Annotated in this window: 102 protein-coding genes, 1 tRNA gene and 1 pseudogene (2 of these 104 cut by a window edge); 62 read left to right on the plus strand and 42 right to left on the minus strand. The window is 65.1% G+C overall.

What is annotated here, in order from left to right; genetic code table 11:
• Window positions 1–836 carry the 5' portion of an MFS transporter gene (locus tag ACN0T5_RS01610; RefSeq protein WP_417766868.1) on the minus strand. The gene continues 445 nt to the left of window position 1, outside the view, so 836 of the gene's 1,281 nt are visible here — the first part of the coding sequence; it begins with the start codon at window positions 834–836; its stop codon lies beyond the left edge, outside the window.
• A 252-nt stretch (window positions 837–1,088) separates the two neighbouring features.
• On the opposite strand from ACN0T5_RS01610, the gene ACN0T5_RS01615 reads away from it, so the two are divergent.
• Window positions 1,089–2,030, plus strand: a complete 942-nt coding sequence (locus tag ACN0T5_RS01615; RefSeq protein WP_417766869.1) for a DMT family transporter — start codon at window positions 1,089–1,091, stop codon at window positions 2,028–2,030.
• Window positions 2,031–2,054: 24 nt separating this feature from the next.
• Here the strand turns inward: ACN0T5_RS01615 and ACN0T5_RS01620 are convergent, their stop codons facing one another.
• From ACN0T5_RS01620 to ACN0T5_RS01630, 3 genes are all read right to left on the minus strand, one after another.
• Window positions 2,055–4,250, minus strand: a complete 2,196-nt coding sequence (locus ACN0T5_RS01620; RefSeq protein ID WP_417766870.1) for a CHASE2 domain-containing protein — start codon at window positions 4,248–4,250, stop codon at window positions 2,055–2,057.
• Window positions 4,251–4,448: 198 nt separating this feature from the next.
• Window positions 4,449–5,354, minus strand: a complete 906-nt coding sequence (gene rpoH, locus ACN0T5_RS01625; RefSeq protein ID WP_417766871.1) for an RNA polymerase sigma factor RpoH — start codon at window positions 5,352–5,354, stop codon at window positions 4,449–4,451.
• Between the two features lie 151 nt (window positions 5,355–5,505).
• Complete coding sequence (locus tag ACN0T5_RS01630; RefSeq protein ID WP_417766872.1) at window positions 5,506–6,543, minus strand: RluA family pseudouridine synthase; 1,038 nt, start codon at window positions 6,541–6,543, stop codon at window positions 5,506–5,508.
• Here ACN0T5_RS01630 and ACN0T5_RS01635 point away from each other — a divergent pair.
• The gene (locus ACN0T5_RS01635) at window positions 6,542–6,898 is read left to right on the plus strand and encodes a hypothetical protein (protein ID WP_417766873.1); all 357 of its coding nucleotides are present in this window, start codon (window positions 6,542–6,544) and stop codon (window positions 6,896–6,898) included. The two genes, ACN0T5_RS01630 and ACN0T5_RS01635, sit on opposite strands and share 2 nt — an antisense overlap.
• A gap of 137 nt (window positions 6,899–7,035) precedes the next feature.
• Window positions 7,036–7,111 (plus strand) — tRNA-Glu (locus ACN0T5_RS01640).
• A 299-nt stretch (window positions 7,112–7,410) separates the two neighbouring features.
• Here the strand turns inward: ACN0T5_RS01640 and ACN0T5_RS01645 are convergent.
• From ACN0T5_RS01645 to ACN0T5_RS01675, 7 genes are all read right to left on the minus strand, one after another.
• The gene (locus ACN0T5_RS01645) at window positions 7,411–8,268 is read right to left on the minus strand and encodes a CheR family methyltransferase (RefSeq protein WP_417766874.1); all 858 of its coding nucleotides are present in this window, start codon (window positions 8,266–8,268) and stop codon (window positions 7,411–7,413) included.
• Window positions 8,265–9,479: a protein-glutamate methylesterase/protein-glutamine glutaminase gene (locus ACN0T5_RS01650; RefSeq protein WP_417766875.1), complete on the minus strand. Its 1,215-nt coding sequence runs from the start codon at window positions 9,477–9,479 to the stop codon at window positions 8,265–8,267. Before ACN0T5_RS01650 ends, ACN0T5_RS01645 begins: the two co-directional genes overlap by 4 nt.
• Before the next feature lie 21 nt (window positions 9,480–9,500).
• On the minus strand, window positions 9,501–9,866 hold the full coding sequence (locus ACN0T5_RS01655; protein ID WP_417766876.1) for a response regulator: 366 nt from the start codon (window positions 9,864–9,866) through the stop codon (window positions 9,501–9,503).
• A 50-nt stretch (window positions 9,867–9,916) separates the two neighbouring features.
• The gene (locus ACN0T5_RS01660; protein WP_417766877.1) at window positions 9,917–10,399 is read right to left on the minus strand and encodes a chemotaxis protein CheW; all 483 of its coding nucleotides are present in this window, start codon (window positions 10,397–10,399) and stop codon (window positions 9,917–9,919) included.
• Window positions 10,396–13,170: a hybrid sensor histidine kinase/response regulator gene (locus tag ACN0T5_RS01665; protein WP_417766878.1), complete on the minus strand. Its 2,775-nt coding sequence runs from the start codon at window positions 13,168–13,170 to the stop codon at window positions 10,396–10,398. Before ACN0T5_RS01665 ends, ACN0T5_RS01660 begins: the two co-directional genes overlap by 4 nt.
• Window positions 13,171–13,301: 131 nt before the next feature.
• On the minus strand, window positions 13,302–13,946 hold the full coding sequence (gene chpT, locus ACN0T5_RS01670) for a histidine phosphotransferase ChpT (protein ID WP_417766879.1): 645 nt from the start codon (window positions 13,944–13,946) through the stop codon (window positions 13,302–13,304).
• Between the two features lie 132 nt (window positions 13,947–14,078).
• Entirely contained in the window at window positions 14,079–14,522 is a 444-nt protein-coding gene (locus ACN0T5_RS01675) for a YHS domain-containing (seleno)protein (RefSeq protein ID WP_417766880.1), read from the minus strand.
• A gap of 254 nt (window positions 14,523–14,776) precedes the next feature.
• Between ACN0T5_RS01675 and ACN0T5_RS01680 the strand changes: the two genes are divergently transcribed.
• Both ACN0T5_RS01680 and ACN0T5_RS01685 read left to right on the plus strand, forming a co-directional pair.
• Window positions 14,777–15,397 (plus strand): DUF1134 domain-containing protein, encoded by a 621-nt coding sequence (locus ACN0T5_RS01680; RefSeq protein WP_417766881.1) that lies wholly within the window; start codon window positions 14,777–14,779, stop codon window positions 15,395–15,397.
• 202 nt (window positions 15,398–15,599) lie between these two features.
• Window positions 15,600–16,799: a hypothetical protein gene (locus ACN0T5_RS01685; RefSeq protein ID WP_417766882.1), complete on the plus strand. Its 1,200-nt coding sequence runs from the start codon at window positions 15,600–15,602 to the stop codon at window positions 16,797–16,799.
• A gap of 25 nt (window positions 16,800–16,824) precedes the next feature.
• On the opposite strand, the gene ACN0T5_RS01690 is transcribed toward ACN0T5_RS01685, so the two are convergent.
• The 6 genes from ACN0T5_RS01690 to ctrA all read right to left on the minus strand — a co-directional run bounded on the left by ACN0T5_RS01690 (window position 16,825) and on the right by ctrA (window position 23,384).
• Complete coding sequence (locus ACN0T5_RS01690; protein WP_417766883.1) at window positions 16,825–17,661, minus strand: dipeptide ABC transporter ATP-binding protein; 837 nt, start codon at window positions 17,659–17,661, stop codon at window positions 16,825–16,827.
• Entirely contained in the window at window positions 17,658–18,524 is an 867-nt protein-coding gene (locus tag ACN0T5_RS01695) for an ABC transporter ATP-binding protein (protein ID WP_417766884.1), read from the minus strand. Before ACN0T5_RS01695 ends, ACN0T5_RS01690 begins: the two co-directional genes overlap by 4 nt.
• A 4-nt stretch (window positions 18,525–18,528) precedes the next feature.
• A complete protein-coding gene (locus ACN0T5_RS01700; RefSeq protein ID WP_417766995.1) occupies window positions 18,529–19,383 on the minus strand; it encodes an ABC transporter permease subunit in 855 nt (284 codons plus the stop codon).
• 92 nt (window positions 19,384–19,475) lie between these two features.
• Window positions 19,476–20,483, minus strand: a complete 1,008-nt coding sequence (locus tag ACN0T5_RS01705) for an ABC transporter permease subunit (RefSeq protein ID WP_417766885.1) — start codon at window positions 20,481–20,483, stop codon at window positions 19,476–19,478.
• A 105-nt stretch (window positions 20,484–20,588) separates the two neighbouring features.
• Window positions 20,589–22,193, minus strand: a complete 1,605-nt coding sequence (locus tag ACN0T5_RS01710; RefSeq protein WP_417766886.1) for an ABC transporter substrate-binding protein — start codon at window positions 22,191–22,193, stop codon at window positions 20,589–20,591.
• A 501-nt stretch (window positions 22,194–22,694) separates the two neighbouring features.
• Window positions 22,695–23,384 (minus strand): response regulator transcription factor CtrA, encoded by a 690-nt coding sequence (ctrA, locus tag ACN0T5_RS01715; protein ID WP_306029058.1) that lies wholly within the window; start codon window positions 23,382–23,384, stop codon window positions 22,695–22,697.
• 385 nt (window positions 23,385–23,769) lie between these two features.
• Here ctrA and fliI point away from each other — a divergent pair, with 385 nt between their 5' ends.
• From fliI to ACN0T5_RS01730, 3 genes are all read left to right on the plus strand, one after another.
• Window positions 23,770–25,095 carry a flagellar protein export ATPase FliI gene (fliI, locus tag ACN0T5_RS01720; protein ID WP_417766887.1) on the plus strand — a complete coding sequence of 442 codons (1,326 nt, stop codon included), beginning with the start codon at window positions 23,770–23,772 and terminating at the stop codon, window positions 25,093–25,095.
• Window positions 25,096–25,124: 29 nt separating this feature from the next.
• Window positions 25,125–25,544, plus strand: coding sequence for a flagellar export protein FliJ (gene fliJ / locus ACN0T5_RS01725; protein ID WP_417766888.1), 420 nt, complete (start codon window positions 25,125–25,127; stop codon window positions 25,542–25,544).
• A gap of 225 nt (window positions 25,545–25,769) precedes the next feature.
• Window positions 25,770–26,207 (plus strand): paraquat-inducible protein A, encoded by a 438-nt coding sequence (locus ACN0T5_RS01730; protein ID WP_417766889.1) that lies wholly within the window; start codon window positions 25,770–25,772, stop codon window positions 26,205–26,207.
• Between the two features lie 39 nt (window positions 26,208–26,246).
• Here the strand turns inward: ACN0T5_RS01730 and ACN0T5_RS01735 are convergent, their stop codons facing one another.
• Window positions 26,247–27,335 carry a DUF2336 domain-containing protein gene (locus ACN0T5_RS01735; protein WP_417766890.1) on the minus strand — a complete coding sequence of 363 codons (1,089 nt, stop codon included), beginning with the start codon at window positions 27,333–27,335 and terminating at the stop codon, window positions 26,247–26,249.
• A 178-nt stretch (window positions 27,336–27,513) separates the two neighbouring features.
• Here ACN0T5_RS01735 and ACN0T5_RS01740 point away from each other — a divergent pair, with 178 nt between their 5' ends.
• The 4 genes from ACN0T5_RS01740 (at window position 27,514) to ACN0T5_RS01755 (ending at window position 33,357) form a co-directional block, all read left to right on the plus strand.
• On the plus strand, window positions 27,514–29,088 hold the full coding sequence (locus ACN0T5_RS01740) for an aldehyde dehydrogenase (NADP(+)) (RefSeq protein WP_417766891.1): 1,575 nt from the start codon (window positions 27,514–27,516) through the stop codon (window positions 29,086–29,088).
• Between the two features lie 121 nt (window positions 29,089–29,209).
• Entirely contained in the window at window positions 29,210–31,678 is a 2,469-nt protein-coding gene (locus tag ACN0T5_RS01745; protein WP_417766892.1) for a mechanosensitive ion channel domain-containing protein, read from the plus strand.
• Window positions 31,679–31,786: 108 nt separating this feature from the next.
• Window positions 31,787–32,131, plus strand: a complete 345-nt coding sequence (locus ACN0T5_RS01750; protein ID WP_417766893.1) for an ArsR/SmtB family transcription factor — start codon at window positions 31,787–31,789, stop codon at window positions 32,129–32,131.
• Entirely contained in the window at window positions 32,128–33,357 is a 1,230-nt protein-coding gene (locus ACN0T5_RS01755) for an MFS transporter (protein ID WP_417766894.1), read from the plus strand. The genes ACN0T5_RS01750 and ACN0T5_RS01755 overlap by 4 nt, the downstream gene beginning before the upstream one ends.
• An 18-nt stretch (window positions 33,358–33,375) precedes the next feature.
• On the opposite strand, the gene ACN0T5_RS01760 is transcribed toward ACN0T5_RS01755, so the two are convergent.
• A complete protein-coding gene (locus ACN0T5_RS01760) occupies window positions 33,376–34,977 on the minus strand; it encodes a DUF1963 domain-containing protein (protein ID WP_417766895.1) in 1,602 nt (533 codons plus the stop codon).
• Window positions 34,978–35,093: 116 nt separating this feature from the next.
• Entirely contained in the window at window positions 35,094–35,837 is a 744-nt protein-coding gene (locus ACN0T5_RS01765; RefSeq protein ID WP_417766896.1) for a GntR family transcriptional regulator, read from the minus strand.
• Window positions 35,838–35,978: 141 nt separating this feature from the next.
• Here ACN0T5_RS01765 and ACN0T5_RS01770 point away from each other — a divergent pair, with 141 nt between their 5' ends.
• The 5 genes from ACN0T5_RS01770 (at window position 35,979) to ACN0T5_RS01790 (ending at window position 42,994) form a co-directional block, all read left to right on the plus strand.
• The gene (locus ACN0T5_RS01770; RefSeq protein WP_417766897.1) at window positions 35,979–36,872 is read left to right on the plus strand and encodes a dihydrodipicolinate synthase family protein; all 894 of its coding nucleotides are present in this window, start codon (window positions 35,979–35,981) and stop codon (window positions 36,870–36,872) included.
• 8 nt (window positions 36,873–36,880) lie between these two features.
• Complete coding sequence (locus tag ACN0T5_RS01775) at window positions 36,881–38,125, plus strand: NAD(P)/FAD-dependent oxidoreductase (protein ID WP_417766898.1); 1,245 nt, start codon at window positions 36,881–36,883, stop codon at window positions 38,123–38,125.
• 27 nt (window positions 38,126–38,152) lie between these two features.
• A complete protein-coding gene (locus tag ACN0T5_RS01780) occupies window positions 38,153–39,184 on the plus strand; it encodes a 4-hydroxyproline epimerase (protein ID WP_417766899.1) in 1,032 nt (343 codons plus the stop codon).
• Between the two features lie 74 nt (window positions 39,185–39,258).
• Window positions 39,259–40,371, plus strand: a complete 1,113-nt coding sequence (locus ACN0T5_RS01785) for an ATP-dependent DNA helicase (protein WP_306029044.1) — start codon at window positions 39,259–39,261, stop codon at window positions 40,369–40,371.
• A gap of 121 nt (window positions 40,372–40,492) precedes the next feature.
• The gene (locus tag ACN0T5_RS01790; protein ID WP_417766900.1) at window positions 40,493–42,994 is read left to right on the plus strand and encodes a Tex family protein; all 2,502 of its coding nucleotides are present in this window, start codon (window positions 40,493–40,495) and stop codon (window positions 42,992–42,994) included.
• 55 nt (window positions 42,995–43,049) lie between these two features.
• Here ACN0T5_RS01790 and ACN0T5_RS01795 read toward each other — a convergent pair whose 3' ends face one another.
• From ACN0T5_RS01795 to bfr, 3 genes are all read right to left on the minus strand, one after another.
• Window positions 43,050–43,922 carry a 2-keto-4-pentenoate hydratase gene (locus ACN0T5_RS01795; protein ID WP_417766901.1) on the minus strand — a complete coding sequence of 291 codons (873 nt, stop codon included), beginning with the start codon at window positions 43,920–43,922 and terminating at the stop codon, window positions 43,050–43,052.
• A 77-nt stretch (window positions 43,923–43,999) separates the two neighbouring features.
• Window positions 44,000–45,172, minus strand: a complete 1,173-nt coding sequence (locus ACN0T5_RS01800) for a lipase family protein (RefSeq protein ID WP_417766902.1) — start codon at window positions 45,170–45,172, stop codon at window positions 44,000–44,002.
• Window positions 45,173–45,346: 174 nt separating this feature from the next.
• Window positions 45,347–45,832, minus strand: coding sequence for a bacterioferritin (bfr, locus tag ACN0T5_RS01805; RefSeq protein ID WP_417766903.1), 486 nt, complete (start codon window positions 45,830–45,832; stop codon window positions 45,347–45,349).
• A 277-nt stretch (window positions 45,833–46,109) separates the two neighbouring features.
• Between bfr and ACN0T5_RS01810 the strand changes: the two genes are divergently transcribed.
• Window positions 46,110–46,508: a DUF2177 family protein gene (locus ACN0T5_RS01810; RefSeq protein ID WP_417766904.1), complete on the plus strand. Its 399-nt coding sequence runs from the start codon at window positions 46,110–46,112 to the stop codon at window positions 46,506–46,508.
• A gap of 140 nt (window positions 46,509–46,648) precedes the next feature.
• Window positions 46,649–47,407 carry an SDR family oxidoreductase gene (locus tag ACN0T5_RS01815; RefSeq protein WP_417766905.1) on the plus strand — a complete coding sequence of 253 codons (759 nt, stop codon included), beginning with the start codon at window positions 46,649–46,651 and terminating at the stop codon, window positions 47,405–47,407.
• A 15-nt stretch (window positions 47,408–47,422) separates the two neighbouring features.
• Here ACN0T5_RS01815 and urtE read toward each other — a convergent pair whose 3' ends face one another.
• The 6 genes from urtE to ACN0T5_RS01845 all read right to left on the minus strand — a co-directional run bounded on the left by urtE (window position 47,423) and on the right by ACN0T5_RS01845 (window position 54,717).
• Window positions 47,423–48,118, minus strand: coding sequence for an urea ABC transporter ATP-binding subunit UrtE (gene urtE, locus ACN0T5_RS01820; RefSeq protein ID WP_417766906.1), 696 nt, complete (start codon window positions 48,116–48,118; stop codon window positions 47,423–47,425).
• Window positions 48,119–48,143: 25 nt separating this feature from the next.
• Complete coding sequence (urtD, locus tag ACN0T5_RS01825; RefSeq protein ID WP_417766907.1) at window positions 48,144–48,905, minus strand: urea ABC transporter ATP-binding protein UrtD; 762 nt, start codon at window positions 48,903–48,905, stop codon at window positions 48,144–48,146.
• 5 nt (window positions 48,906–48,910) lie between these two features.
• Window positions 48,911–50,098, minus strand: coding sequence for an urea ABC transporter permease subunit UrtC (urtC, locus tag ACN0T5_RS01830; RefSeq protein ID WP_417766908.1), 1,188 nt, complete (start codon window positions 50,096–50,098; stop codon window positions 48,911–48,913).
• 37 nt (window positions 50,099–50,135) lie between these two features.
• Window positions 50,136–51,830, minus strand: a complete 1,695-nt coding sequence (gene urtB, locus ACN0T5_RS01835; RefSeq protein ID WP_417766909.1) for an urea ABC transporter permease subunit UrtB — start codon at window positions 51,828–51,830, stop codon at window positions 50,136–50,138.
• A gap of 108 nt (window positions 51,831–51,938) precedes the next feature.
• The gene (gene urtA, locus ACN0T5_RS01840; protein ID WP_417766910.1) at window positions 51,939–53,237 is read right to left on the minus strand and encodes an urea ABC transporter substrate-binding protein; all 1,299 of its coding nucleotides are present in this window, start codon (window positions 53,235–53,237) and stop codon (window positions 51,939–51,941) included.
• A 250-nt stretch (window positions 53,238–53,487) separates the two neighbouring features.
• Complete coding sequence (locus tag ACN0T5_RS01845; RefSeq protein WP_417766911.1) at window positions 53,488–54,717, minus strand: CaiB/BaiF CoA transferase family protein; 1,230 nt, start codon at window positions 54,715–54,717, stop codon at window positions 53,488–53,490.
• A 198-nt stretch (window positions 54,718–54,915) separates the two neighbouring features.
• On the opposite strand from ACN0T5_RS01845, the gene ACN0T5_RS01850 reads away from it, so the two are divergent.
• The 9 genes from ACN0T5_RS01850 to ACN0T5_RS01890 all read left to right on the plus strand — a co-directional run bounded on the left by ACN0T5_RS01850 (window position 54,916) and on the right by ACN0T5_RS01890 (window position 65,548).
• Window positions 54,916–55,908: an MDR family oxidoreductase gene (locus ACN0T5_RS01850; RefSeq protein ID WP_417766912.1), complete on the plus strand. Its 993-nt coding sequence runs from the start codon at window positions 54,916–54,918 to the stop codon at window positions 55,906–55,908.
• Between the two features lie 182 nt (window positions 55,909–56,090).
• A complete protein-coding gene (aepX, locus tag ACN0T5_RS01855; RefSeq protein ID WP_417766913.1) occupies window positions 56,091–57,728 on the plus strand; it encodes a phosphoenolpyruvate mutase in 1,638 nt (545 codons plus the stop codon).
• A 3-nt stretch (window positions 57,729–57,731) separates the two neighbouring features.
• Complete coding sequence (gene aepY, locus ACN0T5_RS01860; protein ID WP_417766914.1) at window positions 57,732–58,874, plus strand: phosphonopyruvate decarboxylase; 1,143 nt, start codon at window positions 57,732–57,734, stop codon at window positions 58,872–58,874.
• Entirely contained in the window at window positions 58,874–59,995 is a 1,122-nt protein-coding gene (locus ACN0T5_RS01865) for a 2-aminoethylphosphonate--pyruvate transaminase (RefSeq protein ID WP_417766915.1), read from the plus strand. Before aepY ends, ACN0T5_RS01865 begins: the two co-directional genes overlap by 1 nt.
• A gap of 740 nt (window positions 59,996–60,735) precedes the next feature.
• A complete protein-coding gene (locus tag ACN0T5_RS01870) occupies window positions 60,736–61,974 on the plus strand; it encodes an aminotransferase class I/II-fold pyridoxal phosphate-dependent enzyme (protein WP_417766916.1) in 1,239 nt (412 codons plus the stop codon).
• A gap of 106 nt (window positions 61,975–62,080) precedes the next feature.
• A complete protein-coding gene (locus ACN0T5_RS01875) occupies window positions 62,081–62,701 on the plus strand; it encodes a DUF4833 domain-containing protein (protein WP_417766917.1) in 621 nt (206 codons plus the stop codon).
• Between the two features lie 134 nt (window positions 62,702–62,835).
• Window positions 62,836–63,948 (plus strand): inositol-3-phosphate synthase, encoded by a 1,113-nt coding sequence (locus ACN0T5_RS01880; protein WP_417766918.1) that lies wholly within the window; start codon window positions 62,836–62,838, stop codon window positions 63,946–63,948.
• Window positions 63,949–63,953: 5 nt separating this feature from the next.
• Window positions 63,954–64,775: an SDR family oxidoreductase gene (locus tag ACN0T5_RS01885; RefSeq protein ID WP_417766919.1), complete on the plus strand. Its 822-nt coding sequence runs from the start codon at window positions 63,954–63,956 to the stop codon at window positions 64,773–64,775.
• A 5-nt stretch (window positions 64,776–64,780) separates the two neighbouring features.
• Window positions 64,781–65,548, plus strand: a complete 768-nt coding sequence (locus ACN0T5_RS01890) for a phosphatidate cytidylyltransferase (RefSeq protein WP_417766920.1) — start codon at window positions 64,781–64,783, stop codon at window positions 65,546–65,548.
• A gap of 19 nt (window positions 65,549–65,567) precedes the next feature.
• Here ACN0T5_RS01890 and ACN0T5_RS01895 read toward each other — a convergent pair whose 3' ends face one another.
• Entirely contained in the window at window positions 65,568–66,047 is a 480-nt protein-coding gene (locus ACN0T5_RS01895; RefSeq protein WP_417766921.1) for a phosphatidylglycerophosphatase A, read from the minus strand.
• A gap of 146 nt (window positions 66,048–66,193) precedes the next feature.
• Here ACN0T5_RS01895 and ACN0T5_RS01900 point away from each other — a divergent pair, with 146 nt between their 5' ends.
• Both ACN0T5_RS01900 and ACN0T5_RS01905 read left to right on the plus strand, forming a co-directional pair.
• Complete coding sequence (locus tag ACN0T5_RS01900; protein ID WP_417766922.1) at window positions 66,194–67,444, plus strand: LptF/LptG family permease; 1,251 nt, start codon at window positions 66,194–66,196, stop codon at window positions 67,442–67,444.
• A 4-nt stretch (window positions 67,445–67,448) separates the two neighbouring features.
• Window positions 67,449–68,684 carry an LptF/LptG family permease gene (locus ACN0T5_RS01905; protein ID WP_417766923.1) on the plus strand — a complete coding sequence of 412 codons (1,236 nt, stop codon included), beginning with the start codon at window positions 67,449–67,451 and terminating at the stop codon, window positions 68,682–68,684.
• A gap of 39 nt (window positions 68,685–68,723) precedes the next feature.
• On the opposite strand, the gene ACN0T5_RS01910 is transcribed toward ACN0T5_RS01905, so the two are convergent.
• Window positions 68,724–69,476 (minus strand): NTP transferase domain-containing protein, encoded by a 753-nt coding sequence (locus ACN0T5_RS01910; protein ID WP_417766924.1) that lies wholly within the window; start codon window positions 69,474–69,476, stop codon window positions 68,724–68,726.
• Window positions 69,477–69,581: 105 nt separating this feature from the next.
• Between ACN0T5_RS01910 and ACN0T5_RS01915 the strand changes: the two genes are divergently transcribed.
• Both ACN0T5_RS01915 and ACN0T5_RS01920 read left to right on the plus strand, forming a co-directional pair.
• Entirely contained in the window at window positions 69,582–70,328 is a 747-nt protein-coding gene (locus ACN0T5_RS01915; RefSeq protein WP_417766925.1) for a hypothetical protein, read from the plus strand.
• A 26-nt stretch (window positions 70,329–70,354) separates the two neighbouring features.
• Window positions 70,355–71,458 (plus strand): glycosyltransferase family 4 protein, encoded by a 1,104-nt coding sequence (locus tag ACN0T5_RS01920; protein WP_417766996.1) that lies wholly within the window; start codon window positions 70,355–70,357, stop codon window positions 71,456–71,458.
• Here ACN0T5_RS01920 and ACN0T5_RS01925 read toward each other — a convergent pair.
• Window positions 71,428–72,462, minus strand: coding sequence for a stealth conserved region 3 domain-containing protein (locus tag ACN0T5_RS01925; protein WP_417766926.1), 1,035 nt, complete (start codon window positions 72,460–72,462; stop codon window positions 71,428–71,430). The two genes, ACN0T5_RS01920 and ACN0T5_RS01925, sit on opposite strands and share 31 nt — an antisense overlap.
• 132 nt (window positions 72,463–72,594) lie before the next feature.
• On the opposite strand from ACN0T5_RS01925, the gene ACN0T5_RS01930 reads away from it, so the two are divergent.
• Together ACN0T5_RS01930 and ACN0T5_RS01935 are read left to right on the plus strand one after the other, a co-directional pair.
• A complete protein-coding gene (locus ACN0T5_RS01930; protein ID WP_417766927.1) occupies window positions 72,595–74,205 on the plus strand; it encodes a xylulokinase in 1,611 nt (536 codons plus the stop codon).
• 29 nt (window positions 74,206–74,234) lie between these two features.
• Window positions 74,235–74,924 carry a CDP-alcohol phosphatidyltransferase family protein gene (locus ACN0T5_RS01935; RefSeq protein WP_417766928.1) on the plus strand — a complete coding sequence of 230 codons (690 nt, stop codon included), beginning with the start codon at window positions 74,235–74,237 and terminating at the stop codon, window positions 74,922–74,924.
• Here the strand turns inward: ACN0T5_RS01935 and ACN0T5_RS01940 are convergent.
• Together ACN0T5_RS01940 and ACN0T5_RS01945 are read right to left on the minus strand one after the other, a co-directional pair.
• Window positions 74,884–75,276: a rhodanese-like domain-containing protein gene (locus ACN0T5_RS01940; RefSeq protein ID WP_417766997.1), complete on the minus strand. Its 393-nt coding sequence runs from the start codon at window positions 75,274–75,276 to the stop codon at window positions 74,884–74,886. The two genes, ACN0T5_RS01935 and ACN0T5_RS01940, sit on opposite strands and share 41 nt — an antisense overlap.
• Window positions 75,265–75,642, minus strand: a pseudogene (locus tag ACN0T5_RS01945) (FKBP-type peptidyl-prolyl cis-trans isomerase); the annotation flags it as partial. The gene ACN0T5_RS01940 and the pseudogene ACN0T5_RS01945, both read right to left, overlap by 12 nt.
• Before the next feature lie 183 nt (window positions 75,643–75,825).
• On the opposite strand from ACN0T5_RS01945, the gene ACN0T5_RS01950 reads away from it, so the two are divergent.
• The 18 genes from ACN0T5_RS01950 (at window position 75,826) to ACN0T5_RS02035 (ending at window position 94,476) form a co-directional block, all read left to right on the plus strand.
• Window positions 75,826–76,644, plus strand: coding sequence for a 2-keto-4-pentenoate hydratase (locus tag ACN0T5_RS01950; RefSeq protein ID WP_417766929.1), 819 nt, complete (start codon window positions 75,826–75,828; stop codon window positions 76,642–76,644).
• Between the two features lie 133 nt (window positions 76,645–76,777).
• Complete coding sequence (locus ACN0T5_RS01955; protein ID WP_417766930.1) at window positions 76,778–78,877, plus strand: 3-hydroxyacyl-CoA dehydrogenase NAD-binding domain-containing protein; 2,100 nt, start codon at window positions 76,778–76,780, stop codon at window positions 78,875–78,877.
• Between the two features lie 465 nt (window positions 78,878–79,342).
• Entirely contained in the window at window positions 79,343–80,623 is a 1,281-nt protein-coding gene (locus ACN0T5_RS01960; protein WP_417766998.1) for an ABC transporter substrate-binding protein, read from the plus strand.
• 187 nt (window positions 80,624–80,810) lie between these two features.
• Entirely contained in the window at window positions 80,811–81,773 is a 963-nt protein-coding gene (locus ACN0T5_RS01965; RefSeq protein ID WP_417766931.1) for a carbohydrate ABC transporter permease, read from the plus strand.
• A complete protein-coding gene (locus ACN0T5_RS01970) occupies window positions 81,770–82,720 on the plus strand; it encodes a carbohydrate ABC transporter permease (RefSeq protein WP_417766932.1) in 951 nt (316 codons plus the stop codon). The genes ACN0T5_RS01965 and ACN0T5_RS01970 overlap by 4 nt, the downstream gene beginning before the upstream one ends.
• Before the next feature lie 107 nt (window positions 82,721–82,827).
• Window positions 82,828–83,025, plus strand: coding sequence for a hypothetical protein (locus tag ACN0T5_RS01975; RefSeq protein WP_417766999.1), 198 nt, complete (start codon window positions 82,828–82,830; stop codon window positions 83,023–83,025).
• Window positions 83,026–83,031: 6 nt separating this feature from the next.
• Complete coding sequence (locus ACN0T5_RS01980) at window positions 83,032–84,147, plus strand: ABC transporter ATP-binding protein (protein ID WP_417766933.1); 1,116 nt, start codon at window positions 83,032–83,034, stop codon at window positions 84,145–84,147.
• 1 nt (window position 84,148) lies between these two features.
• Window positions 84,149–85,162 (plus strand): ABC transporter ATP-binding protein, encoded by a 1,014-nt coding sequence (locus tag ACN0T5_RS01985; protein WP_417766934.1) that lies wholly within the window; start codon window positions 84,149–84,151, stop codon window positions 85,160–85,162.
• Window positions 85,163–85,771, plus strand: coding sequence for a dihydroxyacetone kinase subunit DhaL (gene dhaL / locus ACN0T5_RS01990; protein WP_417766935.1), 609 nt, complete (start codon window positions 85,163–85,165; stop codon window positions 85,769–85,771).
• Window positions 85,768–86,157 (plus strand): dihydroxyacetone kinase phosphoryl donor subunit DhaM, encoded by a 390-nt coding sequence (gene dhaM, locus ACN0T5_RS01995; RefSeq protein WP_417766936.1) that lies wholly within the window; start codon window positions 85,768–85,770, stop codon window positions 86,155–86,157. Before dhaL ends, dhaM begins: the two co-directional genes overlap by 4 nt.
• 11 nt (window positions 86,158–86,168) lie before the next feature.
• On the plus strand, window positions 86,169–86,468 hold the full coding sequence (locus ACN0T5_RS02000) for an HPr family phosphocarrier protein (RefSeq protein ID WP_417766937.1): 300 nt from the start codon (window positions 86,169–86,171) through the stop codon (window positions 86,466–86,468).
• A gap of 5 nt (window positions 86,469–86,473) precedes the next feature.
• On the plus strand, window positions 86,474–88,114 hold the full coding sequence (gene ptsP, locus ACN0T5_RS02005; protein ID WP_417766938.1) for a phosphoenolpyruvate--protein phosphotransferase: 1,641 nt from the start codon (window positions 86,474–86,476) through the stop codon (window positions 88,112–88,114).
• Window positions 88,107–88,538 (plus strand): hypothetical protein, encoded by a 432-nt coding sequence (locus ACN0T5_RS02010; RefSeq protein WP_417766939.1) that lies wholly within the window; start codon window positions 88,107–88,109, stop codon window positions 88,536–88,538. The genes ptsP and ACN0T5_RS02010 overlap by 8 nt, the downstream gene beginning before the upstream one ends.
• A 29-nt stretch (window positions 88,539–88,567) precedes the next feature.
• The gene (gene dhaK / locus ACN0T5_RS02015; RefSeq protein WP_417766940.1) at window positions 88,568–89,557 is read left to right on the plus strand and encodes a dihydroxyacetone kinase subunit DhaK; all 990 of its coding nucleotides are present in this window, start codon (window positions 88,568–88,570) and stop codon (window positions 89,555–89,557) included.
• Between the two features lie 55 nt (window positions 89,558–89,612).
• The gene (locus ACN0T5_RS02020; RefSeq protein ID WP_417766941.1) at window positions 89,613–90,668 is read left to right on the plus strand and encodes a sugar phosphate isomerase/epimerase family protein; all 1,056 of its coding nucleotides are present in this window, start codon (window positions 89,613–89,615) and stop codon (window positions 90,666–90,668) included.
• Between the two features lie 37 nt (window positions 90,669–90,705).
• On the plus strand, window positions 90,706–91,878 hold the full coding sequence (locus tag ACN0T5_RS02025; protein ID WP_417766942.1) for a Gfo/Idh/MocA family protein: 1,173 nt from the start codon (window positions 90,706–90,708) through the stop codon (window positions 91,876–91,878).
• Between the two features lie 142 nt (window positions 91,879–92,020).
• On the plus strand, window positions 92,021–93,091 hold the full coding sequence (locus tag ACN0T5_RS02030) for a metal-dependent hydrolase (protein ID WP_417766943.1): 1,071 nt from the start codon (window positions 92,021–92,023) through the stop codon (window positions 93,089–93,091).
• A gap of 140 nt (window positions 93,092–93,231) precedes the next feature.
• Window positions 93,232–94,476 (plus strand): MFS transporter, encoded by a 1,245-nt coding sequence (locus ACN0T5_RS02035; RefSeq protein ID WP_417766944.1) that lies wholly within the window; start codon window positions 93,232–93,234, stop codon window positions 94,474–94,476.
• A gap of 28 nt (window positions 94,477–94,504) precedes the next feature.
• On the opposite strand, the gene ACN0T5_RS02040 is transcribed toward ACN0T5_RS02035, so the two are convergent.
• From ACN0T5_RS02040 to ACN0T5_RS02050, 3 genes are read right to left on the minus strand one after another with little or no spacing between them, the layout of a single operon-like run.
• On the minus strand, window positions 94,505–95,245 hold the full coding sequence (locus ACN0T5_RS02040; protein ID WP_417766945.1) for a hypothetical protein: 741 nt from the start codon (window positions 95,243–95,245) through the stop codon (window positions 94,505–94,507).
• Window positions 95,246–95,287: 42 nt separating this feature from the next.
• Window positions 95,288–97,276, minus strand: coding sequence for a CHASE2 domain-containing protein (locus ACN0T5_RS02045; RefSeq protein ID WP_417766946.1), 1,989 nt, complete (start codon window positions 97,274–97,276; stop codon window positions 95,288–95,290).
• Window positions 97,273–99,468: a caspase family protein gene (locus ACN0T5_RS02050; RefSeq protein WP_417766947.1), complete on the minus strand. Its 2,196-nt coding sequence runs from the start codon at window positions 99,466–99,468 to the stop codon at window positions 97,273–97,275. The genes ACN0T5_RS02045 and ACN0T5_RS02050 overlap by 4 nt, the downstream gene beginning before the upstream one ends.
• 155 nt (window positions 99,469–99,623) lie before the next feature.
• Between ACN0T5_RS02050 and ACN0T5_RS02055 the strand changes: the two genes are divergently transcribed.
• The 3 genes from ACN0T5_RS02055 (at window position 99,624) to htpG (ending at window position 103,540) form a co-directional block, all read left to right on the plus strand.
• On the plus strand, window positions 99,624–100,670 hold the full coding sequence (locus ACN0T5_RS02055) for a Gfo/Idh/MocA family oxidoreductase (protein ID WP_417766948.1): 1,047 nt from the start codon (window positions 99,624–99,626) through the stop codon (window positions 100,668–100,670).
• A complete protein-coding gene (locus tag ACN0T5_RS02060) occupies window positions 100,667–101,461 on the plus strand; it encodes a glycerophosphodiester phosphodiesterase family protein (RefSeq protein ID WP_417766949.1) in 795 nt (264 codons plus the stop codon). Before ACN0T5_RS02055 ends, ACN0T5_RS02060 begins: the two co-directional genes overlap by 4 nt.
• Before the next feature lie 117 nt (window positions 101,462–101,578).
• Complete coding sequence (gene htpG / locus ACN0T5_RS02065) at window positions 101,579–103,540, plus strand: molecular chaperone HtpG (RefSeq protein WP_417766950.1); 1,962 nt, start codon at window positions 101,579–101,581, stop codon at window positions 103,538–103,540.
• A gap of 52 nt (window positions 103,541–103,592) precedes the next feature.
• On the opposite strand, the gene ACN0T5_RS02070 is transcribed toward htpG, so the two are convergent.
• The 5 genes from ACN0T5_RS02070 to ACN0T5_RS02090 all read right to left on the minus strand — a co-directional run bounded on the left by ACN0T5_RS02070 (window position 103,593) and on the right by ACN0T5_RS02090 (window position 107,485).
• Window positions 103,593–104,222, minus strand: a complete 630-nt coding sequence (locus tag ACN0T5_RS02070; RefSeq protein ID WP_417766951.1) for a LysE family translocator — start codon at window positions 104,220–104,222, stop codon at window positions 103,593–103,595.
• A 97-nt stretch (window positions 104,223–104,319) separates the two neighbouring features.
• Entirely contained in the window at window positions 104,320–104,790 is a 471-nt protein-coding gene (locus ACN0T5_RS02075; RefSeq protein ID WP_417766952.1) for a nuclear transport factor 2 family protein, read from the minus strand.
• Window positions 104,787–106,061 (minus strand): DUF6421 family protein, encoded by a 1,275-nt coding sequence (locus ACN0T5_RS02080; protein WP_417766953.1) that lies wholly within the window; start codon window positions 106,059–106,061, stop codon window positions 104,787–104,789. Before ACN0T5_RS02080 ends, ACN0T5_RS02075 begins: the two co-directional genes overlap by 4 nt.
• Before the next feature lie 3 nt (window positions 106,062–106,064).
• Window positions 106,065–106,613, minus strand: coding sequence for a hypothetical protein (locus ACN0T5_RS02085; protein ID WP_417766954.1), 549 nt, complete (start codon window positions 106,611–106,613; stop codon window positions 106,065–106,067).
• Complete coding sequence (locus ACN0T5_RS02090; protein WP_417766955.1) at window positions 106,610–107,485, minus strand: aminotransferase class IV; 876 nt, start codon at window positions 107,483–107,485, stop codon at window positions 106,610–106,612. The genes ACN0T5_RS02085 and ACN0T5_RS02090 overlap by 4 nt, the downstream gene beginning before the upstream one ends.
• Before the next feature lie 307 nt (window positions 107,486–107,792).
• On the opposite strand from ACN0T5_RS02090, the gene ACN0T5_RS02095 reads away from it, so the two are divergent.
• The 7 genes from ACN0T5_RS02095 to ACN0T5_RS02125 form a co-directional block, all read left to right on the plus strand.
• Entirely contained in the window at window positions 107,793–108,725 is a 933-nt protein-coding gene (locus ACN0T5_RS02095; RefSeq protein WP_417766956.1) for a LysR family transcriptional regulator, read from the plus strand.
• A gap of 70 nt (window positions 108,726–108,795) precedes the next feature.
• Entirely contained in the window at window positions 108,796–109,650 is an 855-nt protein-coding gene (locus ACN0T5_RS02100) for a putative hydro-lyase (RefSeq protein ID WP_417767000.1), read from the plus strand.
• Window positions 109,651–109,672: 22 nt separating this feature from the next.
• Complete coding sequence (locus ACN0T5_RS02105) at window positions 109,673–110,719, plus strand: TRAP transporter substrate-binding protein (protein ID WP_417766957.1); 1,047 nt, start codon at window positions 109,673–109,675, stop codon at window positions 110,717–110,719.
• 25 nt (window positions 110,720–110,744) lie between these two features.
• Complete coding sequence (locus ACN0T5_RS02110; protein WP_417766958.1) at window positions 110,745–111,293, plus strand: TRAP transporter small permease subunit; 549 nt, start codon at window positions 110,745–110,747, stop codon at window positions 111,291–111,293.
• Window positions 111,290–112,570 carry a TRAP transporter large permease gene (locus tag ACN0T5_RS02115; protein ID WP_417766959.1) on the plus strand — a complete coding sequence of 427 codons (1,281 nt, stop codon included), beginning with the start codon at window positions 111,290–111,292 and terminating at the stop codon, window positions 112,568–112,570. Before ACN0T5_RS02110 ends, ACN0T5_RS02115 begins: the two co-directional genes overlap by 4 nt.
• Before the next feature lie 43 nt (window positions 112,571–112,613).
• Entirely contained in the window at window positions 112,614–113,291 is a 678-nt protein-coding gene (locus ACN0T5_RS02120; RefSeq protein WP_417766960.1) for a DUF2848 domain-containing protein, read from the plus strand.
• Window positions 113,292–113,347: 56 nt separating this feature from the next.
• On the plus strand, window positions 113,348–113,684 hold the beginning of the coding sequence (locus ACN0T5_RS02125; RefSeq protein ID WP_417766961.1) for an amidase family protein. It continues 947 nt past the right edge of the window; the window shows 337 of its 1,284 coding nt (coding positions 1–337); it begins with the start codon at window positions 113,348–113,350; its stop codon lies off the right edge, out of view.

Here is a 113,684-nt window from a genome sequence, read left to right on the forward strand (position 1 = left end):
GTGGCCAGGATGAGCACGTAGCGCCGGTCGGTGCGATCCGAGGCCCAGCCGAGCGGGTACTGGAAGACCGCGCCGGCGATAACCCACAGGCTGATGAGGAGCGCCAGGCCGTCGGCATCGAGGCCGACGCCTTCCGCATAGACCGGCCCGACCGTCCGGAAGGCACCGTTGGTCAGGCCGATGGTCAGGCAGCCGACGGCGGCGACCGGGGAGATTGCCCAGATCGCCAGATAGTTGACGCCCCTGGCATCGGAAACGGGCGGGTTGCCTTCCCGGGCAAGCGAGACGGGGATGAGGGCGGCGCAGAAAACGATGCCGATGACGACGAGGATTGCCGCTCCGCCGGCACCGAAGGCGGGCAGCAGGAACTGTCCGCCGGTCACGGCGCCGAGGTCGACGATCCGGTAGACGCTGAGGATGCGGCCGCGCTCGGCATTGGAGGCGAGCGCATTGAGCCAGCTTTCGAGAACCATCGCCGTGCCGCAGAACGCGATGCCGCTTGTGAAGCGCAGCGCCGCCCAGCCAAGGCCCGGCTGGGTGAGGAAGAGGCCGAGAACGGCGATCGCGCTCAGGGCAGCGAGGGCCGAGAAGACGCGGATATGCCCGACCCTGCGGATCAGCAGGGGTGTCAGCAGCACACCGAGGATGAAGCCCGCATAATAGGCGGAGCCGAAGACGCCGATCATCGTGTCGGAGAGGCCGGCGAGACGACCGCGCACCGCAATCACCGTCATCGCCAGGCCGTTGGCGCCAAGCAGGAGCGCCGCGGCGACAAGCAGGGGCACGAGCCGGAAAAGCAGCGGCCGGGAGGTCAGGGGGGCGGGATTGTCGGGCATCTGGACCAGGGGGCGGAAAACGTGCGGCAGGAGCCTGATCCTGACCGTTCGCGGGGGCGCTCACAAGCCTTGTTTTCCCCTCGCCAACAGAACCGGGACTTGCGCGCGGGGAAGGCTGTCGGGAAACGGGTGGTGACCCTGAAGAACTGGTGCTAACGAGGGTTCGCCGCGTTTCGTGTCGCCGTCACCCGCGGTCTGCTGCGCGGCGGGGCGCGCACAACCTGACTTGCCTGAATGGCGGGGAAGACCCGAATGACCTGGAAGAACTGGCTTTTGCTTGCCCTCCTGTCGCTGATCTGGGGTGCAACCTTTCCCTTCGCCAAGGTCGCGGTGGCGGAAGTGCCGCCGATGACGCTGGCGTTCCTGCGGGTGGCGATCGCCGCCGGCGTGCTTCATGCCGTGTTGCGGATGACGGGGCAGGGGTTTCCGCTGTCGCGGCGGATGCTCGGTGCGTTCCTGCTGATGGGGCTTCTCAACAATGCCATTCCGTTTTCGCTGATCTTCTGGGGGCAGACCGCGATCCCGGCAAGCCTTGCCTCGATCCTCAATGCGACGACCCCGATCTTCACGGTGCTCGTGGCTTCGCTCGTTTTTGCCCAGGAGGTGTTGAGGGCCCACCGGATCGCCGGGATTGTCATCGGCTTCGCCGGCGTTGCGCTGCTGATGGCGCCGGCACTGGATTTCGGGCCGCTTGCCGCGCTCTCCGGCGCACCACTCTGGGCGCAGGCGCTGTGCCTCGGCGCGGCTCTTTCCTATGCCTTCGCCGCCGCCTTCGCGCGCGTCTTCAAGGGCGTGCCGGTCATGGTCGCGGCAGCCGGCCAGCTTACGGGGTCGAGCCTGCTGCTGTTGCCGCTGGCGATCTGGCAGGCCTTCGCGTGGCAGGGAGAAGGCTGGTCGCCGGTGGCGACGGGCCCGGCCGCATGGATCTCTGTGGCAGCGCTCGGCACGGTCTGCACGGCCTTTGCCTATCTCATCTATTTCCGCCTGCTGAGCGAGGCCGGCGCGACCAATGCATCCCTGGTCACCCTGCTCATTCCGCTCAGTGCGAGCCTGATCGCCGCGCTCTTCCTGGACGAGGTGCTGACGTTGCCGCAACTGGGCGGCATGGCGCTGCTGCTTATGGGGCTGGCCGTGCTGGACGGGCGCATTCTCGCCCTGCCGGGGCGTCTTCTGCGAGCCGTGCGCGCGTCCTGACCGGGCGTTGACGAGGCTGCCCGCTCAGGCAGGGGCCGTTGCCGGCAGGGCCTCGATGCGCTCCTGGAAGCGGTCGTAGAAGTCGGCAAGACGGTCCGGCGCCTTGGCGCGGCAGTCCTTGAGGCCGGCAAGGGCGCCGGCCCGGTTTCCATCGTCGATGGCCGAAACCATTTGCGCATGCGCCCGGGCAAGCGTCCGGAAGTCGGCGCCGGCCGCATAATCCGGCTCGCCGACCAGCGCGAAGAGCTTGATCGGCACGCTCTTGCCCTTCAGCGGGATCGCGCCGGCCTCGAGGAAGGCAAAATCGGGCGCCGCGCGTGTCGTGTCTTCGGAGACGACGCAGTCGGCACCGACCGCCTTGCAGCTGGACTCGATCCGGGCGGCGACATTCACGGCATCCCCGATCACCGAATAGTTGAAGCGGCGGTTCGACCCCATGTTGCCGACACAGGCCTCGCCGGTGTTGAGGCCGACGCCGATGCGCACCGACTGGATCGGCAGGTTGCGGGCGCGAAAGCCGAAGGCATCCTGCGCATTCAACTCATCGGTGATGCGAACCATCCGGAGCGCCGCCCGGCAGGCCTGCGCGGCATGGGCCTCGACAGTCATGGGCGCGTTCCAGAAGGCCATGATGCTGTCGCCGATATACTTGTCGATGGTGCCGTCGCGGTTCTGGATCTCGTCGGAAAGCGGTGAGAGCAAGGCGTTGAGGAAGGCGACGAGGTCGGTCGGGGTGAGTTGCTCGGAGATCGGCGTGAAACCGCGAACATCCATGAACAGGATGGTCATGTCGCGCATCTCGCCGCCGAGCCTGAGCGAGTCCGGGGCGGTTTCCAGCCGCTTGACCATCTCGGGCGCCAGATACTGGCCGAAGGCGGCGCGCACGAAACGTTTCTCGCGCTCGGTCAGGAAATAGAGCAAGGCGGTCGCCGCCGCGTAGACGACGAAGAGATTGACCGCTGTCGGGTAGACGGGGTCGAGGAGCAGGCCCTGCGCGCGGAAGAGATGGATGGCGCCGGCATAAAGACCGAAGGCGACGACACCGCCGATGGCCGCCGCCCATATGGAGCCGAGGGCGAGAACAAGGGCAATGACGATCAGGCCGAGCACGAAGGTGACGATGACCTCGGTGCCGTCGGCCCAGTCCGGCCGGCTGAGGAAAGTGCCGGCGAGGATCTGTTCCGCCGCCTGCGCATGGACGGAAACGCCCGGCACGAGCTCGCCGAGGGGGGTTGCCCGGATGTCATAAAGACCCACCGAGGACGTTCCGACGAACACGACATGCCCTTCGATCCGCGCCAGGGCCTCCAACCGCCTGGCGGGGTCGAGGATGTCCGCGGCGGAAATGTAGCGGTCCGCCCGGTCCTCGTTGAAATAGACCCAGAATTCCCCTTGCGCGGTCGTGGGGAAGGGGATGGCGCCGACCTTGATGTCGGTCACTCGCGCTGCGCCGACATCGATCTCGCCGCTGGCATCCGACGACCGTACAATGAAGCCGCTGGCCCCTTGCGCAACGCGCAGGGCCTCCATCACAAGGCTGGGAAAAAGCGTCTTGCCGTCGGTGAACACCATCGGGATGCGGCGCACGATGCCGGCCGTGTCGCGGCTCGACAGGCTGACGCCGCCCGAGCCGGCGGCGGGCGGTTCCAGGACAGCGAGGCTGTTCAGCGTCGAGGCGAAGGCCGGCACGCTGGCGGCCGGATCGCTTCCGGCATAGGAGACGCCGGCTTTCACCGGCGGCTTTCCGCCGCTGGCGTCGGGAAGGACGGCGTAGCCAAGCACCACGGGCGCTTCGGCGATTGCAGCCGCGAAGACCTCGTCCGTGTCCGGAAGCTTGCCGGCGAGGCCGGCGGCGATGTCGCCGCCGAGCTTGAGGTCGGGCACGTAGCGATGCGGCGACAGGCGGTCGGGCTCGGCGAAGATCACGTCATAGGCGATGGCGGCCGCACCCATTTCGGCAAGAGCCCGGGGGAGTTCGGCAAGCGTGTCGCGCCGCCAGGGCCACTGGCCGTGCACGGCGAGCGAACGCTCGTCGATGTCGACGATGCGGACCGGGAACTCACCGTGCGCGCGCGGCCAGAAGCGCTGGTAGCTGTCGAAACCGAGGAGGCGGATGGAGGAGACGAAGGCGGGGTCGACGGCGCGCAGCGCCGTTACCACGAAGAGGAAGAAGCACGCGACACTTGCCACCAAGAGATGCTTGCGTCGGGTGATGCGCATGGTGTCCCCGTCCCCTGTTTTCCGTTCGCAACCGATCGGCGGCCGGCGCCTTGTCGCGCCATCGGCCCCGGCAGGTTAGAGCACGGGTCGGAAAAAGGGAAAACCGTCCGGTCGCCGCGATCCGGTGAACGGCTCACGGGCGGCCCGCCGAAGCCGGACCGCGAAGGTCCGGCCGGCAGCGCCCGGTCGTCGCTTGCCTCAGCGCTGGTCGGCGAGCTGTGCCGCCGGCTGCTCCAGTTCGCGGGCGCCGCGTTTCACCGCCTTCTGCACCTTCTCGAAGGCGCGCACCTCGATCTGGCGGACGCGTTCCCGGCTGACGCCGAACTCGCTCGACAGGTCTTCCAGCGTGATCGGGTCTTCCGACAGGCGCCGGGCCTCGAAAATCCGCCGCTCGCGCTCGTTGAGCACGTCCATGGCATCACCCAGAAGCTTGCGCCGCTGGTCGAGCTCTTCCTGGCGGGCGAAGACGGCTTCCTGGCTGTCGCTCTCGTCGACGAGCCAGTCCTGCCACTCGCCGCCGCTGTCGGCTTCCGCGCGGATCGGCGCGTTGAGCGAGGCATCGCCGGCAAGACGCCGGTTCATCGACACGACCTCTTCCTCGGAGACGCCGAGCTTGGTGGCGATCTGGGTGACGTGCTCGGGCCGCAGGTCGCCCTCGTCGAGCGCCTGGATCTTGCCCTTGAGACGGCGGAGATTGAAGAACAACCGCTTCTGGTTGGCGGTCGTGCCCATCTTCACCAGCGACCAGGAGCGCAGGATGTATTCCTGGATCGCGGCCTTGATCCACCACATGGCATAGGTGGCGAGGCGGAAGCCCTTGTCCGGCTCGAAACGCTTGACGGCCTGCATGAGGCCGACATTGCCCTCGGAGACGACCTCGGCAATCGGCAGGCCGTAGCCGCGATATCCCATGGCGATCTTTGCGACGAGGCGCAGATGCGAGGTCACGAGCCGCTCGGCCGCGCGCGGGTCGTCATGCTCCTTGTAGCGCTTGGCGAGCATGTATTCTTCCTGCGGCTCCAGCATCGGAAACCGCCGGATTTCGTCCAGGTAGCGGCTGAGGCCGCCTTCTCCGGAACTGAGCATCGGTATGTTCTGGGCCATGAAGCACCCCTTCTCCCTACGATCCCTCCGGACCGACGCGGCCGTCGCCGCCCCGGACCTTCACCGGGCATCCACTTTCCGGCGCCCTGACGGCGCGCCGAATTCCCAATATAGGTGTCATTTCGACAATATCAGGGCCTGATTTTCGAAATCATGTCGCGGGGATTGTCCGAATTGCACGGATCAGGTCCGCCAAATCGTCGGGGAGCGGACTTTCGAAGCGCAGCGTCTCGCCTGTCGCCGGATGGGCGAAGGCAAGCAGGCCGGCATGCAGAGCCTGGCGGGGAAAGGCGTCGACAACGGCGCGGATATCTTCCGGCAGGCGCGCCGACTTGGTCCTGAAGTGGGCGCCGTAGTCGGCATCGCCGATGAGCGGGTGTCCGATATGGGACATGTGAACGCGGATCTGGTGAGTGCGCCCGGTCTCCAGGCGACAGGTCATCAGCGCCGCGAGGGGAGCGGCGCCCATCGGGCCGAAGCGCTCGCGTACCTGCCAGTGGGTGATGGCGTTGCGGCCGCCCGATTTGGTCACCGCGATCTTCTGGCGGTTGGCGGCGGAGCGGGCGAGATCGGCGTCGACCGTGCCGCGCAGTTGCATCGGGGCGCCCCAGACAAGGGCGGTGTATTCCCGCTCCAGCGGGCCGGTGCGGCCATGGTCGGCGAATTGCGCGGCAAGGCCCTGGTGGGCGCGGTCGGTCTTGGCGACGACGAGCAGGCCGCTGGTGTCCTTGTCGAGTCGGTGGACGATGCCCGGCCGCTTGACCCCGCCGACGCCCGAAAGGCTGTCGCCGCAATGGTGAAGCAGCGCGTTGACCATCGTGCCGCTCCAGTTGCCTGGACCGGGATGGACGACGAGGCCCGCCGGCTTGTCGATGACGATCAACTCGTCATCCTCGAAGACGACGGCAAGAGGGATCGCCTCGGGTTCGGGCTCGGCCACGTCCGGCTCGGGCATGTCGAGCGTCAGGACCTCGCCCGAATTGACCCGGTATTTCGGCTCGACTATGGTCCGCCCGTCGACCTGGACCCGGCCCTGGCGGATCAGTGCCTGGAGGCGGTTCCGGCTGAGCTCGGCCAGATGGCGGGCAAGGCAGGCATCGAGCCTGATGCCTGCATCTTCCTCCGCAACGACAACGGTCTTCATTGCGACGGCATCCGCGTCGCTCGCATCTTCATTGGACATTGACATGACACATCCGGCTATGGACGACGAACGCGATCAGGAAGCTCCGCTCGACCCCGCGATGGAGCGGGTCCAGGTCAAGCTCAAGCGGCTGCTGGCGGTTTCGAGCCTCGTGATGGTGCTCGGGTTCCTGGCAGTGCTGGCGGCGATCGTCTACAAGCTGTCCGAAGGCGGCACGCGTCCGGATGGCAGCGATATAGCCGCTACCGTCGCGATCGGCAAGGACGGCCGGGTCGAAGGCATGGCGCATGCGGACGACCGCCTGATCCTGCTGGTGCGCTCGGGCGCGCAGAGCAAGCTGCTGTATCTGGATGCTGCGACCGGCCGGGTGCTTGGAGAAACGGCCTTCGTCGCACAGTAGCGCATGGCGGTTTTCCGCGGTGCGCGGAGAGCGACGAGGCCGGGCGTGGAAAATCTCCACAGGCAGGGCAGAAATGGGGCTTGCATTCCCCGTTCGGGCGTTCTATTTACGCGGCTCTTCGTCGAAGACCAGCCGATGCCCCCATCGTCTAGCGGTCTAGGACGCCGCCCTCTCACGGCGGAAACAGGGGTTCGAGTCCCCTTGGGGGTGCCATTCCTTCCCGCAGCGAGCGGAAGACAAGATGGCCGGCACGACGCAAGACGACCCGCCTGACTGGCGCGGTTCCGCGACTGCCTCTCCCAACTCTTTCGTTTCAAGTGATGCGGTGCCTGATGCTCGCGCATGCTCCGGCGTTTGGCGCGGTCCGGCGTCACCGGGTTCTTGTCGCCCTCCGGGGCGAGCGATCCTGGTCGCCTTCCGGGTCGGAAAACGCAGGTTGCCCGACCCCGACCCCGTCCGCGTCATGTCATGCGAGCAGGGCCGGTTCGTTTCGGCAGGTGGCGCGGCCGGCCTCAGCCGGCGACCTGAAGGCGGGGGCGGACGACGCCCTGGGCGCCGGCGGCAGATGTCTGGTACAGGCCGCGCAGGTCCTGTACCGGCCGGAAAGCATCCGTGAGACCGACGACGGTCTCCGCCGCGCCGAGCACCAGATACCCGTCGGAGGGCAGTTGCTTTGCCATCCGCTGCAGCACGTCGACCTTGGTCGGCTGGTCGAAATAGATCAGCACGTTGCGGCAGTAGACGATGTCGAAGGAGCCGAGCGAAGAGAAATTCTCCAGAAGGTTCAACTTGCGCCACTGCACCATCGAGCGCAGCTCGGGGTTGATCTGCCAGAGGTCGCCTTTCTGGGTGAAATACTTGAGCAGCATCTGGATCGGCAGGCCACGCTGGACCTCGAACTGGCTGTAGATGCCGTTCTTCGCCTTCTCCAGAACCTCGTTGGAGAGGTCCGTGCCGATGATCTCGACACGGAAGCCGGCAAGCTTGGCGGCTGCTTCCTTCAGGCAGATGGCCAGCGAATAGGGCTCCTGACCGGTGGAGGCGGCGGCGCACCAGATGCGGATCGTGCGGCGGTCGGCACGCGCTTTCATCATCGCGGGAAGCATCACTTCCTTGAAATTCTGAAACGGTGTTCCGTCACGAAAGAAGAAACTCTCGTTGGTGGTCATCGCCTCGACCACATCGGAGCAGACCTGGGCGGAGCCCGGCTTCTGCATCGCCTGGACGAGCTCGGAAAGCCCGGCGTGGCCGTGCCGGCGAGCAACCGGTAGCAGCCGGCTTTCCACCAGGTACTGCTTCTCGTTGGTGAGCACCAGTCCGGACTTCGCCTTCAGGTACTGCTTGAGATACTCGAACTGCGACGCAATCACCTGAGGCCTCCACTCAACAATCCGGCGATTTTCGGACCAATCCGGGTGATCGGCAGAATATCGCAACACAATCCGGTCTGGGCAGCTGCACCCGGCATCCCCCACACAACGCTGGTCGCCTCGTCCTGGGCGATGACGCTGCCGCCTCCGGCCGAGATGGTGCGAATACCGGCCGCCCCGTCATGGCCCATGCCGGTCAGCACCACCGCCAGGGCGGCCGAGCCGTAAACCTTGGCAACGCTGTCGAACAGGGGGTCGACGGCGGGCTTGCAGAAATTCACCGGCGGTCCGTCCGTCAGGCGGGCGACAGGCTGGCCGCCATCCTTGACGATGGTCATGTGCAACCCGCCCGGCGCCACATAGATGTGTCCGGGCTTCAGCACCTCGCCGTCAGCGGCTTCCTTGGCGGGCCTGAGCGCGGCCTTGGCGACGTGCTCGGCCAGAATTGCGGTGAAGGTCGGCGGCATGTGCTGGGTGACGACAACCGGCACCTCGCGGATGGCCGTGCCGATGTCGGTAAAGACCTGCTGCAGTGCCTGCGGTCCGCCGGTCGAGGAGCCGATGGCGACAATGCGCGGGCGAATGCTGGAATATGGGCGCGTCTTCAGAGCCGGTGCGGCGGCCTTTGCGGGGGCCGCGGCAAGGCGGCTGTAGCCGGCCGAGGCGGCTGCGGCCCGGGACACGGGCCCCTGCGACAGGGTCTGCCCTGCGGCGGTCTGGGCGCGCATCTGGCGTCCGCCATAACCGGCACCGCCGCGCCGGCGCTGGCCGAGGGCCTTGATTTTCTCTATCAGCTCGCGGCGGAAGTCGACGGAGGTGGTGACCTCGCTCGAGGATTCCGGCTTGGGCACATAGTCCTGCGCGCCCAGAGATAGCGCCCGCAGGCTGACCTCGGCATTTCGCCTCGTCAGCGTGGAAGCCATCACGACGATCAGGTCGCGCTTCTTCCTGAGCATCAGGGGAAGAGCGGTGAGCCCGTCCATCTCCGGCATCTCGATGTCGAGCACCACGACGTCAGGGTTGCTGCGCTCGATGTCCTCGACGGCAAGCCGGCCGTTCCGGTGGGACGCGACCAGCTGGAGCGCCGGGTCCGCTTCGACCCAGCGGCTCAGAAGTCCGCGAATGACGACGGAATCGTCCACCACCATGACGCGGACACAGTCTGCCCGTGCACCGTCCCGGGGGGGCGGCGCTGTAGAACTGGCGATCATCTTGACATGTCCCGTAAGGGTTTACAGCAGCCCGGCTTCCTGGAACTTCGCTTCCACGATGTCCTTGTCAAACGGCTTCATGATGTATTCGTTGGCGCCGGCCCGCATCGCGCGGGTGATGTGCGCCACATCGTTCTCGGTCGTGCAGAAGACGACGACCGGCTTGTTGCCGCCCTCTTCCTTGCGCAGCGACAGCAGGAACTCCAGGCCGTCCATTTCCGGCATGTTCCAGTCGAGAAGGATCGCGTCGGGCATCCGCTCCCGGCAGGCGGTGAGGGCCTTCAGACCGTCTTCCGCCTCGGAGATCTCGAAGGAGAGATCTTCCAGAATGCGTCGGGCCACCTTGCGGATCACGCTGGAATCGTCGACGACGAGACAGTGCTTCATTTCATTTGCTCCCGAGTGCCGTAGATCGGCATTTCGTTCCAACACTTGCCTCAGGCGGCAGCCAGCGGCTCGGAGACCATCGCGCCGAACAGGCGGGCGACGTCGAGGACGATCATCAGCTTGCCATCGAGGCGGTGGACACCACCGGAAATCTCGGCCCAGCGTTTGTCGAGGTTGGACGGATTGGCCTCCATCGAGTCGCCCGACAGGCGAAGCACTTCGCCCACCTGGTCGATGACAAGACCGTAGCTTTCACCCTTGTGCTCGATCCCGACCGCCATGACCTGGGTGTTTTCGTCCCGGTTGGGCAGGTGCAGGCGTTTTCGCATGTCGATGGCGGTGACGATGCGGCCGCGCAGATTGAGCACGCCGGCGACTTCCGGCGCCGCGAGCGGCACGCGGGTGACGCTTTCGGGAACGAAGACGTCGTGCACCTGGCTGATCGGAAGGCCGAAAAGCTGGCCACCGATGATGACCGTCACATACTGGATGGTATCGTCGATACCGGCCGCGAGGTTGTCATTGTGCTTCATGCCGCAATTCCCATTTCACCGGCGAAGAGGTCCTTGAGCGAAGCGATCAGCCCCGGACGGTCGAATTTCGCCACATAATCGTCGAAGCCTGCCTGACGTCCGCGCTCGATCGAGGCCGGCGAGACGACCGCCGACAGGGCCAGGATCGGCATCTTGCGGAAGCGCGGGTCACGGCGGAGCGCCTCGCAGAACTCGAAGCCGTTGATCTCCGGCATCTCGATATCGCTGACGATGGCCTGGAAGTGGTCGCCGTTTTCCAGCAGCTCGAATGCCTGGTTGGCGCCGGAACAGGCGGTCACGTCGTAGCCGGCCGCCTTGAGAACCGGCGTCAGCATGTTGCGGAAGAATGCGCTGTCGTCGACGAGCAGGACTTTCTTGGTCAGCGCGGCGATGTCCATCTCCTTGCGCATGAACCAGTCCTCGAAGGCCTGCGGCAGGTAGTAGCCGAGATCGATGATCTCGGTTGCCTTGTCCTTGATCACGGCCGATCCGAGAACGCCGGCACGGTCGGACCCGACCTCGATGTTCATGCGGTCCTCGACGATGTCGACAATCTCGTCGACCACGAGGCCCATCGAGCGCCCGGCGTCGGAGAAGACCAGCATGGGCTGGGTACCGTCGCCGCGATGCGCCTGCGTGGGGTCGATATAGACCAGCGGCATCAGCGCTCCGCGATACTGCACGAGGTCGCGGCCGTTGGAACGTTCGATCTTGGAGACCTCGAACTCCTCCAGGCGGGTGACCAGCGACAGCGGCACAGCCTTGGGCTCCGGCGAACCGGCACGGAAGAGCAGCATGGATACGCTCGACTGGCCGTCCATGGCGGAGGCCATCGCCTCCTCGGCCTCCTTGCGCTCGCCCTCGGCGACGACGCTGGAAGCATGGCTCGCCATGGCCGAGGCGACGCCGTTCGGATCGATGATCATGATCACCGCGCCGTCACCCAAAATGGTGTTGCCGGAGAACATGGTCAGGTTGCGCAGCATCGTCGACATCGGCTTGACGACGATTTCCTCGGTGTGGAAGACGCCGTCGACGACAACGCCGAAGGTCTGGCTGCCAACCTGCATGACAACGATGAAACCGGTGTCGGACTCGATTTCGGTCTCGCCGTCGGGGCCGTCGAAGCCGAGCAGGTGCGACATGTGGACCAGCGGCAGCAGCTTGTTGCGCAGGCGCAGGACGGGCGTGTCCTTGATGCGCTCGATCCGATGTTCGGAATTCGACTGCACGCGCACCAGCTCGACCACCGAGAGCTGCGGGATCGCGAAACGGTCGCCGCCGGCCTCGACGATCAGCGCCGAGACGATGGCCAGCGTAAGCGGGATCTTGATGATGAAGCTGGAACCGCGACCCGGGGTTGAGCGCAGGTCGATCGACCCGCCGATCAGCTCGACATTGTTGCGCACCACGTCCATGCCGACACCACGGCCGGAAACGCTGGTGATGTTCTGGGCGGTCGAGAAGCCGGCGTGGAAGATGTATTTGTGGATCTGCTGATCCGTCATCTTGTCGAGTTCGGCCTCGGAGGCGAGCCCGCGCTCCAGCACCTTGGCCCTGACGCGGTCGACGTCGATGCCGCGGCCGTCGTCCTTGACCTCGATGATGATATGGCCGCCCTCATGATAGGCGGACAGCGTGATCGTGCCCTTCTCCGACTTGCCGGCCGCCTTGCGGTCACTCGGCATCTCCAGGCCGTGGTCGGCGGAGTTGCGGATCATGTGGGTAAGCGGATCCTTGATCAGCTCCAGGACCTGCCGGTCGAGCTCGGTCTCGGCGCCGACCATCTCCAGCTCGATCGGCTTGTCGAGCTCCTGGCTGAGGTCGCGCACGATCCGCGGCAGCTTCTGCCAGGCGTTGCCGATCGGCTGCATGCGCGTCTTCATGACGCCTTCCTGCAGCTCGGCCGTGACGTTGGACAGGCGCTGCAACGGTACCTTGAACTCGGAATCCTCGTGGCGACGGGAAATCTCGAGCAGCTGGTTTCGGGTGAGGACCAGCTCGGAGACCATCGTCATCAGGTGCTCGAGCGTCTCGACCGCGACGCGGATCGACTGGCTCGACACGGATGCCTTCTTCTCGCCCTTCTCGGCGGGCTCGCGGGCAGCGGTCTCGTCACCGCGAGCGCGCGTCTTGACCGCGAGAGCCGGGACAGGGGCCGTTTCGGCCTCAAGCTCCGCGTCGGCGGCCAGCTCGGCCGCGTCGAGATCCGAGACCGGGTCGGATACGGGAAGCTCGACCTCGCACTCGGCTTCGCGGAAGGCGCGCTCGAGATCGTCAAGCGAGACTTCGCCGGGGCGCAAGGGGCGTTCGAGTACCTGCTCGACCAACTCGCCGCGCGCCATGGCGTCGTCCTCGGCGGCCGGTGCCGCGGCCTTGCCGCCGGTGGTGTCGGCCGAGAGCGACATGCGCTCGAGTTCCGAAATCAGGTCGTCGTCGCTGCCCTCGGGCTCCACACCGCCGGCCGCCTCGAGATCGGCGAGGATCTCCTTGATGCGGTCAATCGACGACAGGATGAGAGACACCGCGTCGGGTGTCACCTTGGCTCCGTCGCGGAACTTGCCCATCAGGGTCTCGCCGGCATGGGCGAGGGCCTCCAGACGGGGCAGGCCAAGGAAGCCGCAGGTGCCCTTGATCGTATGGACGAGACGAAAGACGTTATCGAGAATCTTCGCGTTATTCGGTTCTTGTTCGAACTTGACGAGCTCGACGTCGACGACGTCCAGGCTCTCGTTCGTTTCTGTGAGGAACTCGCTAAGCAAGTCGTCCATGGCCAAACTCACCCGACTGGTTACTGGTACACGACCCGGACGTTGTGTCCGGGCAACCCATCCCTGCCAGTGAGCATGCGTCTTAAACAGTTAAGATAGACTGAAACGGAACCATGGCCTTTGATGCCAGTTTATCCTGCTGATGATGCAGTAATTTTTACCCCATCATCTTCCTTAACGACTTCTAAATTCATGCCGGACTCCCGCGCCAGCAAGACCGTATAGACCGGCTGAACGGTGTGCGCGTCGATTCTCTCGGGTTCATTGCCGGATGTCAGGTCAAGAACGAGGGCGGGGACTTTGGTTGTTGATCCCGTTACTTTCAACCGGAAGATGGGAGATTGCGCGTCGCCATCCATGCTGACCGTAATCAGTCCGCCGCGGGGAACGCACTGGTTGGCAAGAAGAATAAGGTTGAGCAACAGCTTGACCCTGTTCTTCGCCATCAGCAGGCGCGGAACCTGCCAGTCGATGTCGGCCTTTTCGTTGGCAAGGAACCCGGCGGCGACCGAATGGGCATCGCCCAGGTCGATCTCGGCGCCGGCGGAACCGGCCGCACCGAAGGCAAGGCGGGCGAACTGGAGCTTGGCCGAGGCCTGCCGCGCGCTCTTGCGGATCAGGTCCATGGCGAAGTCCTTCATGTCCTCGTTGTCCTCTTCGTCGAGAACCTCGAGACCATTTGTAATGGCGCCGACGGGGGAGATGATGTCGTGGCAGACGCGGCTCGCCACGAGGGCGGCCAGGTCCAGGGCGCTGAGATCGTCGATGGCGGTCATGCGGTCGTCCTTGAGGCGGGGCGTGGCGTCATTCGTTCCAAATGGCAGTCCTGCGCGATTCGCGAGTTTGCGAAAGGGTTACACTCCTCTTCCCGCACTGCCAAGCGGCGGCGGGGCGCGGAGGGCCGCCGTTCACCGGGCGCAGCCCAGCCGCTCGGCGCTGTCATGCGCGCCCTCCAGCAGTGTTTGCGGGTCGGCGAGGAAGAGAAAGCGATTGATTTCGGAGTGAAACAAAAGCAGGCGGCCGTCATGGAGCGCAAAGATCGACGGATTTCCGATGGTGACGAAACCGCCGGCAAGTGCGGTCGGATCGCACCCCTTCAGATGCGGAGCGTAGATCCGTGGAGCCTTTTCGAAGGCCGCACGATTGCCCTCATTGACGAACATCCAGATGGTGTCGCGCCAGCGCAGTTCGTGTTCCTGTTGTCCGCGCCGGGGCTTCCTGTCGACGAAATAGGCGACAGGATCATTGCCACCCAGCGCATAGCCGCTGACGGGATCGGTGGCGAAATCGAGGGCCGCAGCCGGTTGCGGAGCGGCAAGGACAAGCAAAGATGCGAGCGCGAGCCAGGCCAAGGCGATCGACCATAATCTCTTCCGATTTCGATTACACTCTGACATCGAATCAGTCCTGACGCCCGAAAGGCTAGTGACTGTGCCCGCATCCCGGGCCGGCGGGCAACCGCAGATCTTCCGCAAGGCCGACGGGACGCGCCGGCCGCCACCGCCCGGAGCGGACCGGGAGATCCTGCCTCCGCTGGCGGAGGCGTCATGACCATGCGCCCGGGAAACGCAATCGGGGCCACCTACCTGCGAAGGACCAGACCGAGATGATAGCAGCCCTTTCCGCCCGCCTTGTCCATGCCTTTGCCGGTGTTTTTTGCAGGGGTGCGTGTGGGGCGCTCGTCCCCGCCGCGGTGGTGCTGGGCCTTGCGCTTGCCGGATCGCCGGCCGTGGCGCAGCAACCTGAACAGTACAGCCAGGACGAACTGGTCGGCGCGGGGCACCGCTTTTTCGGTCAGGTGTCGGGTGGCCTTGCCTCAGTGGTCGAGCGCGCCGTCCAGCAATACGGCCAGCCGAACGGTTATATCCTTGGCGAGGAAGGCTCGGGCGCGCTGCTGGCCGGTGCACGCTATGGCGAGGGACAGCTCTTCACCCGCAACGCCGGCACGCACAAGGTGTTCTGGCAGGGTCCTTCGTTCGGCTGGGATATTGGCGGCGACGGTGCCCGGGTCATGATGCTCGTCTACAATCTGCCCGACACGTCGGCGATCTACCGGCGTTATGTGGGTGTCAACGGTTCGGCCTATCTGATTGGCGGTTTCGGGATGACGGTGCTGTCCAACCACGACATCTATGTCGTGCCGGTCCGGGCCGGCGTCGGTGCCCGGCTCGGCGTCAATATCGGCTATCTGAAGTTCACGCAGCAGCCGACATGGAATCCTTTTTGACAAGGGCAATGCCGTCGCGCTTGGCGCGGGACCTTGCGTCTTGTATCAGGGAGGGAGCGTAGCGCCGGGGTAGCGCTGCGCTGTCGGACGCGTGTCCGGAAAACCATACGGGAAAGCCCGTCCGGCGAAAGCAGGTTCGGGCAGTACGGCCAAGGACATGGACGGTCGAGGCGATCAGGGTTCCAGACGGTGGTGAGCGGTCTTGATTGAATCGGCAATGTATGTGGCGCTTGGCTTTTGCCTCGCCGGTCTTCTCGCGGTGGCCCTGGTGCCGTCCATATGGCGGCGTGCCGTTCGGCTGACACGACGGGCCGTGGAAGCCACCACGCCGATGACCCATGCCGATGTGCGCGCCGAGATTGCGGCCTTGCGCGCCAGCCATGCGATCGAGTACCGGCGGCTGGAATCCGGGCTCGAGCGGCTGCAGCAGCAGGCGACGGCGAACCGCATCGCCCGGGATCGGGCGGAAGCGCTGTCGGGGGATTTGCGCAAGGAGTTCATCTCCCGCGAGCAGGCGCTGGCCGACGCGATGAGCCGAGAGGCGGACCTGCGCCGGGAAATTCAGGAAAACCAGGAGACAATCGCCCGCTCGGGAGCGCGTATCCGCGATCTCGAACGTCTGTTGAAGCGATTGATGAACGCTCAGGCTGGCGAGACAACCGAGGTCACGACCGGCGGCGTCTCGCCTGGCGAGGCGGCGGTTGCGACGGATGCCGTCGCGGACGGCGTTTCGCTGCCGGACGAAGATGTGTCTGGCAAGGCATCCGACGCGGCACGCGTGACGGCGCTGGAGACCGAGATCGCGATGCTGCGCCGGCGGTTGGCGCGGGCGGAAGAGCGCACACCAGCCCCGGCCGGCGGCGATGCGGGAGAAAGCAGCGGGGTTGAGCCGGAGCGCGCCGCGTCACAGTTCACGCGGCAGGAATTGCGCGCCCGTGACGACAGGCTTTTCGAAGCGGAATCAAAGCTGATTGCCGCACGCGCGGAAATCACCCGACTGTCGGTGCTTGCCGAGGGCGGCGGGTCCGATGGCGAGGCTCCGGCGGCCGAGACGGCGCGGCTCGCTGCGGAGAACGAGCGGTTGCGCGCTGAGCTTGGCGCCAATGCCGATTTTCTTGCGCTGCGCTCCGAACTGGCGGACCTTGCATCCGCGGTTGTTGCCTCGCTGGGGGCCGAGGAGGACCTGGAGCCGGTTGCTGCCGCGAAGGAGGGCACGGACACGCCCGGCGTGCCTGGCACCGTGACCCAGTCCCTGGCTGCCCGCATTCGCGCGGCGCGCGGCCGCGTCGGCGCTGGCGCGACAGAGGCTGCCCGGAGCGGGGCGGCCGAGACCGGCAAGGGCGGCACGCCACCGCCGATCCTGCCGGGGCCGGCGCGCGCCAGCTCGCGCGGAAAACGCTAGGGTTCGCCCCCAGTAAACGAGGCTTTCAGCCGGCCGCAACGCGCTTCGTCGCAAGACGTGCCCGGATGCTCTCGACGTCGGCGCGGGGCGTCGCGGCGAAGAGAGTGCGCGTGTATTCGTGGGCCGGAGCCGTGAAAACCTCGTCGCGGGTGCCGTATTCCACTGCCTCGCCAAAATACATCACCATGACCTTGTCGGCGATGTAGCGCACCACCGAGAGATCGTGGCTGATAAAGACATAGGTGAGGTTGAACTCCTCCTGCAGGTCAGCAAGGAGGTTGAGGATCTGCGCCTGAACGGAAAGATCGAGCGCAGAGACCGGCTCGTCGAGCACCAGCAGCTTGGGACGCAGCATGATGGCGCGGGCAATGGCGACGCGCTGGCGCTGTCCTCCGGAGAACATGTGCGGATAGCGGCCGTAATGTTCGGGCTTCAGACCGACCTTTTCCAGCATGGCAAGCGCCGCGTCACGTCGTTCAGCCGCGTTCATGGTCGTGTTCAGAAGCAGTGGCTCTTCAAGCACCGCTCCGATCTTCTGACGCGGGTTGAGCGAACCATAGGGGTTCTGGAAGACGATCTGCACGGCCTGGCGCATCTCGCGCGTCATGCCATGCCGGGCGATGTCAATCTGCGTGCCGTCGATCTCGATCGTGCCGGAGGTCGGTGCGTCGATCATCGTCAGCATGCGGGCGAGTGTCGACTTGCCGCAACCGCTCTCCCCGACGACTGCGAGCGTCGAGCCGCGCTCGACATCGAAGCTGACATCCTTGACGGCATGGAGCAGACGTGGCGCGGAAAACAGGCCTGAACTGATGACGTAGTCGCGGGTCAGGTTGCGGACCTTGAGGATCGGATCGCTCATCGACGGGCCTCCGTGCTGCCGGCCGTTCCGGCCGCAAAGGTCTCGGCGAAATCGGCAACGGTTGGCAGCCGGTCGCCGGTGGCGTTTTCCGGCAATGCCGAGAGCAGGGCCTTTGTATAGGGGCTGGACGGGTTCTCGAAGAGGGTCAGCACATCGGCCGTTTCCATCTGCCGTCCCTGGTACTGGACGACCACGCGATCGGCGGTCTCGGCAACGACGCCCATGTCATGGGTGATCATGATCAGTCCCATGCCGTGGTCACGCTGCAGCGTCGTCAGGAGATCGAGGATCTGCTTCTGGATGGTCACGTCGAGAGCGGTTGTCGGCTCGTCGGCGATCAGCAGCTTGGGGCGGCAGGCGGTGGCGATGGCAATCATCACGCGCTGGCACTGGCCACCGGACATCTGGTGCGGAAAGGACTGCATGCGGCGCTCCGGCTCGGGGATGCCCACGGCGGTGAGCAGTTCGACGATGCGGTCGCGTCGCTGCCGGCGGTTCATGTCCGTATGTGTCTTCAGCACTTCGTCGAGCTGGAAGCTGACGGTGAAGCAGGGATTGAGGCTGGCGATCGGTTCCTGAAAGATCATCGAGATGTCCTTGCCGATGACCTTGCGGCGCTGGGCCGCGGTCAGGGTGCGCAGGTCGATGCCTTCGAAGGTCATGCGGTCGGCGGACACTGTCGCGGTGTCGGGCAGCAGACCCATCAGGGCCAGCATGGCGACCGACTTGCCGGAACCGCTTTCGCCGACAATGGCAAGCACCTCGCCCGCCTCGACGGAGTAATCGACCCCGTCAAGCGCATGGAAGGCGCCGCCGGCCGTGTCGAACTCGACCCTGAGATTGCGGATTTCGAGCAGGCTCATGATCTCAGCTCCGCTTCAGCTTGGGATCGAGGGCATCGCGCAACCCGTCGCCGACGAGGTTGATGGCAAGCACCGTCACCAGAATGGCGAGGCCGGGGAAGGTGACGACCCACCAGGCGCGCAGGATGAACTCGCGTGCTTCCGCGAGCATCGTGCCCCATTCGGGCGTGGGAGGCTGGGCGCCCATGCCAAGAAAACCGAGTGCGGCGGCGTCGAGGATGGCGGTGGAGAAGGACAGCGTCGCCTGGACGATAAGCGGCGCCAGGCAATTGGGCAGGATCGTCCTGAACATCAGCCGGATGTTGCCCGCTCCGGCAAGCCTGGCGGCGACGACATAGTCGCGGCCGCGTTCGGACAGCACGGCGGCCCGGGTGAGGCGGACGAAATGCGGCTGCAGGACAACCGCGATCGCGATCATCGCGTTGACGAGGCCGGGACCCAGGACGGCGACCAGAACGAGCGCGAGCAGCAGCGAGGGAAACGCGAGGATGACATCCATCACCCGCATGATGACCGTGTCGACCCAACCGCGGAAATAGCCTGCGACGAGACCCATAACGATGCCGCCCGAAAGGGCGATGGTGACAACGATCAGACCTATGAACAGCGAGAAGCGGGCGCCGTAGATCAACCGGGAGAGAATGTCTCGGCCGACCGCGTCGGTGCCGAGCAGAAAGGTGGCCTTTCCACCCTCCGACCAGAACGGCGGCGTCAGGAAGCTGTCGCGATATTGAAGATCGGGGTTGTGCGGAGCCACCAGGGGGGCGGCCAGCGCGACGATGATAAGGGTCACGAACACAACGAGGCCGATCACGGCGCCGCGGTTCTGCGAGAAGTAGAACCAGAACTCGGCCAGCATCTTGCGCGTCGCATTGCGGCTTTCGGCGGCGATGCTGGCAGCGATGGGGGGAGCTCCGGTGGACGGTTCGGTCATTGTCTTGTCTCCGGCGCTCAGTTGTGGCGGATGCGCGGATTGACGAGACCGTAGAGCATGTCGACGGTCAGGTTCACCAGCATCACGATGGCGGCGATCATCAGCAGGCCGCCCTGCACGACCGGGTAGTCGCGCCGCGAAATGCTGTCGACCATCCACTTGCCGATCCCCGGCCAGGAAAAGATCGTTTCGGTCAGGATCGCGCCGGCGAGAAGCACACCGACCTGCAGGCCGATTGTCGTGATCACCGGGATGAGGGCGTTGCGCAAGGCATGCAGGCCGATGACCCGCGAGGGCGCGAGGCCCTTGGCCCGGGCGGTGCGGACATAGTCCTCACCCAGCACCTCGAGCATCGCCGAGCGGGTCTGCCGGGCGATCACCGCGAGCGGGATCGTCGCCAGCACGATCGAAGGCAGCACAAGGTGACTGAGGGCGGAGGTGAAGGCGCCTTTCTGCCCCGACAGGAGACTGTCGATCAGCATGAAACCGGTCACCTGGGGAAAGAAGAACATCAGCGATATGCGGCCTGAAACCGGTGTCCATTGCAGGATGCCGGAGAACAGGATGATGAGCAGAAGTCCCCACCAGAAGATCGGCATCGAATAGCCGACGAGCGCCGTTCCCATGAGCGCCTGGTCGGCGACGGAGCCGCGGCGGACGGCGGCGAATATTCCGACGGGCAGGCCGATTGCCACGGCGATGACGATGGCGCACAGTGCCAGCTCGACGGTTGCCGGGAACAGGGCCAGAAACTCCGTGACGACGGGCTTCTTGGTGACGATGGAGTTACCGAGGTCACCGGTGAGCACGCCGCCGAGATAGTCGAGATATTGCTCCCATATCGGACGGGAGAACCCGAACTGCTCCATCAGTTGCCTGTAGCGCTCCTCGGAAACGCCGCGCTCACCGGCGAGCAGCAGGACGGGGTCGCCAGGCAGCAGGCGGATGAACCCGAAGGAGACGATGGTCACGCCGAGAAAGGTCGGCACGAGCAGCAGCAACCGGTTGAAGAGAAAGCGGATCATCTTGATGCATCCAAACGACCGCACCGGCCGGTAAGGGCCGGTGCGGTAAATCGACGGGCTGCCGCCGGGCCCCGGAGGGACCGTGGCGGCGCTTCGATGCGAGGATCACTCGGCGATATCGACGCCGTCGAACCAGTGGCCGCCGAGCGGGTCCATGACATAGCCGCTGACCTTCGAGGACATCGGCATGAACACGACCGAATGGGCGATCGTCGCCCACGGGGCCTGCTCCTTGAACACGACCTGTGCCTGCTCGTAGAGCTTGGTGCGCTCGTCCTTGTCGGAGACCACCTTGGCCTTCTGGATCAGGTCCTCGAAGGGCTGGTGACACCACTGGGCGCGGTTGGAGCCGCCGACACCGTCGCAACCGAGCAGAACGGCGAGGAAGTTGTCCGGGTCGCCATTGTCACCGGTCCAGCCGAGCAGGACGGCACCGTCGCGGTCCTTCTCCTTGGAACGGGACAGATACTCGCCCCACTCGTAGGACACGATCTCGACATCGACGCCGACCTTGGCGTAGTCGGCCTGGATCACCTCGGCCATGCGGCGGGCGTTCGGGTTGTAGGGCCGCTGCACCGGCATCGCCCAGATCTTCATCTTGAGGTCGGAAACACCGGCTTCCTCAAGCATCGCCTTGGCGGCATCCGGATCGTAGGCGTCGTCCTCGACGGCATTGTTGTAGGACCACATGGTCGGCGGGATCGGGTTCTTGGCTGCCTGGCCGGAGCCCTGGAACACCGCGTCGAGAATGGCCTGCTTGTTGATGGCCATGTTCAACGCCTTGCGGACCTTCGGGTTGTCGAAGGGGGCCATCTGGGTGTTGTAGGCGAGGTAGCCGACATTGAGGCCCTGCTGCTCCATCAGCGTCAGGTTCGCATCAGCCTTGATGTCGGAGATATCGGCCGGGGCCGGATAGGGCGCGACGTGGCACTCGCCTGCCTTCAGCTTCTGCAGGCGAACGGCCGCATCGGTGGTAATGGCGAAGACGAGATTGTCGATCGGCTGCTTGCCGCCCCAGTAGTCGGCGAAGGCCTGGTAGCGGATGACCGCGTCCTTCTGGTAACCGACGAAGGAGAACGGCCCGGTGCCGAGCGGCTCCTGGTTCATCATCTCCATCTTGCCTTCCGCAGCGAGCTTGTCGGCATATTCAGCGGAGAGGACGGAGGCGAAGTCCATGGCGAGGTTGGCGAGCATCGGCGCTTCGGGCCGGTTGAGCACGAACTTCACGGTGTGGTCGTCGACCTTGACGATCTCCTTGATGAGATCAGGCATCGACATGCCGTTGAAATACTCCCACGAGGCGCCGGCCGTATAGGCATGCCAGGGATGATCCTTGTCGAGCTGGCGGCCGAAGGAGTAGATCACGTCGTCGGCGTTGAAGTCGCGCGTCGGCGTGAAGAACGACGTGGTGTGGAACTTGACGCCCTTGCGCAGGTTGAACGTGTATTCCAGACCATCGTCGGAAACGCTCCAGCTTTCGGCAAGACCCGGAATGACCTCGGTGGTGCCGCGCTTGAACTCGACAAGACGGTTGTACACCGGCTTGGAGGACGCGTCGAAGGTGGTGCCGGAGGTGTAAAGCGCGGTGTCGAAGCCTTCCGGCGAACCTTCCGAGCAATAGACAAGCGTCTTGGATTGCGCGGCGGTAGCTGCGATGAGGGCGAGACTGACGCCCAGTAGCGCAGCCTTCATGGTGCGGCGAACGATCATTGAAAATCTCCCGTTTGTATCTTCGGTCGCGCCGGGAGCATTCCGGTGTTTTACCTTGTGGAAGCTGCATTTGCGTGGCGACGGCCTTGAGCGCACGATAATGCCGCGCTCCACCGCTTACAATAGAACGCATTGTTCTATTTTTTCTGCCGGAACGGAATTTTCTTCCTGAGGGTGCCTGTCGCAGAACAGTTTCTGCCGCCTGCTCTCCGCAGGCGTGTCCAATCGTCACCGGAGCACGTAGCGATCAGCCCTCGGACTGGAGATGCGGGCGCGGCGCGATGCCGATCCGTGCTGCCGGTAAAACGGAGTGGAAAAGGTTTCCGGAAAACCGGGTCAATGGCAAAAGCCCCGCCAATGGCGAGGCTTTTGAAAGGTGTTCCGATGAACCATCCGGAGCAGCACCCGCATGAAGCAGGCCGGACTGCCGTGCACCGCCGACAGGCGGGCTGAGGTCGAGGGCCGGAGGAACCGAAAAGGCAGGTGCGGGAGGCGTGTGCCTCAGGCAGCCTTTTCCTCGGGTTCGCGCAGCACGTAGCCACGACCCCAGACGGTCTCGATATAGTTCTTTCCCGATGTGGCGGCTGCGAGCTTCTTGCGGAGCTTGCAGATGAACACGTCGATGATCTTCAGTTCCGGCTCGTCCATGCCGCCATAGAGATGATTGAGGAACATCTCCTTGGTGAGCGTCGTCCCCTTGCGCAGGGATAGAAGCTCAAGCATCTGATATTCCTTGCCGGTCAGATGCACGCGCTGGCCGGATACCTCGACGGTCTTGGTGTCGAGATTCACGATCAGGTCGCCCGTGGTGATGACCGACTGGGCATGGCCCTTGGAGCGGCGCACGATCGCATGGATGCGGGCCACGAGCTCGTCCTTGTGGAACGGCTTGGTCATGTAGTCGTCAGCGCCGAAGCCGAGACCGCGTACCTTGTCCTCGATGCCGGCAAGACCGGACAGGATAAGGATCGGTGTCTTCACCTTGGACACGCGAAGCGTGCGCAGGACCTCATAACCCGACATGTCGGGCAAGTTGAGATCCAGCATGATAATGTCGTAATCGTAGAGCTTGCCGAGGTCGATACCTTCCTCGCCAAGATCCGTCGTGTAGACGTTAAAATTTTCGGACTTAAGCATCAGCTCGATGCTCTGCGCCGTGGCGCTGTCATCCTCGATCAACAGGACACGCATGCCAATCCCCTATGTCTGCCTATCCTGGGCAAGCCGCGCCGGCCGATACGCTCCCGGTGCTCTAAGGACTGCAGTTAACCTCGACTCACTGTGTGAGACAATGGTTAACAAATTCTGATTCACACCTGCAAGCTCCGATGAGGGTAGATTGGAAATCTTTTCCAATCACTTGAAAAATCAATGGAAATCCTTTCCATAGAATCTTCAAGTTTCACATTAACGAGCCGCTACAAACGACTCACGTGACTCACCTCTACGCCGAACGCGGGTCCCAGGCTGGCTTTCCATCCATGAACCCTCGCAGTTAAGATTAACCAAACTCGTAAATGATAGGTTACCGTGAGGTCGCTTTCTGGGACCTTCTTTACCGACCCTTGAGGATCAGATGGACCCGTTGTTTGCAGAACTGGAAGCGCTCATGCCCGCGGAGGTCTATGGCCGGGTGGTCTCCGTGCAGGGTTTGCTGCTGGAAATCGCCGGTCCGATCCACGAGATGAGCGTCGGGGCGCTGCTCGCTGTGGAAAGCGGGGAGGGCGGTCAGCCGGTCCATGCCGAGGTCGTCGGCTTTCGCGAGGAGCGGGCGCTGTGCATGCCCTTCGCGGGCCTCGAGGGGGTGCGAATGGGCTGCCGGGCGGTCCTTGTGGCGCGCGAAAGCCTTTCCTATCCCTGCGACGCCTGGCTCGGACGGGTGGTCAACGCCATGGGCGAACCGATCGACGGCCGCGGTGCATTGCCGGCGGGAGGCGAGCCGCGCCGGCTCAGGGCGACGCCGCCGCCGGCCAACGAGCGCGGCCGTGTCGGCCCGCCGCTGGATCTCGGCGTCAGGGCGCTCAACACGTTCGTCACCTGCTGCGAGGGGCAGCGTATGGGCATCTTCGCCGGCTCCGGCGTCGGCAAGTCGGTGTTGATGTCGATGATCGCGCGCAACATGGCCGCCGATGTCGCGGTCATCGGCCTGATCGGGGAGCGTGGCCGCGAGGTCCAGGAATTCATCGAGGACGATCTCGGGCCGGAGGGGCTGGCCCGTTCCGTGGTGGTGGTCGCCACCTCGGACGAAAGCGTGCTGATGCGCCGTCAGGCCGCCTATCTGACGATGACCGTGGCCGAGCATTTTCGTGACGGGGGCAAGAACGTCATGTGCATGATGGATTCGGTGACGCGTTTTGCCATGGCGCAGCGCGAGATCGGCCTGTCGGTCGGCGAACCACCGACGTCGAAGGGATACACGCCGACCGTCTTCACGGAGCTGCCGCGGCTGCTGGAACGCGCCGGACCGGGGCGTGCCGGTGCGGGCTCGGTGACGGGGCTCTTCACGGTGCTGGTCGAGGGCGACAATCACAACGAACCGGTTGCCGATGCGGTGCGCGGCATTCTCGACGGGCATATCGTGATGGAGCGGGCCATCGCCGAACGCGGCCGGTATCCGGCGATCAACGTGCTGAAATCCGTGTCGCGCACCATGCCGCGCTGCGTGCCGGACAATGTGCAGCCCCTGCTGCGCAAGGCGCGCGCCCTGATGGCGACCTACACGGACATGGAGGAACTGATCCGGCTTGGCGCCTACAAGCGCGGATCGGACGCCGTTGTCGACGAGGCGATCCTGCGACATGACGCGCTTGAAACGTTTCTCGGGCAATCGAAAGGGGAGGCGAGTTCGATTGAAGCGGGCTATGGTGATCTTGCCAACCTTTTGGAAATGACTCTCGCGTAGGTTGGCATCGGTAACGGGAGTATCGAGTAATGAAGTCGCGTGAGAGTCTCATTCGCCTGAAGCAGTTCCAGGTCGACGAGCGCCGTCGCCAGCTGGCTCAGATCGAGTCGATGGTCGACGAGTTCAAGCGCATGGCCCGGGAACTGGACGACCAGATTGCCGCCGAGCAGCAGCGTGTCGGCATCACGGATGTCGGCCATTTCGCCTATCCGACCTTCGCCAAGGCGGCCGCACAGCGTCGCGACAATCTGCTCAACTCGGCCGAGGAGCTGACCGACCAGCTGGAAGCTGCCCGCGAGGACCTGCGTGCCGCGCTCGAGGAACTGAAGAAGTTCGAGCTTCTGGAAGAGCGGGACCAGATCCGCGAGCGCAACGAGCGCGAAGCGGCCGAGCAGGATGCCCTGGACGAGATTGCCGGGCGTCGCAAGACCGGCGGGACCTCGCGCTAGGCGTTCAACGCCCTTCCGCGTGCTCGGGGGTGGGTGCCGGCCACGGCGCGCGCCTGTTTTGCGTTGAACGCATACGATCTTGCGGTTGCCGGCATCCCGTGGGATAGCAGCGTTCATGCGGATGATCAGGCGCGCCCCTATCCGCTGCTGCATCTGCGGCGTGAGCGCCATGCCGCCGGCAGGCCGGGCTCGCCGGCGTTGCATCAAGGACGGGAAACCTGACACGTGCGCCGCCTTGTTCTTTCCCTGTTGCTTCCCTCGGCCACCGTCTCTTTCGTACTTGGCCTGACCTTGCCCCTGATGGAGCTGGAACGGCTCTTCTTCCTCACTGACAGACCGTCGCTGGTCGAGATCGTCAACGGCCTCTGGCGTGACGGCGAGGCCGGACTTGCCGTGCTTGTGGGAGGGCTTTCGATCGCCTTTCCCGCAGCCAAGATCCTCGCCTTGCATGTCGCTGCGGTTGCCGGCCGGTCGGGGCTCGGGCTTGCGCTCATGAATGCGCTTGGCAGATGGTCGATGATGGATGTGATGCTGGTCGCACTGGTCGTTTTCGCGGCCAAGACCAGCGGTCTTGCAGCGGCGGCGACCTTGCCCGGGCTGTGGTGCTATGGCGCGGCGACGCTGCTGACGGCTTGCGGGGCCTGGCTCGCCCATCGCGGCTAGGACGCAGTCGCGTGGACGTGTGCCGGAGGGTGCACCGGCTCAGCCATTGGGCCGGTGATCACGCTTCTGCGGTGACTTGGACGGACCTTGATCCGAAACGTCGTTCGGCATCGGTTCGGCCGGCCTGGAGCGTCGATAGGCGTCAAGCCAGCGCAAGGCCTGGCTTTCGGGAATGCGCAGGTGCTTGCAACGCAGATGCGCCAGGGCAAGAAAAACCTGGTCCGACGTGCCGGCCGCGTGGCAGAGCGAAATGAGTTCGTCGATCCCGTCCTGGAAAACAGCCTTCTGGATGGCGCCGAGGCTGCGACGGGTCTGTCGGGCAACGAGATCGAAGGCGTCGTTGGTACGCCCCTCTGCAAGCAGGACAAGCAGCATGGAGCCCAGCCGGTACTCGCCGGACTGAACGAGGCGCCAGGCCTCCTCGACGTCGCAGGTTTCCATGAACAGATTGAAGCGGCGGCGCATGTCCTGACGCATGACGTCGGCTGCCGTCAGGTCGCGCGGATCCGCACCGCTCATGATGGCCTCGAGCCGCACCCGGGTGCTGGCGTTGACATGCGGGATCAGCCATTCGCAGATGAGCGGTGTCAGATCGGAGCGCGCGGCCATCTTGTTGCGCAATGGCATGTCCGAGAGCGAGCGCTTGGCCAAGGTCCGCAGAGCCCAGTCGGAAAGGTCGCTGTTGGTGTTCTCCGCCACGGCGCGCCAGACCCTGGTGGGGCCCCGTTCGACCAGTGCGTCGGAGACCCGGCCGGGAAGCTCTGTCCTCCTGGCAACCGAGACAAGGTGGGATTGCGGCATCCGCCTTGTGATCTTCAGCAGGTCGGCTTCGGTCAGGGCAGGGCTGAGCTCGAGCATCGGCTGCGCAACCGTGATTTCGTCGGTGGCAAGACGATAGGCGATGGGATGCGGCGTTTCGCTCCACGGTGCCATGCGTTGAGACAGGCGGGCGCGGTCCTCGATCTGGCTGCCGTCCAGAAGTTTCATGATGATTTCGCAAAAAAGACGAAGCTCTTCGTCGCTGTGATGTCCGACGCGGTCCAAAAAAAGGTCGGCGACGCGCTGCAACAACTTGCGGCGCGCCTCGCGGGTCGGGTTGCGAGCGAGCTTCAACAGTTCGTTGAGCATCCAGTGTCCTTCTCAGGACACGAAGGGTAACAGCCGCCCGTTACCAATCAGTTGCACTGAAATGACGGTCGCGCCGCTGATTTCACTCTGATATATCACACGTCGAGTTCCTTTCGCGCTTTTTGCCGGTCAGCCGACGCACGGCGCGGGACCCCCGACATCAACCAAGGAGACTTCCATGCCAAGCGGCCAGCATCTCGTCGACGGAACCTGGATCGCGGGAGCCGCCACTTTCCAGGCCGGCAATCCTGCGACGGGGGAACTGCTTGCACCTGCCTTCGCGGAGGCCGATGCCACGACCGTCGACCGGGCCGTGTCGGCCGCCGAGGCCGCCTTTTCCGAGTATGCCGCCCGTCCGATCGCCGAGCGCGCCGCGTTCCTGCGCTGCATTGCCGGCGAGATGGAAACGGCCAGCGCGGACATCGTCGCGCGAGCGCGGGCGGAAAGTGCCTTGCCGGAGGCACGCCTGACCGGTGAACTCGGCCGGACCACCGGACAGCTCCGGTTCTTTGCCGACTGGATCGAGGCGGGGCACTGCTTTGATGCGCGTATCGATACCGCCCTGCCGGATCGCAAGCCGGCGCCGCGCCCCGATATCCGCTCCGTCCTGCGCCCGATCGGGCCGGTGGCCGTCTTCGGTGCGTCGAACTTTCCGCTCGCCTTCTCCACCACCGGCGGCGACACCGCCTCGGCGCTGGCTGCCGGTTGTCCGGTGGTGGTCAAGGGGCATCCGTCGCATCCCGGCACGGCCGAACTGGTCGCCCGTGCCGTGCTGGCGGCGATCCGCGCCTGCGGCATGCCGACGGGTGTTTTCTCTCTGATACAGGGCGCGGGACACGCCTCGGGCGCCGCGCTGGTCGCCCATCCGCTCATTCAGGCCGTCGGCTTCACCGGCTCGCTGAAGGGCGGGCGGGCCCTGTTCGACATCGCGGTTTCACGCGCGCAGCCGATCCCTTTCTACGGGGAACTTGGCAGCGTCAACCCGGTCTTCGCCCTGCCTGCGGCCCTTGCCGAGCGCGCGGCCGAGCATGGTGCGGCGTGGGCGCAATCGCTGACGCTCGGGGTTGGCCAGTTCTGTACCAATCCGGGCGTCGTGGTGGCGCTCGATGGAGCGGATCTCGATGCGTTCCTCGCGGCCGCGGACGAGGTGCTTGCCAAGGTTCCGGCACAACCGATGCTGAATGCGGGGATCGCCGGCGCCTATCGCCGCGCGGTCGAGGAGCGTGACCGGGGCGGGGTTGCCAGCCGCCGTGGCGAGGCGGATCGCGGCGCCGGAGACGGTTGCCATGTGGCGCCTGCCGTGTTCGAGACGACCGCGTCGGCGTTTCTGGTCGGGCCCGGCCTTCATGAAGAGGTGTTCGGCCCCGCCGCGCTGGTCGTGCGCTGCCGGGACGAGAACGAACGGTCGGCAGTGGCTGCGGCGCTCGAGGGGCAGTTGACGGCGACGCTGCTGATGGAGGACGCCGACACGGAGGTCGCACGCGCCTTGCTGCCGGTGCTTGAGCGAAAGGCGGGGCGGCTGCTCGTCAACGGCTATTCCACAGGTGTGGAAGTGTGCCATGCGATGATGCATGGCGGCCCCTATCCCGCCTCCACCGACACCCGTTCGACCTCGGTGGGATCGCGGGCGATCCTGCGTTTCCTGAGACCTGTGGCCTATCAGAACATGCCGGCAGCGTTGTTGCCCGAAGGGCTTGGCGATGCGGATCGAGGGCCGTGTCTGGTTGACGGGGCGGCTGTATCGGCTAGGTAAGAAGGGGAAATCGAGGGCCGCACGCCAAGCGTGGGGCCCTCATGTTGCCGCGACCCGCTTGTTTCACGGCCGCGCCTCGTGCCCGGCGCCGGGCCGGACTTGCGGGCAATCTGGAGACCGCATGCTCCCTCTCGCTCGCTTCGTCCCTTCTTCCCTTTCGGACTGGCTCGCGCCTGTTGCCGGCCTGCTGCTGACGGTCCTGATCGCGCTCGCCGGGTCTGAGCCTTCCGCCGCACAGTCGACAGGACAGGACGCCGTGACACAGGCGTCTCCCGCCGCCTCGTCACCCGAACAGGGAGCGGAAGCGCTGATCCGGTTGCTGCAGGATCCCGGCGCCCGCGATGCGCTCGTCGAATATCTGCGTCGTCAACCGGCGCAGTCCGGCGGCGAAACAGCTCCCGCAGCCGCGTCCGAAGCAAGCGCACGCTCAGAATCCGCCGGAGGAACAACCGGCGATACCGCCGTGGCGGAGGTGGAAGCGGCAATGGAAAGAGCGGAGCGCCAGCCGAGCCACATCGCGGTTCGGATCGCGACGGCGACGCAGGACCTGCTGCGCCAGGGGCTGACATATGCCGAGCGCATCACCCGGGCCTTCACGTCATTGCCGGCCGCGTTGTCCTACAGCGCGGGCGCCAACTGGGAACGCATCCAGGGGATCGTCCTGCGGCTGCTCGTCATCGCTTCGATCGTCTTTGCCATCGTCGTCGGCTTGCGGCGGGTGGCCGACAGCGTTTTCGCAAGGCTGACGGGGGCGGGTGAGAGCACCAGGATCGTGCGCCGGGTGGTCCTGCTGCTGCTGCGGGCCGTGATCGAGGCGGCGGTCGTCGCCATCGCGATTGCCGTTGGATATGCGGTGGCCGTCTATGCAAGCGGCAGTGCAGGCAAGGTCGAGCTTGTCGAATCCCTCTTCCTGAACACCTTCTTCCTCGTTCAGGTGGCGAAGGTCGCGACGCGTTTCGCGCTCAGCCCGAAGTTCAGCGCGCTGCGTCTGGTGCCGCTGGACGATGCCCAGGCGCTCTATTGGCGCCGCTGGCTCTTCGTCATCTACAACCTGCTGGGTTACGGCACGATGGTCGTGGTGCCGCTGGTGTCGAGCAACATCTCCTTCCTGCTGGCCGATTCCGTGCGGATGATGATCGTCCTTGCAAGCGTGGTGCTTGCCATCGTCGCCATCACGCGCAACCGGCAGGCGACCCGTGACCGCATCCTGTCCTATGCGGAGAGACAGACCAACGTGTTCGCTTCCGGGTTTGTGGAGGTGGCGGCGCGGGTTTGGCACATAGGCGCGATCCTCTATGTGCTGCTGCTGCTTTCGGTGTGGCTGTCGCGTCCGTTCGACGCCACCGCCTTCATGGTGCGGGCGACCGCATTGTCGGTGCTGACGATCATGGCAGGCACGATCGTTTCGCTGGTCCTGACGCGGGCAATCATCGGCGGGGTCCGTCTGCCGCAGTCGGTGCATGCGCGGATGCCGCTGCTGGAGCGGCGGCTCAATACCTTCGTCCCCCGGATACTTTCCTTCATTCGCATCGGCGTTTTCATCGGCGTCGTGATCGGCATCCTGCATGCCTGGGGCGCGGTCGACGTGCTGACCTGGTTCGATTCGGATGACGGGCGCGACTGGGTCGGTCGTTCCGCGTCGGCCGGTATTGTCGTGCTGGTCGGCTTCCTGATCTGGCTCGGGGTGATGTCCTGGGTGGATATGCGCATGAACCCGCGCGGGCGGCTGCCGACCTCCCGGGAGAAGACGCTGTTCGGGCTGTTCCGCAATGCCTTCTCGATCCTGCTCGTGGTGATGATCACGCTGCTGGCGCTGTCCGAGATCGGCGTCAACATCGGGCCGCTGATCGCCGGTGCGGGCGTCTTCGGCCTGGCGATTTCCTTCGGCTCGCAAAAGCTGGTGCAGGACATCATCACCGGCGCGTTCATCCAGTTCGAGAATGCGATGAACGAAGGCGACGTGGTCACGCTGGGCGGTGTGACGGGAACGGTGGAAAAGCTTACGATCCGCTCCGTGCGGCTGCGCGATCTTGACGGAACGGCGCACATGATCCCGTTTTCCACGGTCGACCGGGTTGCCAATTTCATGCGCGGCTGGGCCTATCATGTGGCGGCCATCGGCGTTGCCTATGACAGCGACCTGAGCGAAGTGAAGATGGCGATGCATGTCGCCTTCGACCGCCTCAAGGCAGGCGATCTGGCGACGGAAATCCTGGAACCGCTGGAGATGCACGGCATCACCGCCTTCGGCGACAGCGCCATAACCGTGCGCGCCCGCATCAAGACGCGGCCGGGCTCGCAATGGTCCGTGGGGCGGGCCTATAACGAGCATATCAAGGCGGTGTTCGACGAGCGCGGCATCGAGATTCCGTTCCCGCAGGTCACCTACCACGCTCCGCCGTCCTCCGTGCCGCCCGCGGCCGTGGCGCTGACCGCCGCCGCGACGGCCGATACCCGGACAACCGATGCTGCCGATGACGGCAAGACCGTCGACCTGCCGGCGGAGGAAACGTCTGCGCCGAAGCCGGCGAAACGCGCCTCGCGGCCGCGCAAGCGCCAGCCGGACATTCCGTCCGAGGATGAACTCTAGGCGAATTTCAGGTCGGGGTGCCCCCCTGGCGGGGCCCTCGACATGAGGGGTGCAGGAAGGAGATTGCGCCCGGGTACTTGGTTCGATATTTCTCGAATCATGGAAAAAATGGCTGCCATCGCGGCGCTCCGGGCGCTTGGACAGGAAACGCGTCTCGACGTTTTCCGGACGCTGGTGCGTGCCGGACCAGGCGGCATCGCCGCCGGCGATCTGGCGGAACGTCTCGGCGTGCGGTCGAACACGCTGTCGACCCATCTTGCCATTCTGGTCCGTGCCGGTCTCATTGCCTCCGAACGCGAGGGACGCACCATTTTCTACCGCGCGGAGTTTGACGGAGCCCGCGGGCTGATCGGGTTTCTCGTCGGCGACTGCTGCGCCGACAGGCCGGAAATTGCCAGCCCGTTCATCACCGGGCTTCCGGGAGCGGCATTGCGGGGGCCGGGGGTGACGTGAAAGCGTCTGTTCGCGCGGTCGCGCTGCTCGGCCTCACGCAGATCCTCGGCTACGGGACGCTGTTTTACGCGGTGGTCCTGACGGCACCGCGTATCGCAGAAACATTCGGCTGGTCCAAGGCGACCGGACTTGGTGGTTTCTCGCTCGGACTGCTCGTTGCGGGACTGGCATCGCCGCGTGTCGGCGGGCTGATCGAGGTGCATGGCGGGCGCAAGGTGATGGTCATCGGGTCGCTGGTGGCGGCCACGGGACTGGCAGCAATGTCCCTCGTCAACGGCCTTGCGAGCTATTTCGCGGTGTGGGCCCTGTTGGGGCTCGCCATGTCGATGACGCTGTACGATTCCGCCTTTGCAACGCTCGGCAGCCTGTTCGGGGCTGCCGCTCGTACCCGGATCACGGCGCTGACGCTGATTGCCGGGTTCGCTTCGACGCTGGCATGGCCGGCAACCTTGTGGCTGGTCGAGAACCACGGCTGGCGGACGACCTATCTCGTCTTCGCCGGAGCGATGCTGCTTCTCGCAGTTCCCGCGCATCTGCTCTTGCCGCGGGCGGGCGGTGTCGCAGCCTCCCGCGATGCCGGACATGGCGGGCCAGACGGTGCCGACGTTGCACCACCGCGCGTGGAACCCTCGGCGCGGACGCGCCGCCGCATATTCGCCCTTCTGGCGCTTTCGTTTTCCTGCAACGCTTTCCTTTTCATCGGACTTTCCGCGCATCTGCTTGCCGCGCTGATCGCGCTGGGCCTGCCGGCGGCAACCGCGGTGGCTGTCGGAACCCTGATCGGCCCGTCGCAGGTGGGCGCCCGTGTGGTCGAACTTGTCTTTGCGCGCCGGACGCATCCCCTCGGTGTGGCGCTTGTCTCGGCCGGCCTGATCCCGCTCGCCTTCGCCGTGCTGGTGTTCGCAGGTGTGGAGCCGGTGCCGGCGGCGGTTTTCGCGGTGGTTTACGGCGGATCGAACGGGCTGGTGACGATTGTCCGGGGAACCTTGCCGCTGGCGCTCTTCGGAGCGCAGGGCTATGCGCGGTTGCTTGGCCGGATCGCGCGGCCGGTGCTGATCGTCGGGGCGGCGGCGCCCTTTGCAATCGGTGCCGTGATCGATGCGGGTGGCCCGGCGGCCGGTCTGGCTCTCGCCTTCGTCGCCGGGTGCCTGTCCTTTTCGGCGCTGGCCGGGATAGCCCTTGTCTTGCGGGCAGAGCGGCGTTCGGAGACCGCATCAACTGGCTGAGACGGGGTGTTCGAGGGGTTAACCGGACACGTCGCCCCAGGCCCTTTCCCAATTGCCCTGACGCAGGTCCTTGAAGGATATAAAGAAGCCTAGCCGGGACAAGTCGCCGAAATGCCACCCTAGAAGGTCGCTGCAGGGCAGTTCCAGAAGCAGGACCGGGATCTGCAGTTCCGAGTAAGGATATCCTTCCGGAGTGCCGCCCATGAAGGCTGGTTCGCACGAGGCCGCCAGCTTCCAGAATTCCACGAATTGCGCGCTGTGCTCGGGCGGAAGCGAGGTCGGGTCCATGGCGTAGGCAAGGCGCAAATGGACTTCCAGAAGCTGGCTGTAGTTCGAGCAGGGAGTTGGGTGAGTTCCCAGAACCTCGACCCGGCCGCCACCGCCCGTCTGCCACCAGTCCCGGGTGGAGAGCTTCATCAGGCCCTCGACGAGATGCTCGGTCTCGGCGGCGGGAAATGTGTCGAAATCGGTCTCGGCGAAGCACGCCTCCTTCAGGGCGTCATACTCGTCGAAGGTGAGCAGCCGTGCCGAGTAGAGCTTTTCCTCGGGATCGGCCTTTTGCAACTGCTTCCTCTTTTCCGGGCTTGTCTCCGACTGCAGGTAGGCATCGAAGTCTTCAATGAGGGCCCGAAGCGGAACGAAGTCGAAAGGACGGAAGCGAGGTGTGTCGATCGGGCCGGAAAGGAGCGCCGAGCGCTTCGAGGACAATGTGTGGCGCGCCTCCATCGTCGGCGCGCGGGGCACCGCGCCCTGTGTCTCGTCGACGGTCTGGACGACAACCGGCCACAGCGGAGGAATGTTGTCGAGATCACCGGCGAGTTTGTTGTATCGCGGCCGCTTGTCGCGGTAGCCGCCGTAATGCTTGGGTGGACGCGGAGCCTTGCATGGAAGCCCGAGCTCGGTCGTATGGAGGACCCTGACGTGGGCGAGGCTGGAGGGCGAGGCGAAGAAGACAAGCCAGCCGTCCCGCGGCGCCATGCCATCCCAGATCGCGGCAGGCAGGTCAGGGCAATGGATCTGCGCGTAGAAATCGCAGGGGACGCCGTCGATCTCGGGCCAGGCCGTACCATCGGGCAAGGATGGGTTGCCGCCGATCCAGCTCGTCGGGTTGCCGGAAGATTGGAGAGGAATGTCGATCCGTAGACGCGCCGGCGCGCGGTGAAAGGCCTGCTTGCCACCGCCGTGCTCAACCACCGGTTCCAGCAAACGGTGCACGTGCACCCTGATCTGCTGTGCTTCTGCCGGATCGGAGGTCTCTTCCGCCACTTTCTCGTCGAGCAGGGTATCCAGCAACTTCCTGCGCCGTGCGGCCAGCTTTGCGTTGCGACGATCCGTGCGTTGCCGTTGCCACAATTTCTGCCGTTCCTCGCTTCGCTGCCGAAGTTCGGCTCGTCTTTGTTCGTGCCTCTTCTTGCGATCCAGGTCGGCAGCGGTGGGCGGAAAAAGCTGGTGCATGGTCTTTTTGAACAACGGAAGGATCGCGATACCCAAGAACATGATGCCGAAACCTTTGAGGATATCGTCGAACGCTTTGCGGTCGGCGGCTTCTGCAATCGCTATCGCGCCGGCAATCATGATGGAGAATCCGCAAGCAACGCCAAGCAACCCAATAAATTTCATTGGCAATACTCGCAGGATACGGGAAATGACAAGCGAAAGAGAATTTGTGCGACAATACGTGAGAGCTTGACGCTCATGCAACGGCGATTGCAACGCGGGCTCCCGTCTCAGCTGGATCAACCGGCTGAGCTGGCGACCTGCATGCCGGTCGAGGCGAGGGTCATCGCCTGGCGGCGGAGATAATGCATGAGGTCGTCGGCCTTGCCGCGCGCGGCGGCGATATCGCCGCCGGCAATGGCCTGCATCAGTTCCATGTGATGCCAGGCGGCCGAATTCAGGTCGGTCTCGCCGAAATAGCGGAACCAGAAGCGGCGCGAATGGGTCTGCAGCGGTGCGACGACGCGGGCGGCGAAGGGATTGCACGCGGCGATCGCCACGATCTCGTCGAAGGTCTTGTCCTGTCGCATGAAATCCTCGACATCGCCACGTGCGGCGGCATCGCGCATGGCGCGGGCACAGTCGGCCAGGCTGTCGCGCTCGGCACGGCTGGCGAGATGCGCGGCGGCTCCTGTCAAAAGAAGTTCGAGTGCGTGGCGGGCATCCAGAACACGGCCGAAGTCGCCGGGGTTGATATCGGCGACGAGAATGCCGAGGCGCGGGCGAATGGTGACCAGACCCTCCCAGGCCAGCCGCTGGATTGCCTCGCGGATCGGCGTACGGCCCATTTCGAGCAGCGCCGCAAGCCGGCTTTCGGTGATCGCCGCGCCGGGGGTGAGGCGCAAGGTGACGATCTGCTCCTCCAACGCCCGGTAGGCCCGAGCCGCCCGGCTCTCCTCGCCACCGCCGCCGTCGTCGGCCGGCGCCATGGGCTGTCCGGTGCCGTTGTCGAGGGCGGTCGCCACGGTGTGCTCGGGGGCCATCGTCGTCTCCTGCTGCTCTTTTCCGGCGTCGCGATACATGCTGCACGACCTTGATATATCAGTTGTTGACAGAAAGAAAGTCGCGTGGAAATGTGCGTCCCGGAGGCTGATATATCAGTTGGCGGCAGGGAGAAAACAATCATGTGGCAGGGTGTCTTTCCGGCGGTAACAACCAAGTTCACCGATGACGACAGGCTCGACAGGGCCGAGATGGAGCGCTGCTTCGCGCTGCAGATCGAGGCTGGCGTCGACGGCCTGATCGTGTGCGGCTCGCTTGGCGAGGCAATGGCGCTTGAGCCGGAGGAAAAGCTCGAGATCCTTTCGATCGCTAAGTCGGTTTCCGGCGGCTTGCCGGTTCTGATGACCGTCTGCGAAAGTTCGACCCGGCGTGCGTCGGCCGCAGCCGTAGCGGCGGCGAAAGCCGGTGCCGACGGCCTGATGGTCCTTCCCGGCGTTCCCTACAAGTCGGCGCCGCACGAGACCGTTGCCCACCTGCTTGCCGTGACGCGTGCCGCCGGCCTGCCGGCAATGATCTACAACAATCCGGTTGCCTACGGGGTCGACGTGACGAGGCCGATGTTCGAGGCGCTTGCCGTCGAGCCGCTGGTCGTGGCGATGAAGGAATCCACCGATGACATCCGCCGGGTCAGCGAGGTGCTCTCGCATTTCGGAGATCGCTTCGACGTCTTTACCGGTGTCGACAATCTGGCGCTGGAAAGCCTGGTGATGGGTGCGACCGGCTGGGTCGCAGGGCTCGTTGTCGCCTTTCCGAAGGAGACCGTCGCCATCTGGAAGCTGGCGCAGGCCGGGCGCATCGAGGAGGCGCGGGCAATCTATCGCTGGTTCCGCCCCTTGCTGGATCTCGATGTGTCGACCAATCTGGTGCAGAACATCAAGCGTGCGGAAGTTCACGCAATCCAGTCCAATGACCGTTGCCGGGCCCCGCGCATGGCGCTTTCGGGAGCCGAGGCGGATCGGGTCGACGGCATCATCCGTGCCGCGCTCGATTGCCGGCCGGTCCTGCCCAAGGTTTGAACCGCATCATGAGCGACCTGCCCCATGTGACCATTCTTGGCGCCGGCGTGATCGGCCTTGCAACAGCGGCGACGCTGCTGGGGCGCGGCCATGCGGTCACCGTGATCGACCGGGGCGAGCCTGGCGGCGCGACGTCGCGCGGCAATGCGTCAGGCATCGCCTGGACGGATGTCGCGCCGCTCGCCTCACCGGGTATCTGGCGCAAGGCGCCCGGCTGGCTGTTTGACCCGCTCGGCCCGCTGTCGCTGCGGCCTTCCTATGCGATCTCGGTACTGCCCTGGATGCTGCGTTTCGTGGCGGCGTCACGGCCGGCGTCCTGGCGCAGGTCGATTTCCGCCATCGCCGCCCTGAACGCCGCGGCCGTGCCGGCATGGGAGCGGCTGTGGAGCGAGACGGGAAGCGGGGGACGGGTGCGCCGCGAGGGGTGCCTCGACGTCTTCGACAAGCCGCGGGAGATCGCGGCCGCGCGTGCCGGTTGGCAATTGCAGCGCGATCACGGCATCGAGGTGCACGAGCTTTCCGGCGATGCGATGCGCGAGATGGAGCCGGATCTCGGACCGGGGGTCGCCGGAGGCGCCTTCATCCCGGGGTGGATGCATCTCGACGACCCGCACGGAATGTGCCTCGACCTGGCGGCCCATGTGCGGGCGCGTGGCGGTACGATCGAGGCCGGTGAAGCCGTGCATGTCGGGCGCAGCGGCGACGGGACCGTGCTGCGCCTGCGCGACGGCCCGGTCCGGAAGACCGAACAACTGGTGATTGCCTGCGGTGCGTGGTCGCGCCGGTTTGCAACGGCGCTCGGAGAGGATGTGCCGCTCGACACCGAGCGCGGTTACAATATCACTGTGCCGGAACCGGGCGTCTCCTTCCGTCGGTTTGTCATGCTGGCGGGCTACGGGTTCGTGCTGTCGCCGATCGGGCCGGGCCTGCGCATTGGCGGGGCGGTGGAGTTTGCAGGGCTCGATGCCGCACCGAACTGGAAACGGGTCGATGCGCTTGTCACACGGGCGAAACGGGTGGTGCCGGGGTTGAACACGGAGCGGGGCGAGCGCTGGATGGGGTTCCGTCCCTCCCTGCCCGACAGCCTGCCGGTGATCTCCCCCAGCCGCACGACGCCGGGCGTTACCTATGCGTTTGGTCATGCACATCACGGCTTGACGCAGGCCGCGGTTACCGGCGATCTGGTTGCCGACCTGATCGCGGGCCGTGCGCCAGCGATCGACCTTTCGCCCTATGCCATCGACCGGTTCTGACATCCGGTCTCCATTCGGGAGCTCATCGTGGCCCGCCACACCTTCTTCTGCATCGACGGCCATACCTGCGGCAATCCCGTGCGCCTCGTCGCTGGCGGCGGGCCGCAGCTCGCCGGTGACAGCATGCTGGCGCGGCGCGCCGATTTTCTCGCCCGCCATGACTGGATCCGCACCGGGCTGATGTTCGAACCACGCGGCCACGACATGATGTCCGGCTCGATCCTCTACCCGCCGACGCGGTCCGACTGCGATATCGGCGTTCTCTATATCGAGACTTCCGGGTGCCTGCCGATGTGCGGACACGGCACCATCGGCACGGTGACGATGGCGATCGAGGAAGGGCTGCTGCGGCCGGCAACTCCGGGGACTGCCCGGCTTGAAACCCCGGCGGGCCTCGTCATTGCCGATTACGAGATGGACGGCGAGCACGTGAAGAGCGTGCGCCTGACCAACGTGCCGTCCTTCCTTGCAGCACGAGACCTGGAGATCGACTGCCCGGAACTTGGCCGGCTAAAGTTCGACGTTGCCTATGGCGGCAATTTCTACGCGATCATCGAGCCGCAGGAAAATTTCGCCGGCGTCGGCTCGGTCGATATCGACCGGCTGGTGGCGATCAGTCCCGCGCTTCGGACGGCGCTGAACGAGACTTTCGAGATGGTCCATCCGGAAGACGCGCGCATCCGCGGCATCACGCATATCCAATGGACGGGGCCTGCGACGCAACCGGGAGCGGATGCCCGCAACGCCGTCTTCTACGGGGACAAGGCGATTGACCGGAGCCCCTGCGGTACAGGGACCTCGGCACGGCTTGCCCAGTTGCATGGGCGCGGGTTGCTGAAGGCTGGCGACCGCTTCGTGCATGAAAGCGTCATCGGCTCGCTGTTCACCGGCGGGATCAAGGCGGAGACGACGGTTGGCGGTTTGCCCGCCATCATTCCGACCATCGAAGGCTGGGCGGTAAAGACCGGGACGTCGACGATCACGCTCGACGAACGCGATCCTTACATGGCCGGCTTTTCGGTCACGGGCACAGGCGTGAAGCTCTATCCGCGGCCGTGAAAAGCCCCGCGTGGCGGGTGCCATTTCGCGTGCCGAAGCTGTAGACAGGGAGCGAACCAAACGGGAATCGCTTCATGGACTGGTCTCCCCAGCAGCAGGACGCGCTTGCTGAAACGGCGCGCTGGCTGAAAACACGCGACAAGCAGGTGTTCCGCCTTTTCGGCTACGCCGGAACGGGCAAGACGACGCTTGCCCGGCATCTGGCCGAAGGCCTCGACGGAGATGTCGCCTTCGGCGCCTTCACAGGCAAGGCGGCGCATGTGCTGCGCCAGAAGGGTTGCGTCGACGCGACCACGATCCATGCCATGATCTACCGGCCGCGCGGCCGCAAGGACGACACGGAAGAGGAAGAGGGCTCGCTCAGTTTCTCCATCAACCGTGACAGTGTCGCGGCGAAGGCCAAGCTGATCGTCATCGACGAATGCTCGATGGTCGACGAGGATCTCGGCCGGGACCTTCTGTCTTTCGGGACGCCGGTGCTGGTGCTCGGCGACCCGGCGCAGCTTCCCCCGGTCAAGGGCGGCGGCTTCTTCACCGAGGCGGAACCCGACATCATGTTGTCGGAAGTGCACCGGCAGGCGCGCGACAATCCGATTGTTCACATGTCGATGCTGATCCGCGAAGGCGGCGACCTGACGCCGGGCCGCTATGGCGACAGCCGGATCATCTCGCGGCGCGAGATCGATGCGGGCGCGATCCTGGCCGCCGATCAGGTTCTGGTCGGAACCAACAAGACGCGGCGGCTCTACAATGGCCGCATCCGCGAGCTGAAGGGGTTCACCACGCCCATGCCGGCGGTGGGCGACAAGCTCGTGTGCCTGCGCAACGACAAGACCAAGGGGTTGCTCAACGGCGGATTGTGGACCGTTGACCGGTTGCGGCCGGCGCGGGGCAACACGCTGCGCTTCGACGTGCGCCCGGAGGACGAGGCGGGCGGCAAGTCGAAGGTTCAGGTCAAGGTGCTGCCCGGTCTTTTCGAAGAGGGCGCCGAGCAGCTTCCCTATGCCATACGGCGCCGGTCCGACGAGTTCGACTACGGCTACGCGCTGACAGTCCACAAGGCGCAAGGTTCGCAGTGGGACGATGTTGTGTTGTTCGACGAGAGCTGGGCCTTTCGCGAGTATCGGGACCGATGGCTCTATACGGCCGTGACGCGGGCCGCGCATACCATCACCGTCGTGCGCTGATTGCCGGCGCGCCTGTGGGCAATCCGGCGCGGGAGTGGCATCCGGGGGCGACGGGGCGTATGGTGCGCGCCCGCCTGTCCTTGTCGCCAAGGTGGCGCCCCAGCTCGTACGGATGCCCCGCATGACAGATTCCCATACCGATGCCCCGGAGGCTCCGGCTTCCCCTTCTTCTCCCGGCACGAAGGCATTCCTGCCGCCGGCGGTGGCGGCGAAGATCGCCGGCCGTATCGCGGGTGAGCTCTCCTGCCGCCCGGAGCAGGTCGCAGCGACGGTGGAACTTCTGGATGGCGGGGCGACCGTGCCTTTCGTCGCACGCTACCGGAAGGAGGCGACCGGAGGGCTTGACGACACCCAGCTGCGCACGCTTGAGGAGCGGCTCACCTATCTGCGCGAGATGGAGGAGCGGCGTGCGGCGATCCTGAAATCCGTCGAGGAGCAGGGCAAGCTCGATGCGGACCTGAGCGCGAAGATCCTCGCCGCCGATACCAAGGCGCAGCTCGAGGATCTCTATCTTCCCTTCAAGAAGAAGCGGCGGACCAAGGCACAGATCGCCCGCGAGGCGGGGCTCGAGCCTCTGGCGGATGCGCTTCTCGGCGATCCTTCCCGTGATCCGCAGAAGGAAGCGGCCCGGTTCGTCGATGCGGAGAAGGGAGTTGCCGACGAGAAGGCGGCCCTCGATGGGGCCAGGCAGATCCTGATGGAGAGGTTTTCCGAGGACGCTGCCCTAGTCGGGCGGTTGCGCTCCCATCTGGCGCGCGGCGGGGTGCTGCGATCGCGGGTTGTCGACGGGCAGGCAGAGGCGGGCGCCAAGTTCTCCGATTATTTCGATTATCGCGAGAAGTGGGCCGATGTGCCGAGCCACCGCGCGCTGGCGCTGCTGCGCGGACGCAATGAAGGCGTGCTGGCTCTGGAACTCGTGGTCGACGAGGAGGATAGCGACCCGGTGCGGCCCGTGGAGCGCATGGTGATGCATGCCGCCGGCATCGAGGTGCGAGGCCGGCCGGCGGACAAGTGGCTTGCAGAAACGGCGCGCTGGGCCTGGCGGGTGAAGCTGTCGCTGCATCTGGAACTCGACCTGATGAACACGCTGCGAGAGCGGGCCGAGGACGAAGCCATTCACGTTTTTGCCCGGAATCTGAAGGACCTGTTGTTGGCGGCGCCCGCCGGCCACAAGGCGGTGCTCGGTCTCGATCCCGGCATCCGGACCGGCGTCAAGGTGGCCGTTGTCGATGCCACCGGCAAGCTGGTGGAGACGGCGACCGTCTATCCGTTCCAGCCTCGCAACGACGTATCGGGTGCAAAGGCGGTGCTCAAGGCGCTGATCGCCCGGCACGGAACCACGCTCGTGGCCATCGGCAACGGCACCGCGAGCCGGGAGACCGACCGGCTTGTCGCGGAACTGATGACGGAGGTTCCCGAAGCGCGGTTGACGCGGGTCATCGTCAACGAAGCCGGAGCCTCGATCTACTCGGCCAGCGCGCTTGCCGCGCGCGAGCTTCCCGATGTCGACGTATCGCTGCGCGGCGCGGCCTCGATCGCGCGCCGGCTGCAGGATCCGCTGGCGGAGCTTGTAAAGATCGAACCCAAGTCCATCGGCGTCGGTCAGTACCAACATGACGTCAACCAGACCAAGCTTGCCCGTTCGCTCGACGCGGTGGTGGAGGATGCCGTGAACGCCGTCGGCGTCGATCTCAACACCGCATCCGTTGCCCTGCTTGGCCGGGTCTCGGGCCTTTCCGCAGGATTGGCGGAGGCGATTGTCGCGCATCGCGAGGCGAATGGCGCGTTTCGCGACCGCAGGGCGCTGCTGAAGGTCGCAAGGCTCGGGCCCAAGGCCTTCGAGCAATGCGCCGGCTTCCTGCGCGTTCCAGGTGGAGACAATCCGCTCGATGCCTCATCGGTGCATCCGGAAGCCTATCCGGTGGCAAGTCGCATCGTGAAGGCATGCGGAAGGCCGCTTTCCGAAGTCATGGGCAATGCGGGACTGCTGAAGACGCTCGACCCGGCCGATTTCGTCGACGAGGCCTTCGGCCTGCCGACGGTGCGCGACATCCTGGCGGAACTGGAGAAGCCGGGACGCGACCCGCGACCCGAATTCAAGACGGCACGGCTTGCCGAGGGCATCGAGACGATGAACGACCTCAAGCCGGGCATGGGTCTTGAGGGCACGGTCACCAATGTCACGAATTTCGGTGCCTTCGTCGATATCGGCGTTCATCAGGACGGGCTTGTCCATGTGTCGCAGATCGCCGACCGGTTCGTCCGGGATCCGGCGGAAATCGTGAAGGCCGGCGACATCGTGCGGGTGCGGGTGATCGAGGTCGACATGGCGCGCAAGCGCATTGCCCTGACGATGCGCAAGGATGGCGGGGCGGACGCCGGCCAGCCGGGAGCGCGCGGCGCGGGAGCGGGCCGCAATCCACGTGACGACGACCCGAGAGGCGGGCGTCGCGGCGACGGGACAAGGGGAGACAAGCCCCGAGGAGGCGGGCCCGGTGTCGGCGGGCCCAAGGGGAGCGGCCCGAAGGGCGGAGGGCGCTCCGGTGGCAGCGCCTCGCAGGGCGGGGGCGATGGCGCGATGGCCGCGGCCCTCGCTGCGGCCTTCAACAAGAAGAAGCGCTGAAAAAGCCAGGGGCCCGGGACGCCGGGCCCGTCTGACAGCGACCGGGCGGCAAGACCTACTTGAAGGACGCGCCAATCTTCGGAGTGCCGGGCAGGCCCTCATAGGTCAGCGTCACGCTCATGCCCGGTTTCATCGGGTGGAGCGGGCCGATGGAGCCAACGGAGACGAGGTCTCCCGGCTTCAGCGCCTTGCCCTGGGCCTTGAGAACGCCGGCGATCCACGTCACTGCATTGAGCGGGTTGCCGAGAACCGCCTTGCCGGGAGCGGCCGAGAGCGTTTCGCCGCTCGCATCGTCGGTGAGGCGGGCGGTGAAGTCGGCGAGCATCGCGACGCCTTCCGCGCCCTGAGGCAGGACGATCAACTCGCCCATGACACCGTGCCAGGCGCCGACATTGATGGCGGTAATCGCCGCGCCGTCGAGTTTCTCGTCCTTGCCGACAAGAAGAGCGGGAAGCTCCAGGAAAGGGCGGACGCCGGCGATCGCGGCCAGAACCTCTTCGGGCGTAGAGGCCTCGTTCACCGCCGCGTCGGCGATCTCGACGACCAGATCGGCCTCGAAAAGCGCGCGGACGGCCTCGGACGGACTGACACTTGCGCCGGGTTCCAGAAGCATGCCCTTGAGCAGCGTGCCGAAGACCGGCTCGGTGACGCCGAAGACCTCCTGTGACTTTGGCGAGGTGAGGCCTGCCTTGTAGCCGACCACCGGCCCGAGGTCAGCGGACAGGCGGGCGACTATGTTGGTCTGCGCGCACAGCGCATCGGCGATCGACCCGCCGGCCGCAACAGGCGCGGTGGTCGGCCGCGCGGCGGCACGGTCAGTGAGGAACGCCTCGATTGCGGCATCGTCCGGACATGCGGCGCGGGCCGGCAACGTGAGTGTGACCATCGCGCCGAGCGCCAGCGCGAGACCGAAACCGAGCTTGTGCATTTCCCCAAGTCCTCCCAAAGACCTTTTCAGTGCCTGCGCGGGAGAGTGCCGGGCGGCGGGGGCAATGACAAGCGTTCTCACGAGAGAGACCGGTTTGGCGCGTATTGCTCCTGCAGGTAGATCCAGTAGTTGCCCAGATGGTGCTGCCAGAAGAAGTCCTTGGGGTCGGCCGGATTGGCTCCGGGCACCGCAAACAGCGGGACCAGGGACCCGGCAGTGGCGAAGTTCAACGAGAGCTGGATACGCGAGAGCATGCCGTCGATCGTGCTGGCCACCGACGCCCCGTCGAGCCGGAGGCTTTGCGAGCGGCCGGGAAGAATGGTTTCCGATACGGTGTCTTCGCGGAAGAGCCTCGCCTTGAGGTCGCTTGCGACATCGAGTGCATGGGCAACGGCTTGCAGGCGGGCGGCCTCGACAGCCGGTTCCACGCTCGCACAGAGCGCGGCGATGCGCGGATCGACAAAAGAGGATCGCGAGCCACCATATTCATGCAAGGGGTTGGGCGTGTCGAGATCGCCAGGCCCCTGGAGCGTGAATGGAACCTCCGGCACCCAGCCTTGCGTGCTGGCGATTGTCCAGCCGAGCCCCTTGATGCCGGCGACAAAGGCGTAATCGTATCCGTAATGGTCGTTGCCGGGCTTGGCCGGGGCGAAGACATAGGTCTTGCAAGACAAGCCGGATATTCCGGAAATGATGCCGGATGCATGCCGGATGAAGGAGGTCAGCAACGTCGCGATGGAGGCGCCCTGGCTGTGCCCGGTGACGAAAATCTCTGTCTGCGGGTCAAGCGAGAGTTCGCCCAGCGTGGCAAGAAGCGGGCGATCCGTCGTCAGCAACATCAGAAGAAGGCTGAGACTGAAGCCCAGATGCGTGCCTGCGACAACAGCGCTGCCCGTTTCGTCCCGGGCGAGGTGGAAGGGAAAGTCGAGTTTCACCCCGCCGGCCCTGATCGCAAGATCGAGACGGGCGTCAACCAGCGGGAACAGCAGGTCGGCGAGAATGCTTGCCTCGGTGTCAACCGTGCCGCGCACGACGATCGCATACTGGCCGGGCCTGGCGTCGTTGCGCCAGACCTGCCAGAGATTGTCGAGCAGGGTGGGGGCGGAAGGGGACAGACTGTCGACCTTCGACCAGCCGAGGGCGCGGGGGTCCGGCGTGGGGGCGGGGATCGCCGGTACGCCATAGATTGCCTGCGACAGGGCGATCATCGCGGTTGCTTCGGTGAAATCGAAACCCGGCTGAAGTGCCATGCCCCCGGTTCCTTCTGCCTGCGTGGGTGTGCCACAGCATAGACCGGGAATACCTGTTGGGGTTGTATTTTTTTATTTCTGCCCTTTATGCGGTTTTCGGCGCATCAGGCGCGAAAAAAACCGCCGCGCGAGTTGCGCGGCGGTTGAATGCGTGACGGTTCGTGAATGCGTGGTTCACTCGGCTTCGTCGGCGGATCCGGAGTTGAGCAGCGAGTAGCGCTCCACACCAATCTTGTCGAGCAGCTCGAGCTGGGTCTCGAGGAAGTCGATATGACCTTCCTCGTCGGCCAGGAGTGCCTCGAACAGTTTCATGGAGACGTAATCGCCCTCGTCATGGCAGATGTCGCGCGATTTGGAGTAGGAGGCACGGGCGTCGTGCTCGCCTGCAAGATCGGACTCCAGGACTTCCTTGACATCCTGACCGATGCGCAGCGGCGCTACTTTCTGCAGGTTCGGGTGGCCCTCGAGGAAGAGGATGCGCTCGATGATCTTGTCAGCGTGCTGCATTTCCTCAATGGATTCGGCGCGCTCTTTCTTGGCAAGCTTGGTAAGGCCCCAGTCGTCAAGCATGCGGTAGTGCAGCCAGTACTGGTTGACGGCGCCGAGCTCCAGGAAGAGGGCCTCGTTGAGCCTTTCGATAACCTTTTTACTGCCTTTCATACGATGCTCTCCTTTCGTGTTCGCGGACCACGCGGAATGTGCGACGAAGGCCGCGCGTAAACGTTAATTTAGAATTATTCCAATCGAGTGTGAAGGGGCTACGCTGAAAATGGGTGTCCGGATCGATATTTTCCGGTGCATGACGTGGCTGATGCCGACACAACGGGCAGGGGGCCTGTGCGGTTCCCGAGGTTGCGATGCCAAGTGAACCGATACGTTCCGGACTGCGTTAAAGGTAGCAGCCGTCACGCAAGGAACCGTCCCAAGGAATTTGTCCATGTCTCATGCGATCGCCTTCCTCGCCACAGCCGTCGTCTTCTTCGGTCTCGACTATCTGTGGCTTGCACGGATCGCAGGGCCCTTCTATCGCGAGCGACTCGGCACTCTGATGGCGGACGAAGTCAATTTCGCGGTCGCGGGGGCATTCTATGCCGTCTATGTGGTCGGCATTGTGATCTTCGCGGTTGCACCGGCATTGCGTTCCGGACTTTGGCAGGACGCCCTTCTCTACGGGTGCCTTTTCGGCTTCTTCGCATATGCGACCTATGATTTCACCAATCTGGCGACACTGCGGGACTGGCCGATCGATGTCACCCTTATCGACATTGCCTGGGGAACATTCGTGACCGGTGCTTCGGCAACGGCGGGCTTTCTGGTTGCCCGCAACTTCGGCTGACCGGTTCGCCCGGGAGGGGGCAGAAGTTCCCCAAGAGGCCGTCGCGACTTGCGTTTTCCGATCCTCCACGTCCATTGTAGCGGCAATGAAGGATGTCCGGTGACCAGCGGTGCCGGGACACGCAAAGCGGAGGAAGCAGCATGGCGGGTGCGGGGGATGTGGCACTGGTGACGGGAGCGACGGCAGGCGTTGGCAAGGCTTGTGCCATCGCCTTTCTCAAGGCGGGGTACCGGACGGTTCTGGCCGGTCGGCGTGCGGCGCTCCTCGACAGCGCCATTGCCGAATCGAGCGCCGATCCGGCCAACGCGCTTGCGGTTGCCTGCGATGTCAGCGACCCGGCTGCGGTCGACACTCTTTTCGCCGCGATCGAGGACCGGTTCGGCCGGCTCGACGTGGTCTTCAACAATGCCGGCACGACGGTGCTCGGGACGCCGGTTGGCGACCTGTCCTTCGAGGACTGGCGCAAGGTGATGTCGGTCAATCTCGACGGTGCCTTCCTGATCGCGCGCGGTGCCTTCCGGGCGATGCGCGCACAGGACCCGCAGGGCGGGCGGATCATCAACAACGGCTCGATTTCAGCTTACGTGCCGCGCCCGGGATCTGTCGCCTATACGGCATCGAAGCACGCAATCACCGGGCTGACGCGGTCGATCTCCCTCGACGGACGGTCCTGCAATGTCGCCTGCGGACAGATCGATATCGGCAATGCGGCTTCCGACATGACGGTTCGCATGAGCGAGGGCGTGCCCCAGCCCGACGGAACGGTGCGTTCGGAACCGGTCATGCCGGTGGACAATGTCGCTGTCTCGGTCCTGCACATGGCGAGCCTGCCGCTGGAGGCCAACGTGCAGTTCATGACCGTCATGGCGACGGCCATGCCTTACATCGGTCGCGGTTGACACGGGGCGTGTTGCTCAGACGGTGAGGTGGGCGCGCACGGCGCTCTCCTCAAGCTGGTTGCGGGGGCCGGCCAGCACCACCTCGCCACGGTCCATCACCGCGAAGTGATCCGCCAGGTCGCGGGCGAACTCGAAATACTGCTCGACCAGGATGATCGCCATCTCGCCGGTGTCGCGCAGGAACGAGATCGCCCGGCCGATATCCTTGATGATCGACGGCTGGATGCCTTCCGTCGGTTCGTCGAGGATGAGCAGGCGCGGCTTCATGACGATGGCCCGGCCGATGGCGAGTTGCTGTTGCTGACCGCCGGAAAGATCGCCGCCGCGCCGCGACAGCATGTCCTTCAGAACCGGAAACAGCTCGAAGACCGTGTCCGGCACCCGGCGTTCCGAGCGCGGCAGGACGGAAAAGCCGGTCTCGAGATTCTCGCGGACGCTGAGCAGCGGGAAGATGTCACGGCCCTGGGGCACCAGCGCGATGCCCTTGCGGGCGCGCTGATAGGGCGTCAGGCGCGATATGTCCTCGCCGTTCCAGCGGATGGCGCCTCGTGAAATCGCCTGCTGCCCGGCGATCGCCCGAAGGGTGGAGGTCTTGCCGACGCCGTTGCGGCCCATCACGCAGGTGACCTTGCCGGCTTCCGCTGTGAGCGAGACCCTCTTCAGGGCCTGGGCCGCGCCGTAGTGCAGATCAATGGCTTCGACGCTCAGCATCGCTGAGGCGTTCGCCGGTCCGGGTTCAACGGCCGAGATAGACATCAATCACCTTCTGGTCGGAGGAGACATGGTCGAGCGAGCCTTCGGCCAGAACCGAGCCTTCGTGCAGCACGGTCACCTTGACATCGAGTGCCCGCACAAAGGTCATGTCGTGCTCGACCACCACGACGGAATGGGTCTGGGCGATGTCACGCAGGAGGTCGGCGGTGGCTGCCGTTTCCGCGTCTGTCATGCCGGCTGCCGGTTCGTCGATCAGCAGCAGCTGCGGGTCCTGCGCCAGCAGCATGCCGATTTCCAGCCACTGCTTCTGGCCGTGGCTGAGGTCGCCGGCAAGATCGTCGCGCCGGCTGTCGAGCCGCACCAGCTCGAGCAGGGCATTGATGCTACCCTGCTCGACAGGGGCCTGGCGGTGGAAGAGTGTCGCGAACGGTCCGCGCGGGGCCTTGAGCGCGAGCGCGATGTTGTCTTCGACCGTATGACTTTCGAAGACGGTGGGTTTCTGGAACTTGCGACCGATGCCGAAACCGGCGATTTCCGCCTCGTCATGGCGGGTGAGGTCGATGTCCTTGTCGAACCGCAACGTGCCGGTGTCGGGCCGGGTCTTGCCGGTGATGACGTCCATCATTGTCGTCTTGCCGGCCCCGTTCGGTCCGATGATGGCCCGCATCTCGTTGCGGCCGATGAGGAAGGACAGGTTGTTGAGCGCCTTGAATCCGTCGAACGAGACGCTGACGCCATCGAGATAGAGAAGCGAGGAGTGAATGGTCGGGGTTTGTGTGCTCATGCTGTTCACTCCGCCGCCTGGCCTTGCACGGCGTCATCGGCCGCTGTCGGGATGCCGCTGTCCCGGTTCCCTCCCGAAGCGGCGTTGCGTGCTCTGCGGGCGGAAAGCCTGGACTTCAGGGTGTTGAAGAGGCCGACGATGCCCTTTGGCAGGAAAAGGGTGACGGCGACGAAGAGGGCGCCGAGTGCGAAGAGCCAGATCTCGGGAAGGGCGGCGGTGAACCAGCTCTTGGCGAAGTTGACGAGAACGGCACCGATGACCGGCCCGACCAATGTTCCGCGGCCGCCGACGGCCACCCATATCACCGCCTCGATGGAATTCGCCGGGGCGAACTCGCCCGGATTGATGATGCCGACCTGGGGGACATAAAGCGCGCCGGCAAGGCCTGCCATCATCGCCGAGACCGTCCAGACGAACAGCTTGTAGTGCTCGACGCGGTAACCGAGGAAGCGGGTGCGGCTTTCCGCGTCGCGCAGCGCGACCAGCACCTTGCCGAGTTTCGATCCGGTGATGGCGATGGCCAGCACCAGCCCGGCGGCAAGCGCCAGGGCCGAGGCGGAAAAGAGGCCGGCGCGGGTGGCGTCCGACTGCACGGAAAAGCCGAGAATGTCCTTGAAGTCGGTCAGTCCGTTGTTGCCGCCGAACCCCATGTCATTGCGGAAGAAGGCCAGCAGCAGCGCGTAGGTCATCGCCTGGGTGATGATCGAGAGGTAGACGCCCGTCACCCGCGAGCGGAAGGCGAACCAGCCGAAGACGAAGGCGAGCAGACCCGGGACCGCGAGCGCCATCACAAGGGCAAAGGGGAAGGCGTCGAAGCCGTACCAGTACCAGGGCAGCTCCGGCCAGTTGAGGAAGACCATGAAATCTGGCAGGAGCGGATCGCCATAGACGCCACGGGTTCCGATCTGGCGCATCAGGTACATGCCCATGGCGTAGCCGCCGAGTGCGAAGAAGGCGGCGTGACCCAGCGAGAGAATGCCGCAATAGCCCCAGACGAGATCGAGGGCGAGGGCGAGCAACGCATAGGTCAGGTATTTGCCGGCCAGTGTCACCGCATAGGTCGGCACGTGCAGCGGGTGGCTGGCGGGCAGGGCAAGATTGAGCACCGGGACGAGGATCGCGGCGGCGATCAACACCAGGAGCAGGACGAGGCGGCCGCCGGTCAGCCCGCCGGAAAGATATCGCGAGATCATGGCTGGACGCTCCGGCTCCGGTTGAAAGGCGCAAGGCTCATGCTTCCACCGCCCGGCCCTTTTGCGCGAACAGGCCGCGCGGACGCTTCTGGATGAACAGGATGATGAAGACGAGGACCAGGATCTTGGCCAGCACCGCGCCTGCGAAGGGTTCAAGGAACTTGTTGGCGATGCCGAGCGTCATGGCGCCGAGCAGGGTTCCCCAGAGATTGCCGACGCCGCCGAAGACCACGACCATGAAGCTGTCGATGATGTAGGACTGGCCGAGATTGGGCGAGACATTGTCGATCTGCGACAGCGCCACCCCGGCGATCCCCGCGATGCCGGACCCGAGGCCAAAGGTGAGGGCGTCGACCCATGGCGTGCGGATGCCCATGGACGCCGCCATCCGGCGGTTCTGGGTGACGGCCCTCACGTTGAGGCCGAAACGGGTGAACTTCATCGCGATCAGAAGCGAGGCGAAGACGACAAGCGCGAAGACGAGGATCCACAGCCGGTTGTAGGTGATGGTCAGCTGGCCGATCTCGAAGGCACCCGACATGAAGGCCGGGTTGCCGACCTCCTGGTTGGTCGGGCCGAAGAGGGAGCGCACCGCCTGCTGCAGGATCAGCGAAACGCCCCATGTGGCGAGCAGGGTCTCCAGCGGGCGGTTGTGCAGGAACCGGATGATGCCGCGCTCGATGCCGACACCGACAAGGCCGGCGACGAGAAAGGCGGCCGGCAGGGCGACCAGAAGCGAATAGTCGAAGAGCTCCGGCGCCAGCGTGCGGAACACGTTCTGGATGACGAAGGTGGTGTAGGCGCCGAGCATCACCATCTCGCCATGTGCCATGTTGATGACGCCCATCACGCCGAAGGTGATGGCAAGACCGATGGCGGCGAGAAGCAGGACAGACCCAAGCGACAGGCCGAACCAGATGTTGCGGGCGGTGTCCCATGCGGCCTGGAGCTTCTGGATGCTGGCGATCGCGGCACCCGCCGCCTCGTGAAGCTCGGCCTGCGTGCCGTTCGTCACGGCGGTGAGAAGCGACAGCGCATCCCGGTCGCCTCGCCCGGCGAGGGTTTCGATCGCGGCAAGCCTGTCGTCGAGAGGACGGTCCGAACCGAGGATCGCGGCGGCACGGGCCTCGCGCATGAGTGTGGCAACTGAAGGATCGGTCTCGGCGGCAATGGCGGCTTCGAGCGCGGGGATGGCGTCGGCATCGCGGGCCTTGAAGATGGCCTCGGCCGCCTGGGCACGGATGACGGGGTCCGGGGCGCGCAGGGTCAGGCCGCCGAGGGCGGCGCGAATCGAGCGGCGCAAGCGGTTGTTGACGCGGATCTTGTCGAGGGCGCTGCCGGAAAGGGCGCCGAGATCGGCGCCCGTGAGCGGGTCGGTGAGCGCGTAGGCGCCGCCCGAGCGTTTGCCGACCACGACCAGCGCGTCGGACTTGCGGACATAAAGGTCGCCCTCGGACAGGGCTTCAAGGGCCTTGACGACCAGCGGGTCTCCGGTTTCGGCAAGCCTGCCGACCTGCTTCTCCGTGTCGCTGAAGGAGCCTTTTGCGAGCGCGTTGACGAGTTCCCGCAAGGCCGGGTCGACCTCCTGGGACAGGGCGGCGCCGCCGGGTGCGGCGAGGGCTGCAAGAAGAATGAAAAGGGTGGCGGTCCACGCGGCGGCAATCCGGCGGGCGCGTTGCGCAAGCCCGGATCGCGCGGCCGATCTCCGGAAAACGGGTTGGGTCAAGATCATGGGGATTGAACCTGTCACGGAGCCTGTCCGGGTAAAGATGGGAGAGGCGGGCAAAGGAGGAGGCGGATCTGGCGTCCGCCTCCCTCCCCTCTGGATGCGGTGGCCGGATTAGCTGCCCGAGCCGCCGCACTTGCCCGTGACGGTGTTGAAGTTGCCGCAGGAAAGCGGCTTGCGCCAATCGGCGATCAGGTCCTTGGAGCCGTCGAGATAGTCGGACCAGGCATCGCCGACGACGAGGCCGGAGGTCTCCCACACGGTCTCGAACTGGCCGTCGTCCTGGATCTCGCCGATCAGCACCGGCTTGGTGATGTGGTGGTTCGGCATCATCGCGGAATAACCGCCGGTCAGGTTCGGCACCGAGACGCCGACGATGGCGTCGATGACCGCATCCGGGTCGGTGCTGCCGGCCTTCTCCACCGCCTTCACCCACATGTTGAAGCCGATATAGTGGGCTTCCATGGGATCGTTGGTGACGCGCTTTTCGTCGCCGATATAGGCTTTCCAGGCGGAGATGAACTCGGCATTGGCCGGCGTGTCGACGGACTGGAAGTAGTTCCAGGCGGCGAGATGACCGACCAGCGGGCCGGTGTCGAGACCGGCAAGCTCTTCCTCGCCGACCGAGAAGGCGACGACGGGGATGTCCTCGGCCTTGATGCCGGCATTGCCCAGTTCCTTGTAGAAGGGCACGTTGGCATCGCCATTGATGGTGGAGACGACGGCGGTCTTCTTGCCGGCGGAGCCAAAGGACTTGATGTCGGAGACGATCGTCTGCCAGTCGGAATGCCCGAACGGCGTGTAGTTGATCATGATGTCTTCCTCGGCCACACCCTTCGATTTCAGGTAGGCTTCGAGGATCTTGTTGGTCGTGCGCGGATAGACGTAGTCGGTGCCGGCCAGAACCCAGCGCTCGACGCCTTCCTCGTTCATCAGGTAGTCGACGGCGGGAACCGCCTGCTGGTTGGGAGCGGCGCCCGTGTAGAAGACGTTGCGCTGGCTCTCCTCGCCCTCATACTGGACCGGGTAGAAGAGCAGCGAGTTGAGCTCCTCGAACACCGGCAGGACGGACTTGCGCGACACGGAGGTCCAGCAGCCGAAAACCGCCGAGACGCCATTGACCTGAACCAGCTCGCGGGCCTTTTCGGCGAAGAGCGGCCAGTCGGAGGCCGGATCGACAACGACCGCCTCGAGTTTCTTGCCGAGAAGACCGCCCTTCTTGTTCTGCTCCTCGATGAGCATCAGCATGGCGTCCTTCAGCGTCGTCTCCGAAATGGCCATGGTGCCGGAGAGCGAGTGCAGGATGCCGACCTTGATGGTCTCCTCCTGGGCGAAGGCGCCGGTGAAGGCGGTGGAGGTCATGAGCGCGCCGAGCGCGAGTGCGGCGATTGAACCTGAGCGATTGTTTTTCATCTGTTTCCCCTCTGTCGCGTCTCCCCGGGAGGAAGAGCCGGGACACAGAGGATCAAGATGCGTGCCAACTCGGCCGCAGATGTTACCGAAACCTTAACCGGCTGGATTCGCTTCGCTTTGCCGGCACGGTCGGCGACCGGACCGCGCCGCCCGGTGAAAAGGCGTTCGCACAGGATGTTTGCACAATTGTGCAGCGCATCGGGAAACTGCACACATTTTCAGCAAAAGTGCCGTTGCGGCAGTCCCGCGCTTATCGCCCCTCGACAATGCCGGATTGTTCGAGGGTGCCGATTTCGGCTTCGGACAGTCCGAGGACGTTTGCCAGCACCTCGCGGGTGTGCTCGCCCAGCATCGGCGGGGCGACCTTGTCGTTGACCGGCGTCCTGGAAAACCGCAGCGGGCTTGCAACGCCGGGCACCGTGCCGCCGCTGCCATGCGGCAGGGCCGGGTTCATCAGCCCGCGCGCCTTCGCCTGCGGCTCCTCGAACACTTCCGCGATGGTGTTGATCGGCCCGCAGGGCACGGCGGCGGCCTCGAGTGCCTCGATCCACTCGCGGGTGGTCCGGGTGGCGATGATTTCGGCAACCATCGGCACGAGGATCTCGCGGTTTTTCACCCGATCCCGGTTGACGGCGAAGCGCGGGTCGGCGGCAAGCTCGGGCCGACCGACAACCTCGCAGAAGCGGACGAACTGGCCGTCATTGCCGACGGCAAGGATGAGGTGGCCGTCGGCGCTGGCGAAGACCTCGTAAGGAACGATGGCGGTGTGCGCGTTGCCCATGCGCACGGGCGAATTGCCCGAGACGAGGTAGCTGAGCGCCTGATTGGCAAGCGAGGCGACCTGCACGTCGAAGAGGGCGATGTCGATATGCTGGCCCTCGCCACTGCGCTCGCGGTGCGCAAGCGCGCCGAGGATGGCGATGGTGGCATTCAGCCCGGTCAGCACGTCGGCAAGCGCCACGCCCGCCTTCTGCGGCCCGCCACCCGGCAGCGCGTCGCGTTCGCCGGTCACCGACATCAGCCCGGCCATGCCCTGGATCATGAAGTCGTAGCCGGCGCGCTGGGCGTATGGCCCGGTCTGGCCGAAGCCGGTGATCGAGCAATAGATCAGGCCCGGATTGCTCTTCGAAAGGCTGTCATAGTCGAGGCCGTATTTCTTCAGGCCGCCGACCTTGTAATTCTCGACCAGGATGTCGGACTTTTTGGCCAGCTCGATGATGAGCGCGCGGCCCTTCTCGCTGGCGATGTCGACGGCGACCGACTTCTTGCCCCGGTTGGCGGCCATGAAATAGGCGCTCTCGCCGCTTGCCGCCCCCCCGTCCACGAAGGGAGGCCCCCAGCCGCGCGTGTCGTCGCCGCTGCCGGGCCGCTCGATCTTGATGACGTCGGCGCCCATGTCGGCGAGCGCCTGTGTCGACCAGGGGCCGGCGAGGACACGGGAGAGGTCGAGCACGCGCAGATGCGAAAGCGGGGCGGTCATGACGGGCCTTCCTTGCAGCGAAAGACCGGTGCGTCTGCCCCGGTCACGGCCCCCCGGTCATAACTCCGGCATCGTCATGCGTCCAACGACTTGGCGTTTCGACATCATTCCGGGGCGTTAGGACCGGTCAGGCGGCCGGCTTTTCATCCCCGCTGCGGACCGGTACCAATGGACGGACAGGGAAGAAGGGATGACGCCATGACTTTCACCGCATTGATCGTCGAGAAGGACGAGGCCGGCGCGACCTCGGCAAGCGTGCAGAGCATTGGGGAAGACCGGTTGCCGGAGGGCGACGTGACCGTGGCGGTCGAGTATTCGACGCTGAACTACAAGGACGGGCTGTGCCTCGGCTCAGGCGGCGGGCTGGTGCGCGCCTGGCCGCATGTGCCGGGCATCGATTTCGCCGGCACGGTCGAGACCTCCTCTGATCCCCGCTATGCGCCCGGCGACAGGGTCGTGCTGACCGGCTGGCGCGTCGGCGAGGTGCGCTGGGGCGGTTATGCGCAGAAGGCGCGGGTGAAGGCCGACTGGCTGGTGCCTTTGCCGCAGGGCCTCACCACCCGCGACGCAATGGCGGTGGGCACGGCCGGCCTGACCGCCATGCTGGCGATCATGGCGCTGGAGGATCACGGGTTGAAGCCGGGCGGCGGGCCGGTGCTCGTCACGGGTGCCGCCGGCGGGGTCGGGTCGGTCGCAACCGCGCTCCTGGCCGCACTCGGGCACGAGGTTGCTGCGGTGACGGGCCGTCCGGAGACAGCGGATTATCTGAAGGGGCTTGGGGCGGCGACCATCGTGCCGCGCGAGGACCTGGCGGAGACGGCCAAGCGGCCGCTGGAGAGCGAGACCTGGGCCGGCTGCGTCGATGCGGTCGGCGGGGCGATGCTGGCGCGTCTGCTCGGCCAGATGAAATACGGAACCTCGGTGGCCGCCGTGGGCCTTGCCGGCGGTGCCGGCCTGCCGGCGACGGTGATCCCGTTCCTGTTGCGCGGCGTCAACCTGCTCGGCATCGATTCCGTCATGCGCCCCTATGGCGATCGCGTACGGGCGTGGAACCGGATCGCCTCGGACATGTCGATGGAGACGTTGGCACAGATGATCCGGCCGGCGACGCTGGCGGACCTGCCCGATCTCGGCAAGGCGATCCTGAAGGGCGGGGTGCGCGGCCGCGTTGTCGTCGACGTCAACGCCTGAACAGGGCAGCGAGGCGGACCGGAACCCGGACGCGAATGTGTCCGGGCCTGCTCGCAGCTTTGGAACTCCTTGCCGGCCGCCTTCCCTTTCCCGCAGGGCTTCGCTACCAATGAGCCGCCTCAGGGACGAGGTGCCGGGGCGGTTTGCGTCGCCGGGGGGAGCAGGAGGGGACAGGGGTGCCAATGGACGCGAATACCGGAGCGCCCGGCAGTCACGCCGCGACGGCAGGCATATCGAAATTCACGCGCCTTCGGCAGTTGCTGGCCCGTCCGGAGCTCGCCTTCCTGATGGAGGCGCATAGCGGGCTTTCCGCCAAGATCGTGGAGGAGGCCGGCTTCGAAGGCATCTGGGCATCCGGCCTGTCGATGTCGGCGTCGCTGGGCGTGCGCGACAACAACGAGCTGTCCTGGACGCAGGTGCTCGACATGCTCGAATACATGTCCGACGCCTCCAGCCTGCCGATCCTGGTCGATGGCGACACGGGCTACGGCAATTTCAACAATTTCCGCCGCTTCGTCGGCAAGCTGTGCGCGCGGGGCATCGCCGGCGTGTGCATCGAGGACAAGGTCTTCCCGAAGACGAACTCCTTCCTCGGCGAGAACCAGCCGCTGGCCGACATCGAGGAGTTCTGCGGCAAGATCAAGGCTGGCAAGGACACGCAGAGCCATCCGGATTTCCAGGTGGTGGCCCGCGTCGAAGCCCTCATTGCGGGGCGCGGCGTCGACGAGGCGCTGAAGCGCGCGCATGCCTATGCCGATGCGGGTGCGGATGCGATCGTCATCCACTCGAAGAAGAGCGCGCCCGACGAGATCCTGGACTTCTGCCGGCAGTTTGAGAACCGCGTGCCGGTCGTGCTGATCCCGACCAAATACTACCGCACGCCGACGGACCGGCTGCGCGAGGCCGGCGCCTCGATGATCATCTGGGCCAATCACAACCTGCGCAGCTCTATCAAGGCGATGCGGGAGACCTGCGCGACCTTGCGGGCGCAGGAGACGCTGCTCGAGGTGGAAAGCGATGTTGCCCCGCTTGGGGACGTCTTCTCGCTTGCGGGCGCCCAGGAGCTTGAGGCGGCGGAGAAGCGCTATCTGGCGGCCTCCAGCCCTGCGCGGGCCGTGATCCTCGCCGCAACGCGCGGCGAGGGGCTGGGCGAACTGACGGCGGACCGCCCCAAATGCATGTTGCCGGTCCGCGGCAAGTCGTTGCTCGGCCGTCAGGTCGAGGCGCTGAAGCGGCACGGGGTGGACGACATTCGCGTCGTGGTCGGTTACCGGGGCGATGCGGTCGATGTGGCCGGCATCTCCAAGGTCGACAATCCCGGCCACCAGACCACGGGCGAGGCGCGCTCGCTGGCGCTCGGTCTTGGCTCCACCGCGACCGACACGATCGTTTCCTATGGCGATATTCTGTACCGGCCGTTCTTTCTGGCACTGATGGAAGACCGGCAGGAAGACATCGTCCTGTTGGTCGATCCGCGTGCGGAGGGGACGCGCAGCGGCCGCGATGCGGTCGCATGCACCGCACCTTTTACCGACGATCCGGGCTTCGAGGCCGATGCGCCGCGCCTGACCGGTTTTGTAGACGGAGACGGGGACGGCGAATGGGTCGGGTTGTTGAGGGCCAGCGCGGCGGGCACGGCGCGGCTTCAGGAAACGCTCCGGCGGATGGAGGCGAGAGGGGAACTCGATGAGGCAGATCTCGGCCGCGTGCTGACGGTGATGGCGGGCGAGGGAGAGGCCATCGGTGTCGTCTATGTGCGCGGTTTCTGGCGCAACGTGAACGACCTGATGGACCTTGCCCAGGCACGGGACGCGGTGTAGCCGATGATTGAAGCGGACGACTTCCTCGCCGGCGCCAGGCGGCAGGGCATCGATTTCTTCACCGGCGTTCCCTGCAGCTTCCTGACGCCGTTGATGAATGCAGTGATCTCCGATCCGGGGGCACGTTATGTCGGGGCGACCAGCGAGGGCGAGGCGGTGGCGATAGCGGCCGGCGCCTGGCTCGCCGGCCGCCAGACCGTCGTGATGTTCCAGAACTCCGGGCTCGGCAATGCGGTCAATCCGTTGACCTCGCTGAACCACCCGTTCCGGATCCCGACGCTTGTCATCGCCACGTGGCGCGGCGAGCCTGGTGTCGCGGACGAACCGCAGCATGAGTTGATGGGCGAGATCACCGCGCCGCTGCTCGACCTGGTGGGAACCCGGCGCATTGCATTTCCCGTTTCGCTCGGCGAGGTGGAAGTGTCGCTGGCCTCGGCGGTTGCTCACATGCGGGCGAGCGGAGAGGTGGTGGCGATGGTCCAGCCCAAGGGCGCGCTCGCCCCGCGCGCGCTCGATGAGACGCGCCCGGTGCAGCTACCGAGGGTCGAAGTGCGCGATTTCGGCGGCGCCGCGCCCGCACGCCGCATGGAGCTGCTGGCGGCCATTCGCGAGATCGTCCCGCAAAGCGCCGGCATGATTGCGACCACGGGTCATACGGGGCGCGAGCTCTACACGCTGCAGGACCATCCTGGTCACCTTTACTGTGTCGGCTCCATGGGCGGGGCGAGCGCCATGGGCCTTGGTGCGGCATTGAACACGGAGCGCCAGATCGTTGTTCTCGACGGCGACGGCGCAGCGCTGATGAAGCTGGGCAACATGGCAACGATCGGCGCGCAGCAACCCTCCGGCCTCACGCATGTCGTCCTCGACAATGAACGCCATCTGTCGACAGGTGGCCAGGCGACGGTTTCGCCGGGCGTCGACTTTGCCGCGATAGCCAGTGCCTGCGGCTATCGCTTTGCCGCGCGTGCCTGCGGGCTGGAAGCCGGTGTCGCGGCAATGAGGGAAGCGCTTGGCGCACCGGGACCGCGCTTCCTGCATCTGAAGGTCGCGGCCGAGCAGGTCGTCGGTCTCGGCCGTCCGGGTATCACTCCGGCGGAGGTTGCGCGCCGGTTCCGGGCGCATCTGGGCGAGGGTGGCGTCTGATGACCGGGGACACGTGCCGCGAGCCGGTGCTGCTGACGCCAGGGCCGCTGACCACCAGTGCGAGAGTGAAGGCGGCGATGCAACGCGACTGGGGGTCGCGTGATCCGGACTTTGTCCGGCTCAGCGCGGCGGTGCTCGACAGGCTGCGGGCGCTGGCCGGCGGAGGAGCGGACCATGTCTGTGTGCCGCTTCAAGGCAGCGGCACCTTTGCCGTGGAGGCGATGCTCGGCAGTCTCGTGGTTCCGTCGGAGCGTGTGCTGATCCTCGCCAACGGCGCCTATGGGAGGCGCATGGCAGACATCTGCCGGCGGATTGGCCGGGATTTCGACATCTACGAGGTCGACGAGACCGTCACTCACGACCCGGAAGAACTGCGACGCCGGCTCGCAGGCGATCCGGGTCTCTCCGTTGTTGCCGCGGTGCATTGCGAAACCACATCCGGCCTTCTCAACCCGCTGGAGGACATCGCGACGGTCACACGCGCCGCCGGCCGTCGCCTCCTTGTCGACAGCATGAGCGGTTTCGGTGCGTTGCCGCTCGACATGACGGAGCTCGGCCTTTCGGCGGTGGCGGCCTCGTCCAACAAGTGTCTGCAGGGCGTACCCGGCCTCGGTTTCGTGATTGCCCGGCTCGACGAGCTTGATGCCCGTGCCGGCGCGGCCCCCTCGCTCGTGCTCGACCTGCGCGATCAGGCAAGGGCGCTTCTGGGCGACGGGCAATGGCGTTTCACGCCCCCGACGCATGTGGTGGCGGCCCTTGCCGAGGCGCTGGCGGAACTGGATGATGAGGGCGGTCCGGCGGTACGGCTTGCCCGCTACCGGCAGAACCGTGACACGCTCGTCGACGGGATGCGCCGGCTGGGCTTTCGCCCGGCGCTGGAACCCGGGCTGCAGGCACCGGTGATCGTGTCCTTTGTCGAGCCGGAGGCGGACTGGTACCGGTTCGAACCGTTTTATGATGCGCTTACCCGTCGCGGCTTTGCGATCTATGCCGGCAAGATGCGGGCACTTGGCACATTCCGGGTCGGGACCATTGGGGCGATCGACACCGGGGTCGTCGAACGGTTTCTGGTGGCCGTCGAGGCCGTTGTGACAGAAATGAAACAGAAATTGATCCGCTAGCGCCGCTCGCCTGAAGCAGGTGCCGGTCCGGCGGTGCGCACGGAACCCTGTCCGGTCTTGAAAAGCGGAATGGAAACATGCCCTTGTGGAAGCCGGTCAATGCCGGTTCTTCTTCATGGCAGTCTGGTTGCCGTGACAGATGTCCGCCGCGGATGTGACCGGTGCGACACGCGAGGGAAGTATCCCGCGGTGCCTCCCGCGCCCCCGGTGCTTTCGATCACCTGCAAGACGTTTTGCTTTCCGGTGTTTCAGGTTTGCTTCAAATCCCAGCAATTTCGGGCAGTTGCACGCCGCACGTGATCCACGGAGGGGGCGTGCGCAACCGCAAGCCGGCGAGCAAACGCAAGCCTGGTGCGCCGAAAGGCCCGTCGGGCCGGGCCAGATGATGGAGCCGAGCGTTTCGCTGGCTTACTCGACAGTGCCACACCTTTCGGCTATTTAGCGAAATTCGTCTGAACAGAATTCAATATCGGCGGTTGGCGTCGGTCTTCCGGGCTGGGGAGCTGTGTGGAGGGAGATACGCCGGTTGCGGTCACCTTGCCGGTCCGGCCATCGCGACAAGCTGCGATTTCCAGGCGTCGGAAAGGCAGACGGGGAATATTGGCGCAGATGCAGGGCAGCGGAACATCCCTTGCGAGGTTCCTGTTGATGGCGTGCCGGATCAGATGCCGCAATTGAAGAAATTGACAAGGCCCGAATTGTTTTCGACAGTTGTTCGGGTTTTTGGGGGGTAAACAAGAATGAAGCCTGACCGGCCGAGTTTTGCCGTAGTCGCCGAGCGGCGCTTTCGCCTCGCCGGCAAGGCAATCATCGAGCAGCACAACCCCTATTTTCTTCCCGTCGACCAGCAGCGTGAGCTTTGCGAGCGGAACGGCATCCCGTTCATCAGCTTCGCCCACTATGATTATCTCGGACTCAGCAAGCACCCTGAAGTGGTTGCGGCGGCGAGCGAGGAACTGCATCGGCAGGGAACCGGTGTTGGCGCGTCGCGCCTCGTTGGCGGCGAGCGGGCCGGTCATCGAGTGTTCGAGCGCAAGCTGGCCGATTTTCTCGGCGTGGGGGATGCGATGTCGCTGGTCAGCGGCTATCTCGTCAATGTTTCCCTGATCAACTACCTGATGGGGCCGCGCGATCTGGTCCTGATCGACGAACTGGCCCACAATTCGATTTTCGTCGGCGCCAAGAATGGTCGCTACGATCACAGGGTCTTTGCCCACAACGATTTCGACGATCTCGAGCATAAGCTCGATGACTTGCGCGGCCAGTACCGAAATGTCCTGATTGTCGTCGAGGGACTGTACTCGATGGACGGGGACATCCCCGACCTGCCGAGGCTGGTCGCGCTGAAGGAAGCACACGACGCGTGGCTTCTTGTCGATGAAGCCCATTCCTACGGCGTTCTCGGAGCCACCGGCCGAGGGCTTTGCGAGCATTTCGACATCGATCCGAAGCGGATCGAGCTGACCGTTGGCACGTTGTCCAAGTCCTTCGTTTCGTCCGGCGGCTTCATCTGCGCGGAACAGGGTGTGATCGACTGGCTGCGCTTCACGCTGCCCGGTTTCGTCTATAGCGTGGGCCTCTCGCCCGCGGCCCTTGGAAGCGCTCATGGCGCCCTCGACCAGTTGCAGGCCGAGCCGCAGCGGGTCACGCGCCTTCACGACAATTCTCTGTATTTCAGGGACCGTGCCCGCGCGGCGGGTCTCGACACGGGTGCGGCCATCGGTTGCGGCGTGGTTCCCATTCTCTTCTCCTCCCCGATGCAGACGATGATCGCATCGCAGGTGCTGTTGGAGCAGGGCGTCTACGCGCCGCCGATCGTCCAGATCGGAGTGCCCAAGGACCAGCCGCGCATCCGCTTTTTCATTTCGGCGGATCACACGCACGAGCAGATGGACAAGGCCATCGGGATCGTCGCGGGAGTGATTGCAGGAAACGCGGGCGTCGGCATCGAGATGCAAACGGCGGTGATGGGCGCCTGAGGGCGGACGCGGGGCAGGATCGGGCAGAGTGAGCCTTGCGATGAAACCGCACCGACGGGTACCCCGACGCACCGCGCTTGCCGCCTTGCCATGGCAGGTGCTCCGTTTGTCTGTCCCCTGGGCGCTGGCGGCGGGCATTGCCATCGCGGCGCACGGCACTCCCGGACGGGCCCAGGAAGGAACCGTGATTACCCACGGAAACGCGCAACAGCGCGCCAGCGGCTCCACCCTCGAAGAGGTCGACAGCCTGCCGGTCATCCGCCCGGACTTCCCGGTGCCCGACGATCCGGGCATGGTGTTCTACCTGCAGCGGTCCACCAATTCGAACACGGTTGTTTATGCCGCACGGTTTCTCTACAACGGCAAGCTCGATCCGCGCCAGCCGGTCATGGCCTACTGGCGGCGCTTCAACACGACCGGCGAGCGGCTCCCGCTGAAGATGATCGAGGACAGTTTCGCGTTCGGAGTGCGCGCCCGCGCGACCGATGACCCGGATGTTTTCACCCTGTATGTGGTTTCCTATCCGGAGCGCCGGGCGATCCTGCGCCTTGTCGAGCCCGGTCGGGCGGAGCTTCTGCTTCCCGTTGACGGGCGCCGGATGCGAATGCGCTATGCCTACGTCGACGTGGACGAAAGCGGTCTTGTGCCGAGTGTGCGGGAGGTGGTGGTGACCGGGCATGATGTGCAGACCGGCCGGGCGCTGGTCGAACGCATCCAGATAGAGTAACCGTTGCCCGGTCGGCGACCGGGTCGGCGGGCAGGAGATTTCCGCCCGGAACAGGATTTGCGGGTGTGCAAGGGATGCCTGGACGGCGCGCGGACCATGCCGCCGGGACGGGTTCGGGGGGTAACTACACGATCATGACTGCTTTTTCCGCCAGAACGATCCGCACCGCCGTTGTGGGCGCCGGCAATTGCGCCAGTTCGCTTGTCCAGGGCGTTGCCTATTGCCGGGCGCTCGGCGACGACGCCATCGGCGTTCCCTTTCCCGTTCTTGCAGACTACCGACCGCAGGATGTCGAGATCGTCCTGGCGCTTGACGTCGATGCCCGCAAGGTCGGCCGGACTGTCGGGGAGGCGGCGGTGGCGCTTCCCAACTGCACCGAGGTGTTCCATCGTGATCTCGCCGGAATGACGGCACCTGTGCTGCGCGGTCCCGATCTTGACGGTGTCTCCGCCTTCATGCGCAACCAGGCGCCGGACCGCAGCTTTGTCGTCTCCAGCACACCGGCGCTGGACAAGGCCGGCATCGTCGCGGCGCTGCGCGCGGCCGATGCGGAGGTGATGATCAACTTCCTGCCGGTCGGTTCGGTCGAGGCGACGCAGTTCTATGCCGAATGCGCGCTGGAGGCAGGTTGCGCCTTCGTCAACGGCATCCCGGTCTTCATTGCCTCCGATCCGGCCTGGGCCGCGCGCTTCACCAGCGCAGGCCTGCCCATCCTCGGTGACGACTTCAAGGCGCAGTTCGGCGCGACCATAACCCATCGCGCACTGGCACGGCTCGCCGACATGCGCGGGGTGAAGGTCGACCGCACCTACCAGCTCAATGTGGGTGGCAATACGGACTTCCTCAACATGATGGATGGCGACCGTCTGGCGATGAAGCGGGAGTCGAAGACCGAGGCGGTACAGACGGCGATGAACGCGCGTCTCACCGACAACGAGATCCGCATCGGCCCGTCCGACTACGTGCCCTGGCTGGAGGACCGCAAGGTTGCCTATGTGCGGCTTGAGGGCAGGCTGTTCGGCGGGGTGAGGACCCATGTCGAGATGCGGCTCGAGGTCGAGGATTCCCCGAATGCCGCGGCAATGGCGCTGATCGCCATTCGCTGCGCGGCAATCGCCCGCGACAAGGGGATTGCCGGTCCGGTCGAGGACGCGAGCGCATTTCTCTTCAAGCACCCTCCGGTCCAGATTGAGGATGCGGAAGGCCATGACCGTCTTCTCGCCTTTGCAGGAAATGGTGCAAGGTGAGCTCGGTGGCTGCTCCTGACGCCGGCGCCCCGCGTCCCGTGGCGCTGATCACCGGCGGCAGTAGCGGTATCGGCAGGGCGCTGGCATTGCTGCTGGCCCGGCGTGGATACGACCTGGCACTGGTGGCTCGCGGCACGGAACGCCTTGCCGAAGCCCGGGACGCCATCATTGCCGCTGTTCCGCACGCAAGGGTCGAGTGTCGTTCCGCCGATGTCGGTGATCCTGTGGCCGCGGCCGCCGCACTGTGCGATCTGGTCGACATGCTGGGCGTGCCGCGCTGGGCCGTGATGAATGCCGGCATTGCCCGTCCGGGACACTTCCTCGACCAACCGCTTGACGATCATGCCGCCCAGATGCGCACCAACTACATGGGTGCGCTCAATGTTGCGCACGCGTTGGCGCCGCGAATGGCAGCGGCAGGCGGCGGGAACATGATCTTCGTTTCCTCGGGAGCGGCCTTTTTCGGTATCTATGGATATTCAGCCTATGCTCCTTCGAAATTCGCCATGCGCGGTCTTGCCGAGGTGCTGCGTGTGGAGCTTGCCCCGCATGGTATCGGCGTAACTCTCGCTTATCCGCCGGACACGAACACCCCGCAGCTTGTTGCCGAGAACGAGACCAAGCCGCAGGCGACCCGGGAAATTACTGCCGGTGGCGGTTTGTGGTCGGCCGAGGCGGTGGCGGAGCGCATCGTCAAGGGTGCGGAGAAGGGCCGCTTCATAGTTGCGCCGGGTGCACAGATGACATTGCTTGCCCACGCCCACAGCGTTCTGGCGCCGGCCCTGCGGATCTGGCAGACGCGGATTGCGCGTGCCCGTCGCGGATAGGCGCCATGCCGACCGGGACACTCTCCTTCGACCTTGCCGCCGTCGCCGTCCTCGCCTGTCTGGGGATTGGCGCGGTGCTGCTCGGCCTTGGCAGTCTCGTGCCGGCGACAGCATCGCGTGCCCGGCCGCTCTGGCCGGTCTTTGCTACGGAATGCGTCATCGTCGCCGGTGCCTTGCTGCCTTTCGCGCTCGGACCTCCCTGGCTGGACATCCTGCTTGGCCTGTTTGCCGTACGGATCGGCTATGAGGCCATGCATATCGCGGGTCGACGCTGGCCGGGGGAAACGGCGGCAGGACGCATGCGGCTTGCTGTCGAGGTTGCCATCTTCCCCGGGGTTCCGGTGTTCCTGTTCGTCATGGTGGCCAGCGCGCCTGGCAATGCTGGAGTGGTGCTCGTGTCGTTCCTGCTTGTCGAGACCTATGACAGCTATGCGCTGCTGGGCGGCAAGCTGTTCGGTCGCCGACCTGCCTTTCCCAGACTAAGTCCCCGAAAGACCGTCGAGGGGCTTGTCGCGGGCGCCGTCATGCTGGGGCTGACGGCCGCGCTTGCCGGTCCGCTCGCTGTCGGCTGGAGCATTGGAGCGTCGCTGTCCGCCGCCGCCCTGATCGCGGTGACGGCGGTTGCCGGAGACCTTGCCGGATCGCGTTTGAAGAGGGCTTCGGGTGTCAAGGATTACCCGCAGGTGTTGCCGCAGCAGGGTGGTCTGCTTGATATCACGGACGCCTGGCTGATCGCGGCGCCCGCCCTTGTCCTGCTCGTCGGCCTCTGGTGAGATCGGGGTTGCTACATCCTTATCCGGCGAAAAACCGGGACGCGGGCCAGAGAATGGCAATGGCATAGAGGGCGGCAGCGGCGTCGTCGAGCATGATGCCCGTACCGCCTTTCACGTGGTCCTGGACCCAGTCGACCGGGAACGGCTTGGCGATGTCGAAGAAGCGGAAGGCAAGGAAGCCGAGGGCCCACCACAACGGCTCTGCGGGAAGCGCCAGAACGGTGGCGGCGGCACCGAAGCTTTCATCGATGACGACGCTTTGCGGATCGTCCTCTTGGCGGGTCCTGGCGACAACCGCGGAGGCCCAAATGCCGACCGCCAACATCACAACCAGTCCGGCGACCTGGCCGACCGGCGGCAAGGCACCGAGCAGGAGGGCACACAGGAGGCCCACCGCGGCGCCCGCGGTTCCCGGCCAGACAGGGGACAGGCCGGCACCAAGGGACAGGGCCAGCGCATATGCGAGGCCTTGTTTCACTCTATCGACAAGACGGAACATGGCGGCGGCCCTATGATGTCGTGATGGAATCGCGGTCTGTCCGCAGGCCCGGATCCGATGCCGGTGCCGCAATAGCATGAAACATGACGGGGAGCGATGAGGCGGAAGGACAAAGCGGGGAGGGAACGCATGGTGGATATCGAACCGTGTGCATCAGATGGGGCGACCCCTCGGTGAGACCGGTGATCTCGCTTGCCGCCAGGTCTCTTTTCCTGCGCACCCTGGGTAGGGTCGCGGTCGTCGTCGCGACCATCGAGGTCGTGTTCCTGGCGGAAAAGCTCACGGGCATTCTCGAGGAGGTGCTGGGCAATGGCGGCGACCTTGTCTCCGCAATCTCCGTGCTGGTTCTCACCGCACCCGAGATTTTCGACTTCGCACTGGCGCTTGCCTGTGTCATCGGCTGTTTTTTTGCCTTTTCGGCCGCCCGGGAAGAGCGCGAGATGGTGGCACTGTCGGCCGCCGGGGTCTCGTGGGTTCTGCCGATCCGTATCGCCATGTCGATGGGAGCACTCGCCTTCGTCGCCAACCTTGCCGTTTCCGGCGTGATCGATCCGCTGGCACGCAATGCGACGCGCACCGTCATCTTCAAGCTGAAGAGCGAACTCCTGTTCGACCGCATTACCGGTCCGAGCGAGGGAACACTGATCGAGACGATCCGAGGCAAGACCTTCGCGGCACTCTCCGATGCGAGCGTTGATCCGCCGCATGAGAGCCTTTTCGTTCACCAGCCAGGCGAGGCGGGGCGCTGGCGGGTGACACAGGCCGGGGACTGGAAGCTGGTCGGCCCCGATGAGAAAGGGGACTACAATCTCGGGCTCGGGCGTGTCATCGCCTATGATTTTGTTCGAGTGGAAAATCGGGAGAATGCCGGAATGCTGCGCCGGGGACGCGGCCCCAACCTGCTGGCGCTGGAGCCGTCAGATATGATGCATGTCCCCTCCTTGCCGCAGGTGAAGGTGGAGAATGTGTCTCTCCCTGTCAGTCTTGACAATATCCTGAACCACGCCCTGCGCGAGGACGTGGCTGGTGAGTGGACACTGTTCGAGGCCCTCGGTTCGGACGGGGCGGCGGGTGAAACGGGGCGTGACGCACGGCGGATCGCGGGAGAGCGGCTGGCGCGTGCCATTGCCGCGCTGGTGGCGCCGCTGCTGGCGCTGATCGCTTGCGCCTTTGCCGGACGTGGCATTGCCGGGATGCTGGCGATGCCACTGGCCTGTGCGGCGCTGCTTGTCTTCGATATTCTCTTGCGCAACCTTCTTGGCGGTTTGTCGGTCATCGATCCGCAAATGGCGTTGTTGGTGGCGCTTGCGGTTGGCGTGGCCGCGTCCCTGGCCGCGACCATGGCCGTCAGGGCCAGGGCGGCGACGCTTCTGCGGCCTGTCCGCGAGCGGGCGTGACGCGATGACGGTCACGCCGGACGCGCGATACTCCCTGCAGAACGGTCAACCCGTCCCTTTGCAAGGGGTCGGAACGCGTCCGGGCACACCAATCCTGGGTCTTCTTGCAAGGCGCGGGTTCAGGCAGCATCTGGGCGCGGCCATCCTGGTGATGATCATGTTCCTGATCGTCGCCTGGGCCATCGATCTGGCGCAGACGCTTGACCAGGTGCTGGAGCGGGCCAGGGAACTCGATCGCAGCCCCGGCCTGTTGCTGGCGACCTATCTGGGCATGCGGGCTGTCGACATCGCGACCCGGCTGTTTCCTGTCGCTTGTTTCATCGGGGTTTTTGCGGCCGAACTGGTCCGCCTCTTCAACCGAGAGACGACAGTGATGGGGGCGGCCGGCTGGTCTCCGCGCCAGACGCTTGCCGTCGTGTGCCTGTTCGGACTGGTGACGGGCGGATTTCAGTTCGCGCTGGAGCGATGGTGGCGGCCCGCTGCCGTCTTTGCGCAGGCCGAGCTGGAGCTTGGCGGCTACGGGCGGCGGTTTGCTGCCGGCGATGTCGGCGAGCCAAGCTGGTTCGTCGTCAACGGCGGCGCGCTGAAGGCGCGGGTCCTGAGATCCGGGGAACCGGAACTCGCCGATGTGGAGTTCTACAGGGGCGTGGTGGCGGGCGATCTGAGGGACGTGATCGTTGCCCGACGCGGCGAACCGTCTGGTCGCCCGGGGTTCTGGCGCTTCCATGGGGTCGCCCTGTGGGCGCGCCTGCCGGGAGAGGAGAACGGCACGCAGGGACAACCGCCCGCCTTTGCCCAGACGTCGCTCTACCTGATCAGCCAGTATCCGGTCCTGGAACTGCGACTGGACCTCCTGCCGGAAACGTTGACCTACCATGACATACCGGCGTTCTACCTGCCCCAGGGACCGCTTGAGCGGTTGGCCGGCGACGACAACCCGCTCAAGGGGGCGGATGTCGATGCGGCGTTGTGGCGACGCTGGGCGGCATTCTTCCTGCCGGGAGCCTATGCCTTGCTCGGAGCGAGCCTCGCGCCGGTCGCGGGGGCGGGGCGGATCGTTTCGCCTTTTCGGATCGTCGTGCTCGCCCTTTGCGGTTATCTGGCACTGGTGGCGACGAAAGTGTCCTGGGCGATGGGAGAGATCGGCGTGCTGACGGGTTTTACCAGCAGCTGGCTTTCAATCCTTCTCGCGCTGCTCGGGACGCTGGTCGCCCAGTCGATGCTGTCACGTCCCCACTGAAGGGGTGACCGCTCCCGGGCCGTCGGGAGCAACGCACGGTCAGCGCGACCGGGCGGCGAGAATGCGCGGATAGACCTTTTCGGCTGCACGGGCGAGCATTGCCTCGTCGTCAACTTCGGCCCAGGCGAGATCCTCCACTTTCGGACAGGTCACGGGATGCGAGCGGGCAAGCTCCACGAGACCGTTCTCGTAGTCTTCCATCGCGTTATTTCGTACGAGATCGGGGCCGATGCGTTTCAGGTGACGGACGGCGTCGCCGGTGAGATAGGTGAGGCCGACAAGCTCGCCATGAGGGGTGTCGGGCCAACGATCGACACGTTTCGACATGTCGCGGAGGCAGAGATCGCCATCCGCTTCGTCTGCCCAGACGTGAACCTCGTCTCCCGCTCCGGTCGCACCTGACACAAGCAAGGCCGAGCGATCGGGTCGTGCAATGGTGGCGGCGACGGCGCGCGGCTCGAAAATCAGATCCGATTCAAGCAGCAGACAGGGGCCGTCCTCTCCCTCAAGGCCGACCAACAGGCTTTGAAGCGACCCTTTCATCTCGAAGTCGGGATTGTGCCGCAGGTCGAGATCGGGACAACGGGTCGCGGCCAACTCGCCATAGTGCGCGGCAAGGTGGCCCGTGACGGCACGAGCATTGCCAATGCCGTGGGCAACCAGGGTTGCCACCGCCTCCTCGAGGAAGGTCTGTTCGCCGATAGAGATGAGGCCCTTGGGCGTCATGCGCCCGCGTTCACCCATCCGCACACCGCGACCGGCGGCCAGGAAAATCGCTTTGATGTCGAGCATGAAACCGTCGGATTGTGGTAAGGCGTTCCAGTAGTAGGGGAGGTGCCCGGTCGGAGCAATAGTCGGCTGGCACTGCTGAAAGCACGCGTGAACGGGCGAAACGGGATGCAGGCGTCGATTACCGTGAAGGGCCTCTGGTCCGAATATCGGCGTGACAAGCTGCGGGCGGAATTGCGCGGGGACTGGGCGGTGGCGATTTTCTACCGGCTGCCGAGCATGTTTCTGATCGTGCCCCTGGCGCGTCTTGGGGTCGCGCCCGTTGCCGTGACCGTCGCGGCGCTGGCCCTGGCTCTCGCCATGCTGCCCGCGGCGTTCCTGCCGTCGGTGCCGTTGGCCGGCATGGTTGTCGTCTGCCTCGCCCTGGCGTTCCAGGTGCTCGACTGCGTGGATGGCGGGCTGGCGCGGGCGATCGGCGGAACCAGTATCCGGGGCGCAACCTTCGACTTTCTCGTCGACATGCTCCAATGGGGCATGCTGTACGCGAGCATCGGGATCCTTGCCGACCGTGCCGGGGACGGAGGAGCCTTCTGGAGCGCGATCGGACTTGCCGCCGCCTGGAACCGGCTTTTCGCGCGGGTGGTGCGCGATGCAGGAGAACGGGTCAGGGTGGATGCCGGGGCGAGCGGATCCGGGACGTCCATCGGGACGGCAGCCGGGCGGATTTCACTCGCGAGCCTGACCCTTGCCGCTCTCGCCGGACTGAGCGGGCTGATACCGTTGCTGCTCGCGCTGGCGCTGGCAACCGGCCATCTCGCGGCCCTGACGCTGTTCCTGCTGGTCTACGGGCTTGCCGATATTGCCGAAGGTCTGACGGGGGTCCTTGCCACGGGGCGGGATAACGGGCCGCGATGAAGATCGTCCAGATCTGTCCGTATGACATGACCCGGCCAGGCGGGGTGCAGTCGCATGTCCGCGACCTGTCGTGCTGGTTGCGGAACGAGGGGCATGCCGTGCGCGTCGTCGCGCCATATCCGCCTGCCGGTGTTGCCGGAGGAGGTGTGACCTGTTGTGGCCGGGCGCGGATGGTATCCATGTTCGGGACCCGGTTCGAAGTCAGCCTTGCCGGGCGGCACGAGTTGCGGAGACTGGCGGCGGATCTCCATGACTGGGGCGCGGAGGTCGTCCATCTGCATACGCCGTGGACCCCGCTGATGGCCTGGCAGCTCTGGCAACGGCTGCATCTTCCGACCGTGACGACGTTCCACGCAACGCTGCCGGAGGCCAGTGACAGCGGCGTGTCCGGACGTGTGCTGCACAGCATCGCCGGTTATTTCATGAAGCGCTCGCGGGCCGTTGTGGTGCCGTCAGAAGCGCCGTTGGCACATCTGCGCCCGCAAGAGCGAGGCATCTCGGCGCATGTCCTGCCCCCGGCCGTGAACCTTGCCCCCTGGCGAGAGGCTGGCTTCCGGCGCGCAGAAAACCCGGCCGGGGGCCTGGAAGTGGGGTTTCTCGGCCGCTTCGAGGCTCGCAAGGGTCTGGATGTTCTTCTCGAAGCCTGGCCGGGGATCTCCGTGCAGGTTCCTGATGCCCGTCTGACGATCGCGGGAGCCGGACCGCTTCTGCCGTCGGTCCGGGAGGCAATGGCAGGCGTTCACGGAGACCGCATCCGGCTGGTCGAAACACCCGACGATGCGACGGCGCGAGCACTTGTGGCGGCTTGGGATATCGTCGTTGCTCCCGCGCCCTATGGCGAGAGTTTCGGTCTCGTGCTCGTCGAGGCAATGGCCGCCGGCGCGCTGCCTGTCGCCGCGGCGAATGCCGGTTACGCAAGCGTCCTTGGACAGGGGGAAGGCGTCGGTCTGCTGGTCCCGCCCGGGGATGCAGGAGCGTTGATCCGGCGGATTGCCGAACTGGCGGAAAGGCCCGACGAGCGAGATGCGCTGCGCCGGTGGTCGGTGTCGCGCGCCGGGGAACTCGATCTGCCGGAAGTGGGCCCGCGACTTGCGGAGATCTACCGCGAGGCGCTCGTGCCGTCGGCGTGAACAGTCTTTTCGAAACGTGAGGGGACCGGGAACCAGCGCTCAAGGGTCTTGCGGACATGGGCGACGACGCGCGGATTGGGGGTGTTTCCGAAACTGTCGTTCAACGTGATGGTGGCGGGCTTGCGCCACTCCAGCCGGCGCAGTTGCAGCCAGGTCCAGGCGTACCAGTTCTCCAGTGACGCGTAGCCGGTCATGCGCCGGACGTCGGAGCTGTCCGCCCGTATGGCCATCGCTGTTTCCAGTGCGAAATGCGGGTAGAGATATTCCGGAGGGACATTGCCATGGGCTCGGAAACGGCTCCGGCGCGTGGTGGCGATGTCGTCGGCGAAGCGCTCGCACATCCGCGCGAAGAGGTCCCGGTCGATGAGCTGCGGTCCGTGGGCAAGGTAGGAAAAGGCCTTTGCGCCGAACGCTGCCTTCAGCACGTGATTGGCCCTGGCGAGTGCCAGGTTCCAGGGGCTCGAACTGGCCGGATCGAGCTGCGACATCACGGGCGCTGCTCGCTTCTCCAGAAAGACCTTCGCACGCCCGTCCGCCGCGCTGAAGTCTTCCAGCTTCAGCGGCCGGAATGCCAGCATGTCGTCCTCGAAATAGAGAAACCGGGGAGACAGGTCCGGAATCCTCGTCAGATGGCTGACGATGGCAAAGGAATTGAACGTCGGCAGGAGTTCCGGTGCCATGATCTGGTCGTGGTGGATGATGCGGATGTCGGGATGACCGGCGTCGAGCCAGGCCGGAACCTGCGGCCGGCAGCTTACGATGTGGATCTTGCGCACGAAGGGCATGCAAGCCTCGAGCGAGCGCAGCGAATAGCGCAGAAGGTCGAGATTGTCGCGTGTGCGGTTGGGGTTGGTGTCGCGGCTGTCGGTGGCATGGGCGCGCAGCGTTTCCGCATAACCGGGGAAGCTGTCATCGACCCATGTGTACACGACATCGACGGAGTTTGGCTGAAGGGCGGCGGCGCAGCCGGTTGGTATCGGTACTCCACCAGTCTCCGAAGTCATGTGCAGACGTCTCCGCCCGGGGTGCCGATGCGGTCACCGCCTGTTTCCCCGGTTCTCAAGGGGCGCCGAAATCTATAAACCCGATGCCGGCAAAGGAGCAAACGCGTCCGGAGATGCCATCAGGCGAGGGCAATGCGAGTGGGCAAAGACGGTTCCCGGGACACGGATGTGCGGAATGCCGGCAGCAGGGCTGCGGGCCGGTCGGCGCGTGACCTTCTGATAGCCGCCGATTTCGGGACATCCGGTGTCAAGCTTGCCGCGCTCGACAGGTCGCTGTCGCTCAAGGCGGTCGCGATGCGCGCCTATCCGTTGTCTCTGCCCGTGTCCGGCCAGGCGGAGCAGGCGCCGGCAGACTGGTGGAAGGCGCTGGCCGAAGGCATCGCGGACCTGCGCGGGCTGATACCTGATCTCGCCGAACGTACCGCCGCGCTGGTGTTCTGCGCGCAGATGTGCGGCGTTGTCGCGACCGACGCCTCGGGAGCCCCCTTGCGTCCGGCAATCGTCTGGCTCGACAAGAGGGCCGGTACGATGTCGCGACAGATGAATGGCGGATTTCCCTCGCTTGCCGGCTACCGGCTCGACAAGCTCCTGGCCTGGACCCGGATCGCCAATGGTGCGCCGTCGCACAACGGCATGGACCCGCCGGCCAAGATGCTGTGGTTGAAGCAGTTCGAGCCGGATGTGTTTGCCGGGGCGCACAAGCTTCTTGACGTCAAGGACTGGTTGCTCGCCAGGGCGACAGGACGTTTCGTGACGACGGCCGACAGTGCCAACCTGACCTGGATGATGGATACGCGGCAGGGACGAGAGGGGTGGTCGCCCTATCTTGCCGGGCGGCTGGGCATCCCGCTCGACAAGCTGCCGGAGATCGTCGACGGGACCGAGACAGTCGGGGGGCTTCTGGCGGACGCGGCTGTCGAACTCGGGCTCGAGCCGGGATTGCCCGTGATCGCCGGCGCCGGCGATGTGGCGGCGACAGCCATCGGCTCCGGGGCGATGGCCGATGGCGAACTGCATGCCTATGCCGGCACCAGTGCCTGGCTGAGCGGGTTCTTTCCTTCCCGGCGGATCGATATCTTCCATTCCTTCGCGACGATTTGCTCCAGCGTCAATTACCGGCCCTTGCTGATCGCGACGCAGGAAAGCGCAGGCACCGCCTTTGCGTGGGCCGCGCGCCTGACCGGCGAGGCGGAAGGCGACACGGATAGCGCGCTTGCCCGTGCCTATGAAGGCATCGGTCCGGTGCAGGCCGACGATCCGCTGTTCGTGCCCTGGCTGGCGGGCGAGCGGGTGCCCGTCGATGACGATCGCTTGCGCGGTGTGTTCTACGGGCTGGGGATGCAACACGACCGGAGCGCGCTGCTGCGCTCGGTTCTTGAAGGCGTTGCGCTCAACATGCGCTGGGCTCTCTCCAAGGTGGCGAAACAGCGTGGAGTGCTCCAAGACACGCCATTGCCGCTGGTTGGCGGGGCCGCGGTCAACCCGCTTTTCGCGCAAGGTCTCGCCGATGCTCTCAAGCGACCCGTCGAGGTCCGCGCGCCCCGGCTTGCGGGCGTGCGCGGAGCGGCGGCGATTGCCGGCACGAACCTTGGCTGGTTCGACAGCGTGGAAGCTGCGGCGCCGGTGCTTTCGGCGGGGCCGACCGAGACCTACGACCCGCAGGACGAAGGCATGGCGCTGAGCGACGCCCGCTCCGCCATGCTCGAACGGCACCGCTCGCGCCTCATCGCGCTCTACCGCTGAACCGGCCTTAGGGCCTCAAGGACACGATCATGATCGACGGACTGTTCAAGCGCCATATCGACCCGCTCTGGGAGCGCATGGCGACCCCGCTCGTCAAAGCGGGCATGAGCCCCAATCAGGTGACGGCGACAGGGCTTGCGCTCGTGACGCTGAGTTCGGCGCTTTACCTGTGGCATGAGAACCCCGCGCTGTTCGGCCTGATGCTCGCCTTTGCCTTCGCTTTCGACGCGCTGGACGGTGCAGTGGCACGGCGGCGCGACATGTGCACCAAGTCCGGCGGCTATTTCGATGCGATGGTGGATCGTTATCAGGAACTCGTGGTGCTCGCGGCAATCGCGGCGGTCAACGATCTCTGGGCGCTTGCCCTGATCGCCTTTTCCGGCGGTGTGATGACAAGTTACGCGAAGGCACGCACCGCGATCGAGATCCCGATCAGCAACGAGGCGTGGCCGGACTTCTTCGAGCGGCTTGAACGGATCATCTTTCTTTGCGCGATGCTGCTTGTGGCGGGGGGGCTGTCGTTTGCCGGCCTGCCTGCCGGAACAACCATCGCTGTCGGCCTGGCAGTCTATGCCATGCTCGCGCATGCAACGTCGGTGCAGCGCATCCGGCGCGCGGTTTTGCTGTTGCGCGCCGCAGACATGGCGCAGAAGGACGAGAGCGGACCGGACGGCGGTGTCAGCACAGCCAGCAGTTTTCCGGCAGGGACGCAGTCGTGACCGGATTGCCCTCCTCGATCCAGTTCAGGACGCCTTTCTCGACGCTGTCGATCCTGCTGTATCCGGCACGCTCCGCGAAATAGCGGGCGACAACGGAGGAACGGCTGCCGGTCCGGCAGATCAGCACGACGGGATCGTCCTTGTCCGCAAGGGCCGTGAAACCGGCGAGAAAACCGGGGTTCACCTTGCCGTCCTCGTCGAAGAACGTGAGGAGGCGGGCGCCTTCGATGACACCCGTCTCCTTCCATTCCTCAGGCCGGCGAATGTCGACCAGAACCGCGCCGTCGGTGAGTTTCCGTTTCAGCGCGTCATTGTCGAGACTGCCGAAGTTGGCCTTCGAGACGGCTAGCAACTCGACCTCGAAACGCAGTGTCGCATTGGGCGGGATGACGCCGCCCGCTCCGCGCGCGCCGTAGCCGAGTTCGGGAGGAATGACGAGTTCGCGCTTGCCGCCGACCCGCATGCCCTCGACGCCCTGGTCCCAGCCCCGGATCACACGGCTTGCACCCAGGGGAAAGGAGAAGGGCTCGCCGCGGTCGAGGCTTGAATCGAACTTGGTGCCATTGGCGAGCCAGCCCGTGTAATGCACCGTCACGGTCGAACCCGGGACGGCTTCCTCCCCCGTGCCGATGACGATGTCGCGGATTTCGAGTTCGGCGGCGGTGGCGCCCAGCGACAGGGGCAGAAGGACGCAGATTGCGATAAGAAATCTCAGCATGGAGATGATCTCCCGGAATTGGTCAAGGTTGCAGCAGACGATAGCGTGGAGCCTGCCGGTCGGAAAGCGAACGGTTCGGGGGCGGGCGGATTGCCGACTTGCCAAGCCCCGGGCCGCCCGGCCATCGTGGGCTGACATTGAAGCAGGCGCGGGCAGGGCGCGCGAGGACAAGGATGACAGCCCATGAGGGATGACGACGTGGCGCTTGCCGGCAGGTTGCTGGACCTGGCCGGACGTGCGGGCTCCTGCCCGCCATTGACCGACGAGGATGCGGGGTTCGACCTTGCCCGTGCGTATCAGGTGTCCGCAGCCATCGTCGAGCGGAGAATTGCGCGGGGCGAGCGTCCGGTCGGCTGGAAGATCGGCTTCACCAACCGCACGATCTGGGACCAGTACAACGTTCATGCCCCGATCTGGGGGCCGGTTTACGACACGACGACTGCCGAAGTGATGGAGCCGGGTGTCTCCACTTGCGACATCTCGCGGTTGATGGAGCCGCGGATCGAGCCGGAAATCGTGTTTCGTATAGCTTCTCCGCTCCCGGCTGGTGCCGGAGAGGCGGAGCTTCTCGCATCCATCGACGGCGTGGCGCTTGGCTTTGAACTCGTGCAATCACCTTTCCCCGGATGGCGGTTCCAGGCTGCTGACACCGTGGCCGCCTTTGCCTTGCACGGATTGCTGAGACACCGGACCTTCGTGCCGGTCACGGCGGAGAACCGGGAGGCGTGGCTGGCGCGTCTCTGCGATTTCACGCTCGAACTGTTCAGGGATGGAGAACGGATCGACGGCGGGAATTCCGAGAACGTGCTGGGCGGTCCCTTGAGCGCGTTGAAGGCGATGGTCGACGGCTTGCCCGATACGGAACTGGCGCGTGAAATCAGAGCGGGCGATGTGGTCACCACCGGGACACTGACCGGTGCCTTTCCGGTCGCGGCAGGGGAAACATGGAGCACGCGGGTGGCCGGGTTGCCGCTCGACGACATTACCCTTGCCCTGACGTGAAGGCAGTGCACGGAACCATCCGTGCCGCCGATATTTTAGGATTGAAACACCTGGCCCGGCCCCTAAACTGCGCCCGCCCCGGCGCGGCACCTGGCACGCCGCGCCGCACAGCTTTTTGCAAGGAGACGCCTTCGTGATCGAACCCGTTCGCTACTCTCTCGAGGACGGCATCGCGCTGATCGTCATCGACAATCCGCCGGTCAACGCGCTTTCCCGGGCTGTGCGCGCAGGTCTTGCAGATGCGATCGAACGGTTTGCCGCCGATGCAGGGGCCAGGGTCGCGGTGATTGCCGGCGCCGGACGCACGTTCATCGCCGGCGCTGACATTCGCGAGTTTGGCAAGCCGATGGCCGAGCCGTTTCTGCCTGACGTGATCAACAGTGTCGAGGCCTGTGCCAAGCCGGTGGTTGCCGCCCTGCACGGGACGGCGCTTGGCGGGGGGCTCGAGGTTGCGCTGGGCTGCCATGCACGTGTGGCTCTCGCATCGGCCAAGATCGGGCTGCCGGAAGTGACCCTCGGCATATTGCCCGGCGCCGGCGGGACGCAGCGGCTGCCGCGCCTGGCCGGAGCCGATGCCGCGCTCGACCTGATCACCAGCGGCCGCCATGTCGGTGCGGTCGAGGCTCTGAAGCTCGGCATCGTCGACGCCGTGGTGGATGCAGGCGATCCGCTGGAGGCGGGCAAGGCGTTTGCGCGCGACCTTGTCGCCGGCGGGAACACGGGACGGCGCAGCGGTGAGCTGGATCCGGGAGAGAAGGACACCGGGCTTTTTTCAGAGTGGCGGGCGAAGACGAAAAAGGCGGCGCGGGGGCAACTGTCGCCGATGGTTGCGATCGATGCCGTCGAGGCGGCCTTCGACCTGCCTTTCGACGAGGGGCTGGCGCGGGAGCGGGCACTCTTCACCGAACTGATGAATTCGGACCAGAGGGCCGGGCTGATCCATGCGTTTTTTGCGGAACGTGCCGTTGCGAAGGTCCCCGAAGCCCGTGGGGCGGAACCGCGGGACATTGCCTCGATCGGGGTGATCGGCGGGGGCACGATGGGCTCCGGCATCGCCGTGGCGGCTCTCAACGCGGGCCTGCCGGTGACCCTGGTCGAACGGGATGCGGCAAGCGCGGACCGGGCGCGCGGTATCGTGGCAAAGCTGCTCGACGACGGCGTGCGACGCGGCAAGCTCTCGGATGCGCGCCGCGAGCAGATCCTTGGTCGCGATTTCACGACGGCAACCGATTATGCAGCCCTTTCCGCGACCGATCTCGTGATCGAGGCGGTCTTCGAGGACATGGCCGTGAAGAAGGAGGTCTTCACGAAGCTTGATGCGGTGGCCCGTCCAGGTGCGATCCTGGCGACGAACACGTCCTATCTCGACGTTGACGAGATCGCGGCCGCGACCTCGCGGCCCCAGGATGTCATCGGGTTTCACTTTTTCTCTCCCGCCCATGTGATGCGGCTTCTGGAGGTGGTTGTCGCCAGCGAGACGGGCGCGGATGTCGTTGCAACCGGCTTCGCGCTGGCCAAGCGGCTGAAGAAGGTCGCGGTCAGGGCAGGCGTGTGCGACGGTTTCATCGGAAACCGGCTGCTCAATACCTACCGGAAGGCCGCCGACTACATGGTCGAGGATGGCGCCAGCCCCTATGAGATCGATGCGGCCCTGGTCGGTTTCGGCTTTCCCATGGGACCATTCGCGGTGGGCGATCTCGCCGGACTCGACATTGCCTGGGCAGGGCGCAAGCGCCGGGCGGCGACGCGCGATCCCCGCGAACGCGTTGTCGGGTTCGCCGATCGTCTTTGCGAACGTGGCTGGTTTGGCCAGAAGACGGGGCGCGGTTTCTATCTCTATGAGGATGGTGCGCGGCGCGGCGTTCCGGATCCGGAGGTTGAGGCCATCATCGCCGCCGAGCGCGAGGCCAAAGGCATTGCGCCGCGCAGCTTCTCCGCCGAAGAGATCGTCACACGCTATATGGCTGCGATGATCAACGAAGCTGCAAAAATCGTCGAGGAGGGCATTGCCCTGCGTCCGCTCGATGTCGATGTGACGACGATTGCCGGCTACGGCTTCCCGCGCTGGCGCGGCGGCCCGATGCACTATGCGGACCGGCAGGGCCTTGCATCCGTGCTTGCCGACCTTCGGCAGCTTCACGCGGAAGACCCGTTCTTCTGGGAGCCGGCCCCCTTGCTCGTCCGGTTGGCCGACGCCGGGGAAGGATTCTCTTCGCTGAACGGGCAGGATTGAACCGCCGCCTCGTTTTTTTTCGAAGACCTGTTGCGCTGCCAGAAGGCCCGTTTCTACAGGCGCCGAGAGCCGGAAGCTCTCGGCGCTTTTTTTTGGTATGCGAAGGAAAACGCGCGGAAAATGTTTATAATCAGCGTTTTCATTTTTTCGGACAGAAGCGTAATGATGTTGCTCATATTTCGAGTTCATGGAAATTAATTCATGATTTTCCGGCATTTGGCACGCGTAGGTTGTTGCATTGCAACATAGATATGTGGCTTTGCAGCAACGAAATCGCTTGATTTGTTTAGCATATCCTATCCAACTAAACATCGCGGTAAACATCCGAAACGGGTGGAGTCCACGCGGGAGGCGGGGGCGCGGCCGGTGACCGCAAGTTGCGGGCCCGACAGAACAGCCGCGAGACTGTGGGAGGATCACGTGAACAGATATCGGAAGACATGGGCTGCAGTCCTGTGCGGAACGATGATGAGCGGCTTTGCCGCCACGTCGGCGCAGGCGGAAGACATCACCCTGTGCTGGGCTGCCTGGGACCCGGCCAACGCGCTTGTCGAGCTGTCGAAGGATTTCACCGCTGAAACCGGCATCGGCATGAAGTTCGAGTTCGTGCCGTGGCCGAATTTTGCCGACCGCATGCTCAACGAGCTCAATTCGGGCGGCAAGCTTTGCGACCTGCTGATCGGCGACAGCCAGTGGATCGGCGGCGGCGCGGAGAACGGGCACTATGTGAAGCTCAACGACTTCTTCGAGGCCGAGAAGATCAGCATGGACGATTTCGCCCCGGCGACCGTCTATGCCTATTCGACCTGGCCGAAAGGCACGTCGAACTACTGGGCATTGCCGGCAATGGGCGATGCCAATGCCTGGTTCTATCGCAAGGACTGGTTCACGAAGCCGGAGATCCAGGAAGCATTCAAGGCCGAATACGGCCGCGACCTGGTGCCACCCAAGACCCAGAAGGAGCTGATGGAGATCGCCAGGTTCTTCCAGGGCAGGGAAATCGACGGCAAGACCCGCTACGGCATCAACATCTTCACCGAGCGCGGTTCGGAAGGCATCACCATGGGCGCGACCGGCGCGCTTTATGCATGGGGGTTCAAGTACGAGAACACGCCGGGCAAATATGACATGGAAGGTGCGGTGAACTCGCCCGAGGCGGTGGAGGCGCTGGAGTTCTACAAGGAACTCTACAAGTGCTGCACGGCGCCGGGTTACACCGACAGCTACATGCAGGAGAGCCTCGACAGCTTCAAGTCCGGCCAGGTGGCGATGGCGATGAACTGGTTCGCCTTCTTCCCCGGCCTTTACAAGGACGAGCAGGTTGGCGGCGACAAGATCGGCTTCTTCGTCAATCCCGGGCAGAATGTCGAAGCCTCGACGCTTGGCGGGCAGGGTATCTCCGTCATCTCCTATTCCGACAAGAAGGAACAGGCGCTCAAGTACATCAAGTGGTTCGCCCAGCCTGAGGTGCAGGCCAAGTGGTGGTCGCTCGGCGGCTATTCTGCCCACAACTCCGTCCTCAACGATCCCGGCTTCAAGGACAGCCAGCCGTTTGCGGCCGACTTCCTCGTGGCGATGGGGGGCGTTCAGGATTTCTGGCAGGAGCCGGCCTATGCCGAACTGCTGCTGGCCATGCAGAAGCGGCTGCATGACTACGTGGTTGCCGACCAGGGTACTGCGCAGGAAGCCCTCGACAAGCTGATCGAGGACTGGACGGAGACCTTCGAGGACGAAGGCAAACTCTGAAACACACCCCGACTGTTGCTCCCCCGCCGCCGAACCGGCAGCGGGGGAGATGCCGGAGAGAACCGGTGCGGGTTTCTGTACCCGGGTCGGGTTTGCGAACCTTCACCGAGATCCGGCTGGTCCGCGTCTAGCGGACCCTGCCCGAGCCATGCCTGCCGCCCGGCCGTCGCCCAATCGGAACCTCGTCATGTCACAGCAAGAGCTCAGCAGCAGCGTCGCCGAACAGGTGGCCAGCCGGACGCCGTCCGGCATTGCGCGAAAGGTGCGCGGCCTGTCGGACCGGGCAATCGCCTGGATCTTCATCGCGCCCACCATCGTGCTTCTGCTTGCGATCAACGTGTTTCCGCTGATCTGGACCGTCTATCTGTCCTTCACGGATTTCCGCGCCAACAGGCCCAACCGGGATGTCGAATGGGTGGGTCTGCGCAACTACGAGCGCGTGCTGACCGACAGCGACATCTGGCACAACATGCTGGTGACGTCTCACTTCCTGTTCTGGACGATGTTCTTCCAGGTGCTGATCGGTTTCGGCCTCGCATGGCTGATCAACAAGAACTTCCGCGGACACGGTGTCTGGACGACGATCATCCTGCTGCCGATGATGCTGTCGCCCGCTGTTGTCGGCAATTTCTGGACCTTCCTCTACCAGCCGCAGATCGGCCTCTTCAATTACGTGGTGAGCTTCTTCACCGGTGCGGACCCCTCCTCGTTCCAGATGATCGGCAGCGTCGACCTGGCGCCCTGGGCGATCGTCATCGTCGATACGTGGATGTGGACGCCCTACACGATGCTGATCTGCCTCGCCGGGCTCCGCTCCATTCCCGACTACATCTATGAGGCGGCGGAAGTCGACCGGGCCGGGCCTTTCCGCACCTTCTGGTCGATCACGCTGCCGATGGTAATGCCGTTCCTGATGCTGGCGGTTCTTTTCCGCGCCATCGAGAACTTCAAGATGTTCGACCTCGTCGTCGAGTTGACGTCCGGCGGACCTGGATCGGTGACGGAACTCGCGTCGATCAACCTGAAGCGTGAAGCCTTCGAGAAGTGGCGCACGGGCCTTTCGTCGGCCTTCGCCATCATCCTGTTCGTGACGGTGTTCGGCGCGGCCAACATCTACGTCAAGGCGCTCAACACGGTGAAGAGCAGATGAGCACGACAACCGCCCACTCCGTCGTCGCTCCGGGGCGCCGGACACGATTTTTCGCCGGCCTTCTGGTCGTCGTCTACGCGCTCGTCACCATGGTGCCGCTCGCCTGGATCTTCCTGACGGGCTTCAAGACGCCACCCGATTCCATCTCCTACCCGCCGAAGGTGGTGTTCGAGCCGTCGCTCGAGGGCTATGTGAATCTCTTCACGACGCGCTCGCGGCAGACGCCGGAATACATGGAAAGCCTGCCGCCGCCCCAGACCTGGTATGAGGAACTGGTTCGCTCGCGGCACATGGTCATCGCCGGCCCCTCGAAGTTCGGGGAACGTTTCCTCAATTCCGTGATCATCGGTTTCGGATCGACTTTCCTGTCCGTTTTCCTGGGAACGTTGGCCGCCTACGCCTTTTCCAGATTCAAGGTGCCATTGGCCGACGATCTGCTGTTCTTCATCCTGTCGACCAGGATGATGCCGCCGATCGCCGTCGCGATCCCGATCTTCCTGATGTACCGCACGGTCGGGCTTTCCGACACGCATCTGGGCATGATCATTCTGTATACGGCGGTCAACGTGTCGCTTTCTGTCTGGCTGCTGAAGGGGTTCGTCGACGAGATCCCGAGGGAGTACGAGGAGGCGGCGTTGATCGACGGCTATACGCGCCTGCAGGCCTTCGTGAAGGTGGTGCTGCCGCAGATGGCGACGGGTATCGCGGCGACGGCGATCTTCTGCCTGATCTTCGCCTGGAACGAGTATGCCTTCGCATTGCTGCTGACGTCGGGAACGGCGCAGACGGCGCCTCCCTTCATTCCAACCATCATCGGCGAGGGCGGTCTCGACTGGCCGGCCATCGGCGCGGGCGTGACGCTGTTCCTGTTGCCGGTTCTCGTCTTCACCATCCTGCTGCGCAAGCATCTGTTGCGGGGCATCACCTTCGGAGCGGTTCGCAAATGACCGGGTCAACGGACAAGGCCGGACCGGCGGTCGCCGGCGGCGATCTCCAGGACGTGCGCGACAGGATCGCCGCACAGCGGACCCATCCGCCGGGACATGCCGCGAGGCTGGCTGCCGGGGCAACGGAACAGGGAGGCCGCCGCATCTTTCGGCGCGGTCCGTGGGAGCTGCTTGCAACGGTGCTGATCGGGCTTGGCGTGGTCATGCTGATGCAGCCGTTCGCCATGGCGCTCTTCACCTATTCCTTCATCACGATCCTGACCGGCACCGTGATGTTCATCATCGTCAGCCACTTTCCGGAATAGGACGCCATGGCGGAGATCAGGGTCGAAGCCCTCAAAAAGAATTTCGGCGAGTTCACCGCGGTGAAGGATTCCAACTTCACCGTCGCGGATGGCGAGTTCTTCGTCATGCTGGGTCCGTCGGGCTGCGGCAAGACGACGACGCTGAGAATGATCGCGGGACTGGAACTGCCGACCTCCGGGCGCATTTTCCTCGGCGGCGAGGATGTTACCTTCAACCGCGCCTCGCATCGCGACATTGCCTTCGTTTTCCAGCTCTTCGCGCTCTATCCTCACATGAACGTGCGCAAGAACATGGGGTTTCCGCTGGTTTGCCAGGGCATGCCGCGCGCCGAGATCCGGCAGCGGGTCGAGGAAACGGCGCGCCTGCTGCGGATCGATCACATTCTCGACAAGCCGGTGTCCGGCCTTGCGGGCGGCGACCGGCAGCGGGTGGCGCTGGGACGCGCCATCGTGCGCCGGCCGATGGCCTTCATGATGGACGAGCCGCTTGGCACGCTCGACAGCGAGTTTCGCGACCTGATGGTCCGGGAACTGCGCGAGTTGCACAATTCGATCGGGGCGACGACGGTCTATGTCACCCACGACCAGCTCGAAGCGATGGCCATGGCCGACAAGATTGCGGTGATGAACCATGGCGTCATCGAACAGTTCGGCCATCCCCAGGAGATCTACGATCGGCCGGCGACGATGTTCGTCGCCGATTTCATCGGTTCGCCGCCGATGAACTTCCTGACGGTCACGGGAGGCCTTGCGCCCGGCGCGCAAGAGGTGGGCCTGAAGGAGGCGCGCATCAAGGTGCCGGAACTGCGCGAGGAGGTGGTGGCGGAAACGCTCGTGCTTGGCATGCGTCCGGAGCACATCCGTCTCGACGATGCAGGCCCGTTGCGGGGCGAGGTGTTCGGCACCGAGTATCTCGGCACGACGCAGATCGTCACGCTCAACGTTGGCGACACCCAGGTCAAGGCGCGTCTGGCGGCGGATGTCACGGTGCGCGACGGCGAAACCGTCGGCCTGTCGCTCGATACTGCCAGGCTGTCGCTTTTCGACGCGACCAGCGGGCGGGCGCTGGCCAGCGCCCGCGATGACGCAGCGCTCGCCCCGCGCACCGGAACGGGAGGCTGACATGGCAACAGTGACCCTGTCGGGCATCAGCAAGCAGTTTGGCCGGACGCGGGCGGTCGATGACCTCTCGCTCAGCATCGCCTCCGGGGAATTCGTGGTGCTGCTTGGTCCCACGGGCGCGGGCAAGACGACGACATTGCGGCTCATCGCCGGGCTCGAGGCTCCGGATGGCGGGCGTGTGACGATAGACGGCGCCGACGTGACCGCGACGCCGCCGGCGGGACGGGACGTCGCTTTTGTCTTCCAGCAATACTCGCTCTATCCGCATCTGAGCGTCTTCGACAACCTCGCCTTCCCGCTGCGCTCGCCGGCGCGCCGGGTTCCCGAGGACGAGATCCGCCGGACGGTCGAGGAGGTTGCCGCGATGCTGCGCATCGGCCATAAACTCCAGAACCGCTCGACGCAACTCTCCGGCGGCGAGATGCAGCGTGTCGCCATCGGCCGGGCGCTGGTGCGCCAGCCGTCGATCTATCTGATGGACGAGCCGCTGTCCTCGCTCGATGCGAAATTGCGTGCGGACTTGCGCCTGGAACTGAAGCGGATCCAGCGCGAACTGGATGCCACCATCCTCTATGTCACGCACGACCAGATCGAGGCGATGACCATGGCGGATCGCATCGGCATCCTGTCGGAGGGGCGGCTGGTACAGATCGGCACGCCCCGGGAGATCTATGAGGATCCGGACAATGTCTATGTGGCGGCCCGGCTCGGTCAGCCGTCGATCAATGTCCTGCCGGTGGGCATCCTGCCGGCGCCGGACGTGCCGGCGAACGCGTTCTCGATCGGTGCGCGCACGGAACATTTGCGCATCGCGAAGGCGGATGCCACAAGCGCCAACGCGCGGCTCGACTGGGTCGAGCATCTCGGCGACCAGAACCACCTGCATATCCGTATCGGCGATTTCCGGCTGACGACGCTGGCCGATCCGGCAAGCGACCTGGCCTCGGGCGAAGCGATCCGGGTGGAAGCGGACGCGGCGCTTTACTTTGACGAAGACGGGAAACGGATCAGATAGATGAGTGATATCGACAAGCAGGTCGGGCCAACCGTCGAAGCCGTGGCGCGGGCGATCATCGCGCATGCGGACGAATTGACCGAGCTCGATTCGGCGATCGGTGACGGCGACCACGGGCACAACATGAAGCGCGGAATGCAGGCCGTGCTGGATGACCTCGAGGCGCTTGCCGCCAAACCCTGGGACGAGGCGCTGAAGGCGGCCGGAATGCAACTCGTGATGAAGGTTGGCGGAGCGTCGGGCCCGCTCTACGGAACGCTGTTCATGACGCTCGGCAAGACACTGGACATGCCGCCGACGCGCGCCGGCCTTGGCGCAGCCGTCGAGGCGGCCATCGAGGCGGTGATGGCGCGGGGCAAGGCGCATGCCGGGCAGAAGACGATGCTCGACGTCCTGGTGCCGACGGCTGCCGCCCTCAAGGAAGGCAAGGAGCCAGGGGAGATCGCTGCGGCGGCCGCCGCCGCTTGCGCGGGAACCCGCGACATGCTGGCAACGAAGGGGCGGGCGTCCTTTCTCGGCGAACGGTCGATCGGTCACATCGACCCGGGCGCCCGTTCGAGCCAGATCATCATCGAGGCGATTGCCGCCCGTTTTGGAGATGTGAAATGAGCAATGTCGGCATCGCGATCGTGTCGCACTCGCCGCTGGTTGCGGAAGGTACTGCGGACATGGTCCGGCAGATGGTCGGCGACGAAGTCCCGCTCGCCTGGTGTGGCGGAGATCCGGACGGGGGGCTCGGCACCAGCGTCGAGGCGATCCTGAAGGCGATCGACGCGGCCTGGTCGGAAGCGGGTGTCGCGCTTCTTGTCGACCTCGGCGGAGCGGAGACCAATTCTGAAATGGCTGTCGAGATGCTTCCGGCGGAACGGGCCGGCAAGGTGGTCGTGTGCAACGCCCCGATCGTGGAAGGCGCGGTGATCGCCGCCACGGAAGCCTCGGGAGGTGCCTCGCTCGACGAGGTGCGGCGTACTGCCGAGGAACTCTCGGCTCTATGAGGACGAATGACATGAATGACGTGGTGCTGACGGCCAATGTGCTGCTGGAGCACGAGGTGGGGCTGCATGCGCGGCCCTCGGTGAAGTTGACCAAGCTGGCCAAGACCTTCAGCGCGGCGATCGAGGTCAGTCCTGACCCCGACGGCCCCTGGGTGGATGCCAAGAGCATCGTCAAGGTGATGGCCACGCGTGCACCGAAGGGCACGGTCCTGCATTTCCGCGCAAGCGGCGAGGCGGCGCAGGCCGCGCTCGATGCGCTGGTGAAGCTGGTCGAGGACGACTTCGAGACCGGCGCGGGCGGTACGGATTGACGGCAATGGTGCAGACCGGGCGGCAAGCCGAAAAGCGAAAGGGACGAGCAGCCTCGCCGGGACTGGCCAGCGGACCAGTCGTGCCGATTGAGGACGTCGCCCCCCGGACCGAGGCAATGACAGCTGTCGCGGCCGACCCGGCCGCAGAACTTGCAAGTTTGGCGCAGGCTCTTGAGGGGGCATCCTCGCAACTGGCGGCCCTTATCGACCGTGTCGATGCGGACGCGGCCGAGATGCTCGAATTCCAGCTGGCCATGATCGAAGACGAGGAGTTGTCGGCTCCGGCCGTCGCGGCGATCACGGACGGAGCGGCAGCTCCGGTGGCCTTCGCGGCCGCGCTGGATGCCGCCATTGCCGGTTATCTGGCATCTGATGACGACTATTTTCGCGCGCGTTCCGCGGATCTCTCCGACATCCGCGACCGGGTGCTTCGCCTGCTTGCGGACCCCGGCATGGCGGAGAGACGGGAGAGCCCGAAAGGCGCCATCCTTGTGGGTGTCGACATCACGCCGAGCCGGTTTCTGGAAGTCGACTGGAGCGCGGGAGGGGCTATCGCCCTTGCCGAAGGGAGTCCTTCGAGCCATGTCGCGATGCTGGCGCGCGCGCGGGGCGTGCCGATGGTTACGGGTCTCGGGGTGCTTGATATCGACGAGCGTGCCGTGGCCATTGTCGATGGCGAGACGGGAACCGTCTGGTTCGACCCGGATGCGGCGATGCAGGCAGAGCACGAGGCGTTGCGGGCCCGGCGCGCGCACGAGGCCGACGCCGCACGTGCCTATCTCGACAAGCCGGCGCGCACCGCCTGCGGCGAGGCCGTGTCCGTGATGGTGAATATCGCCGAGCCCGATGAGGTGGACGGGATCGACCCCGCGCATTGCGACGGTGTCGGTCTCATGCGGACCGAGTTCCTGTTCCACGGACCGGGCGGCCTGCCGGACGAAGAGACGCAGTATCGTGCCTATCGCAAGGTTCTGGAATGGGCTGGCGGGCGCAGCGTTACCATCCGCACCCTGGATGCCGGTGGCGACAAACCGGTGCCGGGACTGACCATCGCCGAAGCCAATCCGTTTCTCGGGTGTCGCGGCATTCGCCTGTCGCTGCTGAGACCCGGCGTCTTCCGTGTCCAGTTGCGGGCCCTTGCAAGGGCGGCGGTGCACGGAAACCTCCAGGTCATGTTGCCGATGGTCAGCCGGCCGGAGGAGGTCGGACGTGCCGGAGAACTGTTCGATGCCTGTATCGCGGAGCTGCGCGCGGAAGGTGTCGAGGCGGTGAGGCGTCCGCCGCTGGGCATCATGGTCGAGGTGCCGTGCGTGGCGATCACGCCGGAGCGGTTTCTCGCCGCGGACTTCTTCTCCATCGGGTCGAATGACCTGACGCAATATGTGATGGCGGCAGGGCGCGACTCTGCCGAGGTGGCGGAAATCGGCAGGGCCGACGATCCGGCCGTGCTGGCGCTTGTCGAGGCAACCGTGCGGGCGGGAGAGGCGGCGGAGCGGTCGGTCAGCCTGTGCGGCGATGCCGGCAGCGACCTCGACGTCTTGCCGAAGCTGCTCGCCCGGGGGGTGCGGCGGGTATCGATCGCACCGGCCGCACTGGCCCGGGTAAAGGCTTCGATCGCGGCGATGCGGCTCGATACCGATGGCTAGGGAACCCGTCAAGGAGACGCCCGAAAGCGCACAGATGGTGGCTGTCTACAAGGGTGTTCTGCAGAAGGTGCTGGACAAGCGTCCTTCGGGTACACGCCAACGGGTTGCTGCCGCCCTTGGCAAGAACCGGAGCTTTGTTTCGCAGATCTCCAACCCGGCCTATTCGACGCCGATTCCGGCCACGCATGTCGAGCAGATTATGGAGATCTGCCACTTTTCGCCGAAGGAACGGGAGGCTTTCATCGAGGCCTATGCGCTTGCGCATCCCCGGCACCAGGGACTGGTCGACAAGGGACCGAAAGTGCGCGCGCGGACGCTGTTCCTGCCCGACCTTGGCGACATGGAGCGCAACCGCAAGCTCGACATTCTCATCGACGACTTCATCCGCAACCTGTCCGATCTTGTCGACGACGACAGCGGGTAGCGGTGCCTTTTTTGGTTTGGGAGGACTGAATGAAAAAGCTGATCAATTCCGTCGACACCGTCCTGAGCGACAGCCTTCACGGCTTCTGCCGCGCGCACGGGGACATTCTTGTCGCCGGCGACGACCTGAAATTCGTTCGGCGCAAGGACCTCAAGCAGGGCAAGGTGGCCCTGATTTCCGGAGGGGGTTCCGGCCACGAGCCGCTGCATGGCGGTTTTGTCGGCCACGGAATGCTTGATGCTGCGTGTCCGGGGCAGGTTTTCACCTCGCCGACGCCCGATCAGATGATCGCCGCCGTCGAGGCGGTCGATACAGGCGCGGGGGCCCTCTTCATCGTCAAGAACTATGAGGGCGACGTGATGAATTTCGAGATGGCGGCCGAGATGGCCGTCGGCGAGGTTGCCACTGTCCTGACCAACGATGACGTTGCCGTGGAGGATTCTCTTTATACGACCGGACGGCGAGGGGTCGCGGGGACGCTGGTCGTCGAGAAGATCGTCGGCGCTGCCGCCGAGGCCGGCGGCGATCTGGCGAGCCTCAAGGCGCTTGGCGACAAGGTGAATGCCCGGACCCGTTCGATGGGCGTGGCTTTGACCAGTTGCACCGTCCCGGCCGCCGGCAAGCCGATGTTCGAGATCGGCGACGGCGAGATGGAGATGGGCGTCGGCATACACGGCGAGCCCGGACGGCGCCGCGTGCAACTGGCGACGGCGGAGGAGATCGCCGCCGAGATGACCGGGGCGATCCTGCGGGACCTCGGGGAGGCCGCCTCCGGCGAGGTGCTTCTCTTCGTCAACGGCTTTGGCGCGACGCCGGCGATGGAGCTCTATCTGATGTATGGCGAGGCGGTGAAGAGCGTGGAGGCGGCCGGGCTCTCCATCGCACGGTCCCTTGTCGGGAACTATGTGACGGCGCTGGACATGGCCGGATGCTCGATCACCGTGACGGTGCTCGACGAGGAGATGAAACGGTTCTGGGACGCGTCGGTTCACACCGCGGCGTTGCGTTGGGGGATGTAGGAGCAGGGAACGCCCGATCGGACGGTGTTCGGGCAGCGACAGGGAGGAGACAGTCATGAAGACGATGAAGGGGCCGGGGATTTTCCTGGCGCAGTTCGCGGGCGATGCAGCGCCGTTCAATTCGCTGCCGTCTATTGCCGCCTGGGCGGCGTCGCTTGGCTATACCGGTGTCCAGATCCCGACCTGGGACGGGCGGCTGTTCGATCTCGACAAGGCGGCGGACAGCCAGGATTATTGCGACGAGATTGCGGGCATCTGCCGCGAGGCGGGGGTCGAGATCACGGAACTCTCGACCCATTTGCAAGGTCAGCTGGTTGCCGTCAATCCGGCCTATGACGCGGCCTTTGACGGGTTCGCCGCTCCGCATGTGCGCGGCAATCCGAGGGCGCGACAGGAATGGGCCGTCGACCAGATGATGAAGGCGGCGAAGGCTTCGCGCCGGTTCGGGCTGGACGCCAGCGTTTCCTTCCCGGGCGCGCTTGCCTGGCCCTATGTCTATCCCTGGCCGCAGCGACCGGCCGGGCTCATCGATACGGCCTTCGACGAGCTTGCAAGGCGCTGGCGTCCCATCCTCGATGCCTATGACGAGGTCGGCGTCGACGTCTGCTACGAGATCCATCCGGGCGAGGACATTTTTGATGGCGCGACCTTCGAGATGTTCCTCGAGAAGGTTGGAAATCATCCGCGCTGCTGCATCAATTACGATCCTTCGCATTTCGTGCTGCAGCAGCTCGACTATCTGGCCTTCATCGATATCTACCACGAGCGGATCAAGGCGTTTCACGTCAAGGACGCGGAATTCAATCCGGACGGGCGGCAGGGTGTCTATTCCGGCTACCAACCCTGGGTGAGCCGTGCCGCGCGCTTCCGCTCTCTGGGCGACGGTCAGGTCGATTTCGCCAGCATCTTCTCCAGGCTCGCCGCGCATGACTACGGGTCCTGGGCAGTGCTCGAATGGGAGTGCTGTCTCAAGCATCCCGAAGACGGGGCGGCGGAGGGCGCGCCCTTCATCGCCCAGCACATCATCCGCGTGACGGAAAAGGCTTTCGACGACTTCGCCGGGAGCGGTGCGGACGAGACGGCGAACCGCAAGATGCTCGGCATCGACTGAGGTTTTGACAAGAAATCGGCACTGGGAGGGACGCAAGATGGCGATTGAAGGGGGAAAGGACGACGCGGCCGGCGGGCGTATCCGGCTCGGCATGGTCGGTGGGGGCGAGGGCGCTTTCATCGGCGGTGTGCACCGCATCGCGGCACGTCTTGACGGGGAGTTCGAGCTGGTTGCCGGCGCGTTGTCATCGGATCCCGACCGGGCGCGGGCGTCGGGTGCTGCCCTCGGCCTGACGCCGGAGCGCAGCTATGCCTCCTTTGCCGAAATGGCGAAACGCGAGGCCCGTCTCAAGAACGGCATCGAGGCGGTCGCGATCGTCACGCCCAACCACATGCACTATCCGGCAGCACGCGAATTCCTCAAGCGCGGCATCCATGTCATCTGCGACAAGCCGCTGACGTCGACGCTGCCGGATGCCAGGAAGCTCGCGGCATTGGCGGAAAAGTCGGGGGCGGTCTTTGTGCTCACGCACAACTACACCGGCTATCCGATGGTCCGGCAGGCGCGCGAGATGATCGCCTCCGGCATGCTCGGCGCCTTGCGCGTCGTGCAGGCAGAGTATCCGCAGGACTGGCTGACGGAGCGGCTTGAGGCGAGCGGCCAGAAGCAGGCGGACTGGCGCACGGATCCGGCGCGCTCCGGTGCCGGCGGCTGCGTCGGCGACATCGGCACCCATGCCTACAATCTCGCCTGCTTCGTTACCGGGCTCGCCGCCGAGGAACTCGCCGCCGACCTGACCACTTTCGTCGATGGCCGCAAGCTCGATGACAACGTCCATGTGATGCTGCGGTTTTCGGGCGGAGCACGTGGCATGCTGTGGGCGAGCCAGGTGGCGCCGGGCAACGAGAACGGGCTCCGCCTCAGGGTCTATGGTGAAAAGGGTGGTCTCGAGTGGGAGCAGGAACAGCCCAATCACCTCTGGTACACGCCTTTTGGCGAGGAAAAGCGCCTGATCACTCGGGGCGGGGCAGGTGCCGGCGCGGCCGCGGCGCGGGTCAGCCGGATCCCGCCCGGCCATCCGGAAGGCTATCTGGAAGGTTTCGCAAACATCTACCAGGAGGCGGCACGGGCGATCCGCGCGGCACGCGGGGGAACCCGACCGGACCCGGATGTCCTCTATCCGACCGTCTCGGACGGGCTCGCGGGCATGGCCTTCATCGACGCCTGCGTGCGGTCGTCGGCGCGTAACGGACAATGGGTCCGTCTTTGAACAGCCGACCTGCCGGGGCGGGCGCCAACCGGACGGGAAATGCCCGGTGCTGGCGTTTTCCGCGCGAGAGTCCTATGTGAGATGGCGCATGGCCATGAGGTCATGAGCCTGCGCCCTCAAAACCGGATCTCAGCGCCCGCCCATGGATTCCCTTACCCAGTTCGTTCTCGGCGCGGCGGTCTCTACCGCCTTGCTCGGCAAGACGCTCGGCCCGCGGCGGGCCGCGCTCGTTGGCGGTGTCCTGGGCACATTGCCGGACCTCGACGTCTTCCTTCCCTTTGACGATCCGGTCGACAGTTTCGTCCTGCATCGCGGCGCGACCCATTCGCTCTTCATTCAGGCTCTTGCCACCCCTGTCCTTGGCGAGGTGCTGGTGCGTGTGTTCAAGCCGCTGCGCGACAAGCGTCTGCTGGTGTGGCTGACGGTCTATCTGTGTCTTGCCACCCATGCCCTCATCGATGCGATGACGGTCTATGGAACGCGGCTGTTCTGGCCGCTGTCGCCCGATCCGGTCGGGGTCGGCTCCGTCTTCATCATCGACCCCCTCTACACGTTGCCTTTGCTGGTGGTGGCCGTCTGGGCGCTTTTCCGCAGGACCTGGTCGCGGAGGTTTGCCCGCGCCACCATGGCCGCCCTTGTCGTGAGTACCGGGTATCTCGCGCTGTCCGTCCTCTTGCAGGCGCACATGGAAAGCCGGGCGCGCGTCATCTTCGCAAATGCGGGGCTCGCGCCCGACCGGGTCTTCGCGATCGCGGCTCCCCTCAACACGGTTTTGTGGAAGGTGATCGGCCTGGAAAACGGTCGCTATCACAATCTCTATCTGTCGCTTCTGGATGGCGATACGCCCCCGGTGATCTACACGCATGACCGGGGCGGCGACATGCTGGGATGTCTTCAGGGAAATCCCGCCTTCGCCAAACTCGACTGGTTCAGCCGTGGTTATGTCCGCGCGGAACATGTGGGGGACCGCATCGTGGTGTCGGACCTGCGGATGGGACTGACGCCGGCCTATGCCTTTCGCTTCGCCATTGCCGAGCGCAACGGCACCGGTTTTCAGCCGATACCGCCGGAACGCGACATGACCCACCGGCGGACGAGCGAAGGCGATGCCGACTGGCTGCTGACGCGTGTCGGCGGACAGCCGTCGGTGCGGCGTGCGGAAGCGGATGCAGCCGGAGCGTTGCCCGTCGTGCCTGCGGACCGTGCCTGCTGAATTGCATTTTGCCGTAACGGCAGCACGCCTGTTGCCGGGTTTTGCCGTTGAAACGGCGTTGTTGCGGATGTAACCGGGTAGGACCACAAGAAACCGCGCCCGGTGGAGACGCGGTTCGCCCCCGGGAAGGACGCCAGACCATGCAGGCTTGCGAGATCGACGACGCCGGTGGCGTCGACAGTGCGTATGCGTGGATGCGCCTCGGCCTGTCGATGCTGCTCGCCACGATCGGCGGTGCCGGCATGTGGTCGGTGATCGTCGTTTTGCCGGCGGTGGAACGGGAGTTCGGTGTCGACCGGGCGGACGCCTCGCTGCCCTATACAGCCACCATGGTCGGTTTCGCGCTCGGCAACCTGTTGATCGGCAGGTTCGTCGACCGCTTCGGCGTGACCGGGCCTCTGGCCATCGCATCGCTGGCGCTGGGCTCGGGGTTTCTGCTGGCGTCCCAGGCCGGCTCGATCTGGATTTTCACCCTGTTGCAGGGTGCGCTGATCGGCTTTGGTTCGGCGGCGACGTTCGGACCGTTGCTTGCGGATGTTTCCCACTGGTTCGACAAGCGGCGTGGCCTGGCGATGGCCGCGACAGCTTCGGGAAACTACCTCGCGGGCGCGATCTGGCCGCTGGTATTGCAGGCCGCGATGGCTGAACACGGTTGGCGCGGCGCCTATGTCCTGGCCGGCATGGTCTGCCTCGCGGTGCTGGTGCCGCTTGCCTTCCTTCTGCGCCGGCCATCGCCTCATTTGGCGCGCCAGGGCGGCCCGGTGCCCAAGGCGCCGCCGCCGCCGAAGCGGTCGACTTCGCTCTCACCGGGCATGCTGCAGTTCCTGCTGATCGTTGCCGGGCTTGGCTGCTGTGTTGCCATGTCGATGCCGCAGGTGCACATCGTCGCCTATTGCGTCGACCTTGGCTATGGCGTGGCACGCGGAGCGGAGATGCTGTCGCTGATGCTTGCCGGCGGTATTGCGAGCCGGTTGCTCTCGGGAATGCTGGCCGATCGTATCGGCGGGCTGCCGACCCTGTTGATCGGCGCCGTGCTGCAGTGTCTCGCGCTGTTGCTCTACCTGCCCTATGACGGGCTCGCCTCGCTCTATCTCGTGTCGCTGATCTTCGGCCTGTCACAAGGCGGCATCGTTTCGAGCTATGCGATCGTGGTGCGGGAATATCTTCCGGCGCGCGAGGCCGGGCGCCGGGTTGGTGCGGTGATCACCGCGACGATCGTCGGCATGGCACTCGGCGGCTGGATGTCGGGCTGGATCTACGATCTGACTGCGTCCTACCAGGCGGCGTTCCTGAATGGAATCGCCTGGAACCTGCTCAACATCGCGATGATCGTGCTGATCCTGTTGAAGAGCGGACGCCCCCAGGGAACCGCAGTCGCAGCCTGACGGCGCGATATTGCCCGAGGCTCCGGTTCTAGTCGGGACGTGCCCCGGCATGGACGCGCTCGACCAGTGCCAGCGCCTGTCGCCTGCAATCCTTCTCGGCCAGCCAGGCGAGAATCAGTCCTGCCGGAGCATCGCGCAAACCGTCGGGCAGGACCGACAGGTCGAACTCGCGCAATTCGCTTCCAAGCGAGACGATCAGACGGCCGTCTTCGCGTGCCATCTCCTCCGGTACCGCAAGTCGATGTTCTCCGGCTGGCCACGCAATCCCTTCGTGGCGGCCCGCGGCGCTTCGCAGGGCGATGGATGCGGGACTGTCGGCGTTGCGACGCCAAAGGGTCAGCTTGCCGGCACGCGTGCAGCGCGGGCCTGAACTGTCGGCGCTGACATCCCAGACCCCGGGGGACGGGGGAATGTCGCCGGCGCCGGTTCGGGCCGCGCCAAGGACTGTGGATCTGGCTTCCGGCGAGCCGATCAGTCGCTTCAGAACTCCCCAGTCGGTATCCCCGCCTGCGGTCGCGGAAGCGTTCTCTCGGGGGATCGGACCTTCATGGGCTCCGTCAAGGTTCGTCACGCGACCGCTGCGCTCGATCAGCGTCAGTCTTGCGCCCTCCGGAAGTGAGAGGTCGTCGTCGGTCGTGATCTCCGTTCCAGGGGCATAGAGGGCGGGTGCCCCTGTCGCTGCAATGACGACGTAGTCGGCCAGGGCCGTGGCCGGAGAGATCGCGATCGCCGCGGCAATGAGGAGGTATGTGGCTCGCATGGCGGTCATGTCCCGTTCCAGTGTCGCTCACCCTCCTGCCACAGGTGGTGTCTATTTGCCCTCAAGCACCAGTGTCGCCCCGCGCTCGCCATCGTGCAAGCGCTTCACGTGCAGACGCGCGAGCGGATCGTCGGGACGCTGACGCAGCACGGCCTCGAAGGCGGCGAGGGCGGTCGGGTCGCCCGCGGCCATCAGTTGGTAGGCGTTCCGGTAGCTGTCAACTGAGGCGCCGTCTTCTGCATCTTCATCGGGACCGAGAGGTACGTGGCAGGGCAACGGGGTCGAGCGGCCCTTGAGGACGAGTTCTGCTGCCGGCCGGACCGGATGGCCGGTATTGCCGGCGGCCACCGTTTCGCTCATCAGGACGCGCGTGCCGAGAAAGCGGTTGGCACCTTCAAGCCTGGCTGCGGTGTTCACCGTATCGCCGATGCCGGTGTAGTCGAAGAAGCGGCTGCCGCCGAAATTGCCGATCACCGCTTCCCCGCAATGCAGGCCGATCCGGGTCGCGCCGAGGGAGAGGCCGCGCGCCGCCATCTGCTGCCGGTAGCCTTGGGCGAAGGTGTCCAGGGCAAGCGACAAGGCAACGGCATGGGTCTCCTGCTCGGGGTCATCGTCAGGCGCTCCGAAGAAGCCGACGACAGCATCGCCAATGATCTTGTCGATGGTCGCACCGTGTTCCGTCATCAGACGACACATCTCGTCGAGATAGGGGTTGAGGATGTCGGCCAACTCGCCCGGGGGGAGCTTCTCCGACAGGCTGGTGAAACCTTCCAGGTCGGTGAAGATGTAGGTTACGCGCCGTTTTTCGCCGCCAAGCGCCAGTGCAAGACGGCCGCTCGCGATCCGGGCAACGACCGGGGGGCTGACATAGCGGGAAAACGCCAACCGCAGGAAAGCGCGCTCGGAGCGTTCGGCCTGCCAGCGCGACACGGACATGAGAGCGGCGGCGGCGAGCGCCGCAAGCGGCGGAGCCACCAGCGGAGGAAGAAGAGAGCCCGTGCCGACAAGCCACAGGCAGGTTCCGGCCCAGGCGGCAAGGGCAAGGGCGAGACAAAGGGTCAGCCACCGTGGCGGCCAGGGCAACAGGAAGAGACAAGCGGCAAAGAGGGCGGCGATCCCGGTGATCGCGATGCGCATCGCGGGTGGCGCCACCGGCAGCGACAGCCCGGCCAGTTGCTGGGCAAGGATGTGGGCATGAATGATGACCCCCGGTATCGTTCCGGCTTCACTGCCTTGCCCGGTGACGAACGGTGTCGGATGCCGGTCGATCGTTGGCAGGTCGGTGCCGACCAGGACGTATTTGCCCGAAAGCCAGTCATCTGGCAGCAGCGAGACGACATGCGCGGGGTAGACGGAGAAGGGGACGGCAGGGGCGTCCGGTTCCGCTGCCTGCCTTGCCGAGTAGAGAATGCGGCTGGATCCGGCTGTGTTGTCAGGCGTGATGCCGGCGGCACCGGCGATGCTTGTGGCAAAGGTCGGATGTCGTGTGCCGCCGTTGTCCCCCGGTTTCGGCAAATGACGGACCACACCGTCGATCTCGTCGCGCCCGAGTGCGATCAATCCGTGTCTGCGGGGCAGGACGTGCCGTTCGATATAGGCGCCCTGGCGTTCGGTCAGTCCGTCGGCGGAGGTGGCAAGTGCCAGTGTGATGGGCGCGCGCGCCCTGTCCATGGCGGCAAAGAAGGCAGCGTCCTTGGCCGGGTCGCTCGGCTGGTCGACGAGGATGTCAATGCCCACGGCACGGACGCCAGCGGCGTCAAGCCGGTCGATGAGGGCGGCCAGGAAACCCCGGTCGATGGGAGAGCGGTACGGGAAGGCGGCGAGCGTTTCCTCTGTCACCACCACGACCGCAATGCGTGATGCGACAGCTTCCGGCGGTGCGGGCGCCATATTGATGGCAAGGTCGCCGGCAAGAGGTTCCAGCCGTGCCGCCGCCAGCAGGGCGAAGACGGAGACGACCACCGCGACCATCAGGGCCAGCTGCCAGCGGCTGCGGGATCGCGGCGCGCTGGCGGAAGGTCCGGCGGTTGGAGCTCTCATTGCGGGGCGTCGAACCGCTTCACCCCCGAGCGTGTGCCGTCACGATAGAGCAGGTCCACGGAGACGAACCGTGTCGAGGACGGAATGGTCGCGTGAACCGTCGACCCCGGTCCGGCTTCCGGGATCGCATGGGGATTGTCGGGGTCGCAGGGACCGGTCTCGAAGGTCCGGTCCGGTGTTTCCGTGTCGATGCCGTAGCTGACTTCCTCGATGGCGCAGCGGTAGCTGATCAGGTGGGTGAAGTAGACGAGCAGCTTGCCGTCCCAGTCCCGAAAACTGAGCCAGCCGGTGGAGAGCCGCTCGAGAATGTCCTTCTGGCCGGAAACGAGTGCGTCGCCCGGGCTGAAGCTCACCTTGAACGGACCCTGTCGCTCGCCGCGGATGTCTTGATAGCTTACCTCGATCTCGGTGTCGCCCGCGTTGCCCGGCAGCTCGAAGGCCGGATAGGGGATCGGCCTGCCGGTGGTCGGATCGACCGCACCGTTGACGAAACCGGTGGAGCGCTCGTCTTCGCCGGGAAGGCGGACGAAGATTTCCTGCGTCCTGTCGGCGATGGCCAGTGTCAGCATCCAGCCCTGGTTCGAGCGCATGGCGTTGAGGCGCACCGGGTTGGCCATCGCGGCCGGGTTGATGAAAGACAATGCGGCAAGGCGTGTCTTGGCATCCTCGATCTGCTCGGCCGCCACCTGCTGGTCGAGATAGAAGCGCAGGAAGCGGCCGGTCTCGACTTCCTCCATGAAGCGGCTCAAAAGGTCGTGCTCGCGTGTCTTGTCGGAGGCCGACTGCTGGCCGAGGCGCGCGATGCCGTAGTCCTGCGACAAGGCGTAGAGCGCGGGCGAGAAGTCGGGATTGGCATCAAGGAAGGCGGAAAGACGCCGAACGCGCTCGTCGCGCTCCTCCAGAAGTATTTCGGCAAACAGGGTCGTCGGATCGCTGCGCCCCTGCGAGAGGGCGCGGTAGATCTCCTGGGCGCCGCCACGCCCTTCCTGGATCTTGAGGACGGACTGGAAACGCAGGTGCGGGTCGACCTGCGGCATGCCGAAGGCGAAGTATTTCAGATAGTCCTGACGGGCGCCGGGATAGTCGCCCCGGATCTCGCGCAATCGGGCGTTGGAGTAGAATTCATGCGGCTGGGTCGGGTTCTCGACGATCAGCGAGCGGCTGGCAAGCTGGGCGAAGAGGCGCTCGACGTCGGCACCTCCCGCGCCGTTGCGGGCATCCTCGAGCCGTGTCCTGGCGAGCGTGGCGAAGGCGCCGTCCGGGTAGCGGTCGAGATAGGTCTGGATCTGGTCGGTAGAACCGCTGTCCTTGACGTCGTTCCAGAGCTGGAGCTCGAGTTGTACCGTCGACGAGCCGGCTGTGCCGGTGGCGCTGGCGAGCGCGGCGGATGCATCGGGGAGGAACGTGATCTCGGCGGTCAGCGACGAATGATCCCAGGGCACCTGTTCGCCGCCGGTCTCCGCGACGACGCGCCGGCGAACGGCCTTGAAGACTGCTTCGATGCTGCGGCCGGGCACGAGAAGCTCGGCGGCGATGGCCGAGGTGTAGGGGCTGTTGAGCCCGGCCCCGTCGGCCGCCGTGCTGCCGGGTGCGGTGGCAAACGAGATGAAGCTGCCGCGCGGGGTGCTTTGCAGAAGGGCAAACCCGTTGCCGCCCGTTCCGGCGGACCGGCTGAGCGCTGTGTTGCGGCAGGCATCGAGGATGACGATATTGGCCCCCTTGTGGGCCTTTTCCACAGCGGACAGCACCCAGTCGACCGCCAGGGCCTCGAATTCCGCATCGACCTCGTCACGCAGGTCCGCACCGATCGGGGCGAGATAGTTGCGCCCCCCCGCCTGGAAACCGTGTCCGGAATAGTAGACGGCCGCGATCGACCCTTCACCGGCCTTGGAAAGCGTGTCGGTGAAGTCGCGCACGGCGCGCTTCATGCCGCGCAGGTCTGCATCAAGCACTGTGTCGACGGTGAACCCCGCCTGGCGCAGCGTGTCAGCGATGAGGGCGGCGTCGTTGGTCGGGTTCTTGAGCGCCGACAGGGCATCGCCGGAATAGCCACCGTTGCCGATAACCAGGGCGAGCCGCTCGGCCGCCCGGACCTTGTCGGCAAGCGGGATCGCCAGAATGACGAAGATCGCGGCGAGCAGGAGAGACAGGCTGCTCTTGCCTGTCTTGTGGCGGCGGTGCGTCCATCTCATCCGGCATGTTTCCTTGTCTTGCTGTGCTCGACCCGTGACGGGAATTCCAGCCGATCCGGCACCGGGCGTCAATTGCTGCTTTCGAAAAGCACGACCTCTTGCCCTGCCGTTGGCGATCTCGCAGGATCGTGGTTCTGCGAAAGAGAGGGTTTTGCATGACGTTGCGAGTAGGATTTTCAGGCTTTGGAGCCGCAGGCCGGTTTCTCCATGCACCGCTGGTGGAAGCCGCCGGAATGGAGGTCGCGGCGGTCGCGACGTCGCGTGTCGACGAGGTTTCGGCGCTTCACCCTGGCGCGCGCGTCGTTTCCGGTTTCGATGCGTTGCTCGATGTCGCGGATCTGGACCTGATCGTGGTGGTGACCCCGAACGCGCTTCATGTGTCGCAAGTCCAGGCAGCGCTGGAGGCTGGGCGTCATGTGGTCGTCGACAAGCCGGCGACGCCGACGCGGGCCGAAGGCGAAGTCCTGGCCGACCTTGCCGAGGCGCGGGGGCTGAAGCTTGCCGTCTATCACAATCGCCGTTGGGACAGCGATTTCCTGACCGCGCGCCGTGTGCTGGACGAGGGGAGCCTGGGGGAGTTGCGCGGGCTTCGCATGCACTGGGACCGCTTCCGTCCGCAGGTGCTCGATCGCTGGCGCGACCGGCCGGCCGTGGCGTCCGGCAATCTCTACGATCTGGGATCGCACCTGATCGACCAGGCACTTCTGCTTGCCGGGATGCCGGACTGGCTGCAGGCGGATGTCTTTGCGCAGCGTCCTGGCGGTGTCACCGATGACGGGTTCGAGATCCTCATGGCCAAGGGCGACTTGCGCATTTCCTTGGGGGTGACGCTGATCGGCGCCACGCCGCGTGACCGTTTCCGGATGGAGGGGTTGACTGGCGCCTACCGCAAGAGCGGGCTCGACATTCAGGAAGACCAGCTGCGTGCCGGTGTTTCACCGCTTGACCCTGCATTTGGCATCGAACCGGAAAGCCAGTGGGGCGAGATCGTCGACGCGGAGGGACGACGCAGCGCGGTTCGCCCTGAGCCCGGACGCTGGCTGTCCTTCTATGAGGCGATGCGTGATGCGATCACGGGCGGTGGTGAAGTTCCCGTCAGCATGCGGTCCGCCGCAAGGACCATCGGCGTGATCGAGGCCGCGCATGCCGCCGCGCGAGAGGGACGGAGGATCGCGCTGGACGCCGAGGGGCGCTGGCGATGAAGGACGACACCCCTTCGCCGCGCTTTTCTCACCCCTACCTTGCCGGATCGGACTTCCATGCCTTTGCCCATCGTGGCGGCGGGCTGGAAAATCCGGAAAACAGCCGACAGGCGTTCGCTGCGGTCGCCGCGATGGGCTACCGCTATATCGAGATCGATGTTCAGGCCTCGCGCGATGAAACGGTTTTCGTTTTCCACGACGACACTCTGGAGCGGACGACGGACGGCGTTGGCATTGTCGCCGAAAAGACGATGGCGGACCTTGGCGGTGTCCACATGGCGGGCGGGGAGACCATGGTGACGCTTGCGGAGGCGCTGGAGAGTTTTCCGGCCATGTGTTTCAACATCGACATCAAGACCGACCACGCCCTCGAGCCGACGCTCGAGCTCATCGCACGGATGAACTGTCTGGATCGTGTCTGTGTTGCCTCCTTCTCGGATGCGCGTCTTGCGGCGGCGCGCAGGCGTTTCGGTCAGGCTCTCTGCCTGAGTTCGGGCCCGCGCAGCGTCGCCGCCCTCCGGTTCGGCGCCTGGGGGTTTCCGGTGGCGTTGCCTGATGTGGCCTGCGCGCAGATCCCCCTTGCGCAGTACGGCATTCCGCTGGCGACAGCCGGCTTTGTGCGTCATTGCAATGCCAAGGGAGTGGCCGTTCATGTCTGGACCATCGATGAGGAGGTCGAAATGCGGCGCCTGATCCGGCTGGGCGTCAACGGGATCGTCACCGACCGGCCTTCGCTTCTGCGCCGGGTGGCGATCGAGGAGGGCGTCTGGCCCGTCGGCGCGGGTGCTTGATTCCGCGCGCCGGGTCACCGATATCTGGCCCGCCCGGTTCGCCATCGCGGGCAAAACCGGCGGCGGACAAGGTGACATGACGATCAGCACAGCGAGTAAACGGGGTTTGCAACGACAATGAGCACTGAGCAGAAGACCGCCGACGCGAATGGCGCCGCTCCGCAAAGCCATGCCTTCCAGGCCGAGGTTGCCCGCCTGCTGCACCTGATGGTGCACTCGGTCTACTCCAACAAGGATATTTTCCTGCGGGAACTGGTCTCGAACGCGGCCGACGCGTGCGAGCGCCTTCGCCACGCGGCGTTGACGGACCCCGATCTCACGCGAGACGATCCGGATTTCGCGATCCGTCTGTCTGCAGACAAGGGAGCCGGGCGGCTGGTGGTTTCCGACAATGGCATCGGGATGACACGCGAGGAGATGATCGAGAACCTCGGCACCATTGCGCGGTCCGGCACCCGGGCGTTCATGGACAAGCTTGGCGAGGCAAGGGACGGATCGGCGCTGATCGGCCAGTTCGGCGTCGGCTTCTACTCGGCCTTCATGGTTGCCGACCGCGTCGAGGTGACGAGCCGCGCCGCAGGCGCCCCGGATGGTTGGCGCTGGAGTTCCGACGGGCTCGGAAGTTTCACGGTCGAGCCGGTCTCGGCCGACGACGCCGACCTGCCGGCGCGCGGGACGCAGGTCGTTCTGCATCTGAAGGACGATGCCACCGAATATGCGCAGGCTGCCACGATCGAGCGCATTGTGCGGGCCTATTCCGCGCATGTGCCGGTTCCGATCCTTCTTGCCGAGGCGGCGCCGGAGGGCGATGACGCCGACGCGGGGGATGGCTCCAAGGAGCGGCAGCTGGCCGACGGCTCGGCATTGTGGACACGGCCGAAGTCGGAGGTCGGCGAAGAGGAGTATCGGGAATTCTACGGCCACGTCTCCGGCCAGTTCGATGAACCGGCGCTGACGCTGCACTACCGCGCGGAGGGGCGGCACGAATATTCGGTGCTGCTGTTTGTGCCGTCGATGAAGCCGTTCGACATGTTCGATCCCGACAGGAAGGGACGGGTGAAGCTCTATGTGCGGCGGGTCTTCATTGCCGACGATGTCGACCTGCTGCCGGCCTGGCTGCGCTTCGTGCGCGGCGTCATCGATTCCGCCGACCTGCCGCTCAACCTGTCGCGCGAGATGCTGCAGCACAATCCGGTTCTGGAATCGATCCGCAAGGGCGTGACCAACCGGATCCTGTCCGAATTGCAAAAGCTGTCGGAGAGCGACGCGGAGGCCTTTGGCAAGCTCTGGGAGACCTTCGGGCCGGTGCTGAAGGAAGGCATCTATGAGGACTTCGAGCGCAAGGAGAAGTTGCTTGGTCTGGCCCGCTTCCGGTCTTGCAAGTCGGGCGATACCGGCTGGCGTTCGCTTGCCGACTATGTCGCCGACATGCGGGAGAACCAGACGCAGATCTTCTATGCGACAGGCTCCAGCGTGGATGCGATCAAGGCAAGCCCCCAGTTGGAAGGTTTCCGGGCCCGCGGCGTCGAGGTGCTTTATCTGTCGGATCCGGTCGATGCGTTCTGGGTCCAGGTGGCGCAAGGGTTCGAGGGCAAACCCTTCCAGTCGGTGACGCAAGGGGCCGCCGCGCTCGACGCGATTCCGCTGGAGGCGGGCGAGGCGGACAAGAAGACGGATGATCCGGTCGGGGGCGAGGGTGCCGACATCGGGCTGGTTACCGCGTTCCTGAAGGAAGCACTGGGGGAACGCGTTTCGGATGTGCGCGTCTCTTCAAGATTGGCGGAAAGCCCGGTCTGCCTTGTTGCGCCCGAGAACGGTCCCGACCGGCAGCTCGAGAAGCTGATGTCGCGTCAGCAGGGCGGCGGCAAGGGCGTGTTCGCGCCGGTGCTGGAGTTCAACCCGTCTCACGTTTTGCTGAAGCGGCTCTCGGGCGCCTTGTCATCGGCGGGCGAGAAGCAGCATCTCTCCGACATGGCCTTGCTGCTGTTCGACCAGGCCCTGATCCTCGACGGCGAGGTGCCGACAGATCCGGTCGCGTTTGCACGCCGGCTCTCTGCCGTCATGGACAAGGGATTCTGACGCAGAAACTGCGGGGCCCCGTTTCCGGGGCCCTTGCCTTTTGGCGCTCTGATCAGGTCCGTTCGAGAATGACCGGCACCATCGAGGCGATCAGAAGAACAGCCATGACTATATTGAAACTCCGGGCAAGCTTCGGGTTTTCCAGAAGCGTTCCGACCGCGGCGCCAAAGGCCAGCCACGGCAGACATCCGATGGCCGCTGCAACGATGAAGACGCCGGCAAGCGTGCCAGCCTGATAAACGGCGCTCTCGCCGCCCGGTTGCATATAGGCCGTGATCGCGCCGGCCGCGACGATCCAGGCCTTCGGGTTGACCCACTGGAACAGGGCGGCGCCGATGAACCCGCCACGGCGGCCGATGTCGCGCGGGCGCAGTGCATCGCCGCTGGCAGGCGGGCCTACGGGAGCGGTCGCTATTTTCCAGGCAAGCCAGAGCAGGACGAGAACGCCGACGATCCGGATCGCGTCCATCACGTAGGCAATCGTGAAAAGCGTCCCGCCAAGACCGATGGCGAGGGCGAAGATCATTGCCGCGAAGCCGAAGACGATGCCCCAGAGTGCAGGCATGCCCCGGCGAATGCCGACACTGCTGCCGACCGCCGTCAGAAGCACGTTGTTGGGCCCGGGCGTCGCCGAAGCGACAAAGGCGAAGGTGGCGAAGGCGATCAGTTGCTCAGGTGCCATCGGGAAATCCGCTAGGAGGGGCGCCGACAGAAAGTGTCGCCGCCGTCGAGAAGATCAATGCTCCGGCGAGTCTGACGAAAAATCAGCCGGCGCGATGCTACGCCCGCCGGGGCGGGCGCGTGTAGTCGGTTTCGTCGACCAGCGACCAGCCTGCCCCGGCATAGTCGTAGCCGCCAAGTTCATTCGGCCCGGCAGAGGGGTCGCGAGCGGTGGCGTAGTAGACCCGCACCTCCTTGATCCGGCCTTGCGGAGTGAAGGCGAACACGTCGACGCCGCGAAAATAGATCTTCTGAGCGGGTTTCACAGCCGTCCATTCCGCGACCGCCGACCGGCCTTGCGCATCGGCAAAGGCGGTGTCGAGCAACCAGTACGACCCGTTCTCGTCTGCATCCCGTCGCCATTGCTCGAAGAGGCTTTCCACGTCCTTGAACGGGCCGAACATGCCCTTGGGCAGATAGTGGCAGGCCCCCTCCTCGAACAACTCGAAGAAAGCACTTCTGTCGCCAGAGTTGCAAGCGTCAAAATAGGCACGTACGGCTGTGACGGCGCGATCTTGCGTAGATGTCATGCGGCATCCCTTCGGCTTGCAAGCAGTTCTCCCGGCGTGAAGCCCAATGCCGGCGGCGGGTCGATCAGGGCCAGAGCCGCGCCCTCGACGATCGGCGGCCGTGCAAACCGTTGTCCGCCAGTGCCTTCGGGAAGGTATCGACGCACGAGGTCCTTCGCGCGCGCCAGATAGTTCGCATCGTTCTCCTGCTCGATTGCCTCGACTTCGTCGATGAAGTGCCTTGCCGCATTCTCGAGCGCGTTGGCATCAATTCCCAAACGACCGTCGGGGAGCCGTCGCAAGGCATGCTGTTCGTCCAGAACGGCCAGCAGGATCAGACCCGTGCCGCTGTCGAAATTGCGATACCAGTCCGGTTCCAGCGGATAACGGAAAGCACGGTCGAGCAGGATGAACTCGGCGACTGCGTCGCCATCCGGTATGTCGCCGGCACGGCAGGCAAGAAGCGACTGCAGGTCAACCTTGATCTCTTCGAGAAGGCCGGTGAACCAGCGCGTCTTGATCGAGACATGCCGGTTGAACGGGCGCGGGCCCTGGTGATGGAAGTAGTCGTGCAGATAGCCCCAGACGCACCGTGCCTTGTAGCAGGCGCGGGGGTCCGGCGCGGTCGGGTTGGCGATCCGGATGCCGGATGTGGCGCGGCGGGCGGCCGGAAGCGTGATCTCGTTGAAGATGCGGTGGAACTTGTTGAAGAAGAAGACGGCATAGCGTTGCCGGTCGACGGGCGTTGCGGCCTGGATATTCTCGGGGAAGAAGACGATGTTGTTGCCCTCCAGCAGTCCCCGGCTGCCGGCAACAAGATGCGATGACTGGCATATGTTGGCGGGATGCGGAAATCGCTCATAGAGGTCGAGATAAGCCGCATCGGCCGGTTCTTCGCGCAGCGAGAGAAACGTCTCGAAACGCCACCCTTCGCGGCCGCCATTGGCAAGCCGCAAGGGACCTGCGAAGAAAAAGGGCTCGCCGTCAGCGGGGGGGCGGATGGCATCGCGCGCCGCGGTGAAATCGGGGGTGGTGGCAAGGCCTGCCTGACGCCAGCGTTCGACATCCGCGCAAAACGCTGCTCCGAAGGAAGACTGCCCGCAGACGCCGGCAATCCCGTTTGTGGTTGTCGATATTGTGGTTAGCAGCCGTTCGGCCTTGTCATGCAGGTCCGGCGCGATGCTGCCGTCAACGGCCTGCAGGGACCCGAGCGTCTCGATCGCCTGGATGAAGGATGGTTCGAGCAGGCGGTCGATGTCGCCGGCCCTGCCGATTGTTGCGGTGGCGGTCATTCGTCACGCTCCAGGGGTGGGAACGTGAATGGTGAAGCCCATCGGTACCGCGCCGTGATCCTTGAGAACCGTCAGTCCTTCCTGTCGCGCGGCGGCCAGCGTGGTGATGCAGGCGTCCACTTTTCCGCTTCGGCAAAGGCGCGCCGCTTCCGAATTGCTGGTGGCAAGCTGCACCTCGACCCCGTCGGTCACGAGGGAACGCGGCGCGGGATGGGTCGCGACGGTGCGGATCGGAATGCTGGCGCCGCGAGATGCAAGGACCATGTTGAACGTGTCGAACAGGAACAGGTCGGCCAACACCATGCGCCCGAGATACGGGAAGACAAGCTGGTGCAGGTCCGGATAGACGACGCAGCCCAGAAGCGCGGAACCCGGTTCGACGATCACTTTCTCGATCGCGTCTTCAAGGGTGGTGTGGAGGGCCACGTCGGCCTTGAGGCCGCGCGCGTTGCAATAGTGATGTGCTGCAGCCTCGCAGTTCGTTCCGGCCGGACCCAGGGTGCGGATGAGGGTGATGGTCTCGGTTGCGGCGCCGGGGACATGAATGTTCATGCGATGGACTCCTGTACGATGGACGTGGATCGGGTGAGATGCAGATATCTGTCGCGCAAATCGGTAGTCAGCGGGCCGCAGGGCAACGTGCGGCTGTCGAGCCGGCCGACGGGCATCACCTCGTAGGCGGTGCCGGTCAGGAAGATCTCGTCCGCCTGGTGCAGATCGGCGAGCGTCAGCGGGATCACGTCGAGCGGTGCAACGCCATCGAGCAGGCCGATCACGGTGCGGCGTGTCAGTCCGTCGAGAAAGGATGTGGCAGGGGGCGTTGCGACGCGGCCGTTGCGAACGATGAAGATGTTGGCGCCGGTGGCTTCGGCAACCATGCCGTCATGTGTCAGGACCAGGGCATCGTCAAAACCGGCCTTTTCGGCGATGCGGCGGTTGATGCTGCCCAGCAGGTAGCCTGCGCTTGCCTTGGCCTGGACCGGAAAACTCTGCGGTGCCGGCCGGCGCCATGGCACATCGCTGCTGAGGGCAAGCCCGCGCCGCGAGGCGTCGCCGCCGAAAACGGATGGCCATTCCCAGATCAGCAGCCCAAGGCGGGTGTCGTTGGCAGGAGCATGGACGCCCAGATCCGGTCCCGCGTTGTAGACCACGGGTCGCAGATAGGCCTCTTCCAGGTTGCTGCGGAGGATGATCTCGCGACACAGGCCGATGCATTCGTCGATCGGCATGTGAAAGTCGAGGCCGACCAGTTCACAGGAGCGATACAGGCGCTGGATATGCTCGCTCAGCAGGAACGGGGCTCCGCCATAGACGCGGATGCCCTCGAAAACACTGGTGGCGTAGTGCAAGGCGTGGGTCCACAAGAGGTTCGCCGAACCATGCTCGATAAAGCGTCCGTCCTGGTAGGCGAGCCCTGTTTTCATCTATGTGCGTCCTGGTTGAGTTAATCGTGAAACACAACCAAGAGTTATCACCGCCGATGGTGTCAATTTTGTGTTGAACAGGGCGGCGGGCCAATATCGTTTTCGAATGGCAAATGACTGTTTTGAATAATATTTCTTGATCTCGGGCAGCGCGACTGGTCTGTCCCGTGAAACCGGCTGCCCAGGGCGGGCGCCAAAAATTTCCGGCGGGGCACACGCCGGTTTCCGGGTGCTCTTGAACCCTGGAGCCGGTTCCCGGAGGATACCGGTCGCGGTGATGGCCGCGCCGTCGGGAGGAAGCGCGGACATGTTCGAGTTGAAGGATGTGGAAATCCTGCAGGATATCGTGCGGGCGGGCGGGTTTCGCGCGGCGGCGCAGAAATACGGCTTGTCGCAATCCGCGATATCGAACCGCGTGCTGGCGCTGGAGAAGCGTCTTGGCATCCAGCTGTTCGACCGTGGCAGGCGTCAGGTACGGCTCACGCCGGTCGGGCGCCGGTTCCTGGAGGAGGCGCAGCGCCTGAGTGCGGCGCGCGACCGGCTCTTACAGGAAATCACCGGGCCCGGCGGGTTGAGCGGCACGATCCGGATCGGCGTCGCGGAGACCATCGTTCACACGATCCTGAGTGAATTGCTCAATCAGCTGAAACATGCCCATCAGCGTGTACGGTTCGAGTTGTCCGTCGATACATCGCGGCAGCTCGGTGCGGCTTTGGCCGACGATCGCCTGGATGTGGTGATCATGCTGCGGGAATGTGTGCCAAACGGTGCCGCCGTGGTTCCGCTGTCGCCGCAGCCGCTTGGCTGGTACGAGAGCGCTGCCGCCGCCAGCGCATCGGCCGACGGTTCCGGCGGCCCGCCGTTGAGCCTGCGTGATCTTGCCGCCAGGACAATCGTCACCTTTCCAAAGGCGACGCCCCCTTTTCGGGAACTTGAAACCATCCTGGCGGCGCCGGATCTGCCGCAGCCGGACCTGCATGGATCGGCGTCGCTGTCGACGGTCATCCACCTCGTCGCCGATGGTTTCGGCATTGGCGTGCTTCCCGTACGCATGGCAGAGGCCGATCCGTTTCGCACCGGAATTCGCCGGTTGACGGTCGAGGAAGCCGCCGACCTGAGCGCCTTGCGGTTCGTGGTCGCCTATATGCCGGAGCGGAATCGGGAAGTGGGAGAAGAGGTTGCGGCAAAAGCGCTCGCCTGTGATCAGAATGATCTTGAAAAGAGATCAAATAAATATTAAGTTGATAACTTGACAAGATCACGAAGGCTGGCAATCCTCCTTGGCAGGAACGCGGAGGGGGAGTGTGTCTGTGTCTTCACTGATCGATGGCGCAACGGGTCCAGGTGACGGATTTCGGCAGCTTTCCGCGCCTGAGCTGCGCCGTGCCATTCGCGACGCACGTTTTCGCGGTCCGACCGCCGGCTATGGCCGGGGCTGCCTGCAGGGCAATCTTGCGATCCTCCCGGCCGCCCAGGCCGGCGATTTCCTGCGCTACTGCGTCAACAATCCCAAGCCCTGCCCGCTGATCGGGGTTTCCGAGCCGGGCAGTCCTCATCTGCCTGCCCTTGGCGCGGATCTCGATATTCGCACCGATGTTGCCGGCTATCGGGTGTTTCGGCGGGAGGAGGACGGATATCGTTCCGCCGCCGACCTTGTCGATGTCTGGCGGGACGATCTGGTCACGTTCGTTCTCGGCTGTTCGTTCTCGTTCGAGGATGCCATCCTGCGCGCCGGTATCCGGCTTGCGCATGTCGAGGCCGGCCGCAACGTGCCGATGTATGTGACAAGTCTCCAGACATCACCTTCAGGGCCGTTCGGCGGCCCGGTCGTTGTTTCGATGCGGGCCTTTTCGGCGGCCGACGCCATCCAGGCCGTCCTTCTGTCCGACCGCTACCGGCTTGCGCATGGCGCGCCGGTGCATTTCGGCGATCCGGCGAAGATCGGCATCGCCGATCTGTCGAAGCCCGATTTTGGCGATCCGCCGAACCTGCGTCCTGGCGAAATCCCCGTGTTCTGGGCTTGCGGCGTGACCCCGCAAATGGCGATCCGCCAGGCCCGGCCGGAGATCGCCATCACCCATGAGCCCGGCCACATGTTGGTGACCGATCTCTCAGCCGATGCCGCCGAGTTTTCCCTTGGCGGCGTTCGGCCCGCTTCGACGTGAACGAAAACCAGAGGAGTCCCACATGAAGCGCATTGCATCCAGTCTTGTCGCCGCGACCGCCCTGTCGCTGGCAACCATGGCGCCGGCCGCGGCCGAGACGTTGTCGGTCGTCGGCAGCTGGTCCAACCTGCCGCTCCACCAGCAGTTCGAGGCACCGTTCTGGACCAAGACGCTGCCGGCCGCCGCCGGCGGTATCGAGGTGCAGCTCACCACGCACAACCAGATGGGCATCCAGGGCGGCGACGTGTTCCGCATGCTGGGCGATGGCGTCTTCGATGTCGGCATGACGGTCGGTGACTACGCCGTTGGCGATGCGCCGGAGCTCGAGGGGCTCGACGTGCCGCTGATCGCGACGACGACGGACGAGGCAAAGGCGATGGTCGAGGCGGCCCGGCCGATGGTCGACGACATCTTCGCGCAGCGGTTCAATGCCAAGGTTCTGGCGATTGCTCCCTATCCGCCGCAGGTTGTTTTCTGCAAGGGCGACGTCGGTTCGCTGGCCGACCTGAAGGGGAAGAAAATCCGTGGCTCCGGCCGCATGACGACCAAGTTCCTCGAGGCGCTCGGCGCCGAGGGCGTCAACGTTGCCTTCTCGGAAGTCCCGGGCGCGCTGGAGCGCAGCGTCATCGATTGTGCCGTGACCGGTTCGGGGTCCGGCTACAGCGCCGGCTGGTGGGAGGTCACCGACACGCTGATGACCCTGCCGCTCGGTGGCTGGGATCCGGTCGTGACGGCGATCAACATGGACAAGTGGAACAGCCTTTCCGAAGAGATGAAGGGCCTGATCGCCACCGAGGTTGCCGCGAAGTTCGAGGCTCCTGCCTGGGCCGCGGCGGCCGCGTCGATGTCCACGGATACCGCTTGCCTGACCGGCAATGGCGAATGCCCGGCCGGCAAGCCGGCCTCGATGAAGCTCGTGGAAGCGAGCGAAACGGACATTACCACGGCACGCAAGATCCTGACCGAGACGGTGTTGCCGGAATGGGCAGAGCGCGCCGGCCCGGACTGGGTGAAGCGCTGGAACGACAGCGTTGGCAAGACCACCGGCGTTACCGTCGCGACCAAGTGACCTGAGAACCGGCGGAGACCGCGATATGGTTGAAACACTTGCCGCGGCTCTCCGCCGCATCAATTCGGGACTGGCACTGGTGGTCGGCATTGTGCTGCTGGCCACAGCCGGCTTCGTGGTCGTGGACATTACCCTACGGCAGGTCTCGCACTCGCTTGGCGGGTCGGACGAGATATCCGGCTATGTCATGGCCGGCGTTGCGAGCTGGGGACTGTCCTATGCGCTCACCGAGCTTGCCCATGTGCGCATCGACCTGATCCGTCTGAAGCTGCAGACCCGGGGCCGGGCGATGATGGACCTGTTTGCCATGACCGTCTCTGCCGCGGCCGTCTCGGTCATCGCCTATCAGGCCTGGCCGGTGCTGGAGAAGTCGCTGTCGCGCGGGTCGCGGGCCAACACGCCGCTGGAGACACCGCTCTGGATCCCGCAGGCGATCTGGTTCTCCGGCTGGGTCTGGTTTGCCGTCTCCTCCTGCCTGGTCGTGTTGCTGGCGCTCGTCATGGTCATGCGCTCCGACTATGCCAGTGCGGACGCGCTGATCGGCGCGCGCGGCGAAGCGGAGGACGCGAAATGATCTGGAGCGTCGCCGCCGCCCTGCTCGGGCTCCTGTCGCTGTCCATTCCCGTCGGCATCGTGCTGTTCCTGCTGGGTTTCGGCATCGATCAGTTTTTCTCAGCCTTTCCGTTGATCCGGGGGCTCGGCCAGGTGGTCTGGTCGGCATCGGACTCCGCCACCCTGATCGCCATTCCGTTCTTCGTGCTGCTCGGCGAGATACTCGTGCGCGGCGGCATCGCGGAGAAGACCTATGCCTCGCTCGACAAGTGGATGTCGTGGCTGCCCGGCGGGCTGATCCACGCCAATATCGGCACGGCAACGATGTTTTCGGCAACGTCAGGCTCGTCGGTCGCGACAGCCGCGACGGTTGCCACCGTCGCCATGCCGCAGGCGGAGCGGCTCGGCTATGATCCGAAGCTGTTCTCCGGCGCCATCGCCGCCGGCGGGACACTCGGCATCCTCATCCCGCCGTCGATCAATCTCATCGTCTACGGGTTCCTGACGGAAACCTCGATCCCGCGCCTGTTCCTCGCCGGTCTCCTGCCGGGCCTGCTGATGGCTGCCGCTTTCATGGTGGTGACAGCCGTCCTGTGCCGGTTGCGCCCGGCGCTGGGAGGTCCGAGCCGCAGCTTCTCCTGGAGCGAACGTTTCGCCAGCCTGGTGCACCTGCTGCCGATCATGCTGCTCTTCGCCGTGATCATCGGCTCGATCTATGCCGGCTGGGCCACGCCGACGGAATCGGCGGCTGTCGGCGTCGCCATCGCGTTGGTGATCGCGCTTGCGAATGGCGGCGTTTCGCCTGTCATGCTGCGGGAAAGCCTCCTGGGCACCGTGCGCATCACGGCGATGATCATGCTTGTCATCGCCGGCGCCTATTTCCTCAATTTCACGCTGGCCTCCGCCGGGCTCGGGCGTGAGCTGCAGGACCTGCTCGGCAATCTGGGGCTTTCCCCGTTCGGCACGCTTCTCGTCGTGATCGGCCTCTACATCGTGCTCGGCTTCTTCATCGAGACGCTGTCGCTGATGGTTGCGACCATTCCCATCGTCGTGCCGATCATGGCCGGCCTTGGCTACGACAAGGTGTGGTTCGGCATCCTGATGATCGTGCTTGTCGAGATGGCGCTGATCACACCGCCGGTCGGGCTCAATCTCTATGTCGTGCAGGGGGCAAGGAAGTCCGGGACACTGGGCGAGGTCATGCTCGGCACCATTCCGTATGTGGCGGTGATGCTTGCCATGGTGGCCGCCCTCGTCCTGCTGCCGGATATCGCCCTGTTCCTGCCCGACAGCTTCTGACGCCAAATATCTCCCAGCTACTCGTTCCCGAAAGAGGCTCAAAATGGATTTCATCCTGGATGACGCGCCGTTCAGCGCGCAGATTGCGGACCTGACCGTCGCCGGCTGGACGGGCCGGGATCCGGCAGCGATCCGGCATCACATCGACGAACTCGCGGCCATCGGCGTGGCGCCACCCTCCTCGGTTCCGCTTTACTACCGGGTTGCCGCTGGTCTCCTGACCCAGGCGGAGCGGATCCAGGTGGTTGGCGAGGGAACCTCGGGAGAGGTCGAGCCTTTCCTGCTGGCACAAGATGGCGAGCTGTTCATCGGACTTGCCTCCGATCACACGGACCGCGATCTCGAGGCGCATTCCGTGGCCCTGTCCAAGCAGGCCTGCGCCAAGCCGGTCGCCTCGGTCCTGTGGCGATTTTCCGAAGTCGCGGATCGGCTCGACGCGCTTGAACTGCGCTCCTGGATCAAGGAGGATGTGGCGTCCGACTGGCTCATCTATCAGGAAGGCACGCTTGCTGCGATCCGCCCCTTGCAGGATCTTGTCGAGGGATCGGGGCTGGACGCTGCCCGGTCGGCCGGGATGACCTCCGCGATGCTTTGCGGAACACTCGGTGCGAAAGGCGGCGTGCGGCCGGCAGCCGCCTTCCGGATGGAGCTTCGGGATCCGGCGCGCGACCGCGCGATCGGACATAGCTATGAGATAAAGACGTTGCCGATCATCGCCTGAGGCGTGGGCGGCGAAACGGCGACCCTTGTCGGCGTTTGCAAAGGTGAGGAAAGTGCATGGGTGAGATTGTCGAAAAGGCACGGGCAGCGATCGGTCGGGTCGAGGCGATGGGGGACGCGGCTGCCCCGCTTTTCACCGAGTTCACGCCCGAGCGCATCCTCGCCGCCGCCGAAGAGGCCGAAGCGCGGGTCGACGCGGCTGAACGCCCGCTGCCGCTGGCCGGCCTGCTCGTCTCGGTGAAAGACCTTTACGACGAGGCGGGGCAACGCACGAGCGCCGGCTCCCGAATCCTGCTCGATCGCCCCCTTGCGGACGCGGATTGCCCGGTCGTCGCCCGGATCAAGGCGGCAGGCGGCGTGCCGTTCGGCCGTACCACGATGAGCGAACTGGCCT

The organism is Stappia sp. (genome assembly GCF_048261845.1).
Lineage (GTDB): Bacteria > Pseudomonadota > Alphaproteobacteria > Rhizobiales > Stappiaceae > Stappia.

Coding starts and splice junctions, on each gene's coding strand:
- ACN0T5_RS01615 (WP_417766869.1), top strand. CDS start 1,089: ATGACCTGGAAGAACTGGCTTTTGCTTGCCCTCCTGTCGCTGATCTGG.
- ACN0T5_RS01620 (WP_417766870.1), bottom strand. CDS start 4,250: ATGCGCATCACCCGACGCAAGCATCTCTTGGTGGCAAGTGTCGCGTGC.
- rpoH (WP_417766871.1), bottom strand. CDS start 5,354: ATGGCCCAGAACATACCGATGCTCAGTTCCGGAGAAGGCGGCCTCAGC.
- ACN0T5_RS01635 (WP_417766873.1), top strand. CDS start 6,542: ATGACACATCCGGCTATGGACGACGAACGCGATCAGGAAGCTCCGCTC.
- ACN0T5_RS01630 (WP_417766872.1), bottom strand. CDS start 6,543: ATGTCAATGTCCAATGAAGATGCGAGCGACGCGGATGCCGTCGCAATG.
- ACN0T5_RS01650 (WP_417766875.1), bottom strand. CDS start 9,479: ATGATCGCCAGTTCTACAGCGCCGCCCCCCCGGGACGGTGCACGGGCA.
- ACN0T5_RS01655 (WP_417766876.1), bottom strand. CDS start 9,866: ATGAAGCACTGTCTCGTCGTCGACGATTCCAGCGTGATCCGCAAGGTG.
- ACN0T5_RS01660 (WP_417766877.1), bottom strand. CDS start 10,399: ATGAAGCACAATGACAACCTCGCGGCCGGTATCGACGATACCATCCAG.
- ACN0T5_RS01665 (WP_417766878.1), bottom strand. CDS start 13,170: ATGGACGACTTGCTTAGCGAGTTCCTCACAGAAACGAACGAGAGCCTG.
- chpT (WP_417766879.1), bottom strand. CDS start 13,946: ATGACCGCCATCGACGATCTCAGCGCCCTGGACCTGGCCGCCCTCGTG.
- ACN0T5_RS01680 (WP_417766881.1), top strand. CDS start 14,777: ATGATAGCAGCCCTTTCCGCCCGCCTTGTCCATGCCTTTGCCGGTGTT.
- ACN0T5_RS01690 (WP_417766883.1), bottom strand. CDS start 17,661: ATGAGCGATCCGATCCTCAAGGTCCGCAACCTGACCCGCGACTACGTC.
- ACN0T5_RS01695 (WP_417766884.1), bottom strand. CDS start 18,524: ATGAGCCTGCTCGAAATCCGCAATCTCAGGGTCGAGTTCGACACGGCC.
- ACN0T5_RS01700 (WP_417766995.1), bottom strand. CDS start 19,383: ATGCTGGCCGAGTTCTGGTTCTACTTCTCGCAGAACCGCGGCGCCGTG.
- ACN0T5_RS01705 (WP_417766885.1), bottom strand. CDS start 20,483: ATGATCCGCTTTCTCTTCAACCGGTTGCTGCTGCTCGTGCCGACCTTT.
- ACN0T5_RS01710 (WP_417766886.1), bottom strand. CDS start 22,193: ATGATCGTTCGCCGCACCATGAAGGCTGCGCTACTGGGCGTCAGTCTC.
- ctrA (WP_306029058.1), bottom strand. CDS start 23,384: ATGCGTGTCCTGTTGATCGAGGATGACAGCGCCACGGCGCAGAGCATC.
- fliI (WP_417766887.1), top strand. CDS start 23,770: ATGGACCCGTTGTTTGCAGAACTGGAAGCGCTCATGCCCGCGGAGGTC.
- fliJ (WP_417766888.1), top strand. CDS start 25,125: ATGAAGTCGCGTGAGAGTCTCATTCGCCTGAAGCAGTTCCAGGTCGAC.
- ACN0T5_RS01735 (WP_417766890.1), bottom strand. CDS start 27,335: ATGCTCAACGAACTGTTGAAGCTCGCTCGCAACCCGACCCGCGAGGCG.
- ACN0T5_RS01740 (WP_417766891.1), top strand. CDS start 27,514: ATGCCAAGCGGCCAGCATCTCGTCGACGGAACCTGGATCGCGGGAGCC.
- ACN0T5_RS01745 (WP_417766892.1), top strand. CDS start 29,210: ATGCTCCCTCTCGCTCGCTTCGTCCCTTCTTCCCTTTCGGACTGGCTC.
- ACN0T5_RS01750 (WP_417766893.1), top strand. CDS start 31,787: ATGGCTGCCATCGCGGCGCTCCGGGCGCTTGGACAGGAAACGCGTCTC.
- ACN0T5_RS01760 (WP_417766895.1), bottom strand. CDS start 34,977: ATGAAATTTATTGGGTTGCTTGGCGTTGCTTGCGGATTCTCCATCATG.
- ACN0T5_RS01765 (WP_417766896.1), bottom strand. CDS start 35,837: ATGGCCCCCGAGCACACCGTGGCGACCGCCCTCGACAACGGCACCGGA.
- ACN0T5_RS01770 (WP_417766897.1), top strand. CDS start 35,979: ATGTGGCAGGGTGTCTTTCCGGCGGTAACAACCAAGTTCACCGATGAC.
- ACN0T5_RS01775 (WP_417766898.1), top strand. CDS start 36,881: ATGAGCGACCTGCCCCATGTGACCATTCTTGGCGCCGGCGTGATCGGC.
- ACN0T5_RS01785 (WP_306029044.1), top strand. CDS start 39,259: ATGGACTGGTCTCCCCAGCAGCAGGACGCGCTTGCTGAAACGGCGCGC.
- ACN0T5_RS01790 (WP_417766900.1), top strand. CDS start 40,493: ATGACAGATTCCCATACCGATGCCCCGGAGGCTCCGGCTTCCCCTTCT.
- ACN0T5_RS01795 (WP_417766901.1), bottom strand. CDS start 43,922: ATGCACAAGCTCGGTTTCGGTCTCGCGCTGGCGCTCGGCGCGATGGTC.
- ACN0T5_RS01800 (WP_417766902.1), bottom strand. CDS start 45,172: ATGGCACTTCAGCCGGGTTTCGATTTCACCGAAGCAACCGCGATGATC.
- bfr (WP_417766903.1), bottom strand. CDS start 45,832: ATGAAAGGCAGTAAAAAGGTTATCGAAAGGCTCAACGAGGCCCTCTTC.
- ACN0T5_RS01810 (WP_417766904.1), top strand. CDS start 46,110: ATGTCTCATGCGATCGCCTTCCTCGCCACAGCCGTCGTCTTCTTCGGT.
- ACN0T5_RS01815 (WP_417766905.1), top strand. CDS start 46,649: ATGGCGGGTGCGGGGGATGTGGCACTGGTGACGGGAGCGACGGCAGGC.
- urtE (WP_417766906.1), bottom strand. CDS start 48,118: ATGCTGAGCGTCGAAGCCATTGATCTGCACTACGGCGCGGCCCAGGCC.
- urtD (WP_417766907.1), bottom strand. CDS start 48,905: ATGAGCACACAAACCCCGACCATTCACTCCTCGCTTCTCTATCTCGAT.
- urtC (WP_417766908.1), bottom strand. CDS start 50,098: ATGATCTCGCGATATCTTTCCGGCGGGCTGACCGGCGGCCGCCTCGTC.
- urtB (WP_417766909.1), bottom strand. CDS start 51,830: ATGATCTTGACCCAACCCGTTTTCCGGAGATCGGCCGCGCGATCCGGG.
- urtA (WP_417766910.1), bottom strand. CDS start 53,237: ATGAAAAACAATCGCTCAGGTTCAATCGCCGCACTCGCGCTCGGCGCG.
- ACN0T5_RS01845 (WP_417766911.1), bottom strand. CDS start 54,717: ATGACCGCCCCGCTTTCGCATCTGCGCGTGCTCGACCTCTCCCGTGTC.
- ACN0T5_RS01850 (WP_417766912.1), top strand. CDS start 54,916: ATGACTTTCACCGCATTGATCGTCGAGAAGGACGAGGCCGGCGCGACC.
- aepX (WP_417766913.1), top strand. CDS start 56,091: ATGGACGCGAATACCGGAGCGCCCGGCAGTCACGCCGCGACGGCAGGC.
- aepY (WP_417766914.1), top strand. CDS start 57,732: ATGATTGAAGCGGACGACTTCCTCGCCGGCGCCAGGCGGCAGGGCATC.
- ACN0T5_RS01865 (WP_417766915.1), top strand. CDS start 58,874: ATGACCGGGGACACGTGCCGCGAGCCGGTGCTGCTGACGCCAGGGCCG.
- ACN0T5_RS01870 (WP_417766916.1), top strand. CDS start 60,736: ATGAAGCCTGACCGGCCGAGTTTTGCCGTAGTCGCCGAGCGGCGCTTT.
- ACN0T5_RS01880 (WP_417766918.1), top strand. CDS start 62,836: ATGACTGCTTTTTCCGCCAGAACGATCCGCACCGCCGTTGTGGGCGCC.
- ACN0T5_RS01890 (WP_417766920.1), top strand. CDS start 64,781: ATGCCGACCGGGACACTCTCCTTCGACCTTGCCGCCGTCGCCGTCCTC.
- ACN0T5_RS01895 (WP_417766921.1), bottom strand. CDS start 66,047: ATGTTCCGTCTTGTCGATAGAGTGAAACAAGGCCTCGCATATGCGCTG.
- ACN0T5_RS01905 (WP_417766923.1), top strand. CDS start 67,449: ATGACGGTCACGCCGGACGCGCGATACTCCCTGCAGAACGGTCAACCC.
- ACN0T5_RS01910 (WP_417766924.1), bottom strand. CDS start 69,476: ATGCTCGACATCAAAGCGATTTTCCTGGCCGCCGGTCGCGGTGTGCGG.
- ACN0T5_RS01915 (WP_417766925.1), top strand. CDS start 69,582: ATGCAGGCGTCGATTACCGTGAAGGGCCTCTGGTCCGAATATCGGCGT.
- ACN0T5_RS01920 (WP_417766996.1), top strand. CDS start 70,355: ATGACCCGGCCAGGCGGGGTGCAGTCGCATGTCCGCGACCTGTCGTGC.
- ACN0T5_RS01925 (WP_417766926.1), bottom strand. CDS start 72,462: ATGACTTCGGAGACTGGTGGAGTACCGATACCAACCGGCTGCGCCGCC.
- ACN0T5_RS01930 (WP_417766927.1), top strand. CDS start 72,595: ATGCGAGTGGGCAAAGACGGTTCCCGGGACACGGATGTGCGGAATGCC.
- ACN0T5_RS01935 (WP_417766928.1), top strand. CDS start 74,235: ATGATCGACGGACTGTTCAAGCGCCATATCGACCCGCTCTGGGAGCGC.
- ACN0T5_RS01950 (WP_417766929.1), top strand. CDS start 75,826: ATGAGGGATGACGACGTGGCGCTTGCCGGCAGGTTGCTGGACCTGGCC.
- ACN0T5_RS01960 (WP_417766998.1), top strand. CDS start 79,343: ATGATGAGCGGCTTTGCCGCCACGTCGGCGCAGGCGGAAGACATCACC.
- ACN0T5_RS01965 (WP_417766931.1), top strand. CDS start 80,811: ATGTCACAGCAAGAGCTCAGCAGCAGCGTCGCCGAACAGGTGGCCAGC.
- ACN0T5_RS01970 (WP_417766932.1), top strand. CDS start 81,770: ATGAGCACGACAACCGCCCACTCCGTCGTCGCTCCGGGGCGCCGGACA.
- ACN0T5_RS01980 (WP_417766933.1), top strand. CDS start 83,032: ATGGCGGAGATCAGGGTCGAAGCCCTCAAAAAGAATTTCGGCGAGTTC.
- ACN0T5_RS01985 (WP_417766934.1), top strand. CDS start 84,149: ATGGCAACAGTGACCCTGTCGGGCATCAGCAAGCAGTTTGGCCGGACG.
- dhaL (WP_417766935.1), top strand. CDS start 85,163: ATGAGTGATATCGACAAGCAGGTCGGGCCAACCGTCGAAGCCGTGGCG.
- dhaM (WP_417766936.1), top strand. CDS start 85,768: ATGAGCAATGTCGGCATCGCGATCGTGTCGCACTCGCCGCTGGTTGCG.
- ACN0T5_RS02000 (WP_417766937.1), top strand. CDS start 86,169: ATGAATGACGTGGTGCTGACGGCCAATGTGCTGCTGGAGCACGAGGTG.
- ptsP (WP_417766938.1), top strand. CDS start 86,474: ATGGTGCAGACCGGGCGGCAAGCCGAAAAGCGAAAGGGACGAGCAGCC.
- ACN0T5_RS02010 (WP_417766939.1), top strand. CDS start 88,107: ATGGCTAGGGAACCCGTCAAGGAGACGCCCGAAAGCGCACAGATGGTG.
- dhaK (WP_417766940.1), top strand. CDS start 88,568: ATGAAAAAGCTGATCAATTCCGTCGACACCGTCCTGAGCGACAGCCTT.
- ACN0T5_RS02020 (WP_417766941.1), top strand. CDS start 89,613: ATGAAGACGATGAAGGGGCCGGGGATTTTCCTGGCGCAGTTCGCGGGC.
- ACN0T5_RS02025 (WP_417766942.1), top strand. CDS start 90,706: ATGGCGATTGAAGGGGGAAAGGACGACGCGGCCGGCGGGCGTATCCGG.
- ACN0T5_RS02030 (WP_417766943.1), top strand. CDS start 92,021: ATGGATTCCCTTACCCAGTTCGTTCTCGGCGCGGCGGTCTCTACCGCC.
- ACN0T5_RS02035 (WP_417766944.1), top strand. CDS start 93,232: ATGCAGGCTTGCGAGATCGACGACGCCGGTGGCGTCGACAGTGCGTAT.
- ACN0T5_RS02040 (WP_417766945.1), bottom strand. CDS start 95,245: ATGACCGCCATGCGAGCCACATACCTCCTCATTGCCGCGGCGATCGCG.
- ACN0T5_RS02045 (WP_417766946.1), bottom strand. CDS start 97,276: ATGAGAGCTCCAACCGCCGGACCTTCCGCCAGCGCGCCGCGATCCCGC.
- ACN0T5_RS02050 (WP_417766947.1), bottom strand. CDS start 99,468: ATGAGATGGACGCACCGCCGCCACAAGACAGGCAAGAGCAGCCTGTCT.
- ACN0T5_RS02055 (WP_417766948.1), top strand. CDS start 99,624: ATGACGTTGCGAGTAGGATTTTCAGGCTTTGGAGCCGCAGGCCGGTTT.
- ACN0T5_RS02060 (WP_417766949.1), top strand. CDS start 100,667: ATGAAGGACGACACCCCTTCGCCGCGCTTTTCTCACCCCTACCTTGCC.
- htpG (WP_417766950.1), top strand. CDS start 101,579: ATGAGCACTGAGCAGAAGACCGCCGACGCGAATGGCGCCGCTCCGCAA.
- ACN0T5_RS02070 (WP_417766951.1), bottom strand. CDS start 104,222: ATGGCACCTGAGCAACTGATCGCCTTCGCCACCTTCGCCTTTGTCGCT.
- ACN0T5_RS02075 (WP_417766952.1), bottom strand. CDS start 104,790: ATGACATCTACGCAAGATCGCGCCGTCACAGCCGTACGTGCCTATTTT.
- ACN0T5_RS02080 (WP_417766953.1), bottom strand. CDS start 106,061: ATGACCGCCACCGCAACAATCGGCAGGGCCGGCGACATCGACCGCCTG.
- ACN0T5_RS02085 (WP_417766954.1), bottom strand. CDS start 106,613: ATGAACATTCATGTCCCCGGCGCCGCAACCGAGACCATCACCCTCATC.
- ACN0T5_RS02090 (WP_417766955.1), bottom strand. CDS start 107,485: ATGAAAACAGGGCTCGCCTACCAGGACGGACGCTTTATCGAGCATGGT.
- ACN0T5_RS02095 (WP_417766956.1), top strand. CDS start 107,793: ATGTTCGAGTTGAAGGATGTGGAAATCCTGCAGGATATCGTGCGGGCG.
- ACN0T5_RS02105 (WP_417766957.1), top strand. CDS start 109,673: ATGAAGCGCATTGCATCCAGTCTTGTCGCCGCGACCGCCCTGTCGCTG.
- ACN0T5_RS02110 (WP_417766958.1), top strand. CDS start 110,745: ATGGTTGAAACACTTGCCGCGGCTCTCCGCCGCATCAATTCGGGACTG.
- ACN0T5_RS02115 (WP_417766959.1), top strand. CDS start 111,290: ATGATCTGGAGCGTCGCCGCCGCCCTGCTCGGGCTCCTGTCGCTGTCC.
- ACN0T5_RS02120 (WP_417766960.1), top strand. CDS start 112,614: ATGGATTTCATCCTGGATGACGCGCCGTTCAGCGCGCAGATTGCGGAC.